A 98654-nucleotide genomic window follows, 5' to 3' on the forward strand; every position below is an offset into this window, starting at 1 on the left:
ACCCCCGTGCACCACACCTGCGGGGCGCCCGCGCCCCGCCCGCGTCCCGGGCGGCCCCCTTCCGGGGCGGGCCCGGTTAGTTCCGCCCCGCCCCCGGCCCTGTTGTGCGGCCTCGCGGTGTGCGGACGCCACGCGGCGGTCGGCCTGGGGTCCACGGTGTACCGCACCCTGCCCCACCGCGACTGAGGTGGGGTGCCGTGCACCGCGGTGCGGTGCGGTGACTACTCACGCCAACTCCCGCGCGAGCAAAGAGGCCCGGCCGGCACAAGCCGACCGGGCCTCAGGAGTGGGCGCTACGCCTTGCGGAGCCGGAAGGCCAGGGACAGGCCCGCGTCCGTGAAGGGGGAGCCGTACGAGGAGTCCGCCTCGCCGGAGGCGAAGTCCGTCGCGAGGACCTCCTCCGCGATCAGGGACGCGTGGTCCGTGAGGGCCTTGGTCACCTCGGGGTCCTCGGAGGTCCACCGGAGGGCGATCCGGTCGGCCACGTCCAGGCCGCTGTTCTTGCGGGCCTCCTGGATCAGCCGGATCGCGTCACGCGCCAGCCCCGCGAGCCGCAGCTCAGGGGTGATCTCCAGGTCGAGCGCGACCGTCGCGCCCTGCTCGGAGGCCACCGACCAGCCCTCCCGGGGGGTCTCGGTGATGATGACCTCCTCCGGGGAGAGGGTGATGGTCTCACCGCCCACCTCCAGTGTCGCCGTGCCGCCGCGCAGCGCGAGGGACAGCGCCGCGGCGTCGGCCGAGGCGACGGCCTTCGCCACGTCCTGGACGCCCTTGCCGAACCGCTTGCCCAGCGCCCGGAAGTTCGCCTTGGCCGTGGTGTCCACCAGCGAACCGCCGACCTCCGACAGGGAAGCCAGCGAGGAGACGTTCAGCTCCTCGGTGATCTGCGCATGCAGCTCCGGCGACAGCGACTCGAAGCCCGCCGCCGCGACCAGGGCCCGCGACAGCGGCTGGCGGGTCTTGACCCCGGATTCCGCACGGGTCGCACGGCCCAGCTCCACCAGCCTGCGGACCAGCACCATCTGCTGGGACAGCGTCGGGTCGATCGCGGACAGGTCCGCTTCGGGCCAGCTCGCCAGGTGCACCGACTCCGGGGCCTCCGGAGTCACCGGGACCACCAGGTCCTGCCACACCCGCTCCGTGATGAAGGGGGTGAGCGGGGCCATCAGCCGGGTCACGGTCTCGACCACGTCATGGAGGGTGCGCAGTGCCGCCGGGTCACCCTGCCAGAAGCGGCGGCGCGAACGGCGCACATACCAGTTCGACAGGTCGTCCACGAAGGTGGAGATCAGCTTGCCGGCGCGCTGGGTGTCGTATGCCTCCAGCGCCAGGGTGACCTGGTCCACCAGCGCGTGCAGTTCGGACAGCAGCCAGCGGTCCAGCACCGTGCGCTCGGCCGGCGCCGGATCGGCAGGCGAAGGGGACCAGCCGGACGTGCGGGCGTACAGAGCCTGGAAGGCGACCGTGTTCCAGTAGGTGAGGAGGGTCTTGCGGACCACCTCCTGGATGGTGCCGTGGCCCACCCGCCGCGCCGCCCAGGGCGAGCCGCCGGCCGCCATGAACCAGCGCACCGCGTCCGCGCCGTGCTGGTCCATGAGGGGGATCGGCTGGAGGATGTTGCCCAGGTGCTTGGACATCTTGCGGCCGTCCTCGGCGAGGATGTGGCCGAGGCAGACGACGTTCTCGTACGAGGACTTGTCGAAGACCAGCGTGCCGACCGCCATCAGCGTGTAGAACCAGCCGCGGGTCTGGTCGATGGCCTCCGAGATGAACTGCGCCGGGTAGCGCTTCTCGAAGATCTCCTTGTTCTGGTACGGGTAGCCCCACTGCGCGAACGGCATCGAGCCCGAGTCGTACCAGGCGTCGATGACCTCGGGGACCCGTGTGGCCTGCCCGGAGCACTCAGGGCACGGGAAGGTGATCTCGTCGATGAACGGCCGGTGCGGATCGAGAGCGGACTGGTCGGTGCCCGTCAGCCCGGTCAGCTCGGCGCGCGAGCCGACGCAGGTGAGGTGGCCCTCCTCGCAGCGCCAGATGGGCAGCGGGGTGCCCCAGTAGCGGTTGCGGGAGAGCGCCCAGTCGATGTTGTTGTTGAGCCAGTCGCCGAAGCGGCCGTGCTTGACCGACTCGGGGAACCAGTTGGTGTTCTCGTTCTCCTCGAGCAAGCGGTCCTTGACCGCGGTGGTGCGGATGTACCAGGACGGCTGCGCGTAGTAGAGCAGCGCCGTGTGGCAGCGCCAGCAGTGCGGGTAGCTGTGCTCGTACGGGACGTGCCGGAACAGCAGACCGCGCTCGTCCAGGTCCCTGGTCAGCGCCTCGTCGGCCTTCTTGAAGAAGACCCCGCCGACCAGCGGCACGTCCTCCTCGAAGGTGCCGTCGGGGCGCACCGGGTTGACGACCGGCAGGCCGTAGGCGCGGCAGACCTTGAGGTCGTCGTCACCGAAGGCGGGGGACTGGTGGACCAGACCCGTACCGTCCTCGGTGGTGACGTACTCGGCGTTGACCACGAAGTGGGCGGGCTCGGGGAACTCCACGAGACCGAAGGGGCGCTCGTACGTCCAGCGCTCCATATCGGCGCCCGTGAAGGACTGGCCGGTTACCTCCCAGCCTTCACCGAGCGCCTTCTCCAGCAGCGGTCGGGCGACCACGAGCCTCTCCTGGCCGTTGGTCGCCACTACATACGTGACCTCGGGGTGCGCGGCCACCGCGGTGTTCGACACCAGCGTCCAGGGGGTCGTCGTCCACACCAGCAGTGACGCCTCGCCGGCGAGCGGCCCTGAGGTCAGCGGGAAGCGGACGAAGACGGACGGGTCGACGACCGTCTCGTAGCCCTGCGCCAGCTCGTGGTCGGACAGACCGGTGCCGCATCGGGGGCACCAGGGGGCGACGCGGTGGTCCTGGACCAGCAGGCCCTTCTTGAAGATCTCCTTCAGCGACCACCAGACGGACTCGATGTACGCCGGGTCCATCGTCCGGTACGCGCCGTCGAGGTCGGCCCAGTACCCCATACGGGTCGTGAGCTCGGCGAACGCGTCGGTGTGGCGGGTCACCGACTCACGGCACTTGGCGTTGAACTCGGCGATGCCGTAGTCCTCGATGTCCTGCTTGCCGCTGAAGCCGAGCTCCTTCTCGACGGCGAGCTCGACGGGCAGGCCATGGCAGTCCCAGCCCGCCTTGCGGGCCACGTGGTAGCCCCGCATGGTGCGGAAGCGCGGGAACACGTCCTTGAAGACACGGGCCTCGATGTGGTGGGCGCCGGGCATGCCGTTGGCGGTGGGCGGGCCCTCGTAGAACACCCATTCGGGGCGGCCCTCGGACTGCTCGAGGCTCTTCGCGAAGATCTTGTTGTCCTGCCAGAAGTCGAGCACGGCGTGCTCGAGTGCGGGCAGGTCGACCTGGGCGGGTACCGGGCGGTACTGAGGCGGCGGCGTCATGTACGGGCTCCTCCAACGGACTGTGCCTGTTCCGTCGGAGGGACGAGAGCCGATGAGCTGCTCCCGCGGTACCACCCTCCTTGGCCCTGGACGAGCTCGTCCCGGGCCCCCTCATTGAGGTCGCGAAGCCGGTTCTACTCGCCGGGGCACCGTGCGGTGACCGGGCTTTCTTCCGGCGGCTCCGGGGTGATGTTTCGCTTCGCGCTCGCCCCCGGGCTCACACCGTCCCCGGGTCGCTCATGGCTGCGTACGACGCTACTGGTCCCCATCCATGCCTTTCGCTCCGCCCAGTGTACGGGCCCTGCCCTGGCGGGGCCGACCGGATTTCCGCCGTGACCCGAATGGCCATACGTTCGCGCGCCGGCTCCGCGTACCGGTCATCAGGCGGATTACCAGGCGGGGAGCTGGGCACAACGGATGCAGGCTCGCGTCCGAGCAGGCGCGGGACGGGCCCTGCGGGCGGCGTGCCACGTTGCCGCGGCGCTGGGGCCGATTTATCGTCCCAGCACCGATTCGCGCGCAAGATCACAATATGTGAAGGGGCCGCGGCCATGGTGGCGAAGAAGACCGCCGTGAAGAAGACGGCGTCCATGAGGTCCACCGCCGCCGCAGGTGCGGCGGCCAAGGGAATGGACGGCAACAAGAAGAGCACCGTCGCGACGAGGCGTCCGGCCGGTGGCCGGACGCCGAAGACCGGCGAAGCCGGTGCGTACGCGCACGAGGCGACGGAGGTGAGGGCCGTGGCACCGGCGAAGAAGGCCACCAGGGCGGGCTCCGGCGCGGCGAAGCCCGAGGAGGCGAAGAAGACCGCGACCAAGGCCGCCGCCAAGACCGCCAAGACCGCGGCCGGGCCCGCCAAGCCCGCGAAGCGCGCGGGTACGAAGGCCGCGGCGAAGAAGCCCCCCGCCCACAAGGAAGCGGCGGGACGCCCCGAGGCGTCCACCCCGGCGGCGGCCCCCAAGGCGCCGGCGAAGACCAAGAAGACGGCGGCCGTCGGCAAGACGGCGGGCGCCGGTGCCGGAAAGGCCACCAGAACGGCCAAGGAGGCGGCGAAGGCCGCCAAGCAGACGGGAGCCAGGACCGTGGGAGCGAAGAAGATCGTGGCCGGAGCCACAGCGGGCGGGGACAGCACGGCCACGGCACTGGCAACCGAGCGTGCCGCGGCGGTGCCCGGAGAGCTGGCGGTGCGTCCGGGCGAGGACCCGTGGGCGCCCGAAGAGGTCGCCGAGGCGCGCACCGAGCTCGAGGACGAGCTGGCCAGACTGCGGGCCGAGATCAGCCACTCCGAGGAGGCGCTGACCGGTCTGATGCGCGACTCCGGTGACGGCGCGGGCGACGACCAGGCCGACACCGGGACCAAGAACATCACACGCGAGCACGAGATCGCCCTGGCCAACAACGCCCGCGACATGGTCGAGCAGTCGGAGCGCGCCCTGCACCGCCTCGACACGGGCACGTACGGTCTCTGCGAGATCTGCGGGAAGCCCATCGGCAAGGCGAGGATGCAGGCCTTCCCGAGGGCGACCCTGTGCGTGGAGGACAAGCAGAAGCAGGAGCGCCGAGGCTGAGCGGCCCTTTCGCAGGCCCGTTTCACGGAGGTGCCGTACCCTCGTGACCAGTCAGGTACCACTCAGGTACCCAGGTCGAGGGACTCACGTGGCAGAGGCGGAGCGCGTCATCGGTACGCCGGACAACAAAGACGAGGCCGACGACGCGGCTGCGGCCGCGGCTGCTGAGGCAGGTCCCGACGAGCGCTCCTCGGACGAACGTCCCGGGGAGCGTTCCCGGGGCAGGCGCCGCGTCGTCGCGCTGTTCGCGGTGGCGATCGTGGCGTACCTGATCGACCTCGGCAGCAAGCTGCTCGTGGTGGCGAAGCTGGAGCACCAGCCGCCGATCCCGGTCATCGGCGATCTGCTGCAACTCACGGCGGTGCGCAACCCCGGTGCGGCCTTCGGCTTCGGTGGCGCCTTCACGATCATCTTCACGATCATCGCTGCCATCGTGGTCGTGGTGATCGCACGGCTTGCGCGCAAGCTCTACAGCCTGCCCTGGGCCATCGCGCTCGGACTGCTGCTCGGCGGTGCGCTGGGCAATCTCACCGACCGGATCTTCCGGGCGCCCGGCTTCCTCCAAGGCGCCGTCGTCGACTTCATCGCGCCCGCACACTTCGCCGTGTTCAATCTCGCGGACTCGGCGATCGTCTGCGGTGGCTTCCTCATCGTGATCCTTTCCTTCCGGGGACTGGACCCCGACGGGACCGTGCACAAGGACTGAGCCGACCGGCGGACCGGTCACACGGGAGGACAAGGCATACTCGACGGGTGAGTACGCTTCCCGAAACCCGCACCCTGCCCGTTCCCGACGGCCTCGAAGGCGAGCGCGTCGACGCCGCCATCTCCCGTATGTTCGGGTTCTCCCGTACCAAGGCCGCCGAGCTCGCGGCCGCCGGGAAGGTGCTGGTCGACGGGGTCACGGTCGGCAAGTCCGAGCGGGTCAGCGGGGGCGCGTGGCTCGAGGTCGAGATGCCGCAGGCGCCCGCCCCGGTGCAGATCGTCGCGGAGCCGGTCGAAGGTATGGAGATCGTCCACGACGACGACGACATCGTCGTGATCGTCAAGCCGGTCGGGGTGGCCGCGCATCCGAGCCCCGGCTGGACCGGTACGACCGTGATCGGCGGGCTCGCCGCCGCCGGCTACCGGATCTCCACATCGGGCGCGGCGGAGCGCCAGGGCATCGTGCACCGGCTGGACGTCGGCACCTCGGGCCTGATGGTGGTCGCCAAGTCGGAGCGCGCGTACACGCTGCTGAAGCAGCAGTTCCGCGACCGCACGGTCGACAAGCGCTACCACGCCCTGGTGCAGGGCCACCCCGACCCGCTGAGCGGCACCATCGACGCGCCGATCGGGCGGCACCCGCAGCATGACTACAAGTGGGCCGTGACCGCCGACGGCAAGCCGTCCGTCACGCACTACGACCTGATGGAGGCCTTCAGGGCCGCCTCGTTGCTCGACATCAAGCTGGAGACGGGCCGTACGCACCAGATCCGGGTGCACATGTCGGCGCACCGGCACCCCTGTGTGGGCGATCTCACCTATGGTGCCGATCCGACGATGGCACGGAGGCTCGGTCTGACCCGGCAGTGGCTGCACGCGGTGCGGCTCGGCTTCGAGCACCCCTCCGACGGGCAGTGGGTCGAGTTCAGCAGCACCTACCCCGACGACCTCCAGTCGGCGCTGGACCGGATCGCGGCGGAGAGCGCCTGAGCGAGCGGCGCTCGAGCGGGTCGCGCTCGAGCGTGCGGCGTCTCGGCCCCCTGCTCTGATTCGCGGTGATCGCGTGGGAGGCTTACCAGGCCGACCGTCGACGTACCGCCCCCGGGAGGTCCGCCCGTGGACCAATTGGCCTTGTTGTTCACGCTGTTGCTGGGGGCCGTGGTCACCGTGCCGCTGGGGGCGCGGCTGGGGCTGCCGGCGCCCGTGCTGATGACGCTCATCGGTGTGGTGCTCGCGCTGCTGCCGTTCGTGCCGAACATCGCCCTGCCGCCCGAGTACATCCTGCCCCTGCTGCTCCCGCCGCTGCTGTACGCCGCGGTCCAGCGCACGTCCTGGCGCCAGTTCACCGCCAACATCCGTCCCATCCTGCTGCTCGCCGTCGCCCTGGTGTTCGTCACCACGGCGGCGGTCGCGGCCGTGGCCCAGGCCGTCGTCCCCGGCCTGCCGTTGGCCGCCGCCGTCGCGCTCGGTGCGCTGGTCGCGCCGCCCGACCCGATCGCCGCGACCGCCGTCGCGGGCTCGCTCGGGCTGCCGCGGCGGCTGGTGTCGATCCTGGAGGGCGAGGGGCTCTTCAATGACGTCACCGCGATCGTGCTCTACCACGTGGCGATCGCCGCCGCCGTCAGCGGCAGTTTCTCCTGGCCCCAGGCGGCCGGGGAGCTGGTGCTCTCCGCCGTGGTGGCGGTCGCGGTCGGGCTCGCGCTGGGCTGGCTGTCGAACCGGCTGATGGGGCTGCTGGGCGATGCCACCCTCCAGATCGGGCTCACCCTGCTGGTGCCGTTCGTGAGTTACGCGCTGGCCGAGGAGCTCCTCGGGTCCGGTGTGCTCGCCGTCCTCGTCACCGCGCTCTATCTCGCCGAGAACGCCGTCGACGCGGACGATGTGATGGGACGCCTGGCCGGGGACACGTTCTGGCAGATCGTGGACACCCTGGTGACCGGACTCGCCTTCGGCGTGATCGGGTTGGAACTCCACCAGGTCATCGGAGCGGCGGCCGCCGGGCACGAGGCCGGGATGGTCACCCTGGCCGGCTGGGCCGCTGCGGTGGTCGCGGTCGTCGTCGGCGTACGGCTGCTGTATCTGCTGCCCGCCACCGCGCTCGCCAAGCGGCTCCACCGCATCCGCGACTACGACGAGGAGATCCCGGTCGGCTGGCGCGAGACCGTCGTCATGTGGTGGTCCGGGATGCGGGGCGTGGCGTCGGTGGCGTTGGCTCTCGCGATCCCCCTGCGGACCGATGCCGGTGAGCCGTTCCCCTACCGCGACGAGATCATCTTCATCGCGTTCGCAGTGATCATGACCACCCTCGTCGTGCAGGGCCTCAGCCTGCCGTGGCTGGTGAAACGCCTCGGGGTACGGGCCGACACGGATGCCGAGCGGGCCCTGGAAAGAGACCTCGCGCGCCGGGCGGCACGGGCGGCCAAGCACCGGTTGAAGGAGATCGAGGAGGTCGAGGACCTGCCCGAGGACATCGCCGAGCGGCTGCAGCGGGCGGCGTACGACGTCGGCACCCGGATCAGCCCCGACATCGTCGACGAGGAACGCCGCGACTGGTATGCCAAGCGCGATCGCCGGCTGCGCACCGTGTCCCGTATCACCCGGGAGATGCTGTCCGCGGCGCGCCACGAGGTGCTGGCGGCCCGCAGTGAGCCGGGTACCGATCCCGAGGTGGTGGACCGTGTGCTGCGCCATCTCGATGTGCGCAGTCTGCGCTGACCCGGGTCGACCCCTGCGCCGGTATGCGGCGGTCAGTGGCATTCAGGCGGCCCCGCGCCCCAACTGCCTGGCCCAGTTCCGCACATCGGGGTCGGTCAGGCTGCCGGCCAGCCAGTCGTGGTCGAGCTCGACTCCTGGGAGGGACGGTACGACCGCGACGAAGAGCCCCGCGGCACGCGCCGAGGCGATGCCCGTGGCCGAGTCCTCGAAGGCGACGGTGTGTTCCGGAGCCGTACCGAGTGTCTCGCATGCCGTGATGTAGAGGTCTGGCGCGGGCTTGGGGGAACGCACCTCGTCGGCGGCGAACGAGTGGGTGACGTACTCGGCGAGACCGGCCGACCGCAGTGCCGCGTCCAGCAGCTCCCGCGGGCTGTTGCTGGCTACGGCGATGGGTACGGCTGCCCGGCAGGCGCGCACCAGCTCGGCCGCCCCGGGCAGGGCCGGGGCGCCCCGGGACAGCTCTTTGCGTACTCTCCCGAGGAGTTCGGCGGCGAGTTCGGCGCCGGCGCCGGGGCGGCCGAGATACCGGGCCATGGCCTCACCCGCGTCCTCCAGGGTGCGGCCGATGACCAGGGCCTTCTGTTCGGGGCCGAAGGCATGGCCGTGTGCGGCGAAGACGGCCGTCTCCGCGACGGTCCAGCAGGATTCGGTGTCGACGAGCAGACCGTCGCAGTCGAAGACCACGGCCTCGACGCCGGTGGGCAGAGCGATCATGAACGACACCCTAGGGTGGGAGTCGTGCAACTTCCATATTCCTGCCCGGAATCGGGCAGGAATTGCTCTGTTGTCTCCTCGGTGTGCGGTCAGTCCCGTCCGGTTCGCCGGGACGCACCCTCCTCCGCGTAGGCTCCCGGAGCCTCCACCGCGATCGCCGTCGTGATGCGGGGCAGCGCATGGGCGTGGTGCTCGCACAGCCAGGAGATCAACTGCTCGCGCACCGCGCAGCGAACCGTCCAGAGGTCGTCGGCGTCCTTGGCGGTGACCATCGCTCGTACCACCATCGAGTTCGGCGTGGTGTCCGTGACCGCAAGCGACCAGTCGCGGCCGTCCCAGGCCTTGCACTCGTGCAGGATCTCCTGGAGCTTCTCGCGCATCGCGGACACCGGCGCCGAGTGGTCGAGGTGCAGCAGGACGGTGCCGGTCATCTGCGCACCACCGCGTGACCAGTTCTCGAACGGCTTGCTGGTGAAGTACGAGACCGGCATGGTGATCCGCCGCTCGTCCCAGGTGCGTACCGCGAGGAAGGTGAGGGTGACCTCCTCCACGGTGCCCCACTCGCCGTCCACCACGACGGTGTCCCCGATCCGCACCATGTCACCGAAGGCGATCTGGAAGCCGGCGAAGAGATTGCCGAGGGTGGACTGCGCGGCCACACCGGCGACGATGCCGAGCACACCCGCCGAGGCGAGCAGCGAGGCCCCCAGTTTGTCCATCCCGGGGAAGGTCAGCAGCATCGAAGCGGCGGCGACCACACAGACGATGGCCGTGACGATCCGCTGGACGAGTGCCACCTGGGTGCGCACCCGGCGCACCCGGGCCGGGTCCCGGGTGGTGGCCGCGTACCGCGAGTAGGAGGACTCGACCACGGCGGCCGCTATCCGCATCACGAGCCAGGCCGAGGCCGCGATCAGCACCAGGGTCAGCACATGGCCGATCAGCCTCTCGTTCCGCTCCACGGCCGGGATGTGCGTCTCGCCGTAGGTGCCCCTCAGCAGCGCGGTGAGCAGCACCACCTGCAGTGGCGCGCGGCAGCGGCGCAGCAGGCCCCACAGTGGGGTCTCGGTGTGGCGGGCGTCGGTTCGGCGCAGCAGCAGGTCCGCAAGCCATACCAGCAGCAGGGTCAGCCCCACCGAGCCGACCAGGACGATCATCGGGCGCAGCACGTTCTCCATAACTTCGAACGTAACCTGACCGCATGGACATCATGCTTTTCCATTCTGTGTACGGTCTGCGGCCGGCCGTGCACGCGGCTGCCGAGCGACTGCGTGCCGCCGGGCACCAGGTGTGGACGCCCGACCTGTTCGACGGGCGTACGTTCGACTCCGTCGAGGGGGCCATGGAGTTCCGCGACGAGGTCGGCATGGACGAACTGCTCAAGCGGGCGGTCCTGGCCGCCGCGCCCCACTCCGAGCGCGGACTCGTGTACGCGGGCTTCTCGTTCGGCGCCGCCGTAGCGCAGAATCTCGCGCTCGGCGACGAGAAGGCGCGCGGCCTGCTCCTTTTGCACGGAACATCCGATATCGCCAAGGATGCCCGGGTTGATGAACTGGCCGTCCAGCTGCACGTGGCCGACCCCGATCCGTTCGAGCCCCATGACTGGCTGACGGCCTGGTATCTCCAGATGGGCAAGGCGGGGGCCGATGTGGAGGTGCACCGCTACCCGGGTGCGGGGCATCTGTACACCGACCCCGACCTGCCGGACTTCGACGAGGAAGCGGCCGGGCAGACCTGGCGGGTGGCGCTCGCTTTCCTCGACTCGCTCGCGGAGGGCTGAGGGGAAAACCCCGCCGCCGTCAGGAGGAGGGGCGGTAGCACTGGCCCGTGGGGTTGTCGGCCGGGGGCCTGCACTGGAATCCGTAGTCGTCCCCACTCGTGCTGAGATAGCGGCCGATACAGGCGTTCGCCGTGGTCCTTCCGCGCTCGGCACAGAAGACGAGCGCGGACGCGCCGCTGGTGAACGGGCCGGGCGCGTAGACCACCCAGTAGCCGGGGCGCAGTGAGGCGTAGTCGTCGCTGCGCAGCACATCGGCCTCCGGCACGGTGGTGCGTACGGCGGCGAGACGCTGGTCGCGGGCCGTCGTACCCGAGCTGACGGGCTCCGAGAACAGCTGCGCGATCCAGCGGCCGGACGGCGGGAGTGCTTCGTCAGGCCGGGCGGCGGACGGGCTGGGCGGGAGCACGGGTGTCGCCGCCGGTGCGCTGGGCGAGGCGGGTCCCGAGGACAAGGAAGCCGGTGCCGAGGGCGGCACGGGGGTGGGCGAAGCCGGACCGGCCGGGGTGACGGCAGCCGGGCGTTTTGCGTCCTCCTTGGTGGCGCCCCCTTGTTCGCGCAGGGTCAGGGCGAGCGCGGTGGCGGCGGTGACCGCGACGGCCACCGCGATCGCGGTGATCACCACGGGCATACGGCGGCGCTCCCGCTCGCCCTCCCGTTCCCGTGACCCGGACGGGACCGTGGGGTGAGGGTCTTCGGGGACCGCGGGCCGCGGGCTGTCCAGTTGAGTGGGCACGGGCGGTGCGGGGGGCGTGGGAGGCGCCGTGCGTGCGGCCACCCGTCCCGGCGGTACCAGCCCGGTCACCGTCGGCCGGGACCAGTCCGGTGTCCCGCCGGCCTCCACCCGGGCCAGCATCGCGTCCAGCTCTCCGGCAACGGGGCGGGCCGCCGGATCCCGTACCAGCAGGGCCTCCAGCACCGGTGCGAGCGGCCCGGAGCGCGCCGGGGGCGGTACGGGATCGTCGAGCACCGCCGCCAGGGTGGCGAGCGTGGAGTCCCGGCGCAGCGGGCTGATGCCTTCCGCGCACACGTACAGCACCAGCCCCAGCGACCAGAGATCAGACGCCGGATTGTCCCGGTCATGGCCGCGGATCCGTTCCGGGGCGATGTACTCGGGCGAGCCGACCAGCTCACCCGTCATGGTCAGCGAGGTCGTGCCCTCCAGTGCCGCGATGCCGAAGTCGGTGAGCACGGCGACAGGCGGGCCCTCTGCACCGGGTCCGGCCGGAACACCGTTGCGCAGCAGCACATTGGCGGGTTTGACGTCCCGGTGCTGGATGCCGGCCGCATGGGCGGCGCTCAGCCCGGAGAGCACCTGGCGGCCGATCCGGGCGGCCTCGTCCGGAGCCATCGGCCCCCGGGTGAGCCGCTGTTGCAGCGAGTTGCCGGGCACCAGCTCCATCACGATCCACGGGTGGGGATCCGCGTCAACGATGTGGTGGATAGTCACCACATGTGGGTGACTGATCCGTGCGAGAGCACGGGCCTCGCGCAGCACACGCTCCCGCACGGCCGCGGACGCCCCCGCATCGGATCGGACCGCTTTCAGGGCAACTTCGCGGTGGAGCACGGTGTCGCGAGCCCGCCACACCGTGCCCATTCCTCCGCTGCCGAGCGGCTCGATCAGCTCGAACCGCGCGTCGATCACATCCCCCGGCGCGTTCATGGCGCCAGGTTAGAGGAACCAGAACCGCCCCGTTCACCGCACGGGCTGGTTCACCTTCTCCACTTTCTGGGTCCCGTTCAGGGTCCGGTACGAGCGGGTCCAAGACGCCGTGGCGTCCTGCTTCGTCCGGTCGGACAGCGTGTAGTAGTCCATCTGGGAGCGCTCGGTGGTCACATCCAGCACGCCGTAGCCGTGGTGGTCCATGTCGACCCACTTCACATGGCGGTTGGCGGCCTTGATCGCGGCCTGCGCGACAAGGGAGACCGTGCCCGGCAGGACATGCAGCAGGTCGTCCAGGTTGTCCGAGGTCACCGAGGTCACCACGAACTCCGTGGCGGCCGACTGCGACACCGGGTAGGTCGCGGCCTTCACCGGAACGTCGTTGGCCCAGGCCATGTGGATGTCACCGGTGAGGAACACGGTGTTCTTGATGCCGCGGTCCGTCAGGTGCTTCAGCAGCTCCTTGCGGTCGTCCGTGTAGCCGTCCCACTGGTCGACGTTGATGGCGAGGCCCTCCGTGGGCAGGCCCAGCAGCTTGGCGATCGGTTCGAGCAGATGCGCCGGAAGGGAGCCGAAGGCGACCGGCGAGATCATCACCGAGGTGCCGACCAGCTTCCAGGTCGCGTCGGAAGCCGCCAGACCCGACTTGAGCCAGTCGAGCTGGGCGCGGCCGGTGATGGTGCGCTCGGGGTCGTCGACCTTGCCGCTGCCCACCGACGCCTGCTGGGAGCGGAAGGAGCGCAGGTCCAGCAGATGGAGTTCGGCCAGCTTGCCGAAGCGCAGCCGGCGGTAGACGGTGCCCTCGGTCGCGGTGCGCACCGGCATCCACTCGAAGTACGCCTGCTTGGCCGCCGCTGCACGGGCGGCGTAGTCGCCCTCGGCGCCCGGGGTGTGGTTCTCGGCGCCACCGGACCAGGCGTCGTTGGCTATCTCGTGGTCGTCCCAGATCGCGATGATCGGGTGAGCCGCGTGCATCGTCTGGAGGTCGGCGTCGGTCTTGTACTTGCCGTGCCGGGTGCGGTAGTCGGCCAGGCTGAGGATCTCGTGCCTGGGCTCGTGCTGCCGTACGACGTACTTCTCCTCCGGGTAGCCGCCGGTGCCGTACTCGTAGATGTAGTCACCGAGATGCAGCACCGCGTCCAGGTCGGCACGGGCGGCCAGGTGGCGGTACGCGGAGAAGTAGCCCGCCTCCCAGTTGGCGCAGGACACCACACCGAAGCGCACCCCGGACGCGTTCGCGTCCACGGCGGGGGCGGTACGGGTACGGCCCACGGGGGAGACCGCGGGGCCGGAGCTGAAGCGGAAGTAGTAGACGGTGGACGCACGCAGACCGCGCACATCGACCTTGACGGTGTGGTCGCTCGTGGCGGTGGCGGTGGTCCGGCCGCCGGCCACGATCCGGGCGAAGCCCTTGTCCTCGGCGATCTCCCAGTTCACCTCCGTGGCGGGCCCCTTGCCTGAACCGGGCACGGCGTCCGTGGACGGTGTGACCCGGGTCCACAGCAGCACACCGTCGGAGAGGGGATCGCCCGAGGCGACACCATGGAGGAACGCGGTGCCCTGTGCGTCGTCGGCGTGGGCGGCGGAAGCCGCCGCGAGCGCGGGCGCGGCGACTGCGGTGGTGGTGACAGCGGTAGCGGCGGCGGCCTTGACGACCGCGCGGCGGCTTGGAGTTGTGGGGAGGAGTCTGGTCACGGCCGATCAGACTACTGACCAGTAAGGCAAACGGGCAGGCGAACGCCGAAATTTCGCCTGCCCGTTCGGAAAATATGGTCTGCCGTTACCCCTTGAGGGCCTTGGCGATCGCGGCGTCGTACTGCGCCGCCGTCATGGGAGCGTTCTCGGCACCCTCGGCGGTGATCTTCTTGCCGTCCATCTTCAGGGTCGGGGTGCCCTGGACGCCGCTGGAGTCGAACGCCGCGGACATCTTCAGCGCCCACGCGTCATAGGTGCCGTCCTTGACGGCATTCTGGAACTCGGTGTTGCCCTTCAGCGCCGTCACGGTGTCCGCCACCTCGATGAGGTAGTCGTCCTTGGCGAACTTGTCGTCGCGCTCCTCGGGGTGGTACTTCGCCGAGTACAGGGCGGCCTTGTACTCCAGGAAGGCCTCGGGGCTCACATTGAGCGCCGCGCCCAGCGCGGACAGGGCGTTCTTGGAGCCCTCGCCGTTGTCGGCGTTGTCGATGAAGGTGGCGCCGATGTACTTGATCTTGTACTTGCCGGCGTCCACGTCCTTCTTGACGTTCGAACCGACCGCCTGCTCGAAGGTGGCGCAGATCGGGCAGCGCGAGTCCTCGTAGAGCTCCAGGGTCTTCTTGGCGGTCGGCTTGCCGATCACCACGTTCGTGCCGTTCTCGCCCTCGGTGTTCTTCGGCTGCACGACCTTCGCGCTCTTCGCCGCCTCCCAGGCGGTGGGCTTGTTGAGGTGCATGATGAAGGCACCGACGCCGCCCGCCGCGGCCAGTACGCCGACGACCGAGGCGGCGACGATCAGCTGACGCCTGAGCTTGTCCTTCTTGGCCTGGCGCTCGCGCTCCGCGCGCAGGCGCTCACGAGCGGCCGCCTTGTTGGCCTGGCTGTTACGTGCACTCATGTGTGGTTTCTCCGTGTTCGAATGATCTTGGGCGGGGGAGTGTTCCGGGGACACCGGTTCAGGCGAGGGCGAGAGCCTGGAGCGGTGGTCCCCTCCGTCCCACGGAGTGAACGAGCAACAGGGGCTTTCCGGAGCGCTGCCGCCGGAAGGGCCGTACGGGACGACCCGGACGGCGGGTCGCGGGAGTGGCCCTGGGGGCTGCCGCGATCAGCAGTGGCCGGAAGGCGAAGGCCGCGACCGCCCGCAGCAGGGCCGCGAGGGCTGCCTCGCCGTGCCGCAGCCAGGCGGCGGCGACCAGCCCCACGGTGATGTGCGCGGCGAGCAGAAGCCAGGGCACGGCAGGGTCGGGGGAGTCGACCAGCGTGGCCATGTGTCCCTGGGACGAGGCCACCCCCGGCAGCGGGGCGCCGACCCCGCCGCCGCAGAGCACGTCGACCCCGACCGCGCGGAGGGAGCCGGCGACCGGGCCGCCCGCGGCGCCGTAGCAGACATGCTGACCCGCGGTGAAGACGGTGTCGGCGGCCAGCTCCAGCGGGACGAGCACGGCCGCGATCGGGCCGTAGGCACGCTCACGTCCCGCCAGTGCGTAGGCGAGCAGGAACACCCCCGCGGCGACCGCGCCCACCGTGACCAGGGGGAGCGGAGCCCGGGAGAGCAGCACATGGGAGGCCGCGGACAGCGTCACGACCACCGCCGTGAAGATCGCTGCCCGCAGCCCTCTGAGCCGGGTCCCTGAAACGTCCATCGACCAGTGAGTGTGCCATGGGCCGCTGTAAGCAGCCCTTAAGCGCAGTTCAGCAGGTGCGCGGGCCTGTGCTGCGGCACGGGCGGGGCCGTTACCGAAGCCCCGGAATCCTGCCGTTGCGGAAGAGGTCCACGAAGATCTGGTGGTCGGCCCTGGCCTGCGCGCCGTAACTGTGCGCGAAGTCCACCAGCAGCTCCCCGAAGCCGTCCTCGTCCGCCGCGATCGCCGCGTCGATGGCACGCTCCGTGGAGAACGGCACCAGCGAGTGGCCGCTCTCGTCGTCCGCCGCCGCGTGCATCGTGGCCGTGGCCCGGCCGAGGTCCGCGACGGTCGCCGAGATCTCCGCCGGATCGTCGATGTCCGACCAGTCGAGGTCCACCGCGTACGGCGAGACCTCCGCGACCAACTGCCCGGCGCCATCGAGCTCCGTCCAGCCCAGCCACGGGTCCGCGTGGTCCTGGAGTGCCCGCTGGGAGATCACCGTGCGGTGTCCCTCGTGCTGGAAGTAGCCGCGCACCCGCTCGTCGGTGATGTGCCGGGACACCGCCGGGATCTGCGCCTGCTTCATATAGATCACGACATCGTTCTCGAGGGCGTCGCTGTTGCCCTCCAGCAGGATGTTGTACGACGGCAGCCCGGCCGACCCGATACCGATGCCGCGCCGCCCCACGACGTCCTTCACCCGGTACGAGTCGGGGCGCGCCAGGCTCTCCTCGGGCAGGGTCTCCAGATAGCCGTCGAAAGCCGCCAGCACCTTGTAGCGCGTCGCCGCGTCCAGCTCGATCGACCCGCCGCCCTCGGTGAAGCGCCGCTCGTACTCCCGGATCTCGGTCATCGAGTCCAGCAGCCCGAAACGGGTCAGCGCACGGGCGCTGCGCAGCGCGTCGAGCAGCGGGCCCTCGGCGGTGTCCAGGGTGAACGGTGGCACCTCGTCGTTCTTGGCGCCCGAGGCGAGCGCGTGGATGCGCTCGCGGTAGGCCGCCGCGTAGGTCCGCACCAGCTCGGAGATCTGCTCGTCACTGAGGGCCTTGGTGTAGCCGATCAGCGCCAGCGAGGCGGAGAGCCGCTTGACGTCCCAGGTGAAGGGGCCGACATAGGCCTCGTCGAAGTCGTTGACGTTGAAGATCAGCCGGCCGTTCGCGTCCATGTACGTGCCGAAGTTCTCGGCGTGGAGGTCACCGTGGATCCACACCCGGCTGGTGCGCTCGTCCAGGTACGGGCCGCTGTTCTGCTCCCGCTCCAGGTCGGCGTAGAAGAGGCACGCCGTGCCCCGGTAGAAGGCGAAGGCCGAGCCGGCCATCTTGCGGAACTTCACCCGGAACGCGGCCGGGTCGGCGGCCAGAAGCTCGCCGAAGGCGGTGCCGAAGACGGCGAGGATCTCCTCGCCGCGCTCGCCGGCCATGGACTGGTGGACCGACATCGCTGGGTGCCTCCTGGTGCATGAGAATCAGAACGAAGAGCGGATGGGAAACCTGAACGAAAGGGACAGGGGGTTCCGTCCCGCTCAACGCACGACGGTAGTCCTGAGTGCCCCGCGATTGTCAGTGCGGAGCCGTAGACTTCCTCGCTGTCCGCTCAGACAGCTTCAGACAGACGGCAGGCGGACGCAGACCGCCCGCCGCCCGTCTCCTACCGTCCACCGGAGGCCTTCCGCCGTGACCAAGCCGCCCTTCACGCACCTTCACGTCCACACCCAGTACTCCCTGCTGGACGGTGCGGCGCGGCTCAAGGACATGTTCAATGCCTGCAATGAGATGGGCATGACGCATATCGCCATGAGCGATCACGGCAATCTGCACGGCGCGTACGACTTCTTCCACTCCGCCCAGAAGGCCGGGATCACCCCGATCATCGGCATCGAGGCCTACGTCGCCCCGGAGTCCCGGCGCAACAAGCGCAAGATCCAGTGGGGCCAGCCGCACCAGAAGCGGGACGACGTCTCCGGCTCGGGTGGTTACACCCACAAGACCATCTGGGCGGCCAACGCGACCGGTCTGCACAACCTCTTCCGGCTGTCCTCGGACGCGTACGCGGAGGGCTGGCTGCAGAAGTGGCCGCGGATGGACAAGGAGACCATCGCCCAGTGGTCCGAGGGCCTGATCGCCTCCACCGGCTGTCCCTCGGGCGAGCTCCAGACCCGGCTGCGCCTCGGCCAGTTCGACGAGGCCCTGAAGGCGGCCTCCGAGTACCAGGACATCTTCGGCAAGGACCGGTACTTCCTGGAGCTCATGGACCACGGCATCGAGATCGAGCGCCGGGTCCGCGACGGGCTGCTGGAGATCGGCAGGAAGCTCGGCATCCCGCCGCTCGTCACCAACGACTCGCACTACACCTACGCGCACGAGGCCGGCGCGCATGACGCCCTGCTCTGCATCCAGACCGGCAAGAACCTCTCGGACCCCGACCGGTTCCGGTTCGACGGCACCGGCTACTACCTGAAGTCGACCGACGAGATGTACGCGATCGACTCGTCCGACGCCTGGCAGGAGGGCTGCCGGAACACCCTGCTGGTCGCCGAGCAGATCGACACCTCCGGGATGTTCCAGAAGCGCGACCTGATGCCGAAGTTCGACATCCCCGAGGGCTACACCGAGGTCTCCTGGTTCCGTGAGGAGACCCTGCGCGGCATGGAGCGCCGCTTCCCCGACGGCATCCCCGAGGACCGCATCAAGCAGGTCGAGTACGAGATGGACACCATCATCTCGATGGGCTTCCCGGGGTACTTCCTCGTCGTCGCCGACTTCATCATGTGGGCCAAGAACCAGGGCATCGCGGTCGGCCCCGGCCGCGGCTCCGCGGCGGGCTCGATCGTGGCGTACGCGCTGGGCATCACGGACCTCGACCCGATCCCGCACGGCCTGATCTTCGAGCGGTTCCTCAACCCCGAGCGCATCTCGATGCCCGATGTCGACATCGACTTCGACGAGCGCAGGCGCGTCGAGGTGATCAGGTACGTGACCGAGAAATACGGCGCCGACAAGGTCGCCATGATCGGCACCTACGGCACCATCAAGGCCAAGAACGCGATCAAGGACTCCGCACGCGTCCTCGGCTATCCGTACGCGATGGGCGACCGCCTCACCAAGGCCATGCCCGCCGACGTCCTCGGCAAGGGCATCCCGCTCTCCGGCATCCTCGACCCCTCGCACCCCCGCTACAGCGAGGCCGGCGAGATCCGGGGCATGTACGAGAACGAGCCGGACGTGAAGAAGGTCATCGACACCGCCCGGGGCGTCGAGGGACTGGTCCGGCAGATGGGTGTGCACGCCGCCGGCGTGATCATGTCCAGCGAGACGATCACCGACCACGTCCCCGTCTGGGTGAGGCACACGGACGGCGTCACCATCACCCAGTGGGACTACCCGAGCTGCGAGTCGCTCGGCCTGCTGAAGATGGACTTCCTGGGCCTGCGCAACCTCACGATCATGGACGACGCCGTCAAGATGGTGAAGGCCAACAAGGGGATCGACATCGATCTGCTGAGCCTGCCGCTCGACGACCCCACGACCTTCGAGCTGCTCCAGCGCGGTGACACCCTCGGTGTCTTCCAGTTCGACGGCGGGCCGATGCGTTCGCTGCTGCGGCTGATGAAGCCCGACAACTTCGAAGACATCTCCGCCGTGTCCGCCCTGTACCGGCCGGGCCCGATGGGCATGAACTCGCACACGAACTACGCACTGCGCAAGAACGGCCAGCAGGAGATCACCCCGATCCACCCCGAGCTGGAGGAGCCGCTCAGGGAGGTCCTGGACGTCACCCACGGCCTGATCGTCTACCAGGAGCAGGTGCAGAAGGCCGCCCAGATCATCGCGGGGTACTCGCTCGGCGAGGCCGACATCCTCCGCCGCGTGATGGGCAAGAAGAAGCCCGAGGAGCTGGCGAAGAACTTCGTCCTCTTCCAGGAGGGCGCGCGGAAGAAGGAATTCAGCGACCAGGCCATCCAGGCCCTGTGGGATGTGCTCGTCCCCTTCGCCGGATACGCCTTCAACAAGGCCCACTCCGCCGCGTACGGCCTCGTCTCGTACTGGACGGCGTACCTCAAGGCCAACCATCCCGCCGAGTACATGGCGGCGCTGCTCACCTCGGTCAAGGACGACAAGGACAAGTCCGCCGTCTATCTGAACGAGTGCCGCCGCATGGGGATCAAGGTCCTCCCGCCCAATGTCAACGAGTCGCTGTCGAACTTCGCGGCCCAGGGCGACGACGTGATCCTCTTCGGCCTGACCGCCGTGCGCAACGTCGGGCAGAACGTGGTCGAGTCGATCATCCGGTGCCGCAAGTCCAAGGGGAAGTACTCCTCCTTCCCGGACTTCCTGGACAAGGTCGAGGCGGTCGTCTGCAACAAGCGGACCATCGAGTCGCTGATCAAGGCCGGCGCCTTCGACGAGATGGGCCACACCCGCAAGGGCCTGGTCGCCCAGCACGAACCCATGATCGACAACGTGGTGGCGGTCAAGCGCAAGGAGGCCGAGGGACAGTTCGACCTCTTCGGCGGCATGGGCGAAGCGGACAGCACCGAGCCGGGCTTCGGTCTGGACGTCGAGTTCTCCGATGTCGAGTGGGAGAAGTCCTATCTGCTCGCGCAGGAACGCGAGATGCTCGGCCTCTACGTCTCCGACCATCCCCTCTTCGGCCTCGAGCACGTCCTGTCCGACAAGACCGACGCCGGCATCTCCCAGCTCACCGGTGGTGAGCACGCGGACGGCGCGGTCGTCACCATCGGCGGCATCATCTCGGGCCTCCAGCGCAAGATGACCAAGCAGGGCAACGCCTGGGCGATCGCCACGGTGGAGGACCTCGCCGGATCCATCGAGTGCATGTTCTTCCCCGCCACCTACCAGCTGGTGTCCACCCAGTTGGTCGAGGACACGGTCGTCTTTGTGAAGGGGCGGCTCGACAAGCGCGAGGACGTCCCCCGGCTGGTCGCGATGGAACTGATGGTCCCCGACCTCTCGTCCGCGGGTACCAACGCGCCCGTGGTGATCACCATCCCCACGGTCAAGGTCACCCCGCCCATGATCAGCCGACTCGGGGAGATCCTCGGCCACCACAAGGGCAACACCGAGGTGCGGATCAAGCTCCTGGGCGCCCGTAAGACCACGGTGCTCCGGCTCGACCGGCACCGGGTGCAGCCGGACCCCGCGCTCTTCGGCGATCTGAAGGTGCTGCTGGGCCCGTCCTGTCTGGCGGGCTGACGGCCCGGAAACCGTTCAGGGGCGCACCCGTTCTCATCGGGTGCGCCCCTCGGACGTCCACGCGTCTCTCAGGCGTCAGTGCGCCTGATGGCGTCAGTTGTGGCCGAAGCGCTTCTGGCGGCCCTTGTGTGCCACATCCGTGGGGGTGACCTGTGCCGCCCGGTGCTCGGCCTGTGCCTCCATCGACGAGGAGCGGGCCTGCTGCGAGCCCCGCTCGGCGGACGACGCGGACTGCTGCTTGCGTTCTCGGTTCTTGTTCTTGGCCATGGTGTGCCTCCAATAAGGGGATCCAGAAGCTGGGCCGCCCTCAGCCTCACACACCGGTTCGGACGCCGCATTTCGGATCATTGCCCTGAGTGATCGGCCGCTGTTACGGTGCGGCTTCACCAATTCGCCACGCCGATGATCCAGTTCCGGACGTCAACCCTCCGGCGTTGGGGCAGACTCGAAGCACACCCGAGCACCTTCCGATCCCGAGGTTCCCGAAAGAGGGTGGAACACGTGGACCGCTGCGTCGTCCTTGTGGACGCCGGTTACCTGCTGGGCGCCGCCGCGAGCCTCCTCGCCGGAGAACCGGCCCGATCACGCATCACTGTCGACCACGCAGCCCTCATCCACGGCCTGCGTGAGCGTGCCGAGGCCGACACCGAGCGTCCGCTGCTGCGGATCTACTGGTTCGACGGCGCACCCGACCGCGTCCCCCAACCGGAGCACAGGCGGCTGCGGGTCATGCCCCGGGTCACCGTCCGGCTGGGCGCACTGACCCGGAGCGACGGTCGCTGGGCCCAGAAGGGCGTGGACGCCGCCATGCACGCCGAACTCACCGAGCTGGCCAGGAACCGCGCCTGCTCCGACATCGTGCTGGTCACCGGGGACGGCGATCTGCTGCCCGGGCTGATGTCCGCGAAGGAGCACGGAGTCGCCGTCCACCTCTGGGCCGTACAGGCCGCCGACGGCGACTACAACCAGTCGGAGGACCTGGTCGCCGAGGCAGACGAGCGCCGCGTACTCGACCGGACCTGGATCACCCAGGCCGTCAGGGCCAAGGACCTGGGCGGGGTCTGCGCCCCGCCGCCCGCCCCGCGACCCGAGATCGCCGCGATCCTCTCCGCACCGCTGCCGGAGGCCGCGCTGGCCGCGGCGGGCGGTGCGGTGGACGACGCCCGCGCACGGGTCGCCGAGGTCGTACGGAACGGCACGTCCGCCCCAGCGGCGGACACCGGAGCCCCGGCCGGGGCCGCGGGCACCGGGGTAAAGGGGGTCCCCACCCCCAAGGACCTCGCGGGCATGCGGGGCCCCGGGGCACCCGGAGCCGTACCGCCCGGGGACAGGACCGCGCAGGCCGGTGCCACCCTGCGCTGGTCCTCCGACAAGGGCTGGATCGAACGAGGGGGCGGCGGCACGCTCGGTGAGCCCCCGGAGAGCGCCTCCCTGCCCACCCTCGCCCAGCTCACCAGCGCCGAGCAGCGCTGGGCGGACCGGGAGGAGGACATCACCACGGTGGGCGGCGACCCCTACGAGGTCGGACAGGTGTTCGCGCGTCGCTGGATGGAGCGGCTCCCCGATCCGGCCCATGTGCAGAAGCTGTCCAGCATGTACCCCCGGATCCCGCACCGCATCGACGGCGAACTGCTGCGTTACGCGGCCCGTTTCGGGCTGCTCGCCCACAAGGACGACCAGATCGACGAGCACGACCGCTATGCGATCCGGGCGGGATTCTGGCGCGAGATCGACGTACGGGCCGCGGCGGAAGGCGCCCCGGCGCGGGAATAGTCCCGGCGACCCCTTAGGCTCGTTCTTCGTGAGTACGGTGTGTGTGGTGCGGGACCTGGTGAAGACGTACCCGGCCGCCCGCGCCCGGCGTGGGACCCCCGCCACCCCCGAAGTGCGTGCCAACGACGGAGTGTCGCTGGCCGCTCGGGCCGGGGAGATCTTCGGGCTGCTCGGACCCAACGGCGCGGGCAAGTCCACCCTGGTGCGTCAGCTCACCGGTCTGATGCGCCCGGACTCCGGCACGGTCGACGTACTGGGCCACGATCTGGTGCGCCATCCCGAGCGGGCCTCCCGGCTCATCGGCTATCTCGGCCAGGAGTCCACGGCGCTGGACGAGCTGACGGTGGCGCTGGCCGCGGAGACCACGGGACGGCTGAGGGGACTCGGCGTACGCCGGGCGAGGGCCGAGCGCGACGCCGTACTCGGCGAACTAGGCCTGACCGCGCTCGCAGGACGCCCCCTGAAGAAGCTGTCCGGCGGCCAGCGGCGGCTGGCCTGCTTCGCGGCCGCGCTCGTGGGGGAGCGGCCCGTGCTCGTCCTGGACGAGCCCACCACCGGAATGGACCCCGTCGCGAGGCGCGCGGTCTGGGCCGCCGTCGACCGGCGCCGAGCCGAGCACGGTACGACGGTGCTCCTGGTCACCCACAACGTCATCGAGGCCGAGACCGTGCTCGACCGCGTCGCCGTGCTCGACCGCGGCAAGGTCATCGCCTGCGACACCCCGGCCGGGCTCAAGGAGCGCGTGGCCGGAGAGGTACGGCTGGATCTGGTGTGGCGCGAGCAGCCGCCCCTGGAGGTGCCGGAAGTCGCCGCGCTGCGCGCGTCCGCCCAGGAGTCGGGCCGCCGCTGGGTGCTGCGCCTCGCCCCGGACGAGGCGAGAGCGGCCGTGGCCGCGGTGACCGGCGGTGAGGCGTTCGCGGCCCTGGACGACTTCACCCTGACCACGCCGAGCCTCGAGGACGTGTATCTGGCGCTCGGCGGTCATACGACGCAGGGCCTGGTGAAGGCATGAACCAGGCGCACCGGCCAGCGCATGGCACAGTAGGCCCTGGTCCAGCCCCGCACGAACCGAACAGGAGCAGCGCCAGGTGAGCATCGTGCCCGCGGAGGCCGTGTCCGCGAACGTGCGGGGCGGCGCTCAGACCGCGACCCACACCGCCCCCGCCGCCGCACCACTCGCGCCGCGCGCCCGGCTGCTGCCCGCGCTCGCCGCCGTGTACCGGGCCCAGCTCTCCCGCGCCCGGGTCGCACGGATCCCGCTGCTGTTCGTGGCCACCTTCCAGTCCGTGGGGATCATGGTGCTGATGCGGGGCGTCGTGGACGGCGGCGACGAGGCACGGTCCGTGGTCGCCGGGTCCTCCGTCCTGGTCGTCGCCTTCGTCGCGCTCAATCTGCTCGCCCAGTACTTCGGCCAGCTCAGGGCGGGCGGGGGGCTCGACCACTACGCCACACTGCCCGTGCCACCCGCCGCGGTGGTGCTGGGCGCGGCCGGGGCGTACGCCTCGTTCACGGTGCCCGGCACGATCGTGACAGCCGTCATCGGCTCGGTGCTGTTCGGGTTGCCGCTCACCCATCTGTGGGTGCTGGCCGCGGTGATCCCCCTCGCGGGCGCCGCACTCGCCGGCCTCGGCGCGGCCCTCGGACTGCTCGCACCCCGCCAGGAGCTCGCCACCCTGCTGGGCCAGCTCGGCATGTCCGCGGCCCTGCTGCTGGGAGTGCTGCCGCCCGGACGGCTGCCGGGGCCCATCGCGTACGCACGGGACCTGCTGCCCTCGACCTACGGGGTCGAGGCCCTGGCACGCACCTTCGACACGCATCCGCACTGGCCGACGGTGGTTCTGGACCTCGCCGTCTGCGCCGGGGTCGGCGTGGTGTCCCTGGGCGTCGCGACATGGGCGTACCGCAAGGCAGCCGTCCGCTGACGGACCGGCGGCCGGTGAGGCGAGGCGCGGGGACGTTTGGCACCATGTCCTGGTGACCGCACCCCTGACTCCGCCGCATCAGCCACCGCCGCAGGACACGACCTGGCACGCCCAGCCCGTCTCGCACGGGTACGGGGAGGGAAAGGCCATGTGGAGCGAGCTGCGAGCCGCCTTGATCATCCTGCCGGCCGTGGTGCTGTCCGGGATCGGGCTCGGCCTGCTGTGGCTCTGGCTGGCCCCCCACGTCGGCCTGGTGGCCACGGACAAGGCGGTCTTCGTCGTCGACACGGAAGGCGAACAGGCAGCGGGCGCCGACGCCGTCTTCGCCCTGCTGGCCCTCGGCTTCGGAGCGCTCAGCGCGGCACTGGTCGTCTGGTTCTACCGCCGCGGCGGTGTCGCGATCGTCCTGTCACTCGCCCTGGGCGGGCTCCTCGCCTCCGGCCTCGCCTGGTTCACCGGCTACTGGCTGGGCCCGGAGCACGACGTGGTCGCCCATGCCCGCGCGGTCGGCGAGGGCATCACCTTCGACGCCCCCCTGGAGCTGCAATCCCCCGCGGCCCTGCTGGCCTGGCCCTTCGCGGCCATGCTGGTCCACCTCGCCCTGACGGCCCTCTTCGGCCCCCGTGACCCGGAACCGGAGCCGCAGTGGCCCCCGCTGACGCAGGACGGCGGCCAGGGCTGACGCCCGCGTCGGCGGCGTGCGGCTCCGGAGCCGTGTCACGCCACCGAACTGCGGGGTCTCACAGCCGTCCGATGGGGGCGAGCACCGCGTCCGTCAGGGTCGCCAGGTCGGAGGGGTCAAGCTCGACCTCCAGACCGCGGCGGCCGGCCGAGATACAGATGGTGGGGTGGCCGGAGGCCGAGGCGTCGAGGACGGTACGCAGCCGCTTGCGCTGGCCGAGCGGGGAGATGCCGCCCCTGACATAGCCCGTGGTGCGCTCCGCCGCTGCGGGGTCGGCCATCGTGGCGCGCTTACCGCCGACGGCCGTGGCGAGGGCCTTCAGATCGAGCTGGCCAGCGACCGGGACCACCGCGATCGTCAGTTCGCCGTCCACGTCGGCGACGAGGGTCTTGAAGACCCGTTCGGGGGAGACACCCAGTGCCTGGGCCGCCTCGTCCCCGTACGACGGTGATGCGGGGTCGTGCTCGTACGCGTGCACGGTGAAAGCCGTACCGGCGGCCGTCAGGGCGACCGTCGCAGGGGTGCCGCCCTGCTGCTTCTTCGGCTTCTTGGCCAATGGTCTCGTCCTTTGCAGGCGTCAGTTGGGGCAGGTCGGCACGCGTGTCAGCTCGGTCGCCGGTACCGAGGGAAGATGCCGGATCACCGCGGTCTCGTAGCGCAGCAGCTCAAGCTCCTCGCGCAGCCGGGTCGCCGTGTCCGGGGCCTGGAGCAGGCGCTGCTTCGACGGGGTGTCCAGCACGGCAGCCGCGGCCACCAGATACGACACCACCGACGGCTCGTCCGGCAGGTCGGCGGCCGAGGACAGCGAGCGCTCCCGTGCGCCCGCCAGCCGCTTCTGGTACGCGCGGAAGGCCCGCAACACCCCTTCGGCCAGGGCGCCCGCCCCGTCTCCCGTCTCCTCGGCGAGCTCCTCCACCTCGGCGGTCAGAAACGGTCCGTCGGTGTCGACGGACAGCAGCCTGACCCGGGTCGTGCCCGTGGCCAGCACCTCGAAGCCGCCGTCCGGGCGCTCCCGGATCGTCGCGGCGTCCGCGATGCAGCCCACCGGGTGGAAGGCGTGGATCGGGTCGGAGCCGAAGCCCGCGGCCGGTCCCTTCTCGGGCAGCGCGGTCTGGTCCGGCATCCCCGGCGCACTCGGCGCCACCTCGCGGCCGTCGCGGATGGCGACCACGGCGAACCTGCGGGGCTCGGACTCATCGGTCTTCAGCAACTCGCGCATCATGGCGCGATAGCGCTCCTCGAAGACGTTCAACGGCAGCACGAGGCCCGGGAAGAGCACGGCGTTGAGCGGGAAGAGGGGCAGGCGAGCGGTGGTCACAGCGGTCAAGCGTAATGGCCACCGGACGGGCTCCGTCCTGGCTGTCTGCGGATCGGACGGAACCGCTGCGTGGACGGCTGCCGCAGCGGCATCGTGGAGGCGACCTCGACGCGCACGCCGTCACGGGTCTCGAGGAACGTCCCCAGTGGATCGTCCGTCAGCCGCGACCAGGGGAACGACGTGGCATACGGGCCGATCAGCCGGAACTGCTCCAGCGCCTCGACCCAGCGTCCCCGCGCGATCAGCACGTACGCCAGCAGGTTGCGGACCTCCGCGGGCCAGGGGTCACCGGCCCCGTAGGCGGCGGAGAGCGCGACCGCCCGGTCCGCCGCCGTGTCGATGCGCTCGGCCTGGACGGAGTTGGCCACGGCCTCGGTCTGGAGCTGGGTGAAGGCGGCTCGTACCGGCAGTGCTTGGACGAGCGAGCCGGGCAGGGCGTCCTCCGCCGCGCGTTCGGCGAAGTCGAAGCACTCGCGGTGCGAGCCGTACCAGACCGCCGAGAGGTACTGGAGCGCGGCGACATGACAGCCGTAGTGGTGCGAGGAGCGGCGTATCGCCTGCTCCCACAGCACCTCGAACGCGGTGTGGGTGGCGTGGGTGCCCCGCGCGTGGTCGAGGGCGAGCCGCCAGGGCACCGGATCGCGCGGAGCGGCTTCCGCCGCGGCGCCGATCAGCGGTCCGACCTCGCGCAGCTGTTCGGCCCGGGCGGGCGACTCCCAGGCCCTGCGTACGGCGAGTTCGGCCTTCACCAGCAGAGCGTCCGGGTCGTGCGGGGTGTCGGCGAGCCAGTGGGTCAGCCAGTCGACCCGGTTGTAGGCGAAGGCCGCGAGCCGGATCACATAACGGTCGCGGTTCTCCCACTCGGCCGCGTCGCGCGTTGCCGCGAGCAGGGTGGCCGCGGGCTGGTGATCCCCGAGTGCGGCGGCGATGAGCGCGGGCCCGAGCTGTCCGTCGGGGGCGTCGAGCAGCACCGACTCGTCCGGGGGCAGCCCGTCGCCTAGGCGGGGGGTGTGCCGGACCATGCGGGCGGTGCTGATCAGGGCGCGGAACAGAGACATGGTGCGGACCATTGAAAGCCGCAGGTGAGGGCCGCGCCAGGGGGCATCTGTGAAGTTTTGGTAGGACTGGAAAGGTTGTCCTGATGATGGTCAAGAGAACGCAAAGGACTGCGGTATTCCGGTGCCTGGTGCGGGGGTTGAGGAACGGGCCCGCGTGAAGGAGCCGGCACTCCAGCTCTTGCCGTCCATCGCCGTCACCCCGGTCAGCCGCGGCAGTTTCGTCGATCCCGACCGTTGCGTCAGCTTCGCCGCAGCAACCTCGTGGCCCCCGCCGCCACCGTCGTCGCCAGGACCCAGCCGAGGAGCACGAGCACCGCCGCGAGCCACTGCCAGCGGCTGTCGAGCCGCCAGTAGCCGTCCTGGCCGAGGTTGATCACCGGAAGCAGCAGGTCGAGGGCAAAGAGCGAGGGGTTCCACTCGGGGTGCTCGTCCGGTTTGATCGGCGCCGGGTCGTGGTGCGAGAAGGCGAGAGCCCCCGCCGCCCACAGCACGGCCATCCACAGCGCCGCACGGCCCGGGCGGTAGCCGTACGCCACCGTCCAGTCCTGGATGTAGCCCCAGAGCTTGGCGGCGAACGGCAGCGTCTCGCGCCGCCGCCGCTGCTTGGCGAGCAGCACCTCGCGGGCGTCGGCGTCCTCGCCGCTGTTGCGCAGCACCGTCGCCAGCCGCTCATAGGGCTCGGGCGCGTACTCCGGGGTCGCCGCGGCCACCCACTCCAGTCTTCGGGCGAGCGGGAAGCGGCTGTACGGGACGAGGTTCTCGTACACGAAGCCGCCCATCGCCAGACCGCCAGGACCCGGCCAGCTCGTCGACAGGTCGATCAGCGTGACGATCTTGGCGCCGTTCAGCACCACACGCCCCTCCTCCGGGCGTTCCCCGTTGAATCGCAGCTCGGGGGTGGCGATCCTGCGCAGGGACAGCTCCTCGCGCCGTGCGTCCGAGAGCACGAAGCGGGCCTTGTAGAAGTCGACGCCGTCACCGAATCGGCCGTCGTCGAGGCGAACCCCGCCGTGGCACTCCAGGCGCTGCTCGCGCGAGCCGGGCGCCCGCCCGCCCACGGCTGTGTTTCCGGCGGTCCCGTCGTCCGCGCCGTTCCCGGGGCCGGCCGCCACGCCGAACGGGGGAGTGGCGCTCTGGTCGCCGGCCGTGGTCACCCAGGCCCTGCTCATGTAGAGGGTGCGCTCCACCGTCAGCTGGGGGGCGTTCAGCGCCCGCCGCCCTTCGGCCGCGCGCAGCCGGCTGCCGCGCAGGCTCAGCGACACGCCGACCTTCGCGCCCCGCAGACTGACCTCGCCATAGGTCTCCATCAGTTCGGCTTGCAGGTCCTGCCCCACGAAGAGCCCGTCCGCCGCGATCGCGCGTCCCCGCTGGTCCGGCCACACCTGGATCTGGTTGATCAGCAGATCCGTGCCGATCTGCGCGTCCGTGAGCCGTATCCCGCGTGCGACGCGGCAGCGCGGCAGATGGAGATCGCCCTGGGTGTGCAGCCTGGCTGCCTCAAGCCTGGGTATGGCGCAGCCGGCCATCCGCAGCGTGGTGAAGTGTGCTTCCGGGAATTCCAGCTCCTGCTCGAAACGGCAGCCGGTCAGCTCGACATACGGTCCTATCGTCCCGCCCGCGAGCTTCAGCCTCCCCGTGATGAACGCCCCGCGCAGCTTGAGCGCACAGACCCGCCCGGGAAGCGCGGGCGGGCCGCTGAGCAGCAGCCGGGCGATCACATCGGCGCGCACGCGGCGTTCAGGGCCCCAGACGGGGCCCGAGAAGGGATCGTTCAGCAGCGGATTCGCATCCCGCAGATCGCAGGTGCCTCCGTCTTCGAACGAGGTCCACAGAGCCAGTTCGGCTCCGGTGAGATCGTCGGGCATACCCACGCCCTGCGGCTCGGTCAAGGCCGCCCCCTCGCTTTCCCGGTTGCTCCCCGGTTTCGTACAGCCGTTCTTCCCGCTGAGTAACGGACTGAACGCTAGTGGTCATGAACGACTGCTGTGACACCCGGTATGGCGAGAAGCGCTCGCTCCGGGCCGATGGGCCGGTGCCGGATGGACGGGAGGATTGGCGGGAAAGTGTCTCGCCAAAGCGCGACCCGTTCGTTCCGGAAATGCGGCCGTCCGTTCCGGAAGAGTGATCCCGTCCGTCCCAGACGGTGATACAGCCGACCGTCCCTTGGAGCGCGTCTGCGAGAATTGACCCGTGATCTCTCGAATCGATCTGCGTGGCGACGCCCTTCCCGAGGGCGCCGCTCTGCGCCAGCTGCTGCCGCGTGCCGATTTCGACGTGGAAGCCGCCCTCGAGAAGGTGCGGCCCATCTGCGAGGACGTGCATCATCGCGGCACCGCGGCGCTGATCGAGTACGCGGAGAAGTTCGACGGCGTGCGGCTCGACCGGGTGCGCGTGCCCGCCGAGGCCCTCGCACAGGCACTGGAGCAGCTCGACCCCGAGGTCAGGGCGGCACTGGAGGAGTCGATCCGGCGGGCCAGGATCGTCCACCGCGAGCAGCGCCGGGCCCCGCACACCACCCAGGTGGTCCCCGGCGGCTCGGTGACCGAGAAATGGGTCCCGGTGGAGCGGGTGGGCCTGTACGCACCGGGCGGCCGCTCCGTCTACCCGTCGTCCGTGATCATGAACGCCGTACCGGCCCAGGAGGCCGGTGTCGAGTCCATCGCGCTCGCCTCGCCGCCGCAGAAGGAGTTCGGCGGACTGCCGCACCCGACGATCCTCGCCGCCTGCGCACTGCTCGGCGTGGACGAGGTGTACGCGGCGGGCGGCGCCCAGGCCGTCGCGATGTTCGCGTACGGAACGGACGAGTGCCCGCCGGCGAACATGGTGACCGGCCCCGGCAACATCTGGGTCGCCGCGGCCAAGCGCTACTTCACCGGGCGGATCGGCATCGACACCGAGGCCGGACCCACCGAGATCGCGATCCTCGCCGACGCCACCGCCGACCCGGCGCACGTCGCCGCCGACCTGATCAGCCAGGCGGAGCACGACCCGCTGGCCGCCGCCGTGCTGGTCACCGACTCGCCCGAGCTCGCGGACGCGGTCGAACGCGAGCTGGAACCGCAGATCGCCGCGACCAAGCACGTCGACGACCGGATCGTCCCGGCGCTGTCCGGGAGGCAGTCGGCGATCGTCCTCGTGGACGGCGTCGACGAGGGTCTTCGCGTGGTCGACGCGTACGGCGCCGAGCACCTGGAGATCCAGACCGCCGACGCCACGGCCGTGGCGGACCGGGTCCGCAACGCGGGCGCGATCTTCGTCGGCCCCTGGGCGCCGGTCTCACTCGGCGACTACTGCGCCGGCTCCAACCACGTGCTGCCCACCGGCGGCTGCGCCTGCCACTCGTCCGGGCTCTCGGTCCAGTCCTTCCTGCGCGGTATTCACATCGTGGACTACACACGGGAGGCGCTGGCCGAGGTCACCCACCATGTGGTGACCCTGGCGGAGGCGGAGGACCTGCCCGCGCACGGCGCGGCCCTCAAGGCGCGATTCGACGGGGGCATCCCCCAGGTGCGGAGCGCGGTGGGGGAGGAAGGTGCACCGAGCAAGTGAGCACGACCGACACCGACACCATCGGCATCGACGACCTGCCCATCAGGGACGAACTGCGCGGCAAGTCCCCCTACGGCGCGCCCCAGCTCGACGTCCCCGTACAGCTCAACACCAACGAGAACCCGTATCCGCTCCCCGAGCCGCTGGTCGAGCGGATCGCCGAACGCGTTCGGGAGGCCGCCCGCGGCCTCAACCGCTACCCCGACCGTGACGCGGTCGAGCTGCGCACCGAACTGGCCGGGTACCTCACGCGCACCGGGAAGCACCCGGTCGCCATGGAGAACGTCTGGGCGGCCAACGGCTCCAACGAGGTCATCCAGCAGCTGCTCCAGACCTTCGGCGGCCCCGGCCGTACCGCGATCGGTTTCGAGCCCTCGTACTCGATGCACGGTCTGATCGCCCGCGGCACCGGCACCGGCTGGATCTCCGGGCCCCGCAACGACGACTTCACCATCGACATGGCCGCCGCCTCGCGGACCATCGCCGAGAACCGGCCGGACGTCGTGTTCATCACCTCGCCCAACAATCCGACCGGCACAGCCGTCGAGGCGGACACGGTCCTCGCGCTCTACGAGGCCGCCCAGCGGGCCAAACCGTCACTGGTGGTCGTGGACGAGGCATACGTGGAATTCAGCCACCGTCCCTCACTGCTGCCATTGATCGACGGCAGGCCGAATCTGGTCGTCTCGAGGACCATGTCCAAGGCCTTCGGGGCGGCCGGTCTACGGCTCGGCTATCTCGCCGCGCACCGCGCGGTGGTCGACGCGGTCCAGCTGGTACGGCTGCCGTACCACCTCTCCGCCGTCACCCAGGCCACCGCGCTGGCCGCCCTGGAGCACACCGATACGCTGCTGAAGTACGTCGAGCAGCTCAAGTGCGAGCGGGACCGGCTGGTCGCCGAGCTGCGCGCGGCCGGCTACGAGGTCACCGAGTCCGACGCCAACTTCGTCCAGTTCGGTCGCTTCGAGGACTCCCACACGGTGTGGCGGCGGATCCTCGACCGGGGTGTCCTGGTCCGGGACAACGGAGTGCCGGGCTGGCTGCGGGTCACCGCGGGCACTCCCGAAGAGAACGACGCGTTCCTCGACGCGGTCCGTGAGTTGAAGAAGGAGCAGAGCGCATGAGCCGCGTAGGGCGCGTAGAGCGCACCACCAAGGAGACATCCGTCCTCGTCGAGATCAACCTCGACGGCACCGGACGGGTCGATGTGTCGACCGGGGTCGGCTTCTACGACCACATGCTCGACCAGCTCGGCCGGCACGGTCTGTTCGACCTCACCGTGAAGACCGACGGCGACCTGCACATCGACTCGCACCACACCATCGAGGACACCGCGCTGGCCCTCGGCGCCGCGTTCAAGCAGGCCCTCGGAGACAAGGTCGGCATCTACCGCTTCGGCAACTGCACGGTGCCGCTGGACGAGTCACTCGCCCAGGTCACCGTGGACCTCTCCGGCCGTCCCTACCTCGTGCACACCGAGCCGGAGAACATGGCGCCCATGATCGGGGCGTACGACACGACGATGACCCGCCACATACTGGAGTCGTTCGTCGCCCAGGCCCAGATCGCGCTGCACGTCCACGTGCCGTACGGCCGCAATGCCCACCACATCGTGGAGTGCCAGTTCAAGGCGCTGGCCAGGGCGCTTCGCTATGCGTCGGAGCGCGACCCGCGCGCCGCCGGGATCCTGCCTTCCACGAAGGGCGCGCTGTAACCGTGAACGGACTGTCCACCCTGCTGATCGTCGTCGGTCTCTTCCTGGTCGGCGGGATCATCTCGTTCGCCAAGCAGCAGATGCCGAAGGGCCTGATCGTGCTGCTCTCCATCGGCGCCGCTCTCTGCCTGGCGGCCGGTGTCATGCGACTGGACGTGTGGTCATGAGCGGAGCCGGCGGGCGCAAGAAGGTCGTGGTCTTCGACTACGGCTTCGGCAACGTCCGCTCCGCCGAGCGCGCACTCGCCCGGGTCGGTGCCGATGTGGAGATCACCCGCGACTTCGACACGGCCATGAACGCCGACGGGCTGCTCGTCCCCGGCGTCGGGGCCTTCGCCGCCTGCATGGCGGGGCTCCAGCAGGCCCGCGGCCACTGGATCATCGACCGCAGGCTGTCCGGTGGCCGCCCGGTCATGGGCATCTGCGTCGGTATGCAGATCCTCTTCGAGCGCGGCATCGAGCACGGAGTGGAGACCGAGGGCCTGGACGAGTGGCCCGGCGTCGTCGCACCCCTGAAGGCGCCCGTCGTCCCCCACATGGGCTGGAACACCGTCAAGGCGCCCGGGGACAGCCAGCTGTTCGCCGGGCTCGACGCCGACGCCCGCTTCTACTTCGTGCACTCCTACGCCGTGCACGAGTGGAGCCTGGAGATCACCAACCCGGCCATCCGCGCTCCCAAGATCACCTGGGCGACCCATGGCGAGCCTTTCGTGGCTGCCGTCGAGAACGGCGCGCTGTGGGCCACCCAGTTCCACCCCGAGAAGTCCGGCGACGCCGGAGCCCAGCTGCTCACCAACTGGATCGAGACCCTCTGATCATGGCTCAGAAGCTTGAACTCCTCCCCGCCGTCGACGTCCGCGACGGCCAGGCCGTCCGTCTCGTCCACGGGGAGTCCGGTACGGAGACGTCCTACGGTTCCCCGCTGGAGGCCGCGCTCACCTGGCAGCGGGCAGGCGCCGAGTGGCTGCACCTCGTCGACCTGGACGCGGCCTTCGGCACCGGCGACAACCGCGCGCTGATCGCCGAGGTGGCCGGGGCCATGGACCTCAAGGTGGAGCTGTCCGGCGGTATCCGCGACGACGCCACACTCGCCGCCGCCCTCGCCACCGGCTGCACCCGGGTCAACCTCGGCACCGCCGCGCTGGAGACCCCCGAGTGGGTCGCCAAGGTCATCGCCGAGTACGGCGACAAGATCGCGGTCGGTCTCGACGTACGCGGCACCACCCTGCGCGGCCGCGGCTGGACCCGCGACGGCGGCGACCTGTACGAGACCCTGGCTCGCCTCGACTCCGAAGGCTGCGCGCGCTACGTCGTCACCGACATCGCCAAGGACGGCACCCTCCAGGGCCCCAATCTGGAACTGCTGCGCAGCGTGTGCGCCGCCACCGACAAGCCCGTCGTCGCCTCGGGCGGGGTCTCCTCGCTGGACGACCTGAGGGCGCTCGCCGGGCTGGTCCCACTGGGTGTGGAGGGCGCGATCGTCGGCAAGGCGCTCTACGCCGAGGCGTTCACCCTCGAAGAGGCGCTCGCGGCGGTGTCACGATGAGCGACTCCGTCCGCCGGATCGGCGGCGGCGCCCCCTGGGAGCAGTCCTTCGGCTACTCCCGCGCGGTCGAACTGCCGAACGGCCTGGTCCTGGTGTCCGGCTGCACCTCGGTGGTGGACGGCGCCGTCGTGGACGGCGGCCCGTACGACCAGGCGGTCACGTCCTTCAACGTCGCCCTCGACGCGCTGAAGGAACTCGGCCTCGGGGCCGGGGACGTGGTGCGCACCCGGATGTACCTCACCCACGCCCGGGACGTCGAGGAAGTGGGCCGCGCCCACAAGACGCTGTTCGGCGAGGTCCGTCCGGCGGCGTCGATGATCATCGTCTCCGGCTTCGTGGACCCCAGGCTGGTCGTGGAGGTCGAGGTCGAGGCGTTCCGAGGCGAGGGAGGCGAGCCGTCATGACCCTGGCCGTGCGAGTCATCCCCTGCCTGGACGTGGACAACGGCCGGGTGGTCAAGGGCGTCAACTTCCAGAACCTCCGGGACGCGGGCGACCCGGTCGAGATGGCCAAGCTGTACGACGCCGAAGGCGCCGACGAGCTGACCTTCCTGGACATCACGGCATCCTCCGGTGACCGCGAGACCACCTACGACGTGGTGCGCCGTACCGCCGAGCAGGTCTTCATCCCGCTCACGGTGGGCGGCGGTGTCCGCTCCGCCGACGATGTCGACAAGCTGCTGCGCGCCGGTGCCGACAAGGTCGGCGTCAACACGGCGGCCATCGCCCGCCCGGAGCTGATCCGCGAGATCGCCGAGCGCTTCGGCCGCCAGGTGCTCGTCCTGTCCGTGGACGCCCGCCGCACCCCTACGGGCTCGTTCGAGGTCACCACCCACGGCGGTCGCCGCGGCACCGGCATCGACGCCGTCGAGTGGGCCCACCGGGCCGCCGAGCTGGGCGCCGGCGAGATCCTGCTCAACTCGATGGACGCCGACGGCACCAAGGACGGCTACGACACCCAGATGATCGCGGCCGTACGGGAGCACGTCACCGTCCCGGTCATCGCCTCGGGCGGCGCGGGCCGGCTGGCGGACTTCCCGCCCGCCGTCGCGGCGGGCGCGGACGCGGTGCTGGCGGCGTCGGTGTTCCACTTCGGCGACCTGCGGATCTCTCAGGTTAAGGACACCCTGCGGGAGGCGGGCCACCCGGTCAGGTGAGCCCACGGCGCCGGACCCTGTCCGTGTCGAGATGTATGGGATTCAATGGGCTGAGTTGCGCCGATAATGACAGGTATGGGACGCATACGGTCGACCACTGCCCTCTGCGTCGCGACCCTTCTCGCCGCGAGTCTCCACGGCGCCGTTGCCGGTGCCGCCCCCGTGGACGCCCCTTCCCCCGCGGGGAAGGGGCGTATCTGTACCGATTCCCCGGACCCCGCGTCCGGGCAGGCCCGCGAGGTCATCGGGATCGCCGAGCGGACCATGAGGGAGCTGGACGTCAACGCCGTCGTGCTGCGCGTCACCAAGGACGGCAAGGAGATCGTCACCAGGGGGCTCGGCCAGTCGATGACCGGTGTGCCGGCCACGCCCGGGATGCACTTCCGCGCCGGCTCGGTCGCCATCGTCTACATGGGCATCACGCTGCTGCAACTGGTGGACGAGAAGAAGGCCCGGCTCGACGACCCCGTGTCCCGCTGGCTGCCGGAGGCCCCGCACGGCGACGACATCACCCTGCGCATGCTCGGTGATTCCACCTCCGGACTCCATGACTACGTCACCGATCCGAAGTTCGTCGCCGCGCTCGAGGCGGCCCCGTTCCGCCACTGGACTCCCCAACAGCTGCTGGCCTACCCGGAAGCCCATCCGCTCTGGTACGAGCCGGGCACCGACTGGAGCTACTCGCACGCCAACTTCGTGCTGCTCGGCGCCGCCCTGGAGAAGATCAGCGGCATGCCGCTCGACGAGCTGCTGCGGCAGCGCGTCATGAGCCCGCTGGGCCTTGCCGACACCCGCAACAGCTTCACCCCGGAGATCCAGCCGCCGGTGCTGCACGCGTTCACCGAGGAGCGGGGCCCCTACGAGGAGTCCACCTTCTGGAATCCCTCCTGGACCACCGCACCGGGCGCCGTGATCACCACCCACATCTGCGACCTGGCCCGCTCGGCGGAGGCGGTCGGAACGGGCGAGCTGCTGTCGCCCGCGGCGTTCCGCACCCAGCTCGACCCCGGCACGGTCGGACTCGGCGGCGGCACGAAGAACTGCCCCGCCTCGGTGTGCCAGAAGAACACCGAGGCCAAGCACTTCGGGCTCGGTGTGCTGGTGCTGAACGGCTGGATCCTGACGAACCCGTCGTTCTCCGGCTACGCAGCCGTCCAGGCCTACCTCCCCGCCGAAGGGCTGGCCATCGCCGTCGCGACCACCCACGGCGCGAAGGCCCCGCCCGAGAACACGGCGCAGACGCTGATGAACCGGATCGCGAAGGCCCTCGCACCCGGTCATCCGGCCCCCGGCCCTCCCTGAGGGCTGTTCTCAGGCCCGGGCAGGGCCCGGACGAGTAGCCCCGAAGCCTTGGTCCCAGGCTGCGGAGTGGGAGGCGCGACGGCAACTCCCGGCGAGACCGTTCTCGGTCCGTGGGGAGTGCCCCGCCTCGTCACTACCGGCGACGATCTGCCCGGGAGAGCCCCAGGACGAGCCTGGTCGCCGGTGGGCCCGTGTGTCGGCGGGGCAGGCCCCCGCCCGGATCAGGCCATCCCCAGCTGGGTGCGGCTCATGCGGTCGATCGCTTCCTTGTCCCCGTCGACCTCCACATGCGCCGCCTCCTGCCGCCCGAACGCGTAGAGGGTCAGCTCGCCCGGCTCCCCGGTCACCGTCACCACAGGGGCGCCCCTGTGGGCGACGGCCGTCTGGCCGTTCGGGCGGCGCAGGACCAGCCCCACGGGCGCCTTGCGCCCCAGCAGCCGGGCCGCCTTCTCCAGCCGCGACCAGAGCACGTCGGCGAAGACCGGGTCCAGCTCGCGCGGGGTCCAGTCGGGCTGGGCCCGGCGTACGTCCTCGGCGTGGACGTAGAACTCCACGGTGTTCGAGGCCTCGTCGACGGGCTTGAGCGAGAAGGGTGACATCCTCGGCGGGCCGGTACGGATCAGCCGGATCAGCTCGTCGTACGGCTTCGCGGCGTACTCCGCCTGCACCCGCTCCAGCCTGCCCTTCAGCGGGCTCAGCACGATCCCGGCGGCCTCGGGGCGGCGCTCGCGCACCACCACATGCGCCGCCAGCTCACGGGCGGTCCATCCCTCGCACAGGGTCGGGGCGCCGGGGCCCGCCGCCTCCAACAGATCCGCGAGCAGCAGCCGTTCACGCTTGGCATGGGTCGACATGCTGGTCAGCCTACGTCCGCGTCTGCGCGTCCGCCCAGTGGACGCACGGCGGGGCGTGGCCCGCGGCGCGGCACAATGGCTCCCATGACAGGCACGACAGGCACGCCCAGGACGCCCAGCGCACTCGCCCCCGCCATCGCCGCCCGCCTCAAGCGCAGTGCGGACGGCCTGCTGCCGGCCATCGCGCAGCAGTACGACACCGGCGAGGTGCTGATGCTCGGGTGGATGGACGACGAGGCCCTGCACCGCACCCTGACCACCGGACGTGCCACCTACTGGTCGCGCAGCCGCCGGGAGTACTGGGTCAAGGGCGACACCTCGGGCCATGTCCAGCAGGTCAAGTCGGTCGCGCTCGACTGTGACGCCGACACCGTCCTCGTCAGGGTCGACCAGACCGGCGCCGCCTGCCACACCGGTGACCGCACCTGCTTCGACGCCGACGAGCTGCCGCTCGGCGACCGGTAGTGGCACCAGTAGGGTCGTACGCCATGGATCTCGAGACCTTCCGCAAGCTGGCGGCCGACCGCCGTGTCATCCCCGTCAGCCGTCGTCTCCTCGCGGACGGCGACACCCCGGTCGGCCTCTACCGCAAGCTCGCGGCGGAGCGCCCCGGCACCTTCCTGCTGGAATCCGCCGAGAACGGAAGGTCCTGGTCCCGGTACTCCTTCATCGGCGTACGGTCGGACGCGACCCTCACCGTCCGCGACGGCCAGGCGCACTGGGTCGGCAACCCGCCGGTCGGCGTGCCCACGCACGGTGACCCGCTGAAGGCCCTGCGTGCCACCGTCGAGACCCTTCACACCCCCCGGGATCTGAGCGACGGCATGCCGCCGTTCACCGGTGGCATGGTCGGCTACCTGGGCTACGACATCGTCCGCCGCCTGGAGAGGATCGGCGAGCACGGCCGCGACGATCTCCGGCTGCCCGAGCTGACCATGCTGCTCACCTCGGACCTCGCCGTACTCGACCACTGGGACGGCTCCGTCCTGCTGATCGCCAACGCGATCAACCACAACGACCTCGAGACCGGCGTGGACGAGTCCTACGCCGACGCCGTCGCCCGGCTCGACGCCATGGAGGCCGACCTCGCCCGGCCCGTCGACTCCCGGCCGGGTGCCCTGCCGCCGTCCGAGCTGCCCCCGTACACCGCACCCATGTGGAGCGGCGAGCAGTTCCAGGAGGCCGTCGAGGACGTCAAGGAGCGCATCCGCGCGGGGGAGGCCTTCCAGGTCGTGCCCTCGCAGCGGTTCGAGACCCCGTGTACGGCGAGCGCCCTCGACGTCTACCGGGTGCTGCGGGCCACCAACCCGAGCCCGTACATGTACCTGATCCGCTTCCCGCACGACGAAGGCCCCTTCGATGTCGTCGGCTCCAGCCCGGAGGCGCTGGTCAAGGTCGAGGACGGGCAGGCGATGCTGCACCCCATCGCCGGGACCCGGCCGCGCGGAGCGACCCCGCAGGAGGACCATGACCTCGCGGACGAGCTGCTCGCCGACCCGAAGGAGCGCGCCGAGCACCTGATGCTGGTCGACCTCGGGCGCAACGACCTCGGCCGGGTCTGCGAGCCGGGCTCGGTGGAAGTCGTCGACTTCATGTCCATCGAGCGGTACTCGCACGTCATGCACATCGTGTCCACCGTCACGGGCAAGGTCGCCGACGGCCGCACCGCCTTCGACGTACTGACCGCGTGCTTCCCCGCGGGTACGCTCTCCGGCGCCCCGAAGCCTCGCGCGATGCAGATCATCGAGGAGCTTGAGCCCTCCAGGCGCGGGCTGTACGGCGGCTGTGTCGGCTATCTCGACTTCGCGGGCGACTCCGACACCGCCATCGCCATCCGCACCGCGCTGCTGCGCGACGGCACCGCGTATGTGCAGGCCGGAGCCGGCATCGTGGCGGACTCGGATCCGGCGGCCGAGGACGCGGAGTGCCGGAACAAGGCCGCCGCGGTGCTGCGCGCGGTGCATACCGCGAACCGGCTGAACGGCGGCTGAGCGCGTAGGGGATAGTGGGGTGCGTGAGTGCTGCATCCGTACCCCAGCCCCGTACCGAGACCGCACGGGCCGCGCAGGCGGCGAACAGCAGCAGGCGCAGCCTTGCCGCCGCCCTGCTGCTCGGCGCCGCCGGCGCCGCCGTGGTGCTGCTCGCCTCGGGGCAGACCTGGGCACAGGGCGCGGCCGACGCCGTCGGTGGCAGTGTCCCGCTGAAGGCCGACGGCCGGGACGTCACCGGTGTGCCGGCCGCTCTCGCCGTGGTGGGCCTGGCCGCGCTGGTCGCCGTGTTCGCCGTGCGCCGCGCGGGCAGGCTGCTGGTCTCCGTGCTGCTGACACTCAGCGGTGCGGGGGCGGCGGTCGCCGCCTTCCTCGGCGCCGGCGGCAGCGGGACCCTGGACGAGCAGGCCCGGCGTACCACCGGCACCAGCGACGCCGCCGCCGAGGCCCTCACCCACACCGTCTGGCCCTTTGTCACGGCCGGTGGCGGACTGCTGATCCTGCTCGCGGGGCTGCTCGCCCTGCGGTTCGGCCGCTCCTGGCCCGCGATGTCCGGCCGCTACGAGCGAGAGGGCGGCAGCCCCCGCAAGCCCCGCCAGGCCGCCGACCCGGACCGCCCCGAGGAGCTGTGGAAGGCACTGGACCGCGGCGAGGACCCCACCGGCGATCAGTGACGACCCCCACGTCCGGACAGCCGTCCGCGTACGGGACAATGGGGGACGAGGAGGTCTGCCGGCGCCACTGGCGCGGGAGAGGCCTCCTGCCGACCACTCGATGGCCTGACCTCACGGCCTCACCCACAGAGCAACACCAGCGAGGAGCACTTCATGGCGGGCAGCAGCCACGGCGGCGGACACGGACACACCCCGGCCGCCTGGACCGGCGTCATCATCAGCTTCATCGGCTTCTGCGTCGCGGGAGTCTTCATGGTGGCGAACAACCCCCTCGGTTTCTGGGCCGGCTTCGGAGTGATCCTTCTGGGCGCCGTCGTGGGCGGAGCGATGAAGGCGGCCGGTCTCGGCTCCAAGCTCGAGCCGGTCCGGGTCCAGGGATCCGCCGAGGGCACGCAGCCCGCGAAGGCCACGCCGGCCGAGGCCACCGCGGCCGCCTGACACGCCGCTGGTGAGACGCGGTCCGGCGGGCCCGGGCTGCGTCTCACCGTATGCCGGGGGGACAATCACCAGGTGGATGCCTTTACCGCCGCTTCTGCCGCACCGGGACCGGGTGCAGGGGATTCCCCCGCACCGGGGACGCCGCACGCCGCGCCCGGTACGGACGCGCCGCCGCCCATGGTGCCGGTGCCTCTCGCGCGACGGCTCGCGACGCCGCTGGCCGCTCTGGCCGTCGTCGCCGCGGCCTTCGCGTACGTCGGCTCCGTCGATCCCCATGAGCCCGGCCATTACCCGGTCTGTCCCTTGCTGAGGCTCACCGGGATCTACTGCCCCGGCTGCGGCGGTCTGCGCAGCGCCCATGCCTTCATCCACGGCGATCTCGGCGCTGCCCTGGGCGCCAACGCCCTCGCCACCCTCGGCTACGGGATCTTCGCCGTGGTCTGGACCGTCTGGATCGTCCGCGCGATCCGGGGACGGCCGTTCCGCTTGGGGCTGCCCGCCTCCTGGGCGTGGGCCGTCGGCGGGGTCCTGCTGGCCTTCACGGTGGTCAGGAACCTGCCGTTCGGGGCGGTGCTCGCGCCATGACACTCCGCGGAGTGATGTTCCACGGAGTGGGATGCCCGTCAACCGGATGCGGGGCCTTCGCCCTCCTGCGGATACCATCGACATAGCTGATCGTGATCCACCAACAACCACCCGGAAGGGGGCCGCTCGCGTGAGTGTGCTCGACGAGATCATCGAAGGCGTACGCGCCGACCTCGCAGAGCGGCAGGCGCGCGTCAGCCTCGACGAGCTCAAGGAGCGTGCCGCCAAGGCGCCCCAGGCCAAGGACGGCGTCGCCGCGCTGCGCGGCGACGGTGTCAAGGTCATCTGCGAGGTGAAGCGCTCCAGCCCCTCCAAGGGCGCGCTCGCCGCGATCGCCGACCCGGCAGCCCTCGCCGCCGACTACGAGGCGGGCGGTGCGGCCGTCATCTCCGTCCTCACCGAAGAGCGCCGTTTCGGCGGTTCGCTCGCGGACCTCGAGGCCGTGCGGGCACGGGTGGACATCCCCGTGCTGCGCAAGGACTTCATCGTCACCTCCTACCAGCTCTGGGAGGCCCGTGCGTACGGCGCCGACCTCGCCCTGCTGATCGTTGCCGCGCTCGACCAGGAGGCTCTGGTCTCCCTGATCGAGCGTGCCGAGTCGATCGGGCTCACCCCGCTGGTCGAGGTCCATGACGAGGACGAGGCCGAGCGGGCCGTGGACGCAGGGGCCAAGATCATCGGTGTCAACGCCCGCAACCTCAAGACCCTCGAAGTCGACCGCGGCACCTTCGAGCGCGTCGCGCCCGAGATCCCCGCGAGCATCGTCAAGGTCGCCGAGTCCGGTGTCCGGGGCCCGCACGACCTGATCGCCTACGCCAATGAAGGCGCGGACGCGGTCCTGGTGGGCGAGTCCCTGGTCACCGGTCGTGACCCCAAGTCCGCCGTGGCCGATCTGGTCGCGGCCGGCGCCCATCCCGCGCTGCGGCACGGAAGGGGCTGACTCCCGTCCATGGCCGCCGCCGTCCGCCGCACAGCCACCCGCCCGGGCTTTCGCCGCCCGGGTGGTGCGGCTGCGCCCGGGCGGCTGCCGCACGCGCCCCTGGCGCGTGGCTGCCGCCCCCGCGGCTGCCGGGCACCGGCGCGGCGGGTGCACGGACGGCGTGTCCGCTATGTGATCGGGGATGAGCCCGGTCAGGTCAATGGCATGCGATGGCGCCGCTGAGTGACGCGCCCAGGCGCTTCCGTGCTCAGGCACTGAGGCACTAGGCACTCAGCGTCCACGGCGTCATCACACCCACACTCTTTTTCGGCTTCACAGCTCACAAGGAGTTCTGGCATGCCCAGCGACTACTTCATTCCCGATCCCGAAGGCCTGGTCCCCGACGCACGGGGCTATTTCGGCGACTTCGGCGGCAAGTTCATCCCGGAGGCCCTGGTCGCCGCCGTGGACGAGGTGGCCGTCGAGTACGACAAGGCCAAGGCCGATCCCGCCTTCGCCGCCGAACTCGACGATCTGCTCGTCAACTACACCGGCCGCCCCAGCGCGCTCACCGAGGTACCCCGCTTCGCCGAGCACGCGGGTGGTGCCCGGGTCTTCCTGAAGCGCGAGGACCTCAACCACACCGGCTCGCACAAGATCAACAATGTGCTCGGTCAGGCCCTGCTCACCAAGCGCATGGGCAAGACCCGGGTCATCGCCGAGACCGGTGCCGGACAGCACGGCGTCGCCACCGCCACCGCCTGCGCCCTCTTCGGTCTCGACTGCACCATCTACATGGGGGAGATCGACACCCAGCGCCAGGCACTGAACGTAGCCCGGATGCGGATGCTCGGCGCCGAGGTCATCCCCGTGAAGTCCGGCAGCCGCACCCTCAAGGACGCCATCAACGAGGCGTTCCGCGACTGGGTCGCCAATGTCGACCACACCCACTACCTCTTCGGCACCGTCGCGGGCCCGCACCCCTTCCCGGCGATGGTCCGCGACTTCCACCGGGTCATCGGCGTCGAGGCCCGCCGCCAGATCCTGGAGCGCGCGGGCCGCCTCCCGGACGCGGTCGTGGCCTGCGTCGGCGGTGGCTCCAACGCCATCGGCCTCTTCCACGCCTTCATCCCGGACACCGGAGTCCGGCTCGTGGGCTGTGAGCCCGGGGGGCACGGAGTGGACACGGGCGAGCACGCGGCCACGCTCACCGCCGGCGAGCCGGGCATCCTGCACGGCTCCCGTTCGTACGTACTCCAGGACGACGAGGGCCAGATCACCGAGCCGTATTCGATCTCGGCCGGGCTCGACTACCCGGGCATCGGCCCCGAGCACTCGTACCTGAAGGACAGCGGACGCGGTGAGTACCGGGCCGTGACCGACGACGCCGCGATGCAGGCGCTGCGGCTGCTGTCGCGTACGGAGGGCATCATCCCGGCGATCGAGTCGGCGCACGCCCTGGCCGGGGCGCTCGACCTCGGCAGGGAGCTCGGCAAGGACGGGCTGGTCGTGGTGAATCTGTCCGGCCGCGGCGACAAGGACATGGACACGGCGGCCCGCTACTTCGGGCTCTACGACACCGAAGCGGCGACAGGCGCAGTCGTCGAGGCGGACGCGGCGGGCGAGATCGCCGAGATCGAGGGGGACGCCAAGTGAGCGGAAACATGCAGCTGCTGAGCGACACCCTGGCGCAGGCCAAGTCCGAGAACCGGGCCGCGCTGATCGCCTACCTCCCGGCCGGTTTCCCGACCGTCGACGGTGGTATCGAGGCGATCAAGGCGGTCTTCGACGGCGGCGCCGACGTGGTCGAGGTCGGCCTGCCGCACAGTGACCCGGTCCTCGACGGCCCGGTCATCCAGACCGCCGACGACATCGCCCTGCGCGGCGGTGTGAAGATCGCGGACGTCATGCGGACCGTGCGCGAGGCGCACCAGGCCACGGGCAAGCCGGTGCTGGTGATGACCTACTGGAACCCGATCGACCGTTACGGCATCGAGCGGTTCACCGCCGAGCTCGCGGAGGCGGGCGGCGCGGGCTGCATCCTGCCCGACCTGCCGGTCGAGGAGTCCGGGGTGTGGCGTGAGCACGCAGAGAAGCACGGGCTCGCCACGGTGTTCGTCGTGGCGCCGAGCAGCAGGGACGAGCGGCTCGCCACCATCACCGGGGCCGGTACGGGCTTCGTCTACGCCGCCTCGCTGATGGGGGTCACCGGCACCCGTGAGTCGGTCGGTGCCCAGGCCCAGGACCTGGTGCGGCGTACGCGCGCCGCCACTCCTGGCGCCCGCGACGGTCTCCCGGTCTGCGTCGGACTCGGTGTGTCGAACGCGGAGCAGGCGGCGCAGGTCGCGGGGTTCGCCGATGGTGTCATCGTCGGCTCGGCCTTCGTGAAGCGGCTGCTCGACGCGGACGACCACGAGGCGGGGCTGGCGGCGGTACGGGCACTGGCGGGCGAGCTGGCCCAGGGCGTACGCCGGCGCTGACCCGCTGACCCGCTGACCCGCTGACCCGCTGACCCGCTGAGGCGGATCACCGGCGTTCGTCCGTACGGGTGGACCTCTGGCCGGGGAGGCGCATATGCGCCTCCCCGGTTCGTTGCTGTGGCGTGAGCGACAACAACCCCGACAGACCTGACAAACCAGACAGTGCCGGGCACTCCGGAAACGCTGACGGAAGGCGGGCCGCGCGTGAGCGGCTCGTGCGCGAACGTGAGATGGACAAGGCCCGTGAGAAGCGGCGGCGCCTGCTGATCGTGTGCGCGGCCGTGGTCTGTGTGCTCGGTCTCGCCGCGGTCATCGGCGTGATCGCCGCCAACGCGGGCCGCAAGGACACCCAGTCCACCAAGGACACGACAGCACCGCAGACCGGGCCCGTCACCGCACCCAGCGGGGCCACGGGCAAGGACAAGCTCGCGATCACGGTGGGCAAGGCCGACGCCCCGTCCACGCTCACCGTCTGGGAGGACTTCCGCTGCCCGGTATGCGCCCAGTTCGAGACCAGGATGCGGGACGCGATCCATGAGCTGACGGACTCGGGGCAGCTCAAGGCCGACTACCACTTCGCCACGATCATCGACGGAAACCTCGGCGGCACGGGCTCCGTGCGCGCCGCCAACGCCGCGGCATGTGCCCAGGACGCGGGGAAGTTCGTCGCGTACCACGACGTCCTGTACACCAACCAGCCCTCGGAGGCCGAGGACACCTTCGGCGACAACGCCGAGCTCATCGAGCTCGCTGGGCAGGTCGAAGGGCTGGACACCCCGGCGTTCCGGAGCTGTGTGGAGAAGGGCACCTACGACGACTGGGTGAACAGGTCGGCCGAGGCCTTCCACGCCGCCGGACACAGGGGCACGCCGACGGTGCTGCTCAACGGGGAGCCGGTGTTCCCCGCGAAGGGCGCCGAGCAGCTCACACCGGAGAGCCTGAAGCAGTGGGTCGCCGAGGCGAACCAGGGCAAACGGCCCGGCACGGGGTCGGCGCAGCCTGCCACGCCGGGGGCCTCATAGGGGCCGATTCCGGCCGGACGGCGGACCGGTTCCCGTCGAATGGCCGGAACCTGCCATTCGGCTGCTCGTTATCCATACGTTGCAGGGCGGGTTGCGATGGTTCCGGTCCGGCAAGGTAGCGTCGTTCGTGCCATGGACCTTGCCTACATTCCCAGCCCGTCGACCGGTGTGATCCATCTCGGACCGGTACCGCTGCGCGGCTATGCCTTCTGCATCATCATCGGTGTCTTCGTCGCCGTCTGGCTCGGCAACAAGCGCTGGATCGCCCGCGGCGGCAAAACCGGCACGGTGGCCGACATCGCCGTCTGGGCGGTGCCGTTCGGCCTCGTCGGGGGCCGTCTGTACCACGTGATCACCGACTACCAGCTGTACTTCAGCGAGGGTGAGAACTGGGTCGACGCCCTCAAGATCTGGGAGGGCGGCCTCGGCATCTGGGGCGCGATCTCCCTGGGCGCCGTCGGTGCCTGGATCGGCTGCCGCAGGCGGGGCATCCCGCTGCCCGCGTACGCCGACGCCATCGCGCCCGGAATCGCCCTCGCTCAGGCGATCGGGCGCTGGGGCAACTGGTTCAACCAGGAGCTGTACGGCAAGGCGACCGACCTGCCCTGGGCCCTCAAAATCAGCGAGGGCGTGAACCGCGAGCCTGGTCTGTACCACCCGACGTTCCTCTACGAGTCGCTCTGGTGCATCGGCGTCGCCCTGCTGGTGATCTGGGCGGACCGCCGCTTCAAGCTCGGGCACGGACGCGCCTTCGCGCTCTATGTCGCTGCGTACTGCGCGGGCCGTGCCTGGATCGAGTACATGCGGGTCGACGAGGCCCACCACATCCTGGGCCTGCGGCTGAACGTCTGGACGGCGATCATCGTCTTCGCCCTGGCGGTGGCCTACATCGTGGTCTCGGCGAGGCTGCGCCCGGGCCGCGAGGAGGTCGTGGAGCCCTCGAAGCCGGAGGCGGTCAAGGCCGGGGACAACCCCGGTGCGAGCGGTGACGCCGACTCCACGGCGGCTGACTCCGACGAAGCCGAGCGGGCCACCGAGGACCCGGCACCCGCCGACCTGGGCAAGGACCGCGACGATGACGCGGCCGAATCGGAGACCGCCCAAAAGAGCTGACCCAGCCCAGCGCCTGAAGGCCGCCCGACCACCACGGTCGGGCGGCCTTCGCGTGCATCCCCTGACCGGTTCAGGCGCCTCGGCGGGCCAGCGAGAGCGTGCGGTGCGCCGTCGCCACCACCGCCGCGTCGACGAAGCGTCCGTCCGGCAGGGCCAGTGCCCCCGCGTCGGTCTCCGCCGCCTTGACGATCTCCTCGGCCTGCTCCACCTCCTCGGGGCTGGGCAGGTAGGCCCGCTCGATGACCGGGAGCTGCCGGGGATGGATCGCCGCACGGCCCAGGAAGCCGACGGCCCGGCCGTGGGCACAGGACTCCGCGAGCCCGTCCAGATCGCGGATGTCGGGATACACCGACTGCGACGGTGGTGCGAGCCCGGCCGCCCGCGCCGCGACCACGATGCGGCTGCGCGGCCAGTCCAGCCCCCGGTCGTCCCGTACCCCGAGGTCGGCCCGCAGATCGGCCTCGCCGAGGGCGATCCCGTGGACCGCGGGTGTCGCGGTCGCGATGGCGTAGGCGTGCTCGACACCGGACGCCGACTCCAGCAGGGCGTACAGCCCCGTGCCCGGGGCGAGCGATGCCGGACCCAGGATGTCGGTGGGGCGTGTCACCTTGGGGATACGCAGAGCGGACAGGCCGGGCAGCCCGGCCAGTGCCGGGATGTCCCGCTCGGCATGGATCCGGACGTGCACGGGCACGGGCTGGGAGGAGGTGAGCAGTTCGGCGGTCGCGGCGAGGGCGTATGCCTTGCGCTCGGGCGGGACCGCGTCCTCGAGGTCAACGATCACCACGTCGGCGCCGCAGTTGAGCGCCTTGTGGACGACATCGGGATGGTCGCCTGGGGCGTACAGCCAGGTGAGCGGTGTCGTTTCGGGAGTCAGGGGGGCGCCGGCAGCGGGGGTGGCGACAGCGGGAGCGGCGTCCGCGTCATCCGCGGCAGCGGTGAGGGAGCCGGCGGTGTGCGGGCGGGCGCTCACAGCGCACCTTCGTGGCGCAGTGCGGCGATCCGCTCGGGCGTGAGTCCGAGCTCGCCGAGCACCGCGTCCGTGTCCGCGCCATGCGGCCTGCCCGCCCAGCGGATCCGTCCAGGAGTGGCGGAGAGCCGGAAGAGCACGTTCTGCATGCGGATGGGTCCGAGCTCCGGGTCGGGCACCTCGGTGATGGTGTCCAATGCGCGGTACTGGGGATCGGCCATCACATCCCGGATGTCGTGCACGGGCGCCACCGCGGCCTCCGCGTGCTCGAAAGCCGCCAACACCTCGTCACGGGTGTGCCGGGCGATCCACCCGCCCACGGCCTCGTCCAGTACGTCGGCGTGCTCCGCCCGTCCGCTGCCGGTGGCGAACCAGGGCTCACTCGTCAGCTCGGGCCGTCCGACCAGCCGCATCACCCGCTCGGCGACGGACTGGGCCGAGGTGGAGACTGCGAGCCAGGCCTCGTCGGCCGTCCGGTAGGTGTTGCGCGGGGCGTTGTTGCGGGAGCGGTTGCCGGTGCGTGGCTGCACATAGCCGAGCTGGTCGAACCAGATGGGCTGGGGGCCGAGCACGGTGAGGATGGGTTCGATGATCGCCATGTCCACCACCTGTCCGCGCCCCGAGGCGGTCCGGGCGGTCAGCGCGGTCATCACGGCGTACGAGGTGGCCAGGGCCGCGATGGAGTCGGCGAGACCGAACGGCGGCAGGGTCGGCGGGCCTTCGGGTTCACCGGTGATGGCGGCGAAGCCGCTCATCGCCTCGGCGAGCGTGCCGAAGCCCGGCCGGCGGCAGTACGGCCCGTACTGCCCGAAGGCGGTGACTCTGGCGAGCACCAGCCGGGGGTTGACCGCGCTCAGCTCTTCCCAGCCGAGCCGCCACTTCTCCAGGGTGCCGGGGCGGAAGTTCTCGACGATCACGTCCGCGGTGGCGGCGAGCCGCAGCAGGGTCGCACGCCCACCGGGCGTGGACAGATCGAGGGTGATGGTCCGCTTGTTGCGGCCGAGCAGCTTCCACCACAGGCCGACACCGTCCTTGTCGGGGCCGTGCCCGCGGGAGGGATCGGGCTTGAGCGGGTGCTCGACCTTGATGACTTCGGCACCGAAGTCACCGAGCATCGTGGCGGCGAGCGGCCCGGCGAAGAGAGTGGCGAGATCGAGGACGCGCAGTCCGGCGAGCGGACCGTCCCCGGCAGGGTGGGGGGCGGCGGCACCGTCGGCGTCGGGGTCGTGCATGAGGGCTCCAAGCTCCTTCGGTTACTCCGGCTGACTGGGGCGGGCACGGCCCCGGACAAGGGCCAGGCCGTGTTCGGGAAGTCCCGCCTGGCTCGCGGCTCCCCAGCGCTTCGCCTGGGAGTGCCCCCGGCACGCGTACTCGCCGCGTTGTCGGAGTCGTCCAGGTACGCCCAGTACGAGGATGACCTCCCCCAACCTGCGGTGAGGTACCCCCATCGCCAGGGCGTACGCCGTGTTTGAGAGCTCCCGCCTGGCTCGCGACGCCCTTCGGGCGGACGACGCCAGTCCTCAAACGCGGCCTAGCGGGCCGTGGCGGCGCCCTTGTCCGCCGCCTTGTCGATCTCGGGGCGGGTGGGCATGGAGGACGAGGCACCCGGACGCTGGACGGAGACCGCCGCGGCGGCCGATGCCCAGACCATCGCGTCGTGCATCGGCCTGCCCTCGACCAGGGCCGCCGCGAGTGCGCCCACGAAGGTGTCGCCCGCCGCGGTCGTGTCGACCGCGCGCACCCGGGGCGCGGGGACCCGCACGGGCTCGGCACCCCGGGCCAGATGGAGGCTGCCCTCCGCGCCCAGCGTGACCACCACTTCCGGCACCTGGCGCAGCAGCGCGTCGGCGGCGGTGTGCGGGTCCGTCGTACCGGCGAGCAGCGCCGCCTCGTGCTCATTGGGCACCAGCAGGTCCACGACCGCGAGGAGTTCGGGCGGCAGGGGCTGGGCGGGGGCCGGGGTGAGGATGGTGCGCACCCCGTGGCGGCGGGCGGCCTCGGCTCCCGCGAGCACTCCGGCGAGCGGCAGCTCGAGCTGGAGCAGCAGCGCGTCGGCGCCGGCGATCACGGCCTCGTCGCCCGGGGTGAGATGGTCCACGGTGCCGTTGGCGCCGGGGATGACGACGATCGCGTTGCCGCCCTCGTCGTCCACGACGATATGCGCGGTGCCGGAGGCGGCATCGACGGTGCGCAGCAGATCGGTGTCCACCCCGGAGTGCTCCAGCGTGTCCCTGAGCCGGGCGCCGAACTCGTCGGCGCCCACCGCTCCGATCATCGACACTTCGGCGCCGGCCCGGGCGGCGGCGACGGCCTGGTTCGCTCCCTTGCCGCCGGGGATCGTACGGAACTCCCGTCCCGTGACGGTCTCTCCTCGCTGAGGCGCCCTCGGGACATAGGCGACGAGGTCCATATTGGTGCTGCCGAGCACCACGATGCCGGTCATGGGCGTACGTCCTCCTGGGGGATCGGGGCGCGTGCGAGCTGGGTGAAGGTGAGTCGGGCGAGGGTGTCGAAGCCGATCCCGTCGAAGTCGCCGACGGTGGTGGCCAGCCGGTTCTTGAGCGGAGCGGTCCACCGCTCGGGCAACTGGTCCGGATGTCCGGCGAGCAGCCCGGCGAGCGAACCGGCCGTGGCGCCGTTGGAGTCGGTGTCCCAGCCGCCCGAGACGGCCCGGCAGATGGAGCCGCCGAAGTCCCCGTCGGCATGGGTGAGCGCCGCGCACAGCAGGGCGGTGTTGGGGATGACATGTACCCAGTGGTAGCTGCCGTAGGCGGCGTGGAGCCGGTCCACCACCGTGTCGAAGTCGTCGTACCGCCCGGCTGTCTCGACCCCGGTACGGATGGCCCCGGCCAGCCGTGACCCGGGCGGTACGACCCGCAGACCCGTACGCAGGCACTGGTGGACGTCCGCGCGGCCGGTCGCCGCCTCGGCGAGCGCGGCGGCGGTGAACATCGCCCCGTACACGCCGTTGGCGGTATGGGTGAGCCTCGCGTCCCGGTGAGCCTGTGCCGCCGCGGACGCGGGGTCGCCCGGGTTGGTCCAGCCGTGCACATCGGCACGGATCGCGGCGCCGATCCATTCCCGGAAGGGGTTGTGGTGGGTGGCGGTGAGCGGAGGTTCGAGTCCGGCGAGCAGATTGCGGTACGCGACGCGCTCGGCGGTGAAGGTGCGGGCGGCGGGGAGTTCGTCCAGCCACAGCCGGGCCACGTCGGCGGTGGTGAAGCCGTCCCCGCACCGCTGGAGCAGGAGCAGGTTCAGCAGCGGGTAGTTCAGATCGTCGTCCTCGGGCATCCCGTCGATGTTCTCGGCCAGGGAGGTCGATGCGGACCTGCGGTTCCAGGGGTGGGCGGCGAGCAGCTCCGCGGGGACTCCCTTGGCGGTGAACCAGCCGGTGAGCGGCCAGTTGCCCGTGGCGCGGGCCAGGGCGCGGATACCGGCGAGCGGTAGCTTCTCGACGGGCTTGCCCAGCAGGCATCCTGCGGCACGGCCGAGCCATGCGGAGTGGAGGCGCTCCTGGAGGGCGCCGGCCGGGCGTGTCACGCCCGGCCAGGAAGGGCAGGAGCCGATGATCCCGGCCAGAGAGGACGGCTCGTCCCGTGCCAACGGCGAGGGGAGCCGGTCCAGTTCGTCGAGCAGGGCCAGGGCCAGTGCCCGGAGGCGCGGGGCGGCGGGGACCGTGGACGCGCCCGCCGCCGGGGGCGCGCAGAGGCCGCCCGCCGCGCGCCAGCGGTCGGCGATCTCCGAGGCGTCGCGCCCGTCCTCGGCGGCCTGGCGCAGTTCGTGACCGATCAGGTCCTCGGGCTGGACCCAGGTGAGCCGCAGGTTCACCGGGCGACCCCCGTCAACCGGGCGAAGGCGGCTTCATGGGCGCGGCGGCGTTCCGTGTCGCGGGCGAACACCTCCCGCGCCACCTGCGCCAGCGCCCGCGCCGGAGCGTGCAGATCCACTCGGCTGGCCTCGGCGACCGTCTTCACCCAGTCGGCCGGGATCGGTTCCTCGCCGTGGAGCGCTCCCGCGATCGCGCCGGACATGGTGGCGATGGAGTCGCAGTCGCGGCCGTAGTTGACGGAGCCGAGCACCGTACGGCGGTAGTCGCCGCCGCCGATCAGCAGTATCCCCAGCGCGATGGGCAGCTCCTCGATCGCGTGCAGCCGGGACGGCCTGCGGGCGCCGAGTGACGGTGCGCGGTAGTCGGACCCGACCGTGTCGAAGGGCGCGACGGCCTCCCGTAGCGGGCGCAGCGCGGGCTCGAAGTCGCTGTGCGCGGCGGCGACTTCGGCGACGGCCTCGATCGCCGCGCGGGTGCCGTCCTTGGCGAGACCGAGACAGGCGTCGAGGACACTCCCCGGACTTGCCCCCGGCACACAGGCCGCGGCGACCGCTGCCGCGAACACCCCCGCCGCCTCGCGGCCGTACGAGGACTGGTGGGCGCCCGCGATGTCCAGTGCCTCGGCGTAGGCGGCGGCGGGGTCGGCGGCATTCACCAGACCGACCGGTGCCATGTACATCGCGGCACCGCAGTTGACGATGTTGCCGGTGCCCGCCTCGCGCGGGTCGACATGCCCGTAGTGCAGCCGGGCCACCAGCCACTTCTCGGCGAGGAAGATCCGCTGGACGGGCAGTGCCTCGGCCTCCAGCTCGGGGATCCAGCGCGGTGTGGTGATCAGGTCGGGTACGAGGTGCTCGGCGACCGCGTACGCGTCGAGGTGGTCGCGCACCGTGGCGTAGACGCGTACCAGGGCATGGGTCATCAGGGTGTCGTCGGTGATGTGCCCGTCGCCCTTGTGATACGGCGCGATCGGCCGGGCGGTGGACCATTCGTCCCCGTGCCAGGGGCCGACGATGCCGTGGATCCGGCCCCCGTGGCGTTCCTCGATCTGTTCCGGGGTGTAGCCCTCGACCGGGCCGCCCAGGGCGTCACCGACCGCCGCGCCGATGAGGGCGCCGGCGAAGCGGTCATCGAGGGATGCGGGGGCGGGGCGCGCGGAGAGTGTCATGCCCGAATTGTCCACCCCGGGCGGGCGGGTTTCGCGGACGCGACGCTCAGCGGTGTACCGCTGTGGCGAGCTGTCCGGCGAGTGCCACGAGGTCCGTGCCCGCGAAGCGGGGGAGCGCGCAGCCTGCGAGGGTGCGGCAGGTGTCGCGCCAGGTGGCGGGTACGGCGGTGGCGCCGCCGAGTGTGCCGGTCAGTGCGCCGACGAGGGCGGGAGCGGAGTCGGCGACCCGGGACAGACAGGCGGCGGCGGGGACGGCCCTGGCGACCCGCCCACGGGCGGCGATGGCGAGGGCGAGGGCGACCGGGACGGTTTCCGCGGCGGCGATTCCGTAGCTGTACACGTGGTCCACGATCTGGTGCTCCAGCAGGGGCACCAGGGAGAACGCGTCGTCGGTGTCCCGGGCGAGCCGGACCGCGTGCCGGGCGTTGCGGCCGATCTCGGTGGCCTCGGGGAGCTGGGCGAGCGCCGCGTCGACCGCGGCGTGTACGGCTGCGCCGCCCAGCCCGGCGGCGATCGCCGCGGCCATCGCGCGGGCGCCGTGCACGCCGTCGCCGTCCTGGGTGTAGCGGGCGTCGAACTCGGCGAGCTCGGCGGCGGCCAGCGGGTCGCCGGGGTGGACGACGGCGAGCACGGCGGCGCGGATGCACGCGGCGTCGTCGAAGTAGTGCGGGTTGTCGTGGCCGGTCGCGGGCGGGCGAAGCCCGGTGGCGAGGTTGCCGAGACCTGCGCGTACGGAGATCCGGGCACGTAGGGGGAGTACGGCGGACTCGACCTCGGGAGCCCGGGCGGCGGCTGCGGCGACCTTCCCGGCCAGGGAGTTCCAGGCGAGGTCCACCGCGGTACGCATCCGGCGTCCGGGCGCGCCGTCGCCACCGGCCCCGGCGAGGATCGTCTCGGCGGTGAAGGCGGCCCACTCGGCGTCGTCGGAAGGCCCGAGCCGCAGTGGCTCGGGGGCCTGGTTGAGGGCGATCGGGACCGGGAGGGTCGTCGTCGCGTTCTGTTCCGCGAAGGTGTCGAGCTCGCGGGTGAGCCGACGGGTCCACTCCGGCATCCGGGCGGCCCGGTGCCGCGCGGCGGGCCACCCCGCAGCGTCCCCCGCGGCCAGCCCGAGCAGCAGCCCTTCGATCCGGCTCCTGAGGTCGCAGGCCGGGTCGGCCGGGGCCCAGCAGTCGCTGTCCGGCGGCAGGAGCTCAGGGGCCGGCAACGCGGCGTCCACGGGACCGGCCGTGGGATCGGGGGCGGGGTCTAGCGGGCCGGGGGGCATGGGAGGGCCTCGGTGTCGGTGTCGTTGTCGGGTGTGAGCAGGTCGGCGATGTCGAGTACGTGATAGCCCCGCATCGAGGGGAGGCAACTGCCGCGCACCGGGCCGATCGCCTCCGCCCACTCGCGGGGGATCGCGATGGTGCCGGACACGGCGCCGGCGAGTGCTCCGGCCACTGCTGCCGTGGTGTCGGCGTCGCGGCCCATGTTGACCGCGGTGAGCACCGCCGTACGGAAGTCGCCGCGGGCTGCGGCGAACGCCCCGAATGCCAGGCCGACGGCCTCCGGGGCGAGGTCCGTCCAGGGGTAGCCGCCGATCACGACCGCGGAGCGGACGGATCGTTCACGCATCAGGGGATCGGGGTCGGTCTGCTCCGCCGCGACCACCGCGCGGCGCATGGAGCGCGCGGTCCAGGAGTCCATCGGGATCACGGACAGCGCCGCGCCGATCACCCCTGCGGGGCCCGCGCCCGCCATCGCCGCCGCGACCCCCGCCGCCACCGCCTGGCCGCCGTAGATCCCCTCGCCGTCATGGCTGACGCAGCCGTCGATGGCCACCAGCCGCGCCGCCTCCGCCGGGTCGCCCGCAGCGAAGACGCCGAACGGCGCCGCCCGCATCGCGAGACCGTCGCTCCAGGCGTGCCGGTGCTGGGCCGTGATGGGCGCCGCCAGGCCCCGCCTGAGGTTCTCCAGGGTGCCCCGCTCGCTGAAGCCCGCCCCACGGAAGGGGCCTTCGTCGAGGTCGGCGATCCAGCGGTGCCAGGCCTGCTCGACATGGGAGACGGTCAGGGCGGATCCGTGCCTGGCCAGCAGCAGCCCGGAAAAGATCGCGTACTCCGTGTCGTCCGTGCCCGAGGGGTTGTCCGTCACGAACCCCTCGATCCGTCCCCAGCGGCGGCGGATCTCGGACGGCCGCATGTTCTCGGCGGGCGCGCCGAGCGCGTCGCCCACGGCCAGTCCGAGCAGTGCGCCGCGGGCCCGATCGCATGAGAGGCACTCCAACGCGTGTCACCCCTTTGTGCGGCGTACCTGCGGCATTTCCGCGGAGCATCCGAGCCTGTTCCGGATATCTGCCACGCACACCGGCCGGTGCTCTGCCGAATGGCCGGGTGTCACCCGGCTGACCGTGGCCCACCGTAGGTAAGTAAAGCCTGCCTTGCTGGCACGCCCCTTACGTCGCGCGTATTTTCGAAGTGCTGAAAGCAAGCGGAACACGGAACAAGGGGAGAGCTGTGTCCATCATCGAGACCGAGGCCACACTTCACGAGGCGCACCGCGACAATCACACGCACCGCGATGTGAACGGCGGTTGGCTGCGTCCCGCGGTGTTCGGCGCGATGGACGGGCTTGTCTCCAACCTCGCCCTGATGACCGGCGTGGCCGGAGGCGCCGTGTCCCAGCAGGCCATCGTGATCACCGGGCTCGCGGGCCTGGCGGCGGGCGCCTTCTCGATGGCGGCGGGCGAGTACACCTCGGTGGCCTCGCAGCGTGAGCTCGTCCAGGCCGAGCTGGATGTCGAGCGCAGGGAACTGCGCAAGCACCCGGTGGACGAGATGGAGGAGCTCGCAGCCCTGTACGTGGCCCGGGGCGTGGAGCCGCAGCTCGCCCGCGAGGTGGCCATGCAGCTCTCGCGCGACCCTGAGCAGGCGCTGGAGATCCATGCCCGTGAGGAGCTCGGCATCGACCCGGACGACCTGCCGTCGCCGGCCGTCGCCGCCGTCTCGTCCTTCGGTTCGTTCGCGCTCGGCGCGCTGGTGCCGGTGCTCCCGTACCTCCTCGGCGCCACCGCCCTGTGGCCCGCCGTGCTGTGCGCGCTCATCGGGCTGTTCGCGTGCGGTGCGCTCGTCGCCCGGGTGACGGCCCGTGGCTGGTGGTTCAGTGGACTGCGGCAGCTCGCGCTGGGCGGCGCGGCGGCGGCGCTCACCTTCGGGGTCGGAGCCCTGGTGGGCGCGGCGGTCTGACCCGCCCGCCTGCCCTGACCCGCCTGCTCAGCGGGTTCCGTTACCCTTCTGTGATGTCGGTCTGTGACGTACGCCCGGGTGTCGCGCGGGCGTGCTCGATGCGACACTGTGCTTGGCTCCATGTGAGCGCTGTAACTCGGCGGTTTCGAGTCCGTGACCGCCGGGCATGAGCCGTAAGCGCCGCGGGCAACGATGCCCGCTCTGTCAGTCGGGACCACGGGCACCAAATCGGTCCGTACCCGCCCCCACCTGCGCCGCTGTCCCACCCCTTCGCAGCGTCGTCGCAGTGAGGTGTCCGCATGCTGGAATGAGCTATCCACTTCTCGGGATTCACTCCATCATGTAACCTGCACGAAATTTCGCGAGGGCCAACGTCGTCCCTCGGCACTTGCACATGCCACGACGACGACGGGAGAGCCGATGCGTTCCGACGCCTGGTCGCCCATGGACGGTCGCCCCGCCCCGCAGGGGATGTACGACCCCCGTAACGAGCACGACGCCTGTGGCGTCGGGTTCGTGGCCACCCTCACCGGTGTAGCCAGCCATGAGCTGGTCGAACAGGCGCTGACCGTTCTGCGCAACCTGGAACACCGTGGCGCCACCGGCTCCGAGCCCGACTCGGGTGACGGCGCCGGAATCCTCCTCCAGGTCCCGGACGCGTTCTTCCGCGAGGTCGCCGGATTCGAGCTGCCCGAGGCCGGTGCGTACGCCGTCGGCACCGCCTTCGTCCCCGAGTCGGCAGAGGACGAGGCCGTCTCGCATATCGAGACGATCGCCGCTGAGGAAGGGCTGACCGTCCTCGGCTGGCGCGACGTCCCCGTCGCCCCCGAGCTGCTCGGTGCCACCGCCCGCTCGACCATGCCGGTCTTCCGTCAGCTCTTCGTGAGTGCGGGCGCGAGCACCGGTATCGCCCTCGACCGCAAGGCGTTCGTGCTGCGCAAGCGCGCCGAACGCGAGGCCGGGGTGTACTTCCCCTCGCTCTCCGCCCGCACCATCGTCTACAAGGGCATGCTGACCACTGGCCAGCTCGAGCCCTTCTTCCCGGACCTGTCGGACCGCCGCCTCGCCACCGCCGTGGCCCTGGTCCACTCCCGGTTCTCCACCAACACCTTCCCGAGCTGGCCGCTCGCCCACCCGTACCGCTTCGTCGCCCACAACGGCGAGATCAACACGGTCAAGGGCAACCGCAACTGGATGCGCGCCCGTGAGTCCCAGCTGGTCAGCGGGCTCTTCGGGAACGGCGACCTCGAGCGGATCTTCCCGGTCTGTACCCCCGACGCCTCCGACTCCGCCTCCTTCGACGAGGTCCTGGAGCTGCTCCACCTCGGTGGCCGCTCGCTGCCGCACAGTGTGCTGATGATGGTCCCCGAGGCGTGGGAGAACCACGACTCCATGGACCCGGCCCGGCGCGCCTTCTACCAGTACCACTCCACGCTGATGGAGCCCTGGGACGGCCCCGCCTGCGTCACCTTCACCGACGGCGTCCAGGTCGGCGCGGTGCTCGACCGCAACGGTCTGCGCCCCGGCCGCTACTGGGTCACCGACGACGGCCTCGTGGTGCTCTCCTCCGAGGTCGGCGTGCTCGACATCGACCCGGCCAAGGTCGTCCGCAAGGGCCGCCTCCAGCCCGGCCGCATGTTCCTCGTGGACACCGCCGAGCACCGCATCATCGAGGACGACGAGATCAAGTCCGCCCTCGCCGCCGAGCAGCCGTACCAGGAGTGGCTGGAGGCCGGCGAGATCGAGCTCGAGGACCTCCCCGAGCGCGAGCACATCGTGCACACGCACGCCTCCGTCACCCGCCGCCAGCAGACCTTCGGCTACACCGAGGAGGAGCTGCGGGTCCTGCTCGCCCCGATGGCACGCACCGGCGCCGAGCCGATCGGCTCCATGGGCACGGACTCCCCGATCGCCGCGCTCTCCGAGCGCCCCCGGCTGCTGTTCGACTACTTCACCCAGCTCTTCGCGCAGGTCACCAACCCGCCGCTGGACGCCATCCGCGAGGAGCTCGTCACCTCGCTGCACTCCTCGCTCGGCCCCGAGGGCAACCTGCTGGACCCGAACGCGGCCTCCTGCCGCTCGGTCACGCTGCCCTTCCCGGTGATCGACAACGACGAGCTGGCCAAGCTCATCCACATCAACGCCGACGGCGACATGGCGGGTATGAAGGCCGCGACGCTCTCCGGCCTGTACCGGGTCTCCGGCGGCGGTGACGCGCTGGCCGCCCGCATCGAGGACATCTGCACCGAGGTCGACGCCGCCATCGAGAGCGGCGTCCGGCTGATCGTGCTCTCCGACCGGCACTCGGACGCCGAGCACGCACCGATCCCGTCGCTGCTGCTCACCGCGGCCGTGCACCATCACCTGATCCGCACCAAGCAGCGCACCCAGGTGGGCCTGCTGGTCGAGGCCGGTGACGTCCGTGAGGTGCACCATGTCGCCCTGCTCATCGGCTACGGTGCCGCGGCCGTCAACCCGTACCTCGCGATGGAGTCGGTCGAGGACCTGCTGCGCGCCGGTACGTTCATCGAGGGCGTCGAGCCCGAGCAGGCCATCCGCAACCTGATCAAGGCGCTCGGCAAGGGCGTGCTCAAGGTCATGTCCAAGATGGGTATCTCGACCGTGGCGTCCTACCGGGGCGCGCAGGTCTTCGAGGCCGTCGGTCTCGACGAGGCCTTCGTCGACCGGTACTTCGACGGCACCGCCACCAAGATCGGCGGCGCCGGTCTCGATGTGGTCGCCAAGGAGGTCGCCGCCCGGCACGCCAAGGCGTACCCCGCCAGCGGCATCGCCCCGGCGCACCGCGCGCTGGAGATCGGCGGCGAGTACCAGTGGCGCCGCGAGGGCGAGCCGCATCTCTTCGACCCGGAGACCGTCTTCCGGCTCCAGCACGCCACGCGCGGCAGGCGCTACGACATCTTCAAGAAGTACACCGACCGGGTGAACGAGCAGTCCGAGCGGCTGATGACGCTCCGCGGCCTGTTCGGCTTCAAGTCCGGCCGCGAGCCGATCTCGATCGACGAGGTCGAGCCGGTCAGTGAGATCGTCAAGCGCTTCTCCACCGGCGCCATGTCGTACGGCTCCATCTCCAAGGAGGCGCACGAGACCCTCGCCATCGCCATGAACCAGCTGGGCGGCAAGTCCAACACCGGTGAGGGTGGCGAGGACCCGGAGCGCCTGTACGACCCGGAGCGCAGGTCCGCCATCAAGCAGGTGGCGTCCGGCCGCTTCGGCGTCACCTCCGAGTACCTGGTCAACGCCGACGACATCCAGATCAAGATGGCCCAGGGCGCCAAGCCCGGCGAGGGCGGCCAGCTGCCCGGCCACAAGGTCTACCCGTGGGTGGCCAAGACCCGGCACTCCACCCCGGGCGTCGGCCTGATCTCCCCGCCGCCGCATCACGACATCTACTCCATCGAGGACCTGGCTCAGCTGATCCACGACCTCAAGAACGCCAACCCGGCCGCCCGCATCCACGTGAAGCTGGTGTCCGAGGTCGGTGTCGGCACGGTCGCCGCCGGCGTCTCCAAGGCGCACGCGGACGTGGTGCTGATCTCCGGCCACGACGGAGGCACCGGAGCGTCCCCGCTCACCTCGCTGAAGCACGCGGGTGGTCCCTGGGAGCTCGGCCTCGCCGAGACCCAGCAGACGCTGCTGCTGAACGGGCTGCGGGACCGGATCGTCGTGCAGACCGACGGCCAGCTGAAGACCGGTCGGGATGTCGTCATCGCCGCGCTGCTCGGCGCCGAGGAGTTCGGCTTCGCCACCGCGCCGCTCGTGGTCTCGGGCTGCATCATGATGCGCGTCTGCCACCTGGACACCTGCCCGGTCGGCATCGCCACCCAGAACCCGGTACTGCGCGAGCGCTACAGCGGCAAGGCCGAATTCGTCGTGAACTTCTTCGAGTTCATCGCCGAAGAGGTCCGCGAGCTGCTTGCCGAGCTGGGCTTCCGCACCCTGGAAGAGGCCGTCGGCCACGCCGAGCTGCTCGACACCTCCCAGGCCGTGAACCACTGGAAGGCCCAGGGCCTCGACCTGGCACCGCTGCTCCACGTGCCCGAGCTGCCCGAGGGTGCCGTACGCCACCAGCTGATCGAGCAGGACCACGGCCTGGCGAAGGCCCTGGACAACGAGCTGATCCGGCTGTCCGCCGACGCGCTGGCCGCTGCCAGCGCCGAGGAGGCCCAGCCGGTCCGCGCCCAGGTCGCGATCCGCAACATCAACCGGACCGTCGGCACCATGCTGGGTCACGAGGTGACGAAGAAGTTCGGCGGCGCGGGCCTGCCCGAGGACACCATCGACATCACCTTCACCGGCTCCGCCGGCCAGTCCTTCGGCGCGTTCCTGCCACGCGGTGTCACGCTGCGCCTGGAGGGCGACGCCAACGACTACGTCGGCAAGGGCCTGTCCGGTGGCCGGGTCGTCGTCCGCCCCGACCGTGGCGCCGACCATCTGGCCGAGTACTCGACCATCGCGGGCAACACCATCGCCTACGGCGCCACCGGCGGCGAGCTGTTCGTGCGCGGCCGCACCGGCGAGCGCTTCTGCGTCCGCAACTCCGGTGCGCTGGTGGTCTCGGAGGGCGTCGGCGACCACGGCTGCGAGTACATGACCGGTGGCCACGCCGTCGTACTCGGCGAGACGGGGCGCAACTTCGCGGCCGGTATGTCCGGCGGCGTCGCGTACGTCATCGACCTCGACCGCGACAACGTCAACGTCGGCAACGCGGGCGCCGTCGAGGCGCTGGACGACACCGACAAGCAGTGGCTGCACGACGTCGTGCGCCGCCACCAGGAGGAGACGGGCTCGACCGTCGCCGAGCGGCTGCTCGCCGAGTGGACCGTCGCCGTGGAGCGCTTCAGCAAGATCATCCCGACCACGTACAAGGCAGTGCTCGCCGCCAAGGACGCCGCTGAGCTCGCCGGTCTCTCCGAGCGGGAGACCACCGAGAAGATGATGGAGGCGGCGACCAATGGCTGACCCCAAGGGCTTCCTGACCACCGGGCGCGAGGTCGCCGAGACCCGCCCCGTCGCCGAGCGCGTCAGGGACTGGAACGAGGTCTACGTCCCCGGCTCCCTGCTGCCGATCATCAGCAAGCAGGCCGGGCGCTGCATGGACTGCGGCATCCCGTTCTGTCACAACGGCTGCCCGCTCGGAAACCTGATCCCCGAGTGGAACGACTACGCCTACCGCGAGGACTGGCAGGCGGCGAGCGAGCGGCTGCACGCCACCAACAACTTCCCGGAGTTCACCGGACGGCTGTGCCCCGCCCCGTGCGAGGCGGCCTGCGTGCTCGGTATCAACCAGCCTGCCGTCACCATCAAGAACGTCGAAGTCTCCATCATCGACAAGGCATGGGACTCCAACGACGTCAGGCCGCAGCCGCCGGAGCGGCTGTCCGGCAAGACGGCCGCCGTCATCGGCTCGGGCCCGGCAGGGCTCGCCGCCGCCCAGCAGCTCACCCGCGCCGGGCACACCGTGGTGGTGTACGAGCGCGCCGACCGCATCGGCGGCCTGCTGCGTTACGGCATCCCCGAGTTCAAGATGGAGAAGCGGCACATCAACCGCCGTATCGAGCAGATGCGCGCGGAGGGTACGAAGTTCCGCACCGGTATCGAGATCGGCCGCGACCTGACCGCGACGGACCTGCGCAAGCGGTTCGACGCCGTCGTCATCGCCGCCGGCGCCACCACCGCCCGCGACCTGCCCGTGCCGGGCCGCGAGCTGAACGGCGTGCACCAGGCGATGGAGTACCTCCCCCTCGCCAACAAGGTGGTCGAGGGCGACTACGTGGCCCCGCCGATCACCGCCGAGGGCAAGCACGTCGTGGTCATCGGCGGCGGCGACACCGGTGCCGACTGTGTCGGCACCGCCCACCGCCAGGGCGCCGCGTCCGTCACCCAGCTGGAGATCATGCCCCGCCCGGGCGACGAGCGGAACGCGGGCCAGCCCTGGCCGACGTTCCCGATGCTCTACAAGGTGACCTCCGCGCACGAGGAGGGCGGCGAGCGGGTCTACTCCGTCTCCACCAGCCACTTCGAGGGCGACGAGGACGGCAACGTCCAGTTCCTGCACCTCATCGAGGTCGAGTTCGTGGACGGCAAGCTGACCCAGAAGCCCGGCACCGAGCGCAAGATCCCCGCCCAGCTGGTCACCCTCGCCATGGGCTTCACCGGCACGGACGTCCAGAACGGCCTGGTCTCCCAGTTTGGCCTCGAGCTGGACGAGCGGGGTAACGTGTCCCGCGACGCGGACTTCGCGACCAACGTCGAAGGCGTCTTCGTCGCCGGTGACGCGGGCCGCGGCCAGTCCCTGATCGTCTGGGCCATCGCCGAGGGCCGCTCCGCCGCCCGCGGTGTGGACCGCCACCTCACGGGTGTGAGCGACCTCCCGGCCCCGATCCGTCCGACGGATCGCGCCCTGACGGTCTGACACATCCCCCATAGACGTCCCGTACAAAGGCGTGCGGAACTGGCACGGCGCCTGCCCCGTCCCCGACCGGACCCAGGGCAGGCGCCGTGGTGTGTGGGGTGGGGCATTCGCGGTGGCCGGAGAACCGGCGAGGGATCAGCGGATCAGCGGTTCCCTGTCGTCGACGTGGAACAGCCCCAGCTGCTCGAAGGGCTCGGCCTTCTCGTCCGCCGTGCGGTCGCGGAGCACGAACGTCGCCCTCTGCAGGCTGAGGCCGTAGCCCTGATGCGCCTCCGTGATCACATACGCGTCCATGACCTGGCCCACTCGGGGATCCCAGAACCGGCGCGCGGACTGGTTGAACGCGATGTCGCCGTGGTCCGCGATCCACGCGGGAGCCTGGCGATAGGACCTGCGCAGATCCGGGCGCTCCAGGATGTCGCGCTCCAGCGCCCTCAGCCGCGGGTGGTCCGGTAGCTGCTGGAGGGTTCCGGCGAAGTAGGCGAGGGTCGGCATGAACCAGTCCTCGAACCAGGCGTCCCTGTCTCCGGCGCCGAGTATCTGGTACGAGTCGGGGTGGAACAGGGTGTAGCGCATCGCGTTGCGGAACGGATGGGCGCTGACGTGCGGCCGCACGTGCCGGAAGATGTCCCGGTAGGCCTGGTTGAAGATCACGACGTCGACGCACTCCGTGTGGGCCATCGACAGGTGCCCCAGACCGTTGATCAACTCCTGGTAGAGCGCCATGTCCGGCCTGCGGCGCAGCTCGCTCGCCAGCGGTGCCGGCGGGACCTTCCCTGTGAGCACGTACAGGTGCTTGCGGTTGTCACCGCTCATGTGCAGCGCCTCGGCGAGACGCTCCACCTCGTGCGTCTCGAGCCGGTAGGCGCGGGCCATCCAGTTCCGCAGCGACTTGGCGGAGATGCCGAGCCGACCCGCCAGCTCCTTCCATGTGACCCCTTCGGCCTTGAGCAGTCGCTTCAGCAGCGCGACGATGACGGCGTTCTGCGCACGCGGCTCATCCGCCTCCAAGGCGTCCGGAGCGGAGGGCGCCGGGCCCTGGCGTGCGTTTCCGGTCAGGAGGCAGAGGGCATGACGGTCCGCTGCGTCCATCTCCAGCGCGTTGGCGAGCCGCTCGGTCTGGGCTGCCTGAAGCCGGTAGGCGTGCTTGAGCCAGTACCGCAGCGAGTTCGGCGCGATGCCCACCTCGCTCGCCAGCCGGTGCAGAGTCAGGCCCTTCGCTTTCACCAGCCGGTTGACCATCTGCGCCACCATGGCGTTGCACGCCTCCGGCCCGGCCTCCACCGCCGCTTCCGCGTCCCGCCTCGGCGTGTGGGTACGAGTCATCGCCCAGCACCTTCCCCCTGTGCCGACGTCACGTCAGCAGGCCCGCGGCCCGTCCTTGCCCGGTCCCGAACACCCTACCGGCCGATACGTGCAGGTCACAGGCTCAGGGTGGTGACCGGTCCGGAGGTGTTCGAGCTCTATGTCCCCCCTGCTGCGCCGGCCGAAAGGCAAAAAGGGAAGGCTGCTTTCCCTTCACTGGCGCATCCCCGCGAACCGGCCATGATGGGAACCCGCCGCCAGCGGTCGCGACGAACACGGCCCCACCGGGGCTGGGCGATGCACTGCAGCAGGGCAGGGGTGTGGCACCCCCTGGTCGCTTCCACACGGGGGTGGGAAGCGGCGGGGGCCGGAGCGGGAACGGCCGCTCGGTCGGGGGTGCCACGGTGCACACCCGGTGCCGCGTACCCGGCTTCCGCAACTGGACGACTGAGCGCGGGCGTACGCTGAGGGTCCCCCTGGCCAGCACGGCGAAGGCGTCAACTCCCTCGCGGCGCCGGGCCAGCGGGCCACCGACACCGCGAGGAGTGCACATGGCGGCCATCAGTCTCCGCAAGATGGAGGAGACCGCCCCAGCCCTCATCAGCCTCTACAAGTGTGCGGGCGTCTCGTTGCGGAAGCACGGGCTCAGCGGGCAGCGCGTGGCGGTCTACCTGGTCGTCGACTACTCGGGGTCGATGAAGCCGTACTACAAGGACGGCAGTGTCCAGGCCCTCGCCGACCGGGTGCTCGGGCTTTCGGCGAACCTGGACGACGATGGGCGGGTGCCCGTGGTGTTCTTCTCCACGGACATCGACGCGGAGACCGAGATCGCGCTCGCCGACCACGAAGGGCGCATCGACCGGATCGTCGCCGGGCTGGGGCACATGGGGAAGACCAGCTACCACCTGGCGATGGACGCGGTCATCGACCACTACCTGGACAGCGGCCCCGCGGCGCCGGCGCTGGTCGTGTTCCAGACCGACGGTGGGCCCATCAACAAGCTGGCCGCCGAACGCTATCTGTGCAAGGCGGCGAAGTTGCCGATGTTCTGGCAGTTCATCGGCTTCGGTGACCCGGGCAGCAGGCAGTTCGACTTTCTGCGCAAGCTGGACGAGCAGGCCGTCCCGGCCAGGCGGCCCATCGACAACGCGGGCTTCTTCCACGCGGGCCAGGACCCGCGGCGGGTGCCGGACGAGGAGTTGTACGACCAACTGGTGTCGGAGTTCCCGGTGTGGCTGGAGAGCGCTCGGCGGATGGGCATCGTGCGGTCCTGACGAGCACGGACGAGGCCGGAATTCAGGTGCGCCGTTCCGGCTCGCCATGCCAGGGTGGCGCGTATGGCGACCTTGGTACGGCATGTGACGATCGACAGTTCCGACGCCTATGGGCTGGCGACCTTCTGGGCGGGTGTGCTCGAGTGCTCCCTCAGCGACGAGGACCAGCCCGGTGACGAGGAGGCACTCGTGGAGGCGCCCGGGGTCGGCATTCTCTTCGTGACCGTGCCCGAGAAGAAGACCCGGAAGAACCGGATGCACTTCGACCTCCAGCCGCAGGAGCGCAGCCGTGACGAGGAGGTCGGCAGGCTGCTGAAGCTCGGTGCCTCGCTCGTCGCCGACCGCCGCAACGCGGACGGCACTGGCTGGGTGACGCTCGCCGATCCCGAGGGGAACGAGTTCTGCGTGGAGCGGAGTGCCGCCGAGCGGAGTGCGGTACGGGGATGAGCGTCCAGGCCGTCGGCAGCCTCGGCGGTGACCGGGTCGCCGACTGAAGCGCCGTCGGCTCCCGAAGGGCACCAGGGCTCGTCACGGTTCCCCGCATCGGCGTAATCACGACAGCAGGTGTCGGGTATTCGCGCTTCGATGGGCTCATGACCTTCAGCTGGACTGACTTCCAGGCCGCGGAGCCGGACTTCGCCGCCACCGTGCAACAGCGCTTCGAGAAGCACACCCACCACATCCTCGCGACCCTTCGCAAGGACGGTTCGCCCCGGGTGACCGGACTCGAGGTGAACTTCCGGTTCGGGGAGCTGTGGCTCGGGATGATGCCGAACTCCCGCAAGGCACTGGACCTGCTGCGCGATCCCCGGCTTGCCATCCATGCCAATCCCGGGGCCGATGCCTCCATGGAGGACGGGGACGTGCGCATCGCCGGGCGGGCGGTGGAGGTGACCGATCCGGAGCTGAAGGACCGGTTCCAGACCGAGGGCGGTGAGCCGCTGCCGTTCCATCTCTTCCGGGTCGAGCTCAGCGAGGCGGTGCGGACCGCCGTCGACGGTGACGAGCTGGTGCTCCAGAGCTGGCAGCCGGGACGGGAGCTGCGGACGATCCGGCGTGGGAACGACGACAGTCCGGCTCGCACGGTCCCGCACTGACGGATGCGTCCGGGCACTGCGCGTCAGCCTGACAGTACCGCCGCTCGGCACCGGGCCGGGTTGCCCCACGCGTCACGCAGCGGCCGGGCCTTGCGCAGCCACCACGCCAGATCCAGCTCCTCGGTGTAGCCGATCGCGCCGTGCAGTTGGAGGGCGGTACGGGCCGCGGCATAGGCGGCCTCGCCGGCCGCGACCTTCGCCGCCGCGATGTCGGCGGGAGCCATGGTCAGCGCCGCACCGAACACCAGGGGGCGGGCGAACTCAAGCGCGATGAGCGTGTCCGCGAGTCGGTGTTTGACGGCCTGGAAGGAACCGATCGCGGTGCCGAACTGGGTGCGCTGCTTGGTGTACGCGACCGTCCGGTCCAGCAACGTCAGCCCCACGCCCAGGCCTTGCGCCGCCGTGGCCAGCCTCGCCCAGCCCTCCGCCGCTCGCGCGGCGCGCGCCACGTCCGGACCGGCGGCCAGGAGTTCGCCGCCCGCGGCGGGCCGGGCCAGGCGGCGCGACGGATCGGCGCAGGTGCGCACCGGGGCGTGGTGTCCGGGAGCGAGGTACAGCCGCGCGGAATCCTCGCTGCCGTCCTCGTCCGGGGCGACCACGAGGACGCAGTCGGCCATGTCCGCGTCCAGGACGTAAGGGCCCGAACCCGGGAGCCCGAGCGTCGTCACCAGCTCGCCCGACGCGATCCCCGGCAGCAGCCGCTTCGCGGGGCCGGAGTCGTCGAGTCCCGCGAGCAGCACGGCAGCGGCGGCCGTCTCCGCCAGGGGGCCCGGCGCAGCACAGCGGCCCAGTTCCACGAAGGCGAAGGACAGGTCGACGGGACGCTGCCCCAGGCCGTCGCACGCCTCGGGCACGGCCAGCGCGAAGACACCGGCCTCCGCCAGCCGGGTCCACAGGGCGCGCCCCGGGCCCGGGTCACCGGCGGCCCAGGACCGTACGGCCGAAGGGGTGTCCGCTGCCGTCAGCAGGGCGTCCAGTGAGCGGGTGAACGCCTGCTGCTCGTCGGTGGGCAGGAATCTCACAGAACGCCTCCTCGATGCGCTGGGGGTGGTGGGCGGTCAGCGGCGTCCCTTCGGGAGACCCAGCAGCCGCTCCGCGATGATGTCCCGCTGGATCTCGTTCGTTCCGGCGTAGATCGGACCGGCGAGCGAGAAGACATAGCCCTCCGCCCAGCCGCCGCCGGCCCCGTCCGCGTCATCCGCCAACTCGCCGTCCCCGCCCAGCAGGTCGAGCGCCGTCTCGTGCAGCGCGATGTCGTACTCGGACCAGAACACCTTGTTCGCGCTGGCCTCGGCGCCGATCGTGGCACCCGCGGCGAAGCGGGACGCGTGGACACAGGTGAAGAGCTGGTACGCGCGAGCTCCGATCACCGCGTCCGCCACCCGGTCGCGCATCGCGGTGTCGGTGCGGTCACCCACCGAGCGCCACAGCTCCACCAGCCTGTTCGCGGCGGCGAGGAAGCGGCCGGGGGAGCGCAGCGTGAGACCGCGTTCGTTGCCCGTGGCGGACATGGCGATACGCCAGCCGTCACCGGGCGCACCGATCACGTCCCCGTCCGGTACGAACACCTCGTCCAGGAACAGCTCGGCGAAGGCGGGCCTGCCGTCGAGGCGGCCGATCGGGCGGACCGTGACCCCCGGCGCCCGCAGGTCGAACATCAGATACGTCAGCCCCCGGTGCGGCCGGTCCGCGTCCGGGTCGGTGCGGAAGATCCCGAAGGCGCGGTCCGCGAAGGCGGCGCGCGACGACCAGGTCTTCTGGCCCGAGAGCAGCCAGCCGCCGTCCGTGCGCACCGCGCGGGACCGAAGGGATGCCAGGTCGGAGCCGGCCTCGGGCTCGGACCAGGCCTGTGCCCAGATCACCTCGCCACTCGCCATGGGCGGCAGGATCCGCCCCCGCTGCTCCCCGGTGCCATGGGCGAAGAGCGTGGGGGCGAGCAGATTGATCCCGTTCTGCGAGACCCGGCCCGGTGCACCCGCCGCGTAGTACTCCTCCTCGAACGCCAGCCAGCGGAAGATGTCGACGCCACGGCCTCCGTAGACCTCCGGCCAGGACACCACCGACCAGCGGTCGGCATACAGCGCTGCCTCCCACTCCCGGTGCGCCGCGAAGCCCTCCGCCGTCTCCAGCGAGGGCAGCGCGCGGTCGGGGACATGGGCGTGCAACCACTCACGGGCGAGGGCCCGGAAGGCGGTCTCGTCTTCCGAGGGGGTCAGGTCCATGGGGTGCCCGCTTCCGTCGAAGGCATCGAAGACATCGAAGGCGTTCCCTAACAAGTGTTTGGTAGGTTAACGTGTTGATGTGACGGACAACAAGGCTCAGTACGTTCCGGGGCACGCCCTGCTGGCCGGCCGCAGCGCCGTCGTCACCGCCGCCGCCGGAGCCGGGATCGGCGGGGCCACCGCCCGCCGCTTCCTGGAAGAGGGCGCCCGGGTGCTGATCAGCGACGCCCATGTGCGCAGGCTCAAGGAGACCGAGGAGGAGCTCGCCGGGGAGTTCGGGGCCGACGCCGTCGCCTCGCTGCCCTGCGACGTCACCGACGAGGCCGCCGTACAAGCCCTGTTCGCCGAGACCGTGCGGCTGCACGGGAGCCTCGACCTCGTCGTCAACAACGCGGGGCTCGGTGGTACGGCGCCGCTCGTGGACATGACCGACGAGCAGTGGACCCGCGTCCTGGACGTGACGCTGAACGGCACCTTCCGCTGCACGCGCGCCGCCCTGCGCGCCTTCCGGGACGGCGGCCGGGGCGGCGCCATCGTCAACAACGCCTCCGTCGTGGGCTGGCGTGCTCAGACCGGCCAGGCCCACTACGCCGCCGCCAAGGCCGGTGTCATGGCCCTCACCCGCTGTGCGGCGCTCGAAGCCGCGGCCTACGGGGTCCGGGTCAACGCCGTATCGCCGAGCCTCGCCATGCACCCGCACCTGGTGAAGGTCACCTCGGCCGACCTGCTCGCCGAGCTCACCGGGAAGGAGGCCTTCGGGCGGCACGCCGAGCCCTGGGAGGTCGCCAATGTCATCGTCTTCCTCGCCAGCGGCTACTCCTCGTACATGACCGGCGAGACGGTCTCCGTGAGCTCCCAGCACGCGTGAACACAGGCGGACGAGAATGGACAGGTGCCTACCACCAAGAAGAAGACCCAGGTGACCGCCTCTCCCGCGCGGCGCCGTGAACTCCTCGACACCGCCGCCGAGGTGTTCGCCGCCCAGGGATACAACGCCACCACTGTCCGCAGGATCGCGGACGAGGCCGGGATGCTCGCGGGCAGCCTGTACTACCACTTCGACTCCAAGGAGTCGATGCTGGACGAGATCCTCTCGACCTTCCTCGACGAGCTCTGGGCCGGATACGACGCCGTACTCGGCGCGGATCTCGGGCCGCGGGAGACCATCGAGGCGCTCGTCACCGAGTCCTTCCGGGAGATCGACCGGCACCGCGCCGCCGTAGCGATCTACCAGAAGGAGTCCAAGCACCTCTCCGTGCAGCCGCGCTTCCACTATCTCGCCGACTCCCAGCGGAAGTTCGAGAAGGCCTGGCTGGGAACCCTGGAGCGCGGGGTCCGGGCCGGGGTCTTCCGTGACGACCTGGACATCCGGCTCACCTACCGGTTCGTCCGCGACACGGTGTGGGTCGCGGCGTCCTGGTACCGGCCGGGCGGCGGGCACAGCCCGGACGAGATCGCCCGCCAGTACCTGTCGATGGTGCTGGACGGGATCTCCGTACGACGACCCTGATTCCGTACGACCCCGAGGAGCAGCCATGGCCGAGGCCTACATCGTCGAAGCGGTCCGCACCCCGGTGGGGCGGCGCAAGGGGGGCCTCGCGGCCGTGCACCCCGCCGACCTGGGGGCACACGTCCTCACGGCCCTGGTCTCCCGCTCCGGGATCGACCCGGCCGCCGTGGAGGACGTGGTCTTCGGCTGCCTGGACACGGTCGGCCCGCAGGCCGGGGACATCGCCCGCACCTGCTGGCTGGCTGCGGGCCTGCCGGAGGAGGTGCCCGGCGTGACCGTCGACCGCCAGTGCGGCTCCTCCCAGCAGGCCGTGCACTTCGCCGCGCAGGGAGTGCTGTCCGGCACCCAGGACCTGGTGGTCGCCGGCGGCGTGCAGAACATGTCGCAGATACCCATCGCCTTCGCCTCCCGTCAGGCCGCCGAACCGCTGGGCCTCACCGAAGGCCCCTTCCACGGCTCGCAGGGCTGGCGGGCACGCTATGGCGACGCGCCCGTCAACCAGTTCCACGGAGCCGAACTCATCGCGCGCCACTGGGGCATCTCGCGCGGCGACATGGAGGAGTTCGCCCTGCGCTCCCATCAGCGGGCCGTCCGGGCGATCGACGAGGGCCGCTTCGCGCGCGAGACCGTCCCGTACGGCGAGCTGGCCGTGGACGAGGGCCCCCGGCGTGACACCTCCCTGGAGAAGATGGCCGCCCTTCGGCCCGTCGTGGAAGGCGGCACGATCACCGCCGCCTGCTCCTCGCAGGTATCGGACGGCGCCGCCGCGATGCTGCTGGCGAGCGAGCAGGCGGTACGGATCCACGGGCTGACCCCGCGTGCCCGTGTCCACCATCTCTCCGTGCGCGGGGAAGACCCCATCCGGATGCTCTCGGCCCCCATCCCGGCGACCGCCCACGCGCTGACCAGGACGGGCCTGTCCATCGATGACATCGACCTCGTGGAGATCAACGAGGCCTTCGCCCCCGTCGTCCTCGCCTGGCTCAAGGAGACCGGAGCGGACCCGGCCCGCGTCAACGTCAACGGCGGCGCCATCGCCCTCGGGCATCCGCTGGGTGCGACGGGGGTCAGGCTGATGACGACGCTGCTGCACGAACTGGAGCGCACGGGCGGGAGGTACGGGCTTCAGACCATGTGCGAGGGCGGCGGCCAGGCGAATGTGACGGTCATCGAGCGGCTGTGACGGTCATCGAGCCGCAGTGACGGTCCTCTGGTGGCGCCCACGCAGCCGGGCCAGGTAAGCGGCCGTGGTCGGCGCTGACCGTGTTCCGGTCGCGCTGACCATGGTTTCGGCGGGTCGCGGCCACGGTTGCGCACGATTCCGAGGTCGGGTGTGCTACTGTCCCAGCGTTGCAGTTTTGGTACCCATGAACTTTATGTGCGCCTGACGGGAAATGTTCGTCGGGCGCATTTTTGTTTTCCGGAGTTTCCGGATGGGGCTGCTCGACCTGATCAGGAGAAAAGTTATGGCCACCGGCACCGTGAAGTGGTTCAACTCGGAAAAGGGCTTCGGTTTCATCGCGCAGGACGGCGGCGGCCCCGACGTCTTCGCCCACTACTCGAACATCGCCACTTCGGGCTTCCGTGAGCTCCAGGAGGGCCAGAAGGTCTCCTTCGACCTCACCCAGGGGCAGAAGGGCCCGCAGGCGGAGAACATCCTCCCCGCCTGACACCCAGAGCGCCCAGGCCCCCTGCCGGGGCCTGGTGCCGCGCCAGGCAACGTTCGCCCCGTCGGGCAGACGCCGCCTGCCGCGGCCCTTGCGCAACCGGGACCCGCGCCGTCATGGCGCGGGTCCCGGTTTGTGCTGTTCATGAGGTCCAGGAAGGTAATCCCGATGACTCGTATCGAACGCCCCGGTGCCGGCCAGGCACGCAAGGGTCCGTCGCAATCCCGCGGAAGGGCAGCCGTGAGGACGTCGGGGAAGCCCTCCGCGAGGACGTCCCCGAAGTCCCCCGCCCGTGGCGGAGGCCCTGCCGGGGAGTTCGCCCTCCCCGAGACCGTCACACCGGCGCTGCCCCCGGTCCAGGCGTTCGCCGAGCTCGACATGCCGGCGGCCCTGCTGAAGACCCTTGCCGCACAGGGCGTGACCGAACCGTTCCCCATCCAGGCGGCGACCCTGCCGAACTCCCTCGCCGGCCGTGACCTCCTCGGTCGCGGGCGGACCGGGTCGGGGAAGACCCTCTCCTTCGGCCTGTCGCTGCTGGCCCGCACCGCCGGCCGGCGTGCCGAGTCCGGTGCGCCGCTCGCCCTGGTGCTCGTCCCCACGCGTGAGCTCGCGCAGCAGGTCGCCGACGCCCTCACCCCGTACGCGACGGCCGTCAATCTGCGGCTGACGACGGTGGTCGGAGGGATGTCGATCACCAAGCAGGCCGGCTCGCTCCGCAGGGGTGCCGAGGTGCTGGTGGCGACCCCCGGACGGTTGAAGGACCTCATCGAACGCGGCGACTGCCGACTGGACCAGGTCGCGATCACCGTGCTGGACGAGGCCGACCAGATGGCCGACATGGGCTTCATGCCGCAGGTCACCGCGCTGCTGAAGCAGGTCGAGCCGGACGGTCAGCGGATGCTGTTCTCCGCCACCCTGGACCGCAACATCGACCGGCTGGTCAAGCAGTTCCTCAGCGACCCCGTGGTGCACTCGGTGGACCCGTCCGCCGGCGCCGTCACCACCATGGACCACCACGTCCTGTACATCGCCGACGAGACTGACAAGAAGGCGGTCACCACGCGCATAGCGGCTCGTGACGGCCGGGTCATCCTCTTCCTGGACACCAAGCGGTCCGTGGACCGGCTGGTGAAGCGGCTGCTCGCCAGCGGGGTGCGGGCGGCTGGACTGCACGGCGGGCGCTCGCAGCCGCAGCGCAACCGCACCCTCGACCAGTTCAAGAGCGGTCATGTCACGGCGCTGGTGGCGACCAACGTGGCGGCCCGCGGCATCCACGTCGACGATCTGGACCTCGTCGTGAACGTCGACCCGCCGACGGACCACAAGGACTACCTGCACCGGGGCGGGCGCACCGCGCGGGCCGGCGAGTCCGGCAGCGTCGTGACGCTGGTGCTGCCGGAGCAGAAGCGCGAGATGACCCGGCTCATGTCGGACGCGGGGATCAGTCCGCGGACGGCCAGGGTGAAGTCCAGCGACGAGGAGCTCGCCCGGCTGACCGGTGCTCGCGAGCCGTCCGGTGTCGCGGTCACCATCGACGTACCGCAGCCGCAGCAGCCGGCCGAGTCGTCGCGGCCGAAGCGCAGGCGTGCCCGGAGCGGCGGCCCCCGCGCCCAGGCTGAGAGCGGTCAGACGGGTCGTGGCCAGGGGAGCGGTGCGACCCGCGCCCCGGCGGCGAGCGGCCAGGCGGGTCGTGGCAAGGGGAGCGGTGCCACCCGCACCCAGTCGGGAAGCGGTCAGGCAGGCCGTGGCCAGGGGAGTCGGGCGGGGCGTGCCGAAGGCGGGCACGCCCAGGGCAGGAGCCGTGCGGCTGGTGTCACCCGGGGCGGTGGCGTTGGCGGAGGCCGGCGGTCCGCCGCCAGGTAGCTCCATCGGGTGACTTCGGCCCGGGTGTACACCGGAACGCCGGCCGGCGCGGGACCTGACGCGGGTCCCGCCGCCGACCGGCGTCCAGCCCCGGGCCCTGATCACTGCATGGAACCCCCTACGGGGCAGGGGAACCGGTGGACCAGGCCGTCGGGGGCAGAGCGCGGAGCGCCTGTCCGGCCTCGCGCATCACCCGGTCCACGAGTTCCGTGCAACTGGGCAGGTCCTCGATCAGCCCCGCCACCTGTCCGGAGGCCATGATGCCGAGGTCGGTGCGTCCCTCGACCATCGAAGCCTTCAGCAGCATCGGGGTGTTCGCGGCCAGCAGGACCTGGCTCCACGACAGGTCCTTGCCGTGCCGCATCGCGCGTCCGTCGCGCAGCATCGCGGCCCAGGAGAGCCCGGAGAGCCGGCGGAATCCGGCGGCCCTGCGGAGGGCGTGCAGCAGCGCGCGGGCGCGGCCGTACCGCTCCAGCGCCGCCACGAGATCGGTGCGCAGCATGCGGTGCGGCAACCCGTCGACGGCGGCCGTGACGGTGATGTCCCTCACCGTGGCCGCCAGATAGCGGGCCTTGACGGCATCAGGGACCGTCGAGTCGCTGGTGAGGAGGAAGCGGGTCCCCATGGCGATGCCCGCCGCCCCGTACGCCAGCGCCGCCACCAGGCCCCGCCCGTCGTGGAATCCGCCCGCCGCGATCACCGGGATGTCCACGGCGTCCACCACCTGGGGGAGCAGCACGGTCGTGGCGACCTCGCCGGTGTGCCCGCCGCCCTCACCGCCCTGCACGATCACCGCGTCCGCGCCCCAGGCCGCGACCTTCTCGGCATGGCGGCGGGCTCCGATGGACGGGATCACCACGACGCCCGCGTCCTTCAGCTCGGAGACGAGCGCGCGTGAGGGAGCGAGGGCGAACGAGGCGACGCGTACACCCTCCTCGACGATGATCCGCACCCGTTCCCGGGCATCCCCCGCATCGGCGCGCAGATTGACGCCGAAGGGCGCGTCCGTACGGGATCTGACCTCGCGCACGGCATGCCGCAGTTGCTCCGTGGTCATGGTCGCGGACGCGAGGATGCCCAGTGCCCCGGCCCGGGCCGTCGCCGACACCAGCCGGGGGCCGGAGACCCAGCCCATCCCGGTCTGGACGATGGGGTGCTCGACCCCGGTGAGCCGGGTGAGCGCCGTCTCGATCCGGGGCATCAGCCGCGCACCTCGCGGTCGCGGGCTCCGGCCGGGTCGATGACCTCGCGGATCAGCCGCAGCTCCGCCGTGCTCGGTTCGCGGGTGAACGGCACGTCGTCACCGGTCACGAGGGGGAAGCCGGTCGACTCCCGGACCTGTTCGACGGTCACCCCGGGATGCACGGACACCAGCCGCATCGAGCGGTCCGGGGTCTCGAAGTCGAAGACACCGAGGTCCGAGACGACCCGCGGGATGCGGTGGAACCGGGTCGCCGAGTCCCCGGCGGCAGCGGCGTTGTCGTAGCCGACCCCGCTGACCATGTCCACCTTCTCGACGAAGACCCGCCGCGAATGCCGGGGGATCCAGTAACTCACCGGATTGTTGAGAGTGTTGACGGGGGCTCCGCGCACGCCGAGCAGCTGCCGTGCCGGGCGGTTCCATGTGCCGATGCAGGAGATGTTCTGGTTGCCGTACCGGTCGATCTGGCTCGCGCCCATCATCACGTGCCGTCTGCCACCGGTGACCATGGTCAGGTGGCGGCGGTAGGGCAGCCAGCCCTCGACCGTGCCGTCGAGGGCGACGAGCATCGCCTCGCCGTCCGTCAGCAGCAGATCGGGGGAGAAGGTGTATCGGGCGAGGCGGGCACCTATGGAGGGGATCAGACCCATCGGACTGGCCAGCACCTCGCCGTCGCCGCGCCAGGCGTCGGCGCAGGCGACGACACAGAAGTCGGCCCGGGTGGCCTCGATGTGAGGAGCGAGATCCGTCATCGCCGCTGCTCCTCCTCGCGCCAGGCCCGTACCGCCGACTGGTACGACTGTTCGTCGGGACCGGACAGGAACCGCTCGGCGAAGTCGTGCCAGGGGGTGCTCGCGTACAGCTTCTGGAAGGCCTCGTCGCGCCCGTAGTCAGGGGCGCAGGAGGTGAAGTGGGCGCCGTGCGGGGTCTCCACGACGCCGGTGACGCTGTGGCGGCCGATCAGCAGGGTCTGCGGGGCGGCGTCCTTGGTCAGCTCAGCCGTGTCGACCAGCCGTTCGCAGGAGACGTACGCCTCGTCCGCTGCCTCGCAGAAGAGGTCGTCGAAGTACGGGTCGGGGCCCAGATACTGGCCGTTGCCGATCCGGTCGGCCCGGTTCATGTGCACCAGCGCGGCGTCGAGGCGCAGCGCGGGCACGGCGACGAGCTCCTCGCCGTCCTCGTACGGTGAAGTCACCGTCCTCAGCTCGGGGTTGACCCGCAGCACGTCCGAGCCGAGGCCCGCGCGCACGGGCAGGAACGGCAGTCGGTTCACGGCCGCGTGCAGGCCCCACATGAACATCGCCTCGTCCAGCTCCGTCATTCGCAGGGTGCCGCCCTCGCGGGCGGCCCGGAAATGCGGCTCGAGCGGGATCGAGTCCAGCGTGGCGAAGGGGGCGACGAGCCGGCGGATCCGGCCCGCGGCGGCCAGCAGCCCGACATCGGGCCCGCCGTACGAGACCACCGTCAGATCGGTGATCGTGGACCGGAGCAGTGCTCTGACGAGGGCCATCGGCTTGCGGCGGGAGCCCCAGCCGCCGATCCCGACGGTCATTCCGCTGCTCAGCCGGGAGACCACCTCGTCCGGCGTCATGGTCTTGTCGGTCATGCCTCCGTCTCCCCTTCCCTCTCCTGCCCGAACGTGTCCCGTACCCGCGCGGCGGTGCCGCTGAGGCCCGCCTCGAAGGTGAACCCCTGCTCGAAGCGGTAGCTGCGGCGTACGTCGACGGGGTCGATGCCGTTGATGGCGGCCTTGGCCAGCCGGATGAGCCGGCCGTCCTTACGGGCGACCTCGCGGGCCAACGCCAGCGCCGCGTCCCGCAGGGCCTCGCGCGGTACGACCCTCCACACCGATCCATGACCCAGCAGCTCGGTGGCGGTCACCGTGCGCGAGGTGTAGTACAGGGCCCGCATCAGATGCTGCGGCACCAGCCGGGCGAGATGCGTGGCGGCGCCCAGTGCGCCCCGGTCCAGCTCCGGCAGCCCGAAGGTGGCGTCGTCGGATGCCACGATCACGTCGGCGTTGCCCGCGAGCCCGATCCCGCCGCCGAGGCAGAAGCCGTGTACGGCGGCGATCACCGGCACCTCGCACTCGTAGACCGCCGCGAACGCCTCGTAGCAGCCGTGGTTGGCGCCGATCAGGGCCTCATGGCCGGTGTCGCGCTGCAACTCCTTGATGTCCACACCCGCGTTGAAGCCGCGGCCCCCGGCGGCCAGCACCACACAGCGGATCTCCGGGTCGCGGCCCGCGGCCCGTACGGCGTCGGCGAGGTCGTACCAGCCCTGTACGGGAAGGGCGTTGACGGGTGGGAAGTCGGTCGTGACGACGGATATGCCCTTCTCGGGGCTTGCGGTGGAGACACCCATGAGCCGATCAGCTACCTTTCCACCAAACGTTTGTTAGGTGAATGCCCAGTGAGGAAGGTAGCAGCCGATGGAGCTGGACGGGAGGGTCGCCGTCGTCACCGGGGGGACGCGGGGCGTCGGCGCGGGAATCGCGCGTGCGTTCCTCGCCGCGGGTGCCGAAGTCGTGGTCTGCGCCCGCAGGCCACCGGATGCCGCGGTCGAAGCCGGCCGGCGCACCGCCCACTTCGAGCCCGCCGACCTGCGGGACCCGGCAGTCGCAGGGGAGTTCATCGACCGGGTGATACGCCGGTACGGCAGGCTCGACACCCTGGTGAACAACGCGGGCGGTACGCCCTACCGGCTGCTCGACGCCGCGGACGCCGCCCGCCACGCGCGGGTGCTCGAACTGAACCTGCTGGTGCCGCTGACCGTGTCACTCGCCGCGTACGAACATCTGCGCAGGGCGCGCGGCTCGGTTGTGATGATCGGCAGCGTGAGCGGGACCCGCCCGTCGCCCGGCACGGCCGTGTACGGGGCGGCGAAGGCGGGCCTGGAGAGCCTCGGGCGCTCCATGGCGGTGGAGTGGGCGCCCGAGGTGCGGGTGAACACGCTGGTGCCCGGGATGGTCCGTACGGAACTGGTGCCGCTGCACTACGGCGACGAGGCGGGTGTGGCGGCGGTGGGCCGCACGGTGCCGCTCGGGCGGCTCGCCGAGCCGGACGAGATCGGTGAGGTGGCGGTCTTCCTCGCCTCACCGCGGGCGGCCTATGTGAGCGGGGCGTCGCTGCTGGTGCACGGGGGCGGGGAGCGCCCGGCGTTCCTGGATGCGGCAACGGTCAACAAGGAGGACTGAGATGAGCGGCGAAACGACGGACGGCATCTGCGCGGGAAGAGTGGTGATCGTGACGGGCGCAGGCCGGGGTCTCGGCCGGGCGCACGCACTGGCCTTCGCCGCCGAGGGCGCGCGGCTCGTGGTGAACGACCTCGGCGCCGGACCCGACGGATCTGGGGCGTCCGCCTCACCGGCCGAGCGGGTCGTCGCGGAGATCGAGGCCGGTGGCGGTGAAGCGGTCGCCCACGCCGGTGACATCACCACCGGCGAGGGTGCCGGCTCGCTGGTGGAAGCCGCGCTGGCCTCGTTCGGCCGCCTCGACACCCTCGTCAACAACGCGGGCTTCCTGCGGGACCGGATGCTGGTGAACCTGGACGACGACGACTGGGACGCGGTGCTGCGGGTGCATCTGCGGGGTCACTTCCTTCCGTTGAGGCACGCGGCGGCGTACTGGCGCGGCGAGGCGAAGGCCGGCCGCAGGACCGTGGCCCGGATCGTCAACACCTCCAGTGGCGCGGGCCTGCTGGGCTCCGTCGGGCAGGGCGGCTACAGTGCGGCGAAAGCGGGCATCGTCGGCCTCACCCTGGTCGCCGCGGAGGAACTCGCGTCCTACGGGGTCCAGGTCAACGCGATCGCCCCGGCCGCGAGGACCCGTATGACCGAGCAGACCTTCGCCGACACGATGGCGGCCCCGGCCGATCCCACCGCGTTCGACGCGATGGCACCGGAAAACGTGTCACCGCTGGTCGTCTGGCTCGGATCGGCGGACAGCGCGGGGGTGACGGGCCGGGTCTTCGAGGCCGAGGCGGGACGCATCACGGTCATGCAGGGCTGGCGCCCCGGCCCCACGGCCGACAAGGGAGCCCGCTGGAGCCCCGCGGAGGCGGGTCGCGCGACCCGAAAGCTCCTCGAGTCCGCCGAACCGCCGCTGCCGGTGTACGGGGCGCGGCGCTAGATCCTCTCGCCCGGACAGACCTTGGGCGGATGTGCCGTGGCCCGGCATCGCGGCGTTGTCGAGGCCGGTGGGGTGACCGCTCAGCCAGTCCACATGCGTCCATCGCCCCCTCCCCGGTCCGGCCCCCGTCCTGAAGTGCCCCAACGGCGGTCGACCCGGGCCCCCTTCGGGCGCTGCCGTACGCACCGGCCCACCGCCGGGACCACATCAGGCTGGTGTGCTCAGTGCGCATGAGTACGCGTACTCATGCGCACCACGGGTCGCGATGATCAGGCTGGCGGGATGAGTGAACGTTCCATCAACCGTGATCCGCAGCAGGGTGAGCACAAGTCATCCGGGTTCGCCGCATACGCGCTGGTGATCCTGGAGTTGTCGGGCCTGCTGCTGACATACGGGGCCTGGGCGCGGTCGGGGCTGAGCGTCGACGGGGAGGCGAGCGGGGACGCGACGGGCCCCTACCTCGGGGTGGTGGGCGTGCTGCTCATGGTGGCGCTCGCGCTGTGCGCGTACGGCACCTGGGCGCACAAGCGCGCTCTCGTGCGCGGGCAGTTGGTCATGGCCGGGCTGCTCATGCTGGTGCTGCTCGGCGGCGCCGCCGTCCAGGATCACGAGAGCGGGCGACCGGTATCGCTGGGGTTTCCTTTGTGTGAACATCCAGAGGTGACCGATTCGTGTAGGTGAATTGCACAGGAACTCCCCACGGTTGTCATTGACGCGTCAAGTTCTACGCGCGTCAATGGAGTCATGCGAATCCCCCCACGATTCACCCTGCTCGGCGGCGCCGCCGCCCTTGCCTCCACCCTGCTCATCGGTGGCCCGATCGCGGCCCCGGCGAGCGCGGCCTCGGCGTCCGTCGGCGAGATCTGCTACTCCGCCCTCCCGTCGCAGGCGCATGACACCCTCGAACTCATCGAGGACGGCGGTCCGTTCCCCCACTCCCAGGACGGCACCGTCTTCTCCAACCGTGAAGGCGTCCTTCCGGCGCAGTCGAGCGGTTACTACCACGAGTACACCGTCGAGACGCCCGGATCCCCCACGCGAGGGGCCCGCCGCATCGTCACCGGTGAGTCCGAGGACGAGGACTACTACACCGCCGATCACTACAGCTCGTTCGATCTCGTCGACCACGGCTGCTGACCGCCGCCACTTCCCCACCCCCCACACCCCGTGCCGCCGGTCCTCCTCGGGCCGGCGGCACGGTTGTTCTTCACCCTTTCCATGCGGACGGAATCTGGCCTATATGCCGCCTACGGTCCCAGTGACGACAAGGAGGCGACACCCATGTTGCGAGGACTCACCACCGTCAGTTTCTGGGCGGCCGATCTGCCGGCGGCCAAGGCCTGGTACACCGAGCTGCTCGGCACGGAGCCGTACTTCGAGCGCCCGGGGTATGCGGAGTTCCGTCTCGGTGACTACCAGCACGAGCTGGGGCTGATCGACAGCAGCTACGCTCCTCCCGGCTCCGCGACCGGACCCGGCGGCGCGGTCGTGTACTGGCACGTCGAGGACGTGAGCGCGGCGCTCGACACACTGCTGTCCAAGGGGGCGAAGGAGTACGAGCCGCTCACGGAGCGTGGCCCGGGCTTCGTCACCGCGTCCGTGACCGACCCCTTCGGCAACGTCCTGGGCATCATGGACAACGCGCACTACCGGGAGGTGCTGGCCGCCCGCGGGACGGGGGACGCGTAGGGGGCACGAGCCCCGCAGCGGCCCCACGGCTCTCCACGGGGCCGGGCGAACCCGAGCCTGAGTCCGTACGGGATCCCCTGGACGAAGTCCGGGTGGGGGAGGGGAGACCGAGGACACGGGCACCCCTGGCGCCGTCACGGGGGTGCGGCAGACCACGAAACCGCCCACCCGCACCCGCACCGCTTCAGTGGCTTCGCGGCACCGTCGCCTCCAGGCGGCGCCGCGCCCCCTCGTCCGTGACGTACTCCAGCGCCTGCTCCGCGGTGGACCACGCGTACCCCTCCGGGTCCTCGTCCATGAGGATCCGTGCCAACGCCTGGACCGCGCGGGCATCCTGACGCATCGCCAGGCCCCGTGCCGCCTCCGCCTCGATGTCGGGAACCGCATCCGCGAGCCGGTCCGCCAGGGCCTGGCGGACCGCGGGGCCGTCGGCCCCGGTGTCGGCCAGCACGGTCGTCGCCCAGTCCCTGACCCCGTCGTCCTCGTCCCGGGTGAGCCCGATGACCGCGTCGACGCCCTCGGTGTGGTCCCCGGGGAGCAGCCCGTGCAGCGCCACCGTCACACCGAAGCGCACCTCCGGGTCCGTGTGCCCGGCGTGCCGCAGGATCTCCGTGACCCCGGCGGGGTCACGCTGCTGGCCGAGCCCGGCCACGGCGGCCCGGATCACCTCGGGATCACCGGCCTCCCGTGCCAGCTCCCGCAGCAGCGGCACCACGCGGGCGGGCAATCCCGCGTGCCCGGGGTTGCCCGGGGCGCCGTGGTCCTCGTCCGGCAGCCCGAGACCCGCCAGCACGTCGGCGGCGAACGCCTGCCGCAGCGGATCCTCCGTACCCACCCACGCCGCCGCGGCCCGGAAGGTCTCCTCGTCGGCCCGGCTCTGGAGTACGCCCACGGCCTCGGTCCAGTCGGCCTGGTCCGGGTCCCCGCAGTGCAGGGCGCGCTCGGCCAGCTCGTCGGCGGGTGTCCGCGTGCCCAGCGCGGCCTCCAGCAGGGTGGCGACGGCCGCATGCCCGGTCTGCTGCTCGTTGCCCGCCACAAGGCCGCCCTCGCGGATCAGCTCGACGACCACCGTCACGGTGCCGTCCTCCTCGACCCGGCGGGACACGGTTTGGAGCCCTTCGCCGTCCATCCCGGACAGCTCCCTGCGCAGACGCGCCTCCACGTCGACGCCGATCCACTCGCGGGCCTCTGCGAGAGCCTCCCGCGTGGGCCGGGCGCCGTGCCGCAGCAGGGCTCGTACACAGGACGGCGATCCGCGCCGGGCCGCGGTCACCAGCGGCGGCTCACCGCCCGGACCCGGCAGGTCGGGGTCCGCGCCCCCGGTGAGCAGCAGGTCCACGATTTCGGCGCGGCCCTGGCGGCAGGCCCAGGTCAGCGCGCGTACCCCGGGGTCCTCCTCCAGGTCGGGCCGTGCGCCCGCGGCCAGCAGGGCCTGCATCACCTCGGTGCGGCCCCACACCGCGGCCCCGCACAGGGGCAGCCCCCCGCCGTCGGCATCGCTCGGACGGTCCGGGTCGGCGCCCGCCGCGAGCAGCAGGCGCACCATCCCCGGCTGGTTCAAGGACGCCGCGGCGTAGAGCGCGGTCTGCCCGTCCTCGTCGGCGGCCTCCGCCGCGGCTCCCGCCCGCAGCGCCCGTACGACGGCGTCGTCGTCGCCCTGGAACAGGGCTTCGAAGAGCTCTCCGTTTAGCTCGTCGGTCCTCATACGAAAACCCTACGGAAAGCCCCTCAGGTGTCGCATTCGAGAATGGTCCGGCACAGTGCGCACCGCGCCCGGACCCGGCCGCGTACGGGCACCCGGATCCGCTGGTGGCAGGTGGGGCAGGGGAACGACACCCGCAGCCCGTCGCCGGGCATCCGCTCGAACGCGTACGCGTACGCGGACCCCGGCGACCGGAGACCCGCACCCGGCGAGGAGCCGGACCCCGGGGAGGGGCCACCCCCGGGCCGCCCCGCAGGGTGCTCCTGCGCCTGGCGCCGGTCCTTCGCATAGCGCCGCCGCCCGTTCCATCCCGCTGCGGCCAGCGGCGGCTCCCGCCCGTCGCGCAGCGCCTGCGCCCGCCCCGTCGTGTAGGCGGTGTACGCCTGCGGGCTGGTGAACCACACCGAGGGGTCCTCGTCGAACAACAGTGCGCGCTTCGCCAGTACGTAGCCGAATTCCTCGGGGGTCAGATAGCCCAGCTTCTGGCTGGAAACCGCGTCCTCGCGGTACGCGTCGAGCAGCAGCCAGCCCGCCCCCAGATAGGTCGTCACGGTGTCCGTGAGGATCTCGTTGTCGCGCGTGCCGGGGAACGTGAGCCCGAGGCGGTGCAGCAGCACATGGGTGATCTCGTGGGCGAGTGCCGCGCCGATGTCCCTGCGATACCTGCGGAACCGGTCGTTGAGCTCGATGAAGTACTCCGGCCCCGCGGTGAGTTCGACGCTCGCCGCATGCCGCATCTCCCGGAAGCTCACGATCATCCGGGCTTCCGGCAGGCGCAGTTGACGCACCAGGGCATGGGCGACCCGCTGGGCCCCGAGATGGAGGTCGTCCTGGTCGCAGAAGGCCACATCGGCCGGGGCCACGCTGTTCGCGTACGCCCGGACCCCGTCGTAGGACAGGCGTTTGTGCAGCGCGGTGATGGCCGCCCGCGCGGTGTCGAGGTGCGGGTAGCCGTGCACCACCTCGCTGTCGTCCGCCACGTCCGTACCCCCTGCCGGTGCCGTGCGACGCCTCGAGGTGCCGCCCTGGACAACGGTCGACCGCTGTCAACTCTACGACCCGGAAACGCGGTGCCGCGTCTCGCCGGGCGGTCTCCGGCTGGCCGAAAGCGGCGCCTTGTGGTGCACGCCACACCGTCCTCATAATCCGGACCAGTGTTGACGGGCTCATGTCACCCAGTGAGTCGTGTGTCGACACGCAACCAGCAACCCCCCACGGAAGAAGGCATACGGTGAACCACACCCTCGTACGTGCCCTCAAGAGATGCATTGCCGCCGGTGCGGTGATGCTCGCCGCGATCAGTCTCCAGCCGACCTCCGCCACCGCCGCCCCCCAGCCCGTCGTCGGCGGAACCCGCGCCTCCCAGGGCGAGTTCCCCTTCATGGTCCGCCTCTCCATGGGCTGTGGCGGCGCGCTGTACACCCAGCAGATCGTGTTGACCGCCGCCCACTGCGTGAGCGGTTCCGGTAACAACACCAGCATCACCGCCACCGCGGGGGTCGTGGACCTCCAGAGCTCCAGCGCCATCAAGGTCAAGTCGACCAAGGTCCTCCAGGCGCCCGGCTACAACGGCACCGGCAAGGACTGGGCGCTGATCAAGCTCGCCAAGCCGATCAACCTCCCGACGCTGAAGATCGCCGACACGACCGCGTACAACAGCGGCACCTTCACCGTGGCCGGCTGGGGTGCGACCCGTGAGGGCGGCTCGCAGCAGCGCTACCTGCGCAAGGCCACGGTCCCGTTCGTCTCCGACGGCGACTGCGCCTCGGCGTACTCCGAACTCGTCGCGGGCGAGGAGATCTGCGCGGGCTACAACACGGGCGGCGTCGACACCTGCCAGGGTGACTCGGGCGGCCCGATGTTCCGCAAGGACAACAACAACGCATGGATCCAGGTCGGCATCGTGAGCTGGGGCTACGGCTGTGCCCGGGCCGGCTACCCGGGTGTCTACACCGAGGTCTCCACCTTCGCCACCGCCATCAAGAACGCGGCGGCGACGCTCTAACTCCGCCCCATCCGCGCCCAGCGCACCGAGCGGGGGCGGGGAAGGCATGCCAGGTGGCTGCCTTCCCCGCCCCGCCCGGTCTCCGTGCCGCGCTCACGCCGGAGGCGGCGCAGCCACCGGGACCGGCTCAGTCCTCGGTGAACTCCTTCTTGACGCAGACCTCACCGGGGCCGTTCCAGCAGAGCTTCAGCATGTACTTGGCGACGTAGGGGACGACGTTGTAGTCGAAGTAGCCGCAACCGGAGTCGCCGCCGTCCTCCTTCGTCTCCTTCAGCTGCCAGCCGGCCGTGTACATATAGAGCTTGCCGGTGACGCCGTGTCCGTCGGCCCGGGTGTCGCAGACGCGAAACGTGTCGGGGTCGTCGTCGAGGTGGGTCATGGTGCCGATGGTGTTGCCCCCGCGCTTCAGTCGCAGGGTGGTGTCAGCGGCGCTGGCGGTACCCGTCGCGCCGACCACGAGAGTGAGGGCTCCGGCCAGCGCTAGGGTGCTCTGAACGATTCGGTACGTCCGCATCGCCTCTCCTTGTGATGTGCTCATGGCAAAGACTGCTCAAGCCTAGATCGTTCCCGTGCCGACCCCGGCAGCGGGAGCCCCGGCCGACGTAGGCTCAGCCCCCATGAGCACAAGCGAGCCCCTCGACATCGACGAGTCCGTCCACGCCGAACTGATCCGGCTGCGTGAGAGCATCGACAACATCGACGCGGCGGTCGTCCATATGCTCGCGGAACGCTTCAAGTGCACCCAGCAGGTCGGCCATCTCAAGGCGCGCCACCACCTCCCGCCCGCCGACGCGGCCCGTGAGGCCCGCCAGATCGCCCGGCTCCGCGAGCTCGCCGAAAGCGCCAAGCTCGACCCGGCGTTCGCCGAGAAACTGCTCAACTTCATCATCGCCGAGGTCATCCGCCACCACGAGACCATCGCCTACAAGGAACAGGAGCAGGACCAGTCGTGAATCCGGTCGTCGTCTTCACCCTCGGTGGCACCATCTCCGCACGTGGCGGCGACGCCTCACGGATGACCGGCGCCGAAGTGCTCGCGGCGGCGGGCATCCCCGTGACCGCCGCGGTCGAACTGCGCGACTTCCGGCGGCTGCCGAGCTCCTCGCTGTCGTTCGACGACATCGCCGCGCTCGCCAAGGAGATCGACACGGTCACCGCGGCCGGGTCCGGGGCCGCCGTGGTCCAGGGCACCGACACCCTCGAGGAGACGGCCTTCCTCCTCGACCTGCTCTGCACCACCACCGCGATGCCCGTGGTCGTCACCGGCGCGATGCGCCGCCCGGACCTGCCGGGCGCCGACGGCCCGGCGAACCTCGCCGGGGCGATCGCGGTGGCCGCCGACCCCGGCTGCCGCGGCCTGGGGGTGCTCGTGGTGTGCGCCGACGAGATCCACTCCGCCCGCCACGTACGCAAGACCCACACCACGTCCCTCGCCACCTTCGCCTCACCGGGCGCGGGCCGGCTGGGCACCGTGGTCGAGGGGAGCCCCCGGATCCTGCTGCGGCCCGCGCACCCGCTGGTGGTGGACGCCCCCTTGTCGCTGCGGCGCCAGGTCCGTGTCTGCCTGCTCACCCTGGCGCTCGGTGACGGCGGCGAACTGCTCGACAGCGTGGACGAGCGGTTCGACGGCCTGGTGGTGGCCGCCTTCGGCGCGGGGCACGTCCCCGCCTGGCTGGTCGAGCCACTGGAACGGCTGGCGGCCCGGATGCCGGTCGTCCTGGCCTCCCGTACCGGCGCGGGCGCCCTGCTCAGCAGGACCTACACGGGTCCGGGCTCGGAGAGCGACGTGCTGGCCCGCGGACTGCTCTCCGCGGGCCATCTCGATGCCCCCAAGGCACGCCTGCTGCTGCACGCACTGCTGGCGGACGGCGCGGACCGCGAACGCGTCAGAGGGACCTTCGCCCGGATCGCCGGTGGGGCTGCCGCTCCGGCGTGACGCGGCGACCGGCCGTGACCGCCGCGGGACCCGTTCGGGCAGCGAGCGAAACCCGCGCACGCTGAGAGCGAATCCCCCGTGCCTCCGCGCCACCCCATCAGGCAGCATGACCTCCATGTCCGTACTGACGCGCAACGAAGCGCAGACCCGAGCCGAGCTCATCGACGTCCACCGGTACTCGATCGAACTCGATCTCACCACTGGTGATCAGAACTTCGACTCACGAACCGCGATCCGGTTCACGGCCCGGGCCGACGGGGACAGCTTCATCGAGCTCAAGCCCGCCACCCTGCGCTCCGTCACCCTGGACGGACAGCCCCTCGACCCGGAGACCCTCGACGGGAACCGGTTCCCGTTGAAGGGGCTCACGGCCGGTGAGCACGAGCTGCGCATAGCCGCCGCGATGCGCTACTCGCACACCGGCGAAGGCATGCACCGCTTCACCGACCCGACGGACGGTGAGACCTACACCTACACCCAGCTGTGCATGGACGACGCGCAGCGGGTCTTCGCCGCATTCGACCAGCCCGACATCAAGGCGGTCTTCGAGCTCAGCGTCACCGCGCCCAAGGGCTGGACGGTCCTCGCCAACGGAGTCACCACGCACCAGGGCGACGGCCGCTGGACCGCCGCGCCCACACCGCTGATCTCCACCTACCTCGTCGGCGTCGCCGCAGGGCCCTGGCACTCCGTGCGCACCGAGCACGCCGGGCTGCCCTTCGGCATCCACTGCCGCCGCTCCCTCGCCCCGTACCTGGACGCCGACGCCGACGAGATCCTCGACGCCACCCGGGCCTGCTACGACCGTTACCACGAGAAGTTCGAAGAGCCCTACCCCTTCGACTCGTACGACCAGGCCTTCGTCCCCGAGTTCAACTCGGGTGCCATGGAGAACCCGGGACTGGTCACCTTCCGCGACGAGTTCGTCTACCGCTCCGCGGTCACCGACACCGAGCGGCAGACCCGCGCCATGGTCATCGCCCACGAGATGGCCCATATGTGGTTCGGCAACCTGGTCACCCTGCGCTGGTGGGACGACATCTGGCTGAACGAGTCCTTCGCCGAGTACATGGGCTACCAGACCCTGGCCGAGGCCACCACCCGCTTCACGGGCATCTGGACCGACTTCGGCATCGCCCGCAAGACCTGGGGCTACGACGCCGACCAGCGCCCGTCCACCCACCCGGTCGCGCCCGACCCCGACGCCGTGCCCGACACCGCGTCGGCGCTGGTCAACTTCGACGGCATCTCCTACGCCAAGGGCGCGTCCGCCCTGCGGCAGCTCGTGGCCTGGCTCGGTGAGAAGGACTTCCTCGCCGGAATCAACCGTCACTTCACCCGGCACCGCTTCGGCAACGCCACCCTCGCCGACTTCATCGACTCGCTCGCCGCCGTCACCGACCGCGATGTGCACGCGTGGGCCGAGGTCTGGCTGCGCACCACCGGAATCGACACCCTCGCCGCCGAGGTCGCGGAGGCCGACGGCGGCTGGCAGCTCGCCGTCGCCCAGGACGGAAACCGCCCGCACCGCATCGCCGTCGGCGCCTACGACCGCGACCCCGTGGAAGCCGGCCGCCTGGTGCTGCGCGAGCGCTTCGAGACCGACGTGCCGCAGACGCAGCAGGGCGAGTCAGCGACACGACCGGGACGCCGCCCCGCCCTCGTCGTCCTCAACGACGGCGACCTCACCTACGCCAAGGTCCGCCTCGACGGCACCTCCGGGGAAGCCGCGCTGCGCACCCTCTCCGGTATCCCCGACGCGCTCACCCGCGCGGTGGTCTGGAACTCCCTGCGGGACATGGTCCGCGACGGCCAGCTCGCACCCGTCACCTATCTCGAGGCCGCTCGCGCCCATCTCCCCGAGGAGCCCGACCTCGCCGTCGTCCAGGGCGTCCTCGGCTTCGCCCGCGCCCATGTCCTCGACCGCTACCTCGCGCCCGATGACCGCCCCGCAGGGCTCGCCCTCGTCACCGACCTCACCCGCGACCTGATCCGGCGCACCGAGGACGGCAGCAACTCCGGCCTTCGACTCACCGCCGTACGCCACTTCATCGACGCCGCCGCCCACCCCAACGGCCTGCACGACTGGCTCGACGGGGAAGGCGTGCCCGGCGGACCCGAGCTCGACCCCGAGCTGCGCTGGCGCATCCTCGCCAGGCTCGCCGTACTCGGCGCGATCGGCGAGACGGAGATCGCGGCGGAGCTCGACCGCGACCCCAGCGCCACCGGCCAGGAGGGTGCCGCCCGCTGCCGCGCCGCCCTGCCCGCCCCGGAGGCCAAGGAGGCCGCCTGGTCCCGGCTCTTCGACTCCGACGACCTCTCCAACTACCTGTTCACCGCCACCGCCCAGGGTTTCTGGCAGCCCGAACAGGCGGAGCTGGTACGGGACTACGTGCCGCGCTACTACCCCGCGGCCGTCGCCCTCGCCGCCCGCAGGGGCCCAGCCATCGCCCAGGCGGTGGGCCAGCACGCGTTCCCGGCCCACGCGGTGGACGCGGAGCACCTCCGGGTGGGGGAGGCGTGCTTGCGCGACACGGAGCTGACCCCGGCGCTGCGACGCCGGCTGGTGGACCAGCTCGACGACCTGAAGCGCGCCCTCGGGGTGCGCTCGCGGGAGGTGTGACGGGGTTCGCGTCGTGCCCGCACCCGGTGGGGCTTCGATCGCACCGGGTGCGGGACTCCGCGGTGGACCGCACCGCAGACGGGCGGCCCCGCAGGCTGCGGGCACACCGGCAACCTCCCGTCCCCCGTTCGGGTTAGATCACCGGAACCCGGAACCGCACGGTGCCGAACAAGTCCACCCTGGTGCAGCTGTCTTACCGCGCACCGGAGGACCCCCGCATGAGCACACCGCCCCTCGCCGGAGGGGTTGCAGGGCATGACGCCCTGCGCCCCCTCCTGGCCGTCGTCCTCGACGCGCTGAAGGAGGGCGCGGACCAGCGGGGCGGGCCGTTGCCGCGCGGGGGGCCGGACACGGTGGGCCGGGGGGTAAGGGACGCGGCCCGCCCCGTCGTACCCGAGCACGGCAAGGGCGCCGAGGAGGCGCTCCGTACCCTCGTCGGAGCTCTTGCCAGCGGCGCGGCCGACCCGGCGGACCCGCGGTGCGCCGCCCATCTGCACACCCCGCCGCTCGCGCTCGCCGTCGCCGCCGACCTCGCCGCTTCCGCGCTCAACCCGTCGCTGGACTCCTGGGACCAGGCGCCCGCCGCGTCCGCGCTGGAGGCCGAGGTGACCCGGGCCCTCGCCGCCGAGGTGTACCCCGGCAGCACATCACCCGACGCGCTGGTCACCACCGGGGGCACCGAGGCCAATCAGCTCGCCCTGCTCCTCGCCCGCGAACGGCACGGCGCCGTACCGGTCGTCTGCGGCAGCCACACCCACCACTCGGTCCGCCGCGCGGCCTGGCTGCTCGGACTGCCCGAGCCGGTCACCGTATCCGCCCCCGGGGGCACCACCGACCTCACCGCACTCGACGAGGCACTCCGCGCCCAGCGACGCCCCGCGCTCGTCGTCGCCACCGCGGGCACCACCGACACCGGGCGGATCGACCCACTCTCCGCCATCGCCGACCTCTGCGCACGGCACGGCGCCGAGCTCCACATCGACGCGGCGTACGGCGGAGCGCTGCTCTTCAGCCCCCGGCACCGCGCGCTGCTCCAGGGACTTGAGCGCGCTCGGTCCGTCACGCTCGACCTGCACAAGCTCGGCTGGCAGCCGGTCGCGGCCGGGCTGCTCGCCGTCCCCGACGGCGCCCTGCTCGCACCCCTCGCCCACACAGCCGACTACCTGAACCCCGACGACGACACCGAAGCCGGGCTCCCCGACCTGCTCGGCCGCTCCCTGCGCACCACCCGCCGCCCCGACATCCTCAAGATCGCCGTCACCCTGCGTGCACTCGGCCGCAGCGGGCTCGCCGCACTCATCGACCGCACCATGGCAGCCGCCCAGGAGTTCGCCGGCCTCGTCGACGAGCACCCGGCGCTGGAACTCCACGCCAGGCCCGTGCTGTCCACGGTGCTCTTCCGCCCGCGCGGCGCGAGCGACGACACCGTGGCCGCGCTGCGCCGCGCCCTGCTCCACGAGGGCCGCGCCGTGCTGGGCAGGTCCCGTGCCGACGGCCGCCTCTGGCTCAAGGCCACCCTGCTCAACCCGCACACCAGCCCCGGCGACCTCAAGACCCTCATCGCACTCGTGGAAGGCGGCACCACCTGATGACCGGCACGTCGGCCCCCGTCGCCCACGACCCCCACCAGCCCCAGGACCTGGTGGGCATCGGCATCGGCCCGTTCAACCTCTCCCTCGCCGCACTCGCTCACGGGCTGCGGCAGCGGGAGGGTGCGGGCGGCTTCGGGTTCGCGTTCTACGAGCAGCGCCCCGCCTTCCACTGGCACCCGGGCCTGCTCATCGACGGTGCCACCCTCCAGGTCCCCTTCCTCGCCGACCTCGTCACCCTCGCCGACCCGGCCAGCTCCTGGTCGTTCCTCAACTACCTCAAGGCCCGTGAACGGCTCTTCCCGTTCTACTTCGCCGAGAAGTTCCACATCCAGCGAGCGGAGTACGACGCGTACTGCCGCTGGGTCAGCGAGCTGCTCCCCGGGCTGCACTTCGGCCACCAGGTCGAGGCCGTCCGCTGGAATCCCGAACGTGCCCTGTTCGAGGTGGACTTCACCCGGCTCGACGGCGATGCCAACGACGGATCCGCGGACGCCGAGGCCGCCCTGGGGCGCGCGTACGCCCGGAACATCGCCATCGGGATCGGCACCGAGCCGTATGTCCCGGTGCCGCTGAAACCTCTCGCCGACGTACCGGCCGTCCCGGTGCTGCACTCTGCCGACTACCTCGCCCACCGCGAACGGCTGCTGGCCGCCGAGCACGTCACCGTCATCGGATCCGGCCAGTCGGGCGCAGAGATCTTCCTCGATCTGCTGCGCGCCCGGCCCGCGGGGGCCGAGAAGCTCCACTGGCTGTCCCGCACCGAAGCCTTCGCGCCCATGGAGTACTCCAAGCTGGGACTCGAACACTTCACACCGGACTACACCCGCTACTTCCACGCCTTGCCCGAAGCCGTACGGGACCGGCTCGTCCCGGGGCAGTGGCAGCTCCACAAGGGCATCGACGCCGGCACCATCGCCGCCATCCACGAGGAGCTCTACCGCCGCACCCTGCACGGCGGCTGGCCCGACGCCGTGCTCACCCCCGGGGTGCGGGTGCGCACCGCGGGGCGTGTCGCCGCCGCCAGGATCGAGCTGCACCTCGAACACCTTCAGCAGGGCACCCGCTCCCGGCTCACCACCGACGCCGTGGTCCTGGCCACCGGATACCGCGAGCGCCCGCTCGACCGGCTCCTCATGGGCCTCGACGCCTATATGCGCCGGGACGGATCCGAACGCCCCCGTATCGACGAGCAGTTCCGGCTGGTGCTCGACCCCGGCGTCACCGGCGAGGTGTACGTGCAGAACGCGGAGCGGCACACCCATGGTGTGGGCGCCCCCGATCTGGGGCTCGCCGCCTGGCGCAGCGCGACCATCCTCAACTCCCTGACGGGCAAGGAGCACTACCCGCTGCCGCGCCGTACCGCCTTCACCAGCTTCGGCCTGAAACAGCGGGAGGCGCCTGGCATTCCCGCCCAGGCGCCTCCGCTCATGCCGCTCGACAGGCAGCGCTAGAAGACCGGAACGCCGTCCCGGGTCAGCTTCCAGCCCTCCGAGGCGAAGGTTGCCGGGTCGATCGTCCCCTTGGCCTGCGCCCACTGGATGATCGTGTTGCGGATCTCATCCGAATTGGCCCACAGCTGCTGGGACTTGGCCACATGCGGGAAGGCGCCACCGCCACTGGCCCGGTAGTTGTTCACCGCCAGCACGAACTGGGCCGCGGGGTCGACCGGCTTGCCGTCGAACGACAGGTTGACGATCCGTGAACCGGACGGCTTCGCGATGTCGATCTCGTAGGTCACCCCGTAGACCGCGTCGTAGTTGTAGTCCGGGATGCTCTCGGCGTTCGTCAGCTTCGCCGTGTCCACCGGAGCCCCGGCCGGGGTCTGCACGTAGTACCGGGCCGAGTACTCCAGATAGTCCTTGAGCTGGGCGCCGGTCAGCAGCCGCGCCTCCAGCGTGTTCTCGAAGGGGTAGAGCCCGGCCGCCTCCCGGATCGTCACCTGTCCCTGCGGGATCGACGCCGTACGGGAGAAGCACGAGGCCTGGGAGAGCACCGGCAGCGCAGCGTACTGGCCGCCGGCCAGGGCCGCCTTCACCGTCTCCACCTGCACATGGCTGATCAGGTCGATGATCGGCTCGTCCTTCCACGGCGCCTCGGCCGTGGTCATGGCCGCGGTCGACGTGCCGATGATCTGATTGACGTACGTGACCACCTTCTTGTGCTCGTCCTCGAGCAGCCGGACGATGCGCGGGTCCTCGGCGGCCGTGTTGGAGTTGAGCACCTGCGCGCCGACCTTCTCGACGCTCCAGCGCCCCTTCTGCCACACCAAGTCGAAGTCGAACAGGGTCAGCCGCTGGCCCCACTTGAGGGGCTCGGACAGCACGACCTGCTTGCCCGTCTCCTTGTTGGTGACCAGGTACTCGGGTATCTCGGTGTGCGCGTGCCCGACGAGGATCGCGTCGATGCCCGGCACCTGCTCGGCCACCAGCGCCGCCGCGTTCTCGATGTGCGGGAGCTGGTCGCCGTACGAGGAGGTGCCGCTGGAGCCGGAGTGCGCCGACACGATGACGACGTCCGCACCCATCGAGCGCAGCTTCGGCACCCACTTCGCGGCCTGCTCCTCGAGGCCGGGGAACACCATCTTGCCGCTGACATTGGCCTTGTCCCAGATGGCGATGCCCGGGTTCGTCAGCCCCAGCACCGCGACCTTCACATCCCGGCCGCACGGGGTGCACAGCCGGTGCATGCTGTACGGACGGAACGCGGGCCGCAGGGTCTTGGCGTCCAGGGCGTTGGCGCCGAGCAGCGGGAAGTCGCACTGCTCCTCGAACTTGCGGAGCACCGGAATGCCGTAGTTGAACTCGTGGTTGCCGAGCGCCGCGGCGTCGTAGCCGATGCTGTTCATGGCCTGGGCCATGGGGTGGACGGGGCCGCGCCGGGCCGTGATCGGGTCCACCTTGGCGTAGTAGTACGAGAGCTGGGTGCCCTGGATGGTGTCACCGGCGTCGATCAGCAGCGTGTTGCGCCGCCCCTTCTCCCGCCGCACCTGGTCGACCAGGGTGGAGATCTTCGCCAGGCCGACGTCGTTGTGGTTCTTGTCGTCGAACTCCTTGTCCGTGAAGTAGTCCCAGTTGAAGACGTTGCCGTGCAGGTCGGTGGTGCCCATCACGGTGAACGAGTACCGCTTCGGCGGTCGTCCGTGGCCGTGGGCGTGCTCCTGAGCTGCGGCCGGAGTGGCGGCTACCGTCCCCGCGACGGCCGCACCGGCTCCCGCCACGGCCGTACGGCCGAGGAACGTCCTGCGGTTGAGCGGCATGTGTTGATCTCCCTCGTTCAATGGCACAACGCGCGTAGATTCTGGCGCAGGGCGGCTGCCTGCGAAAGTGTTCGGTGAACAACAGCGAGGGAGGCCACATGACGAATGACGCGGCGCCGTACGGAACCCCCGAAACCCCGCGAGTCGCCGTCCGCGGCGAGGCACGGCTGGAGGTCGACCCGGAGATCGCCCGGATCGGTGTCACCGTCAGTGCCCGCGGCAAGGACCGCGGGGCCGCGCTGGAGGACCTGACCCGCCGCAACGGCCAGGTGCTCGACCTGATCAAGTCCTATGGCGATGCGGTCGAGAAGCTGGAGACCGGTGTGTTCTCGATCAGTCCCGAGCTGACCGCCCACGGTCGCGGCGAACGCGTCCGCGCCTACCACGGCCGCGTCCACATCACCGCGGAGCTCGCCGACTTCACCGCCCTGGGCGAGCTCACCACCCGTCTCGCCGACCTCGACCTCACCCGCGTCGACGGACCCTGGTGGTCCCTGCGCCCCGACTCCCCGGCCCGCGCCGAGGCCCGCCGCCAGGCCGTACTCGAAGCCGTCCAGCGCGCCCGCGAATACGCCGGCGCACTCGGCGCCGGCCTCGCCGCCCTGGTCGAGCTCGCCGACATCGGCGCGGAGGCCCCGGCTGCGTACAACGGCCCCCAGGCATCCGGAGCCCTGCGCGCCGCCGCGTACGGGGGCGCGGACGGGTCGCCCGCGGCCCTCGACCTCGAACCCCAGCGCCAGACGGTCTACGCACAGGTGAACGCGCGCTTCACGATGACGCCACCGAAGCTCTAGGGGCGCGGAAGGCCCTCGGCGGTATCCCGCCGAGAGCTTCACTCACGTGCGGCGACTGCCGCTATTCCGCGGCGTTCCGAGGCGCTCCCGCCCGGTTCTCGGGGATGAGAGGCGCCGGCATCAGCGCGGCGAACGCCATCCGCGCCACGACCTGTGCTCCCGGCGGCCCGCGCTGCCGGGAGCGCAGAGGTGTGCGCTCAGAAGAGCACCCCTGTGCACATTCAATAGTTGTCAACAACCTTTCATGGAAAGGTTGTTGAGTGGCCATGTGCGACAAATTCGCTACCCGTCGGTAGGCCATAGGCTCGAATCATGCGCCGAGCAAAGATCGTCTGCACACTGGGGCCCGCCACCGATTCGTACGACCAGATCAAGGCACTGGTCGAGGCCGGAATGGACGTCGCCCGCTTCAACCTCAGCCATGGCACCCACGCTGAGCACGAGGAGCGCTATCACCGCGTGCGCAAGGCGTCCGACGAGAGCGGACGCAGTGTCGGGGTCCTTGCCGACCTTCAAGGTCCGAAGATCCGTCTCGGGCGATTCCGTGAGGGCCCGGTACTGCTTGAACGCGGTGATGAGTTCACGATCACCGTCGAACAGGTGGACGGCGACCGGGGTATGTGCGGGACCACGTATTCCGGCCTGGCGGCCGATGTCATCACCGGTGAGCGCATTCTCGTCGACGACGGCCGGGTCGCCCTGGAAGTGACCTCGGTCGACGGCCCGCGGGTGCGGACGATCGTGGTCGAAGGCGGTTTCGTCTCCGACCACAAGGGCCTCAACCTCCCCGGAGTCGCGGTCTCCGTACCCGCGCTGTCCGAGAAGGACGTCGACGACCTGCGCTGGGCGATCAGGCTCGGCGCCGATGTCATCGCCCTGTCCTTCGTGCGCAGCGGACGCGATATCGCGGATGTCCACCGGATCATGGACGAGGAGGGGCGCAGGCTCCCCGTCATCGCGAAGGTCGAGAAGCCCCAGGCCGTGGACAATATCGAGGAGATCGTCGCCGCGTTCGACGGCATCATGGTCGCCCGCGGCGATCTCGGCGTCGAGATGCCGCTGGAGCAGGTCCCGATCGTCCAGAAGCGCGCGATCAAGCTGGCCAAGCGCAATGCCAAGCCGGTCATCGTCGCCACGCAGATGCTGGACTCGATGGTCGACAACTCCCGGCCCACCCGTGCCGAGGCATCCGATGTCGCCAATGCCGTCATCGACGGCACCGACGCGGTGATGCTGTCCGGTGAGACCAGTGTCGGCAGCTATCCCGTCGAGACGGTGAGGACCATGTCCCGTATCGTCGCGGCGGCGGAGGAGGACATCCTCGCCAGGGGGCTGCCGCCGCTCACCGAACGCAACAAGCCCCGCACCCAGGGCGGTGCCGTGGCACGTGCCGCAGCTGAGATCGGGGACTTCCTCGGGGCCAGGTTCCTGGTCGCCTTCACCCAGTCGGGGGACACCGTCCGGCGGCTGTCGCGATACCGCTCACCGATCCCGCTGCTGGCCTTCACCCCGGACCCGGCCACCCGCTCCCGGCTCAATCTCACCTGGGGCGTTGAGGCCTTCCTCGTGCCGCAGGCAGCTTCCACCGACGCGATGGTCGACCAGGTGGACGAGGAACTGCTCCGGATCGGCCGCTGCGTGAAGGGCGACATCGTGGTGATCACGGCAGGGTCCCCGCCCGGGGTCTCGGGCTCGACCAATCTGGTGCGGGTGCACCACATCGGCACGGACGACTCACCCGCATCCTGACCCCCGGGGCGTTTGCCCGGTTCCTTCCTGGGCAGTCGGCGATTACAGGAGGCCTTTAAGCGTGGGCCGACCGACAACGGACACACGGAGGTCCGGATGTCCACTGGAATTGTCATCGCCATCATCGCCCTGGCGGTCCTCCTGGTCCTGATCGCGGGAGCGGTCTGGATGACCATGCGCCGCCGCCACCTCCGGCAGAGGTTCGGTCCCGAGTACGACCGGGCCCTCGACGCGGACGGTGGCGACCGGCTGACCGCCGAACGCGAGCTGCGCGCCAGGGAACAACGGCACCGCAAGCTCGACATCAAGGAGCTGCCCCCCGGGGCACGTGAGCGCTACGCCGAGGAGTGGAAGGGCGCGGAGGAACGCTTCGTGGACCAGCCGCGCCAGAGCGTCGACGAAGCGGATCACCTGGTCACCCAGCTCATGGGCGACCGCGGCTACCCGACGGACGGGTACGAGCAGCAAGTGCGCGACCTCTCCGTCGAGCACGCGGGCACCCTGGAGCACTACCGGGCCGCCCACGAGGTGAACGCCCGCAACAAGGACGGCAGGGCGACCACCGAAGAACTGCGCGGTGCCATGGTGCACTACCGCGCGCTCTTCAAGGAGTTGCTCGGCGACAGCCGCCGGGCCGAGCACCACCACCAGCACCGAGGCACACGATACGGCGCGGCCTGACCGCCGTTCCGACGAGGTGAGTTGACATGCGGAACCCAGAGACCACGCGCGGCGCACCGCCCGCGAGCGACCTCTCGACCGAAGATCTCACGCGGCCACGGCAGGGTGCGCGGGAGGAGACAGAGCCACGTGTCTACCCGGGCGAGGCCGGACCCGTGACCGGAACGGCACCCGCGTCCGAGGCGCCGCCGCCCGAAGCCGCATCCGCGCCCGAGGCCGAGGCCGAGCCCGCGCCGATGTCCGAAGCCGCGCCTGAGGCCGAGGCCGAGCCCGCGCCGATGTCCGAAGCGTCGGGGGTGCCCGTGGGGGAGCCACTCGTCCCCTCCGGCGACGCGGGGGACTACCGCGACCGCTGGCAGCAGATCCAGGGCACCTTCGTCGATGACCCCAGGGAGGCCGTACGCAACGCGGACACCCTGGTCGCCGAGGTGATCCAGTCCCTGGCCACGACCTTCGCCGACCACAAGCGGGACCTTGAGGCGCAGTGGTCCCGTGGCGAGGAGATCCAGACAGAGGAACTCAGGGTGGCGCTTCAGCACTACAGGGCGTTCTTCAACCAGCTGCTGGACGCCTGACGGACTGCGTACTGCGCCGCAATGCGCTGTGGGCGTGACCTTGGGAATGAAGGAAAAGTGCCCCAGGTGGGATTCGAACCCACACTGTCCGCTGTTTGAGAGCGGCCTCTCTGACCAGTTGGAGTACTGGGGCCTAAGAAATCCAGGGCGGCGGTGGCCCTGTGGGTCACCACCTTACCGCAGCTGGGTAGGCTCTTGGGGAGCAGTTCGTGACGCACCGAGGAGCCCCTGTGACCGCCCCCGAGTCGCCCCAGCCCGCCGCCGACGACGACACGTCGCACGTCCCGCCGCTGACGACCCGAGTCGTCATCGCCGAGGACGAGGCGCTCATCCGCCTCGACCTCAAAGAGATGCTCGAGGAAGAGGGCTACACGGTGGTGGGCGAGGCCGGTGACGGCCAGACGGCCGTCGATCTCGCGCGCGAACACCGCCCCGATCTCGTGATCCTCGATGTGAAGATGCCGGTGCTCGACGGAATCTCCGCCGCGGAAGTGATCGCCGAGGAGTCCATCGCACCCGTGCTCATGCTCACCGCGTTCTCGCAGCGCGAGCTGGTCGAGCGGGCCCGTGACGCGGGCGCCATGGCGTATCTGGTGAAGCCGTTCAGCAAGAGCGACGTGGTCCCCGCCATCGAGATGGCGGTGTCGCGCTTCGCCCAGCTCAAGGCGTTGGAGGACGAGGTCGCCGACCTCTCCCAGCGGCTGGAGACCCGCAAGCTGGTGGACAGGGCGAAGAGCATCCTGCAGACCCAGTACGGACTGACGGAGCCCGCCGCGTTCCGGTGGATCCAGAAGACGTCCATGGACCGCAGGCTGTCGATGCAGCAGGTGGCCGAGGCGGTCATCGAGGACGCCGAGGAGAAGAAGGCCGCGAAGGGGCAGTAGCCGGTGACGCGGTGATCCGGTGACGCAGTGGTCAGTGCGCACACGAGGAGGCCCGCACCCGAAATGATCGGGTG

90 protein-coding genes and 1 tRNA gene are annotated in these 98654 nt (G+C 71.0%); 58 read left to right on the plus strand and 33 right to left on the minus strand.

Annotated features, from left to right (window positions below; genetic code table 11):
- A partial coding sequence (locus ACFV6V_RS16515) for a hypothetical protein (RefSeq protein ID WP_385565056.1) occupies positions 1-186 on the plus strand: 186 nt, incomplete at its 5' end.
- Between the two features lie 107 nt (positions 187-293).
- Here ACFV6V_RS16515 and ileS read toward each other — a convergent pair.
- Positions 294-3434, minus strand: coding sequence for an isoleucine--tRNA ligase (gene ileS, locus ACFV6V_RS16520; RefSeq protein ID WP_385565059.1), 3141 nt, complete (start codon positions 3432-3434; stop codon positions 294-296).
- Between the two features lie 551 nt (positions 3435-3985).
- Here ileS and ACFV6V_RS16525 point away from each other — a divergent pair.
- The 4 genes from ACFV6V_RS16525 (at position 3986) to ACFV6V_RS16540 (ending at position 8422) form a co-directional block, all read left to right on the plus strand.
- Positions 3986-5002, plus strand: a complete 1017-nt coding sequence (locus tag ACFV6V_RS16525; RefSeq protein ID WP_385565062.1) for a TraR/DksA family transcriptional regulator — start codon at positions 3986-3988, stop codon at positions 5000-5002.
- An 88-nt stretch (positions 5003-5090) separates the two neighbouring features.
- The gene (gene lspA, locus ACFV6V_RS16530; RefSeq protein WP_385565065.1) at positions 5091-5708 is read left to right on the plus strand and encodes a signal peptidase II; all 618 of its coding nucleotides are present in this window, start codon (positions 5091-5093) and stop codon (positions 5706-5708) included.
- 47 nt (positions 5709-5755) lie between these two features.
- On the plus strand, positions 5756-6697 hold the full coding sequence (locus tag ACFV6V_RS16535; RefSeq protein ID WP_385565068.1) for an RluA family pseudouridine synthase: 942 nt from the start codon (positions 5756-5758) through the stop codon (positions 6695-6697).
- A 126-nt stretch (positions 6698-6823) separates the two neighbouring features.
- Positions 6824-8422, plus strand: a complete 1599-nt coding sequence (locus tag ACFV6V_RS16540) for a Na+/H+ antiporter (protein ID WP_385565071.1) — start codon at positions 6824-6826, stop codon at positions 8420-8422.
- A gap of 42 nt (positions 8423-8464) precedes the next feature.
- On the opposite strand, the gene ACFV6V_RS16545 is transcribed toward ACFV6V_RS16540, so the two are convergent.
- Both ACFV6V_RS16545 and ACFV6V_RS16550 read right to left on the minus strand, forming a co-directional pair.
- Complete coding sequence (locus tag ACFV6V_RS16545) at positions 8465-9136, minus strand: HAD family hydrolase (protein ID WP_385565074.1); 672 nt, start codon at positions 9134-9136, stop codon at positions 8465-8467.
- 89 nt (positions 9137-9225) lie between these two features.
- The gene (locus ACFV6V_RS16550; RefSeq protein ID WP_385565077.1) at positions 9226-10314 is read right to left on the minus strand and encodes a mechanosensitive ion channel family protein; all 1089 of its coding nucleotides are present in this window, start codon (positions 10312-10314) and stop codon (positions 9226-9228) included.
- A gap of 23 nt (positions 10315-10337) precedes the next feature.
- On the opposite strand from ACFV6V_RS16550, the gene ACFV6V_RS16555 reads away from it, so the two are divergent.
- Positions 10338-10916 carry a dienelactone hydrolase family protein gene (locus ACFV6V_RS16555; RefSeq protein ID WP_385565080.1) on the plus strand — a complete coding sequence of 193 codons (579 nt, stop codon included), beginning with the start codon at positions 10338-10340 and terminating at the stop codon, positions 10914-10916.
- A gap of 19 nt (positions 10917-10935) precedes the next feature.
- On the opposite strand, the gene ACFV6V_RS16560 is transcribed toward ACFV6V_RS16555, so the two are convergent.
- From ACFV6V_RS16560 to ACFV6V_RS16580, 5 genes are all read right to left on the minus strand, one after another.
- Positions 10936-12579, minus strand: a complete 1644-nt coding sequence (locus ACFV6V_RS16560; protein ID WP_385565083.1) for a protein kinase — start codon at positions 12577-12579, stop codon at positions 10936-10938.
- A 33-nt stretch (positions 12580-12612) separates the two neighbouring features.
- Entirely contained in the window at positions 12613-14274 is a 1662-nt protein-coding gene (locus ACFV6V_RS16565) for an alkaline phosphatase D family protein (RefSeq protein ID WP_385565086.1), read from the minus strand.
- An 85-nt stretch (positions 14275-14359) separates the two neighbouring features.
- Positions 14360-15172, minus strand: coding sequence for a DsbA family protein (locus ACFV6V_RS16570; protein ID WP_385565089.1), 813 nt, complete (start codon positions 15170-15172; stop codon positions 14360-14362).
- Positions 15173-15230: 58 nt separating this feature from the next.
- On the minus strand, positions 15231-15917 hold the full coding sequence (locus tag ACFV6V_RS16575) for a hypothetical protein (protein WP_385565092.1): 687 nt from the start codon (positions 15915-15917) through the stop codon (positions 15231-15233).
- 91 nt (positions 15918-16008) lie between these two features.
- Complete coding sequence (locus tag ACFV6V_RS16580) at positions 16009-17337, minus strand: DUF2252 domain-containing protein (RefSeq protein WP_385565095.1); 1329 nt, start codon at positions 17335-17337, stop codon at positions 16009-16011.
- A 235-nt stretch (positions 17338-17572) separates the two neighbouring features.
- On the opposite strand from ACFV6V_RS16580, the gene dnaE reads away from it, so the two are divergent.
- Positions 17573-21112 (plus strand): DNA polymerase III subunit alpha, encoded by a 3540-nt coding sequence (gene dnaE, locus ACFV6V_RS16585; protein WP_385565098.1) that lies wholly within the window; start codon positions 17573-17575, stop codon positions 21110-21112.
- Positions 21113-21205: 93 nt separating this feature from the next.
- Here dnaE and ACFV6V_RS16590 read toward each other — a convergent pair whose 3' ends face one another.
- On the minus strand, positions 21206-21379 hold the full coding sequence (locus tag ACFV6V_RS16590; RefSeq protein WP_361278299.1) for a hypothetical protein: 174 nt from the start codon (positions 21377-21379) through the stop codon (positions 21206-21208).
- A gap of 225 nt (positions 21380-21604) precedes the next feature.
- On the opposite strand from ACFV6V_RS16590, the gene ACFV6V_RS16595 reads away from it, so the two are divergent.
- The 4 genes from ACFV6V_RS16595 (at position 21605) to ACFV6V_RS16610 (ending at position 25489) form a co-directional block, all read left to right on the plus strand.
- Positions 21605-22885 carry an NYN domain-containing protein gene (locus ACFV6V_RS16595; protein ID WP_385565101.1) on the plus strand — a complete coding sequence of 427 codons (1281 nt, stop codon included), beginning with the start codon at positions 21605-21607 and terminating at the stop codon, positions 22883-22885.
- A gap of 37 nt (positions 22886-22922) precedes the next feature.
- Positions 22923-23897 (plus strand): ABC transporter ATP-binding protein, encoded by a 975-nt coding sequence (locus ACFV6V_RS16600; RefSeq protein ID WP_385565255.1) that lies wholly within the window; start codon positions 22923-22925, stop codon positions 23895-23897.
- A gap of 76 nt (positions 23898-23973) precedes the next feature.
- On the plus strand, positions 23974-24807 hold the full coding sequence (locus ACFV6V_RS16605; RefSeq protein ID WP_385565104.1) for an ABC transporter permease: 834 nt from the start codon (positions 23974-23976) through the stop codon (positions 24805-24807).
- A gap of 52 nt (positions 24808-24859) precedes the next feature.
- Positions 24860-25489, plus strand: coding sequence for a hypothetical protein (locus tag ACFV6V_RS16610; protein ID WP_385565106.1), 630 nt, complete (start codon positions 24860-24862; stop codon positions 25487-25489).
- A 58-nt stretch (positions 25490-25547) separates the two neighbouring features.
- On the opposite strand, the gene ybaK is transcribed toward ACFV6V_RS16610, so the two are convergent.
- The 4 genes from ybaK to ACFV6V_RS16630 all read right to left on the minus strand — a co-directional run bounded on the left by ybaK (position 25548) and on the right by ACFV6V_RS16630 (position 29754).
- A complete protein-coding gene (gene ybaK / locus ACFV6V_RS16615; protein WP_385565108.1) occupies positions 25548-26045 on the minus strand; it encodes a Cys-tRNA(Pro) deacylase in 498 nt (165 codons plus the stop codon).
- Between the two features lie 21 nt (positions 26046-26066).
- A complete protein-coding gene (locus tag ACFV6V_RS16620; RefSeq protein WP_385565110.1) occupies positions 26067-26807 on the minus strand; it encodes an LON peptidase substrate-binding domain-containing protein in 741 nt (246 codons plus the stop codon).
- Positions 26808-26812: 5 nt separating this feature from the next.
- Entirely contained in the window at positions 26813-27877 is a 1065-nt protein-coding gene (locus ACFV6V_RS16625) for a hypothetical protein (RefSeq protein ID WP_385565112.1), read from the minus strand.
- A 227-nt stretch (positions 27878-28104) separates the two neighbouring features.
- Positions 28105-29754 (minus strand): oxidoreductase, encoded by a 1650-nt coding sequence (locus tag ACFV6V_RS16630; RefSeq protein WP_385565114.1) that lies wholly within the window; start codon positions 29752-29754, stop codon positions 28105-28107.
- Between the two features lie 301 nt (positions 29755-30055).
- On the opposite strand from ACFV6V_RS16630, the gene hisD reads away from it, so the two are divergent.
- The 9 genes from hisD (at position 30056) to ACFV6V_RS16675 (ending at position 37131) form a co-directional block, all read left to right on the plus strand.
- Positions 30056-31414 (plus strand): histidinol dehydrogenase, encoded by a 1359-nt coding sequence (gene hisD, locus ACFV6V_RS16635; RefSeq protein ID WP_385565117.1) that lies wholly within the window; start codon positions 30056-30058, stop codon positions 31412-31414.
- Positions 31411-32538, plus strand: a complete 1128-nt coding sequence (locus ACFV6V_RS16640) for a histidinol-phosphate transaminase (RefSeq protein ID WP_385565119.1) — start codon at positions 31411-31413, stop codon at positions 32536-32538. Before hisD ends, ACFV6V_RS16640 begins: the two co-directional genes overlap by 4 nt.
- Positions 32535-33128: an imidazoleglycerol-phosphate dehydratase HisB gene (hisB, locus tag ACFV6V_RS16645; protein ID WP_385565122.1), complete on the plus strand. Its 594-nt coding sequence runs from the start codon at positions 32535-32537 to the stop codon at positions 33126-33128. The genes ACFV6V_RS16640 and hisB overlap by 4 nt, the downstream gene beginning before the upstream one ends.
- Before the next feature lie 2 nt (positions 33129-33130).
- Positions 33131-33295 (plus strand): hypothetical protein, encoded by a 165-nt coding sequence (locus ACFV6V_RS16650; RefSeq protein ID WP_361278279.1) that lies wholly within the window; start codon positions 33131-33133, stop codon positions 33293-33295.
- The gene (hisH, locus tag ACFV6V_RS16655) at positions 33292-33942 is read left to right on the plus strand and encodes an imidazole glycerol phosphate synthase subunit HisH (RefSeq protein WP_385565125.1); all 651 of its coding nucleotides are present in this window, start codon (positions 33292-33294) and stop codon (positions 33940-33942) included. Before ACFV6V_RS16650 ends, hisH begins: the two co-directional genes overlap by 4 nt.
- Positions 33943-33944: 2 nt before the next feature.
- A complete protein-coding gene (gene priA / locus ACFV6V_RS16660; protein ID WP_385565128.1) occupies positions 33945-34673 on the plus strand; it encodes a bifunctional 1-(5-phosphoribosyl)-5-((5-phosphoribosylamino)methylideneamino)imidazole-4-carboxamide isomerase/phosphoribosylanthranilate isomerase PriA in 729 nt (242 codons plus the stop codon).
- On the plus strand, positions 34670-35077 hold the full coding sequence (locus tag ACFV6V_RS16665; RefSeq protein WP_385565131.1) for a RidA family protein: 408 nt from the start codon (positions 34670-34672) through the stop codon (positions 35075-35077). The genes priA and ACFV6V_RS16665 overlap by 4 nt, the downstream gene beginning before the upstream one ends.
- Complete coding sequence (gene hisF, locus ACFV6V_RS16670) at positions 35074-35829, plus strand: imidazole glycerol phosphate synthase subunit HisF (protein WP_385565133.1); 756 nt, start codon at positions 35074-35076, stop codon at positions 35827-35829. Before ACFV6V_RS16665 ends, hisF begins: the two co-directional genes overlap by 4 nt.
- Positions 35830-35904: 75 nt before the next feature.
- A complete protein-coding gene (locus ACFV6V_RS16675; RefSeq protein WP_385565135.1) occupies positions 35905-37131 on the plus strand; it encodes a serine hydrolase domain-containing protein in 1227 nt (408 codons plus the stop codon).
- 221 nt (positions 37132-37352) lie between these two features.
- Here ACFV6V_RS16675 and ACFV6V_RS16680 read toward each other — a convergent pair whose 3' ends face one another.
- On the minus strand, positions 37353-37985 hold the full coding sequence (locus ACFV6V_RS16680; RefSeq protein ID WP_385565138.1) for a TIGR03085 family metal-binding protein: 633 nt from the start codon (positions 37983-37985) through the stop codon (positions 37353-37355).
- 84 nt (positions 37986-38069) lie between these two features.
- On the opposite strand from ACFV6V_RS16680, the gene hisI reads away from it, so the two are divergent.
- The 11 genes from hisI (at position 38070) to lgt (ending at position 47204) form a co-directional block, all read left to right on the plus strand.
- Positions 38070-38450, plus strand: a complete 381-nt coding sequence (gene hisI, locus ACFV6V_RS16685) for a phosphoribosyl-AMP cyclohydrolase (RefSeq protein ID WP_385565140.1) — start codon at positions 38070-38072, stop codon at positions 38448-38450.
- A gap of 23 nt (positions 38451-38473) precedes the next feature.
- On the plus strand, positions 38474-39976 hold the full coding sequence (locus ACFV6V_RS16690) for an anthranilate synthase component I (protein ID WP_385565143.1): 1503 nt from the start codon (positions 38474-38476) through the stop codon (positions 39974-39976).
- A gap of 14 nt (positions 39977-39990) precedes the next feature.
- Entirely contained in the window at positions 39991-40647 is a 657-nt protein-coding gene (locus tag ACFV6V_RS16695) for a TIGR02234 family membrane protein (RefSeq protein WP_385565145.1), read from the plus strand.
- 153 nt (positions 40648-40800) lie between these two features.
- Positions 40801-41085 carry an HGxxPAAW family protein gene (locus ACFV6V_RS16700; protein WP_385565147.1) on the plus strand — a complete coding sequence of 95 codons (285 nt, stop codon included), beginning with the start codon at positions 40801-40803 and terminating at the stop codon, positions 41083-41085.
- A 177-nt stretch (positions 41086-41262) separates the two neighbouring features.
- Positions 41263-41670 carry a DUF2752 domain-containing protein gene (locus ACFV6V_RS16705; RefSeq protein ID WP_385565148.1) on the plus strand — a complete coding sequence of 136 codons (408 nt, stop codon included), beginning with the start codon at positions 41263-41265 and terminating at the stop codon, positions 41668-41670.
- A gap of 130 nt (positions 41671-41800) precedes the next feature.
- A complete protein-coding gene (gene trpC / locus ACFV6V_RS16710; protein WP_385565150.1) occupies positions 41801-42610 on the plus strand; it encodes an indole-3-glycerol phosphate synthase TrpC in 810 nt (269 codons plus the stop codon).
- 9 nt (positions 42611-42619) lie between these two features.
- On the plus strand, positions 42620-42832 hold the full coding sequence (gene trpM, locus ACFV6V_RS16715; protein WP_385565153.1) for a tryptophan biosynthesis modulator TrpM: 213 nt from the start codon (positions 42620-42622) through the stop codon (positions 42830-42832).
- 114 nt (positions 42833-42946) lie between these two features.
- A complete protein-coding gene (gene trpB / locus ACFV6V_RS16720) occupies positions 42947-44245 on the plus strand; it encodes a tryptophan synthase subunit beta (RefSeq protein WP_385565155.1) in 1299 nt (432 codons plus the stop codon).
- Entirely contained in the window at positions 44242-45069 is an 828-nt protein-coding gene (gene trpA / locus ACFV6V_RS16725; protein WP_385565157.1) for a tryptophan synthase subunit alpha, read from the plus strand. The genes trpB and trpA overlap by 4 nt, the downstream gene beginning before the upstream one ends.
- Before the next feature lie 230 nt (positions 45070-45299).
- Positions 45300-46091 carry a thioredoxin domain-containing protein gene (locus ACFV6V_RS16730; RefSeq protein ID WP_385565258.1) on the plus strand — a complete coding sequence of 264 codons (792 nt, stop codon included), beginning with the start codon at positions 45300-45302 and terminating at the stop codon, positions 46089-46091.
- Positions 46092-46223: 132 nt separating this feature from the next.
- Positions 46224-47204 carry a prolipoprotein diacylglyceryl transferase gene (gene lgt / locus ACFV6V_RS16735; protein WP_385565159.1) on the plus strand — a complete coding sequence of 327 codons (981 nt, stop codon included), beginning with the start codon at positions 46224-46226 and terminating at the stop codon, positions 47202-47204.
- Positions 47205-47274: 70 nt separating this feature from the next.
- Here the strand turns inward: lgt and ACFV6V_RS16740 are convergent, their stop codons facing one another.
- The 7 genes from ACFV6V_RS16740 to ACFV6V_RS16770 all read right to left on the minus strand — a co-directional run bounded on the left by ACFV6V_RS16740 (position 47275) and on the right by ACFV6V_RS16770 (position 55433).
- The gene (locus ACFV6V_RS16740) at positions 47275-48081 is read right to left on the minus strand and encodes an HpcH/HpaI aldolase/citrate lyase family protein (protein ID WP_385565259.1); all 807 of its coding nucleotides are present in this window, start codon (positions 48079-48081) and stop codon (positions 47275-47277) included.
- A 92-nt stretch (positions 48082-48173) separates the two neighbouring features.
- The gene (locus tag ACFV6V_RS16745) at positions 48174-49406 is read right to left on the minus strand and encodes a CaiB/BaiF CoA transferase family protein (RefSeq protein ID WP_385565162.1); all 1233 of its coding nucleotides are present in this window, start codon (positions 49404-49406) and stop codon (positions 48174-48176) included.
- 299 nt (positions 49407-49705) lie between these two features.
- Positions 49706-50617 carry a ribokinase gene (rbsK, locus tag ACFV6V_RS16750; protein WP_385565165.1) on the minus strand — a complete coding sequence of 304 codons (912 nt, stop codon included), beginning with the start codon at positions 50615-50617 and terminating at the stop codon, positions 49706-49708.
- Entirely contained in the window at positions 50614-52002 is a 1389-nt protein-coding gene (locus tag ACFV6V_RS16755; protein ID WP_385565168.1) for an ADP-ribosylglycohydrolase family protein, read from the minus strand. Before ACFV6V_RS16755 ends, rbsK begins: the two co-directional genes overlap by 4 nt.
- Positions 51999-53171, minus strand: coding sequence for an ADP-ribosylglycohydrolase family protein (locus tag ACFV6V_RS16760; RefSeq protein ID WP_385565170.1), 1173 nt, complete (start codon positions 53169-53171; stop codon positions 51999-52001). The genes ACFV6V_RS16755 and ACFV6V_RS16760 overlap by 4 nt, the downstream gene beginning before the upstream one ends.
- A gap of 46 nt (positions 53172-53217) precedes the next feature.
- A complete protein-coding gene (locus ACFV6V_RS16765; protein WP_385565173.1) occupies positions 53218-54435 on the minus strand; it encodes an ADP-ribosylglycohydrolase family protein in 1218 nt (405 codons plus the stop codon).
- A complete protein-coding gene (locus tag ACFV6V_RS16770) occupies positions 54417-55433 on the minus strand; it encodes an ADP-ribosylglycohydrolase family protein (RefSeq protein ID WP_385565175.1) in 1017 nt (338 codons plus the stop codon). The genes ACFV6V_RS16765 and ACFV6V_RS16770 overlap by 19 nt, the downstream gene beginning before the upstream one ends.
- 230 nt (positions 55434-55663) lie before the next feature.
- On the opposite strand from ACFV6V_RS16770, the gene ACFV6V_RS16775 reads away from it, so the two are divergent.
- The 3 genes from ACFV6V_RS16775 to ACFV6V_RS16785 all read left to right on the plus strand — a co-directional run bounded on the left by ACFV6V_RS16775 (position 55664) and on the right by ACFV6V_RS16785 (position 62825).
- Positions 55664-56392, plus strand: a complete 729-nt coding sequence (locus ACFV6V_RS16775) for a VIT1/CCC1 transporter family protein (protein WP_385565178.1) — start codon at positions 55664-55666, stop codon at positions 56390-56392.
- Positions 56393-56812: 420 nt separating this feature from the next.
- Positions 56813-61372 carry a glutamate synthase large subunit gene (gene gltB, locus ACFV6V_RS16780; protein ID WP_385565180.1) on the plus strand — a complete coding sequence of 1520 codons (4560 nt, stop codon included), beginning with the start codon at positions 56813-56815 and terminating at the stop codon, positions 61370-61372.
- Positions 61365-62825 carry a glutamate synthase subunit beta gene (locus ACFV6V_RS16785; protein WP_385565183.1) on the plus strand — a complete coding sequence of 487 codons (1461 nt, stop codon included), beginning with the start codon at positions 61365-61367 and terminating at the stop codon, positions 62823-62825. The genes gltB and ACFV6V_RS16785 overlap by 8 nt, the downstream gene beginning before the upstream one ends.
- A gap of 135 nt (positions 62826-62960) precedes the next feature.
- Here the strand turns inward: ACFV6V_RS16785 and ACFV6V_RS16790 are convergent, their stop codons facing one another.
- Complete coding sequence (locus ACFV6V_RS16790) at positions 62961-64151, minus strand: helix-turn-helix domain-containing protein (protein WP_385565185.1); 1191 nt, start codon at positions 64149-64151, stop codon at positions 62961-62963.
- Positions 64152-64681: 530 nt separating this feature from the next.
- On the opposite strand from ACFV6V_RS16790, the gene ACFV6V_RS16795 reads away from it, so the two are divergent.
- The 3 genes from ACFV6V_RS16795 to ACFV6V_RS16805 all read left to right on the plus strand — a co-directional run bounded on the left by ACFV6V_RS16795 (position 64682) and on the right by ACFV6V_RS16805 (position 66501).
- Positions 64682-65404: a VWA domain-containing protein gene (locus ACFV6V_RS16795; protein ID WP_385565188.1), complete on the plus strand. Its 723-nt coding sequence runs from the start codon at positions 64682-64684 to the stop codon at positions 65402-65404.
- 63 nt (positions 65405-65467) lie between these two features.
- Positions 65468-65851: a VOC family protein gene (locus ACFV6V_RS16800; RefSeq protein ID WP_385565190.1), complete on the plus strand. Its 384-nt coding sequence runs from the start codon at positions 65468-65470 to the stop codon at positions 65849-65851.
- Positions 65852-65997: 146 nt separating this feature from the next.
- Entirely contained in the window at positions 65998-66501 is a 504-nt protein-coding gene (locus ACFV6V_RS16805; RefSeq protein WP_361278221.1) for a pyridoxamine 5'-phosphate oxidase family protein, read from the plus strand.
- 23 nt (positions 66502-66524) lie between these two features.
- On the opposite strand, the gene ACFV6V_RS16810 is transcribed toward ACFV6V_RS16805, so the two are convergent.
- Together ACFV6V_RS16810 and ACFV6V_RS16815 are read right to left on the minus strand one after the other, a co-directional pair.
- Positions 66525-67523 (minus strand): acyl-CoA dehydrogenase family protein, encoded by a 999-nt coding sequence (locus ACFV6V_RS16810; protein ID WP_385565193.1) that lies wholly within the window; start codon positions 67521-67523, stop codon positions 66525-66527.
- Between the two features lie 36 nt (positions 67524-67559).
- Entirely contained in the window at positions 67560-68723 is a 1164-nt protein-coding gene (locus ACFV6V_RS16815; RefSeq protein WP_385565262.1) for an acyl-CoA dehydrogenase family protein, read from the minus strand.
- A gap of 79 nt (positions 68724-68802) precedes the next feature.
- Between ACFV6V_RS16815 and ACFV6V_RS16820 the strand changes: the two genes are divergently transcribed.
- The 5 genes from ACFV6V_RS16820 (at position 68803) to ACFV6V_RS16840 (ending at position 73763) form a co-directional block, all read left to right on the plus strand.
- Positions 68803-69591, plus strand: a complete 789-nt coding sequence (locus ACFV6V_RS16820; RefSeq protein ID WP_385565195.1) for an SDR family oxidoreductase — start codon at positions 68803-68805, stop codon at positions 69589-69591.
- Positions 69592-69615: 24 nt separating this feature from the next.
- The gene (locus tag ACFV6V_RS16825) at positions 69616-70233 is read left to right on the plus strand and encodes a TetR/AcrR family transcriptional regulator (RefSeq protein WP_385565198.1); all 618 of its coding nucleotides are present in this window, start codon (positions 69616-69618) and stop codon (positions 70231-70233) included.
- Between the two features lie 25 nt (positions 70234-70258).
- A complete protein-coding gene (locus tag ACFV6V_RS16830) occupies positions 70259-71416 on the plus strand; it encodes an acetyl-CoA C-acetyltransferase (RefSeq protein WP_385565201.1) in 1158 nt (385 codons plus the stop codon).
- Between the two features lie 283 nt (positions 71417-71699).
- Entirely contained in the window at positions 71700-71903 is a 204-nt protein-coding gene (locus ACFV6V_RS16835) for a cold-shock protein (RefSeq protein ID WP_361278210.1), read from the plus strand.
- A 165-nt stretch (positions 71904-72068) separates the two neighbouring features.
- Positions 72069-73763, plus strand: coding sequence for a DEAD/DEAH box helicase (locus tag ACFV6V_RS16840; RefSeq protein WP_385565203.1), 1695 nt, complete (start codon positions 72069-72071; stop codon positions 73761-73763).
- 118 nt (positions 73764-73881) lie between these two features.
- Here ACFV6V_RS16840 and ACFV6V_RS16845 read toward each other — a convergent pair whose 3' ends face one another.
- From ACFV6V_RS16845 to ACFV6V_RS16860, 4 genes are read right to left on the minus strand one after another with little or no spacing between them, the layout of a single operon-like run.
- The gene (locus tag ACFV6V_RS16845; protein WP_385565264.1) at positions 73882-74955 is read right to left on the minus strand and encodes an NAD(P)H-dependent flavin oxidoreductase; all 1074 of its coding nucleotides are present in this window, start codon (positions 74953-74955) and stop codon (positions 73882-73884) included.
- Between the two features lie 8 nt (positions 74956-74963).
- The gene (locus ACFV6V_RS16850) at positions 74964-75716 is read right to left on the minus strand and encodes a CoA-transferase subunit beta (protein ID WP_385565206.1); all 753 of its coding nucleotides are present in this window, start codon (positions 75714-75716) and stop codon (positions 74964-74966) included.
- The gene (locus ACFV6V_RS16855; protein WP_385565209.1) at positions 75713-76570 is read right to left on the minus strand and encodes a CoA transferase subunit A; all 858 of its coding nucleotides are present in this window, start codon (positions 76568-76570) and stop codon (positions 75713-75715) included. Before ACFV6V_RS16855 ends, ACFV6V_RS16850 begins: the two co-directional genes overlap by 4 nt.
- Entirely contained in the window at positions 76567-77328 is a 762-nt protein-coding gene (locus ACFV6V_RS16860) for an enoyl-CoA hydratase family protein (protein ID WP_385565211.1), read from the minus strand. Before ACFV6V_RS16860 ends, ACFV6V_RS16855 begins: the two co-directional genes overlap by 4 nt.
- Before the next feature lie 67 nt (positions 77329-77395).
- On the opposite strand from ACFV6V_RS16860, the gene ACFV6V_RS16865 reads away from it, so the two are divergent.
- The 5 genes from ACFV6V_RS16865 to ACFV6V_RS16885 all read left to right on the plus strand — a co-directional run bounded on the left by ACFV6V_RS16865 (position 77396) and on the right by ACFV6V_RS16885 (position 80783).
- Positions 77396-78160 (plus strand): SDR family oxidoreductase, encoded by a 765-nt coding sequence (locus tag ACFV6V_RS16865; RefSeq protein WP_385565214.1) that lies wholly within the window; start codon positions 77396-77398, stop codon positions 78158-78160.
- 1 nt (position 78161) lies between these two features.
- Positions 78162-79094, plus strand: a complete 933-nt coding sequence (locus ACFV6V_RS16870; RefSeq protein WP_385565215.1) for an SDR family oxidoreductase — start codon at positions 78162-78164, stop codon at positions 79092-79094.
- Positions 79095-79376: 282 nt separating this feature from the next.
- Complete coding sequence (locus tag ACFV6V_RS16875) at positions 79377-79775, plus strand: DUF6234 family protein (protein ID WP_385565218.1); 399 nt, start codon at positions 79377-79379, stop codon at positions 79773-79775.
- Between the two features lie 63 nt (positions 79776-79838).
- Positions 79839-80231 (plus strand): ribonuclease domain-containing protein, encoded by a 393-nt coding sequence (locus tag ACFV6V_RS16880; protein WP_385565220.1) that lies wholly within the window; start codon positions 79839-79841, stop codon positions 80229-80231.
- 144 nt (positions 80232-80375) lie between these two features.
- Positions 80376-80783 (plus strand): VOC family protein, encoded by a 408-nt coding sequence (locus ACFV6V_RS16885; protein ID WP_385565222.1) that lies wholly within the window; start codon positions 80376-80378, stop codon positions 80781-80783.
- Positions 80784-80967: 184 nt separating this feature from the next.
- Here ACFV6V_RS16885 and ACFV6V_RS16890 read toward each other — a convergent pair whose 3' ends face one another.
- On the minus strand, positions 80968-82488 hold the full coding sequence (locus tag ACFV6V_RS16890) for an ankyrin repeat domain-containing protein (RefSeq protein ID WP_385565225.1): 1521 nt from the start codon (positions 82486-82488) through the stop codon (positions 80968-80970).
- Positions 82489-82511: 23 nt separating this feature from the next.
- Positions 82512-83465: a hypothetical protein gene (locus ACFV6V_RS16895; protein ID WP_385565227.1), complete on the minus strand. Its 954-nt coding sequence runs from the start codon at positions 83463-83465 to the stop codon at positions 82512-82514.
- A 305-nt stretch (positions 83466-83770) separates the two neighbouring features.
- On the opposite strand from ACFV6V_RS16895, the gene ACFV6V_RS16900 reads away from it, so the two are divergent.
- Positions 83771-84490, plus strand: a complete 720-nt coding sequence (locus ACFV6V_RS16900; RefSeq protein WP_385565267.1) for a S1 family peptidase — start codon at positions 83771-83773, stop codon at positions 84488-84490.
- 127 nt (positions 84491-84617) lie between these two features.
- On the opposite strand, the gene ACFV6V_RS16905 is transcribed toward ACFV6V_RS16900, so the two are convergent.
- The gene (locus ACFV6V_RS16905; RefSeq protein ID WP_385565229.1) at positions 84618-85004 is read right to left on the minus strand and encodes a hypothetical protein; all 387 of its coding nucleotides are present in this window, start codon (positions 85002-85004) and stop codon (positions 84618-84620) included.
- 103 nt (positions 85005-85107) lie between these two features.
- Here ACFV6V_RS16905 and ACFV6V_RS16910 point away from each other — a divergent pair, with 103 nt between their 5' ends.
- From ACFV6V_RS16910 to ACFV6V_RS16930, 5 genes are all read left to right on the plus strand, one after another.
- Positions 85108-85443 (plus strand): chorismate mutase, encoded by a 336-nt coding sequence (locus ACFV6V_RS16910; RefSeq protein WP_385565231.1) that lies wholly within the window; start codon positions 85108-85110, stop codon positions 85441-85443.
- Positions 85440-86426, plus strand: a complete 987-nt coding sequence (locus ACFV6V_RS16915) for an asparaginase (RefSeq protein ID WP_385565233.1) — start codon at positions 85440-85442, stop codon at positions 86424-86426. Before ACFV6V_RS16910 ends, ACFV6V_RS16915 begins: the two co-directional genes overlap by 4 nt.
- A gap of 106 nt (positions 86427-86532) precedes the next feature.
- A complete protein-coding gene (pepN, locus tag ACFV6V_RS16920; RefSeq protein ID WP_385565234.1) occupies positions 86533-89049 on the plus strand; it encodes an aminopeptidase N in 2517 nt (838 codons plus the stop codon).
- Between the two features lie 218 nt (positions 89050-89267).
- Positions 89268-90638 carry a pyridoxal phosphate-dependent decarboxylase family protein gene (locus tag ACFV6V_RS16925; protein WP_385565237.1) on the plus strand — a complete coding sequence of 457 codons (1371 nt, stop codon included), beginning with the start codon at positions 89268-89270 and terminating at the stop codon, positions 90636-90638.
- Positions 90638-92092 carry a lysine N(6)-hydroxylase/L-ornithine N(5)-oxygenase family protein gene (locus ACFV6V_RS16930; protein ID WP_385565239.1) on the plus strand — a complete coding sequence of 485 codons (1455 nt, stop codon included), beginning with the start codon at positions 90638-90640 and terminating at the stop codon, positions 92090-92092. Before ACFV6V_RS16925 ends, ACFV6V_RS16930 begins: the two co-directional genes overlap by 1 nt.
- On the opposite strand, the gene ACFV6V_RS16935 is transcribed toward ACFV6V_RS16930, so the two are convergent.
- Complete coding sequence (locus tag ACFV6V_RS16935) at positions 92089-93897, minus strand: bifunctional metallophosphatase/5'-nucleotidase (protein ID WP_385565242.1); 1809 nt, start codon at positions 93895-93897, stop codon at positions 92089-92091. The two genes, ACFV6V_RS16930 and ACFV6V_RS16935, sit on opposite strands and share 4 nt — an antisense overlap.
- 98 nt (positions 93898-93995) lie before the next feature.
- Here ACFV6V_RS16935 and ACFV6V_RS16940 point away from each other — a divergent pair, with 98 nt between their 5' ends.
- The 4 genes from ACFV6V_RS16940 to ACFV6V_RS16955 all read left to right on the plus strand — a co-directional run bounded on the left by ACFV6V_RS16940 (position 93996) and on the right by ACFV6V_RS16955 (position 97696).
- A complete protein-coding gene (locus ACFV6V_RS16940; RefSeq protein WP_385565244.1) occupies positions 93996-94691 on the plus strand; it encodes an SIMPL domain-containing protein in 696 nt (231 codons plus the stop codon).
- 312 nt (positions 94692-95003) lie between these two features.
- A complete protein-coding gene (pyk, locus tag ACFV6V_RS16945; protein WP_385565247.1) occupies positions 95004-96440 on the plus strand; it encodes a pyruvate kinase in 1437 nt (478 codons plus the stop codon).
- Between the two features lie 96 nt (positions 96441-96536).
- Complete coding sequence (locus ACFV6V_RS16950; RefSeq protein WP_385565249.1) at positions 96537-97121, plus strand: hypothetical protein; 585 nt, start codon at positions 96537-96539, stop codon at positions 97119-97121.
- 26 nt (positions 97122-97147) lie between these two features.
- On the plus strand, positions 97148-97696 hold the full coding sequence (locus tag ACFV6V_RS16955; protein ID WP_385565251.1) for a hypothetical protein: 549 nt from the start codon (positions 97148-97150) through the stop codon (positions 97694-97696).
- Between the two features lie 58 nt (positions 97697-97754).
- Here ACFV6V_RS16955 and ACFV6V_RS16960 read toward each other — a convergent pair.
- A tRNA-Leu gene (locus ACFV6V_RS16960) sits at positions 97755-97829 on the minus strand.
- A gap of 97 nt (positions 97830-97926) precedes the next feature.
- On the opposite strand from ACFV6V_RS16960, the gene ACFV6V_RS16965 reads away from it, so the two are divergent.
- Positions 97927-98580 carry an ANTAR domain-containing response regulator gene (locus ACFV6V_RS16965; protein ID WP_385565253.1) on the plus strand — a complete coding sequence of 218 codons (654 nt, stop codon included), beginning with the start codon at positions 97927-97929 and terminating at the stop codon, positions 98578-98580.
- Positions 98581-98654 lie beyond the last annotated feature (74 nt).

The organism is Streptomyces sp. NPDC059828 (genome assembly GCF_042731955.1).
In the GTDB taxonomy this organism is placed as follows: domain Bacteria; phylum Actinomycetota; class Actinomycetes; order Streptomycetales; family Streptomycetaceae; genus Streptomyces.

Excerpts from the sequence above, each read along its gene's own strand:
- ileS (WP_385565059.1), bottom strand. The coding sequence starts at position 3,434 with ATGACGCCGCCGCCTCAGTACCGCCCGGTACCCGCCCAGGTCGACCTG.
- ACFV6V_RS16525 (WP_385565062.1), top strand. The coding sequence starts at position 3,986 with ATGGTGGCGAAGAAGACCGCCGTGAAGAAGACGGCGTCCATGAGGTCC.
- ACFV6V_RS16545 (WP_385565074.1), bottom strand. The coding sequence starts at position 9,136 with ATGATCGCTCTGCCCACCGGCGTCGAGGCCGTGGTCTTCGACTGCGAC.
- ACFV6V_RS16550 (WP_385565077.1), bottom strand. The coding sequence starts at position 10,314 with ATGGAGAACGTGCTGCGCCCGATGATCGTCCTGGTCGGCTCGGTGGGG.
- ACFV6V_RS16555 (WP_385565080.1), top strand. The coding sequence starts at position 10,338 with ATGGACATCATGCTTTTCCATTCTGTGTACGGTCTGCGGCCGGCCGTG.
- ACFV6V_RS16560 (WP_385565083.1), bottom strand. The coding sequence starts at position 12,579 with ATGAACGCGCCGGGGGATGTGATCGACGCGCGGTTCGAGCTGATCGAG.
- ACFV6V_RS16570 (WP_385565089.1), bottom strand. The coding sequence starts at position 15,172 with ATGAGTGCACGTAACAGCCAGGCCAACAAGGCGGCCGCTCGTGAGCGC.
- ACFV6V_RS16575 (WP_385565092.1), bottom strand. The coding sequence starts at position 15,917 with ATGGACGTTTCAGGGACCCGGCTCAGAGGGCTGCGGGCAGCGATCTTC.
- ACFV6V_RS16580 (WP_385565095.1), bottom strand. The coding sequence starts at position 17,337 with ATGTCGGTCCACCAGTCCATGGCCGGCGAGCGCGGCGAGGAGATCCTC.
- ACFV6V_RS16590 (WP_361278299.1), bottom strand. The coding sequence starts at position 21,379 with ATGGCCAAGAACAAGAACCGAGAACGCAAGCAGCAGTCCGCGTCGTCC.
- ACFV6V_RS16625 (WP_385565112.1), bottom strand. The coding sequence starts at position 27,877 with ATGGTCCGCACCATGTCTCTGTTCCGCGCCCTGATCAGCACCGCCCGC.
- hisB (WP_385565122.1), top strand. The coding sequence starts at position 32,535 with ATGAGCCGCGTAGGGCGCGTAGAGCGCACCACCAAGGAGACATCCGTC.
- hisH (WP_385565125.1), top strand. The coding sequence starts at position 33,292 with ATGAGCGGAGCCGGCGGGCGCAAGAAGGTCGTGGTCTTCGACTACGGC.
- priA (WP_385565128.1), top strand. The coding sequence starts at position 33,945 with ATGGCTCAGAAGCTTGAACTCCTCCCCGCCGTCGACGTCCGCGACGGC.
- ACFV6V_RS16665 (WP_385565131.1), top strand. The coding sequence starts at position 34,670 with ATGAGCGACTCCGTCCGCCGGATCGGCGGCGGCGCCCCCTGGGAGCAG.
- hisF (WP_385565133.1), top strand. The coding sequence starts at position 35,074 with ATGACCCTGGCCGTGCGAGTCATCCCCTGCCTGGACGTGGACAACGGC.
- ACFV6V_RS16675 (WP_385565135.1), top strand. The coding sequence starts at position 35,905 with ATGGGACGCATACGGTCGACCACTGCCCTCTGCGTCGCGACCCTTCTC.
- ACFV6V_RS16680 (WP_385565138.1), bottom strand. The coding sequence starts at position 37,985 with ATGTCGACCCATGCCAAGCGTGAACGGCTGCTGCTCGCGGATCTGTTG.
- hisI (WP_385565140.1), top strand. The coding sequence starts at position 38,070 with ATGACAGGCACGACAGGCACGCCCAGGACGCCCAGCGCACTCGCCCCC.
- ACFV6V_RS16690 (WP_385565143.1), top strand. The coding sequence starts at position 38,474 with ATGGATCTCGAGACCTTCCGCAAGCTGGCGGCCGACCGCCGTGTCATC.
- ACFV6V_RS16700 (WP_385565147.1), top strand. The coding sequence starts at position 40,801 with ATGGCGGGCAGCAGCCACGGCGGCGGACACGGACACACCCCGGCCGCC.
- ACFV6V_RS16705 (WP_385565148.1), top strand. The coding sequence starts at position 41,263 with ATGGTGCCGGTGCCTCTCGCGCGACGGCTCGCGACGCCGCTGGCCGCT.
- trpM (WP_385565153.1), top strand. The coding sequence starts at position 42,620 with ATGGCCGCCGCCGTCCGCCGCACAGCCACCCGCCCGGGCTTTCGCCGC.
- trpB (WP_385565155.1), top strand. The coding sequence starts at position 42,947 with ATGCCCAGCGACTACTTCATTCCCGATCCCGAAGGCCTGGTCCCCGAC.
- ACFV6V_RS16730 (WP_385565258.1), top strand. The coding sequence starts at position 45,300 with ATGGACAAGGCCCGTGAGAAGCGGCGGCGCCTGCTGATCGTGTGCGCG.
- lgt (WP_385565159.1), top strand. The coding sequence starts at position 46,224 with ATGGACCTTGCCTACATTCCCAGCCCGTCGACCGGTGTGATCCATCTC.
- ACFV6V_RS16745 (WP_385565162.1), bottom strand. The coding sequence starts at position 49,406 with ATGCACGACCCCGACGCCGACGGTGCCGCCGCCCCCCACCCTGCCGGG.
- rbsK (WP_385565165.1), bottom strand. The coding sequence starts at position 50,617 with ATGACCGGCATCGTGGTGCTCGGCAGCACCAATATGGACCTCGTCGCC.
- ACFV6V_RS16760 (WP_385565170.1), bottom strand. The coding sequence starts at position 53,171 with ATGACACTCTCCGCGCGCCCCGCCCCCGCATCCCTCGATGACCGCTTC.
- ACFV6V_RS16765 (WP_385565173.1), bottom strand. The coding sequence starts at position 54,435 with ATGCCCCCCGGCCCGCTAGACCCCGCCCCCGATCCCACGGCCGGTCCC.
- gltB (WP_385565180.1), top strand. The coding sequence starts at position 56,813 with ATGCGTTCCGACGCCTGGTCGCCCATGGACGGTCGCCCCGCCCCGCAG.
- ACFV6V_RS16785 (WP_385565183.1), top strand. The coding sequence starts at position 61,365 with ATGGCTGACCCCAAGGGCTTCCTGACCACCGGGCGCGAGGTCGCCGAG.
- ACFV6V_RS16790 (WP_385565185.1), bottom strand. The coding sequence starts at position 64,151 with ATGACTCGTACCCACACGCCGAGGCGGGACGCGGAAGCGGCGGTGGAG.
- ACFV6V_RS16795 (WP_385565188.1), top strand. The coding sequence starts at position 64,682 with ATGGCGGCCATCAGTCTCCGCAAGATGGAGGAGACCGCCCCAGCCCTC.
- ACFV6V_RS16800 (WP_385565190.1), top strand. The coding sequence starts at position 65,468 with ATGGCGACCTTGGTACGGCATGTGACGATCGACAGTTCCGACGCCTAT.
- ACFV6V_RS16805 (WP_361278221.1), top strand. The coding sequence starts at position 65,998 with ATGACCTTCAGCTGGACTGACTTCCAGGCCGCGGAGCCGGACTTCGCC.
- ACFV6V_RS16815 (WP_385565262.1), bottom strand. The coding sequence starts at position 68,723 with ATGGACCTGACCCCCTCGGAAGACGAGACCGCCTTCCGGGCCCTCGCC.
- ACFV6V_RS16830 (WP_385565201.1), top strand. The coding sequence starts at position 70,259 with ATGGCCGAGGCCTACATCGTCGAAGCGGTCCGCACCCCGGTGGGGCGG.
- ACFV6V_RS16835 (WP_361278210.1), top strand. The coding sequence starts at position 71,700 with ATGGCCACCGGCACCGTGAAGTGGTTCAACTCGGAAAAGGGCTTCGGT.
- ACFV6V_RS16840 (WP_385565203.1), top strand. The coding sequence starts at position 72,069 with ATGACTCGTATCGAACGCCCCGGTGCCGGCCAGGCACGCAAGGGTCCG.
- ACFV6V_RS16850 (WP_385565206.1), bottom strand. The coding sequence starts at position 75,716 with ATGACGGATCTCGCTCCTCACATCGAGGCCACCCGGGCCGACTTCTGT.
- ACFV6V_RS16855 (WP_385565209.1), bottom strand. The coding sequence starts at position 76,570 with ATGACCGACAAGACCATGACGCCGGACGAGGTGGTCTCCCGGCTGAGC.
- ACFV6V_RS16860 (WP_385565211.1), bottom strand. The coding sequence starts at position 77,328 with ATGGGTGTCTCCACCGCAAGCCCCGAGAAGGGCATATCCGTCGTCACG.
- ACFV6V_RS16865 (WP_385565214.1), top strand. The coding sequence starts at position 77,396 with ATGGAGCTGGACGGGAGGGTCGCCGTCGTCACCGGGGGGACGCGGGGC.
- ACFV6V_RS16870 (WP_385565215.1), top strand. The coding sequence starts at position 78,162 with ATGAGCGGCGAAACGACGGACGGCATCTGCGCGGGAAGAGTGGTGATC.
- ACFV6V_RS16875 (WP_385565218.1), top strand. The coding sequence starts at position 79,377 with ATGAGTGAACGTTCCATCAACCGTGATCCGCAGCAGGGTGAGCACAAG.
- ACFV6V_RS16880 (WP_385565220.1), top strand. The coding sequence starts at position 79,839 with ATGCGAATCCCCCCACGATTCACCCTGCTCGGCGGCGCCGCCGCCCTT.
- ACFV6V_RS16885 (WP_385565222.1), top strand. The coding sequence starts at position 80,376 with ATGTTGCGAGGACTCACCACCGTCAGTTTCTGGGCGGCCGATCTGCCG.
- ACFV6V_RS16890 (WP_385565225.1), bottom strand. The coding sequence starts at position 82,488 with ATGAGGACCGACGAGCTAAACGGAGAGCTCTTCGAAGCCCTGTTCCAG.
- ACFV6V_RS16900 (WP_385565267.1), top strand. The coding sequence starts at position 83,771 with ATGCTCGCCGCGATCAGTCTCCAGCCGACCTCCGCCACCGCCGCCCCC.
- ACFV6V_RS16905 (WP_385565229.1), bottom strand. The coding sequence starts at position 85,004 with ATGCGGACGTACCGAATCGTTCAGAGCACCCTAGCGCTGGCCGGAGCC.
- ACFV6V_RS16910 (WP_385565231.1), top strand. The coding sequence starts at position 85,108 with ATGAGCACAAGCGAGCCCCTCGACATCGACGAGTCCGTCCACGCCGAA.
- pepN (WP_385565234.1), top strand. The coding sequence starts at position 86,533 with ATGACCTCCATGTCCGTACTGACGCGCAACGAAGCGCAGACCCGAGCC.
- ACFV6V_RS16925 (WP_385565237.1), top strand. The coding sequence starts at position 89,268 with ATGAGCACACCGCCCCTCGCCGGAGGGGTTGCAGGGCATGACGCCCTG.
- ACFV6V_RS16930 (WP_385565239.1), top strand. The coding sequence starts at position 90,638 with ATGACCGGCACGTCGGCCCCCGTCGCCCACGACCCCCACCAGCCCCAG.
- ACFV6V_RS16935 (WP_385565242.1), bottom strand. The coding sequence starts at position 93,897 with ATGCCGCTCAACCGCAGGACGTTCCTCGGCCGTACGGCCGTGGCGGGA.
- ACFV6V_RS16940 (WP_385565244.1), top strand. The coding sequence starts at position 93,996 with ATGACGAATGACGCGGCGCCGTACGGAACCCCCGAAACCCCGCGAGTC.
- pyk (WP_385565247.1), top strand. The coding sequence starts at position 95,004 with ATGCGCCGAGCAAAGATCGTCTGCACACTGGGGCCCGCCACCGATTCG.
- ACFV6V_RS16950 (WP_385565249.1), top strand. The coding sequence starts at position 96,537 with ATGTCCACTGGAATTGTCATCGCCATCATCGCCCTGGCGGTCCTCCTG.
- ACFV6V_RS16955 (WP_385565251.1), top strand. The coding sequence starts at position 97,148 with ATGCGGAACCCAGAGACCACGCGCGGCGCACCGCCCGCGAGCGACCTC.